Source organism: Plantibacter sp. Leaf1, assembly GCF_001421315.1.
Taxonomy (GTDB): Bacteria; Actinomycetota; Actinomycetes; order Actinomycetales; family Microbacteriaceae; genus Plantibacter.
This window is the reverse complement of the sequence record NZ_LMJX01000003.1, coordinates 272,503-386,262: the sequence shown is the minus strand read 5'-3', so window position 1 is coordinate 386,262 and position 113,760 is coordinate 272,503. Positions and strand designations below refer to the sequence as shown.

Sequence of the window (113,760 nt, the reverse complement as noted above, 5' to 3'; positions counted from 1 at the left end):
CCACGCCGATGCCGCGCAATGCGGGCTTCAGGGCGTCGACCATGGCCGGGGGTCCGGAGATGAAGACGTCGCGGGAGGCCAGGTCAGGGACGGCCTCCGCGAGGCGCTCGTGATCGAGTCGGCCTGGGCCGAGGGCGCGCCAACCCGCGGGCAGCGCGGCGTCCGCCGGCGGCCCGACCACGAGCACCGGTGTCCCCCAGGTCTCAAGCTCTGCGGCGTAGGCGAGCTCCTGCGGATCGGACACGACGTAGACGAGGACGATGTCGCGCTTCTCGGCTCGCAGATGCAGCCGGGACAACTGGCTGGCGAACGGCGTGATCCCGATCCCGGCGGCGATCAGCAGGACGGGCTTGGCCGGATCCTTCGGCAGGACGAAGTCGCCCCACACCCCGGTGGCCGAGAGGCTCGCGCCGACGGGCAGTGCGCTCAGCGCCCGCTTGAAGCTGCTGGCCCGCTCCGGGACCCGCATCGCCACGCGGATCGTCCGATCGTCGTCGGGCGGGGACGAGATGCTGAACATGCGCCGCGAACCTCTGACGTCCGCGCCGCGGTGCGGCAGCGACAGCTCGAGGTACTGGCCGGCCGCGAAGGGCACCGGCCGCTTCGAGCTGAACCGGTACTCGACCGCCGTCGGGGTGAGCGTGCGCGTCCCCTCGAGCGTCAGCCGCATCCCGCGGCGACGGGCGACGGCGAACGCGAGCACGTTGCCCACAATGAGCGCGAGTTCCGGGGTCGACGCCACCTGACCGAGCATGAACGGGATGGAGAACAGCACCGCGACGATCGCGGCCTCGCCGAGCTGCTGCCAGCGCCGGGGCGGCAGGGTCAGCGGCTCGGTCAGCATGAACGCGGCGAGGAAGAGGATCGGGTAGGACGTGAGCGGGGCGAGCAGCGCAGGTACGACCTCCTGACCGCCGACGACGAGTCGGACGGTCACGAGCGCCCAGGAGAGCACGATGAAGACGAGCGCCATCGTGAGTCGCTTGGTGCGGACGAGGACGAGGCCGCCGAGGACGACCACCGCGGGCAGCAGCCACGGGTTGGCGACCCACCAGACCGACGGCGACACCCCGGGGAGGACGACGTAGCTCGCGATGACGCTCGACACGAGGGCGGCGAGGGCGGCCGGGTTGAAGACGTGCCGGCCGCGGATCGCGAGCAGGTACTTCGACGCGGACCCGACCGTCGCCGCCAGCGCGATCCAGGCCAGCGCGGCCGGATCGCTCGTCGGCCACAGGATGAAGAACAGCAGGAGTGAGGTGATGATCGACGACTCGCTGTGCGGGCGCACCTGGAACAGGGCGCCGAACAGCCGGTTCGTCAGGTACCCGACGACGAGCAGCGTGGCCAGCGTCGCGAGCAGTTCGAGCGGTTTGTAGAACACCTGGCCGAACAGGGACAGCACGAACGCGTAGATCGCGAGGGTGCCGAGCGAGAGCGTCACGAGGCGGTACATGGTGACCCGTCCGAGGACGGTGTCGAAGAAGTAGCCGATGCGGCCGTTCATGTGCGGTCTGCTTTCTGGATGATGGTGGCACCGGGGTGGGACCCGACGGTGCGCGACTCAGGTGAAGAGCTCGCCGGGGAAGCCGGCGGACCGATCCGTGAGGCCGCTGGTGAACATGCGGACGCTCTCGCAGGCGAAGGCTCCGCTGAGCGACTCGTGATCGGTGAAGAACAGGGCGGTGGCGAGGCCGTCGGCGACCATCGCCTGCCCGGCGGTGACCCACGTCGCCGCCACCGTCGCCGTCGGTTCGCCCGTCCGGCCGTCGATGACGTGGTGGAGGCCCTCGCCCCAGGCGCGACGGTTGACGGCTGACGCGCAGAGGGCGCCGGACTCGATCGTCGCGACCCCGATGGCCTTCCGCGGGTCGTAGGGGTGCTCGAGCGCGATCCGGAGCGGTTCCGGGGCGCCGCTCCCGTGCTCGTGTCGCAGGTCGCCCGAGGCGTCGATGGTGAAGGCCTCGTGCCCGTGCTCGACGAGGACGTCGGCGACGAGGTCGACGAGTCGGCCCTTGCCCGCCGCACCGATGTCGATCACCAGCGGGCGGTCCGTCTCGAGCACCTCGCCGTCCCACCGGGCCACGTCGTCCCAGGCCGGCGCGGCGAGCGCCGGCCCCTGCGGGACGAGCGTGTACGCGGCGTCGTACCCGAGCCGTTCGAGGGACGCCCCGATGAACGGGGTCATGGCGCCACCGGTGACATCGTGCAGGCGGCGGTAGGTGTCGAACAGGGCGATCGCGTCATCCCTGGCGTCGTCCGGGAAGGCCGTCGAGACGGGGCCCTGGGCGAACCGGGCGACGAACGCGTCGCTCCGGAACCGCGACCAGGTGCGGTCGAAGCGGTCGATGCGTGAGGCGACGGCCTCGGCGGTGTCCGGCTCGAGTGGCAGTACGGTGTCGAGTTCCCAGCCGGTGCCGATCGCGTCGAAGCGCAGCGTCGTCTCGCTCATCGTCCGGCCGACCTGGCGGCTCAGCCCTTCGCTTCGGTCTTGATCGTGTCGATGGCGGCGTTGAACCCGCCGCTCGTGAGCGAGGAGCCGGCGACCTTGGAGACCTTGAGGCCGTCGATGTCCTTACCGACGACCTCGCCGGCGATGCCGGAGATGAACTCGGCCTGGTACCGCTTGCTGTTCGCGCTCTCGGCGTGCGAGACGACGTCGACGGCGGTGACCTTGTCCTCGGCGAGCGTCACCGTCACCGTGATCGACTCGGTGCCGTTCGGCGACTGGTAGCTGCCGTCGGCGGTGTAGGAGCCGTCCTTGTAGTCGGTGGAGCCGGTCCCCGTCGCCGCGCCGGCGTCGCTGGTGGCTTCCGGGGTGGACGAGCTCTTGGCGTCCGGCGTGGTGGTCGTGGTCGTGCTCCCGGCGTCGGCTGCCGAGCATCCGGCCAGGCTGCCGATGAGGGTGAGACCGGTGAGCGCCGCGAACGTCGTCTTCTTCGCGGCCACGGAGAGCCGTGGCGTCCGTGCGGGGAGCTGGGTGGTGGTGGGGTTGCGCATCGTTCAATCTCCTCGGGCGATGTGGAGGCCGGGTGCCGGCCGCCGCGGCGAGGTCCCTGCCGCGGTGGCTTCAGTGTCCTGAGCTTCCCTATGGGCGAGCTATGAGCGTTCTGGGAGTTGTCCGCCGTCTGTCGGTTGAAACGCGCTCAGGAGAGGAGACCGTGCACGACGCCGCGGACGGCCTGGGACACGTCCAGCGCGGCGAGCGGGCCGTCGACGGCGGCCGCATCCCCGGCGGCGGCGTGGATCAGCACCCCGCTCGCGGCGATGCTCGCGAGCGAGGCCGGGTCGGCGAGGACGCGCTCCGCGTTGGTGGCCACCAGTGCCCCGATGATCCCGGCCAGCGCATCCCCGGTGCCGGCGGTCGCGAGCCAGGGCGATCCTCCGGCGACGGTGATCGCCTCGCCGTCGGGCGACACGACATGGGTGGTCCCGCCTTTCAGCACCACGACGATGCCGAGTCGAGCCGCGACGTCCGCGGCGTACGGCACCGGTTCAGCGCGGATCGCCTCGACATCGGCCGGACTCCCGAGGCCACTCAGCATGGTCGCCAGCTCCCCGACGTGCGGCGTCGCGACGATGCGCCACGACTCGTCGACCCCGAACGCACGTTGGTGGGCCCCGGCCGTGACGCGACGGAGGGATCCAGCGTCGGCGACGACCGGTTCACCGCCGTGCAGGGCGGCGTCGAGGAGCGCGCTCTCCGCGCGGGTGAGCTTGCCGGGGTCCATGCCGGAGCCGATGAGCCAGGCCTGGACCCGGCCCTCCGCCGTCACGACCTCCGGCCGTCGCTGCAGCACGAGCTCGGTCGGGCGGTCCGCGCCGAGGTAGCGGACCATGCCGACGCCGGTGCGGATCGCCGCCTCGACACCGATGACGGCTGCGCCCGGGTAGTGGTCGGATCCGGTCACGATCCCGAGCACGCCTCGGGAGTACTTGTCCGATTCGGCGTCGGGCACGGCGATCCAGTGACGTGCGTCGGCAGGGGTCCAGTGTCGGGGTTCGGCCATGCCTTCACCCTAGCCAGTCACCGCCGACCGGGACGGGAATCGCAGCGGCCCCCGCGACGTTGCGCCAGAGGCGACACCCTGTCGCCCGTCCCAGAGGAGTTCCGTGCCCGCACTGTTCGATCCGATCACCATCCGCGACCGCAGCATCCCCAACCGCCTGTGGGTCGCCCCGATGTGCCAGTACAGCGTGACCGCCGAGGACGGCGTCCCGACCGATTGGCACCTCATGCACCTCGGCCAGTTCGCTGCGGGCGGCTTCGGGCTCGTCATCTCCGAGGCGGCGGCCGTCAGCCCGGAGGGACGGATCACCCCGCAGGACGCCGGGATCTGGAACGACGAGCAGCGCGACGCCTGGCGCCGCATCACCGCGTTCATCGTCGAACAGGGCGCCGTCCCCGGCATCCAGCTCGCGCACGCCGGCCGGAAGGCCTCCACCTTCGCCCCGTGGGGCACCGACGGCACGGGCAGCGTCCCGCTCGACCAGGGTGGGTGGCCGACGGTGGCCCCGTCAGCCGAGGCCTTCCCGGGATACGACGTCCCCGCCGCGCTCGATGAGGCAGGCATCGATCGCGTCGTCGACGACTTCCGCGCTGCAGCGGTCCGATCCGTCGACGCCGGCTTCCAGGTCGTGGAACTGCACGCCGCACACGGGTACCTCCTCCACCAGTTCCTCTCCCCGCTCGTCAACCACCGCGAGGACGCCTACGGCGGGTCGCTCGAGGGTCGCGCCAGACTCCTGCTCCGCGTCGTCGAGGCCGTGCGTGCCGTGCTGCCCGACGGCATGCCGCTGTTCATCCGGTTCTCCGCGACGGACTGGGTGGACGACGGCTGGGACGAGCATCAGACCGCGACCGTCGCCGCCTGGTGCGCGGAGCGGGGTGCGGACTTCTTCGACATCTCCACCGGCGGTGCCGTCGGTGGCGTCCGGATCCCGCTCTCCCCCGGGTACCAGGTGCCGTTCGCGGCGCACATCGGTTCCACCGGTGTCGACACCAGCGCGGTCGGACTCATCACCGACGCCCAGCAGGCGGCGGCCATTGTCGCCGACGGCCAGGCGGAGGCGGTCATGGTCGCGCGCGAAGCCCTGCGCGACCCGCACTTCGCGCTGCGCGCGGCCTCGGAGCTCGGTGTGGACGTCGCCTGGCCCGGCCAGTACGAACGGGCGAAGCCGCGCGGCTGACCACGCGGTCCACGCGAGGACGGCCCGCACGCGATCGCGTGCGGGCCGTCTTGTCTGTTGCGTGGGCGATGCCGGTCAGCGGCGCCTCGTGGCGTCCTGCACCTCGCCGACCAGTTCCTCGATGATGTCCTCGAGGAAGAGCACACCGGTCGTGGCGCCGGCCTCGTCGAACACCCGCGCCACGTGGGCGCCGGACCGACGCATGGTCGTGAGGGCGTCCTCGACGTCCGATCCCTCGAACACCGACACGAGCTGACGGATGTGCTTCGCCGGTACCGGGCGCTCTTCGTCGCCGGTGCCGTCGAGGTCGTCGTACCGCAGCACGTCCTTGAGGTGGAGGTAGCCGATCGGGACCGACTCCTCGTCCACGATGACGTACCGCGAGTACCCGTACTTCGCGACGGCGCGCTCGACGTCCGAGGGGGTGGCCTCCTCCGTCAGGGTGATGAGGCTCGTGAGTGGAAGGGCCACGTCGTGGACCTTCTTCTCGGTGAACTCGAACGCGGCGACGAGCGCACCGGTGGCGTCCGTGAGCACGCCCTCGCGCGTCGACTGGTCGACGATCGTCGCGACCTCGTCGAGTGTGAAGGCGCTGGCCGCCTCGTTCTTCGGCTCGACCCGGAACAACCGGAGGACGGCGTTCGCGATCGCGTTGAGCGAGACGATGATCGGTCGGAAGACCCGCGCGACGAACACGAGCGGCGGTGCGAGCAGCAGCACCGCGCGGTCGGGGATCGAGAAGGAGAGGTTCTTCGGGACCATCTCGCCGAAGACGACGTGCAGGTACGACACGAGCAGCAGCGCGATGACGAACGCCACCGTGCCGATGGTCTCCTCCGGCCAACCGGTGAGCGCGAGCGGCACCTCGAGGAGGTGGTGGATCGCGGGCTCCGAGACGTTCAGGATGAGGAGCGAACAGACGGTGATGCCCAGCTGGCTCGTCGCCAGCATGAGCGTCGCGTGCTCCATGGCCCAGAGGGCGGTCTTGGCGCTCCGGCTGCCCTGCTCCGCGAGCGGTTCGATCTGCGAACGTCGTGCGGAGATGACCGCGAACTCGGCGCCGACGAAGAAGGCGTTCGCGAGCAGCAGCACGACGAGCCAGGCGATTCCTGCCCAGTCGCTCATGCGTCACCACCTTCCTCCGTGGGGACGGGTCTCGGGGTGAATCGGATCCGATCGATGCGGCGGCCGTCGAGTCGTTCGACGCGGAGGGTGCCGTCCTCGAGCTCGATGACGTCGCCGGAGACGGCGAGGCGTCCGAGCTCACTCATGACGAAGCCGGCCACGGTCTCGTACGGACCGTCCTCCGGCACGCGCACACCGGCGCGCTCGAGGAGTTCGTCGGGACGGAGGCTGCCGGGGAAGGTGGTGGAGTCCCGTCCGCGGACGACGCCGGCGCGCGACCGGTCGTGCTCGTCGGCGACCTCACCGACGAGCTCCTCGACGAGGTCCTCGAGCGTGGTGACGCCGGCCGTGCCGCCGTACTCGTCGACGACGACGGCCATCTGGTAGCCGCGCCCGCGCAGTTGCGAGAGCAGGACGTCGAGCTTCATCGTCTCGGGGACGCGGAGCGCCGGCGACTGCAGCGCCGAGACCGGCACCTGACCACGCCGGTCGCGGGGCACCGCGATGGCCTGTTTGACGTGCACGACACCGGTGATGTCGTCGGCGTCGGCGTCGGTCACCGGGAAGCGGGAGTGCCCGGTCGCCCGTGCAAGCGCGAGCACCGCCTGAGCGGGCTCCCCCCGCTGGATCGAGGCGACGCGGGGGCGCGGCGTCATGACGTCGGAGGCGTCGAGGTTGGAGAAGCGGAGCGTGCGGTTCAGGAGGGTCGCGGTGTCGGCCTCGAGGGTGCCCTCGAGCGCGGAACGGCGCACGAGCGAGGAGAGCTCTTCGGCCGTCCGAGCTCCGGACAGCTCCTCCTTGGGCTCGATGCCCACCGACCGCAGGAGCCCGTTGGCGCTGCCGTTCAGCACGACGATGGCCGGCTTGAACACCCAGGTGAACGCGGTCTGGAACGGCACGACGAACTTGGCCGTCTGCCGTGGCAGTGCGAGCGCGAAGTTCTTCGGGACGAGCTCCCCGACGATCATGCTGAGCAGCGTGGCCACGGTGATGGCGACGATCGTCGCGACGACGGCCACGACGGCCTCGGGGATGCCGAGCGCTCCGAGCGGACCGGCGAGCATCGAGGAGAGCGCCGGCTCCATCGTGTACCCGGTGAGGAGCGTGGTGAGGGTGATGCCGAGCTGCGCGCTCGACAGGTGCGTCGACGTGATCTTGAGCGCCGCGATCGTCATCGTCAGGCGGCTCTCACCGCGATCGCGGCGAGCCTCGAGGTCCGCGCGGTCGAGGTTCACGAGGGCGAACTCGGAGGCGACGAAGAAGCCGGTGCCGATCGTCAGGACGAGGCCGACACCGAGCATGATCCACTCAGACATGCCGGTCCTGTCCGAGCTGGCCGGTCGACGCCGGACGGAGGGAACGGCCGCCGGATCGAGCCGACGGCGCAGTGGGTCGGATCAGGTCGAAGCGGGGATGGTGGCCGGGGGATCTGTCTGAAGGAGGGTCGTCCATTGTGCGGACGAGTCTATCGGACTTCCGTCGCCGTGGACCCCGGATTCCCGGGGTTCTTCTCAGCTTCGTCGGTGCCGACGCGACGCCCCGCGGCGCGTGTCCGGCGGCGGCGCAGGAGGAGGAACCGCAGACCGATGAGCCCCGCCGCGAGCGCCGGCACCCCACCGGAGACGATCATGCCGACGTGCGCTCCGGCGACCTCCACGATCCACCCCATGAGCGGACCGCCGATCGACTGCCCGCCGAGCAGCACGAGGATGTAGAGCGACATGACCCGTCCGCGGATCGCCACGTTCGACGACAGCTGGACGAGTGAGTTCGCGGCGGTGATGAAGAGGAGGTTCGCGACGCCGCCGGCGACGAGCAGGAGCGCGAACGGGATGAGCACGGGCATGGCCCCTGCGGCTGCCTGCAGGACGCCGACCGACGCCGCCGCCACGATCACGATGCGGAGGTTCACCCCGCCGCGCCGTGTCGAGGCGAGGGCGCCGGTGAGCGCGCCGACCGCCACGAGGGAGTTGAGGAATCCGTAGCCGCTCGCACCGATGTCGAAGACGTCCGAGGCGTAGGCCGCCAGGAGGACGGGCAGGTTGAAGGCGAACACCGACATGAAGGCGACCATGATGACGGTCCACCGGATCGCCGGCTTCCGCATCGCGTAACCGAGCCCCTCCTTGAGCTGCCCCTTCGCCTTGGCGAGCACGGGTGTCGGGACCAACTCGGAGACCCGCATGAGGGCGAGGGTGAGGACGACGCCCGAGCAGGCGAGCGCGTTGATCGCGAACGACCATCCGGACCCGACGGCGGTGATGAGGATGCCGCCGACCGCCGGTCCGACGAGCTGCCCCAGTTGGAACACGGCGGAGTTGAGGCTGATCGCGTTGCGCAGCCTGGCGGGTCCCACGAGCTCGTTGACGAACACCTGACGAGCCGGGTTGTCGACGACGGTGACGAGCCCCAGCATGAAGGCGATGACGTAGATGTGCCACACCTCGACGGCGCCGCTCAGCGTCAGGATCGACAGCGCCACGGCGAGTGCGGCGGCGAGCGACTGCGTGATCATGAGCAGCACGCGCTTGGAGTAGCGGTCGGCGATGACGCCGCCGAGCAGTCCGAAGAGGAGCATCGGCGCGAACTGCATGGCGACGGTGATCCCGACGGCCGCGACGCTGCCGGAGAGTTCGAGGACGAGCCAGTCCTGTGCGATGCGCTGCATGCCGATCGCGGTCGTCGCCACGATGTGCCCGATCGTGAAGAGCCTGAAGTTCGGGACGCGGAGCGAGGAGAAGGTGTCCCGCCAGGCGGGACGCTCCCCCACGATCGGCATGGGTGCGGTGGGTGGTGGTGGAGCGACGGCGGTGTCGGAGGGAGGGGTCACGGAGAGAGCCAGCGTTTCGTATGTCGAGTGCGTGTCGTATGGGTGGAGCCCGGCCGGGGCCGGAGGCTCCCCTCCACGCTATTGCCGAGCCCACCATTTCCGAGCAGGATGGTCCCTATCAGTCCTATTCGATTCCCGAATGATCGGTGACCCATGTTCGACCCGGCGCTCCTCCGCACCTTCCTGGCCGTCGCCGAGACGCGGAACTTCACCAGGGCGGCCGCGCAGCTCGGGTTGAGCCAGCCGACGGTCAGCCAGCAGATCCGCCGCCTCGAGGAGGCCGCGGGGCGCTGGCTCGTGGTCCGCGACACGAGGGCCGTCCGTCTGACCGACAACGGCGATGCGATGGCCGGGTTCGCGCGGACCATCCTGGCCGCCCACGCCGCGGCCGAGAGCTACTTCACCGGTTCCGCGATGAGCGGTCGCCTCCGCTTCGGGGCGGCCGACGATCTGGCGATGACCCAGCTCCCCCGGATCCTGCGTCACTTCCGGCAGGGCCACCCGCAGCTCAACCTCGAACTGACCGTCAACCAGAGCGGGCCGCTCTACCGCCGGTTGAAGGCGGGCGCGCTCGACCTCATCTTCATCAAGATGCACCCCGGTCAGAACGAGGGGAAGCTCGTCCGGACCGACTCGATGGTCTGGGTCGGCCTCGAGAAGACGGCCATCGAGCCCGGCCAGCCGATCCCCCTCATCGCCTACCAGGACCCGAGCCTGTCGCGGCAGCTCGCGATCGACGCGCTCGAAGCGGCCGGGCGCACCTGGCGCATCACCTGCAGCACCCGCGAGGTCAACGGGGTGCTCGCCGCCGTCCGCGCCGGCCTCGGCGTCGCGGTCTTCCCCCGCAGCCTCATCCCGAGCGACCTCGTGATGCTGAGCAACCGACTCGAGCTGCCGCCCCTCGGGGGCGTCGACTTCACGCTGCTCGCCAACCCCCTGGCCGCCTCGGGCCCGGTCGAGGCGCTCTCCTCGGCGATCATGGACCGCTCCCTCGCCTGACGAGGATCTCCGTCACACGGTGACGGGTGCGGACTCCTCGGTGAACGGCGCCGGGATCAGGTACGTCTCGCGGACCTCGGCGGACTCGTGCGGGCCGCTGCCGTCCGGGGCGACGAAGGGCTCGTCGAACTCGACGATCCACGTCGTCAACCGGTCGGTCCACACCGAGATGAAGGCCGCCGCGCGCTGTCGGCCCGGCGCGACGATGACGCCGGACACGCGTGCCCCGGTCGACGGGTCCGTCTCCGGGTCGACGAGCACCAACACCTGCATGCCGACACCGAACCCGTGCTCGTGCTTGTCCACCACCATGCGTCCATCATCCCATCGCGTCCGTGGCCGTCGCACCTGGTCGTGCGCCCGCCCCGTGGCTCACCAGGAGACCGGCAGCGCCTTGCCCTCTTCGTACCCGGCCGCCGACTGCACGCCGACGATCGCGCGCTCGTGGAAGCCGGGGACCGTGTCGGCACCCGCGTACGTGAACGAGGAGCGGACGCCCGCGGTGATCATGTCGAGGAGGTCCTCCACGGACGGCCGCAGCGGGTCGATCGTGATGCGCGAGGAGGAGATGCCCTCGGCGAAGAGGGTCTTGCGGGCCAGCTCGAACGGGTCGAGCCGGCCGAAGCGCTCGTGCACGGCCTTCGTCGACGCCATCCCCCAGCTCTCCTTGTAGATCGATCCGTCGGCGGCGCGCTGGAGTTCGCCCGGGGCCTCGATCGTGCCGGCGAACCAGGACCCGATCATCACGGAACTCGCACCGGCGGCGAGCGCGAGCGCGACGTCGCGCGGGTAGCGGACACCGCCGTCGGCCCAGACCGTGGCGCCGAGCGCGCGTGCTGCGGCGGCCGTCTCGAGGACGGCGGAGAACTGCGGACGCCCGACGGCGGTCATCATGCGCGTCGTACACATCGCGCCGGGGCCGACGCCGACCTTGAGGATGTCGGCACCGGCGTCGACGAGGTCCTGCACGGCGAGGGACGAGACGACGTTGCCCGCGACGATCGGGAGGCCGAGGTCGAGCGCCCGGACGGCGGCGATGGCCCGGAGCATGCCCTCCTGGTGGCCGTGCGCGGTGTCGATGACGAGGACGTCGACGCCGGCTGCGGCGAGCGCCTTCGCCTTCGCCGCGACGTCGCCGTTGATGCCGACGGCCGCGGCGACCCGGAGACGGCCGGACGCGTCGAGCGCCGGGGTGTAGATGGTCGACCGGAGCGCGCTGGTGCGGCTCAACGTGCCGACGACCGCGCCGTGGTGCAGCACCGGCGCGAACTCGACGTCCGCCGCCACCATGAGGTCGAAGGCGGCTCGGCCGCCGGTGACGTCGTCGGCGTCGATCGAGGCCAGCGGACCCCGTGCCAGGTCGCCGAGCCGCGCGTCGGGCAGCGCCGTGGCGAGTCGGGCGGCCGGGATGCAGCCGGCGAACGCGTCGTGCTCGTCGTGGAGCACGATGCCGTGGCCGGCGACCGCGGGGATGAGCCGCAGGGCCTCGGCGGCCGTCTGGTCGTCGCGCATGATCAGTGGGGTGTCGAACGCGACGGGCTGTGCCTTGACCCAGCGGATCGCCGCATCGAGGTCTTGGAGCGGCATGTCCTGGGGCAGGACGCCGAGCCCGCCGCGGCGGGCGAGTGCCGCCGCCAGACGCGGGCCGGTGACGGAGTTCATGTTGGCCGAGACGATGGGGATCGTGGCGCCGGTGCCGTCGTCCGGAGCCAGGTCGACGTCGAGCCGGCTCGTGATCCCCGAGCGGCTGGGGACGAGGAAGACGTCCGAGTAGGTCAGGTCGTGGCTGGGAATCTCACCGATGAACCGCATGAGAACACCGTATCCCGAGCGGCGTCCGAGCCGCGCCGACGGCGGAATGGGTTTAGGCTTGATGACTGGATCGTGCGGGCATGTTCCCTGCCCGCAAACAGCAAGAATTCAACGGAGAGAGTGGGCGATCGACGGTGTCGAGCCAGATGACCGGAGTGGGCGCCGATGACGGCGCAACGAACGAATTCGGAGCCAATGAGTGGCTCGTCGACGAGATGTACGAGCAGTACCTCGTCGACAAGGATTCCGTGGACCGCTCCTGGTGGCCGATCCTCGAGCACTACCGACCGGTGAACGGTGCCGCCCAGGGAACGACGGGTGAGCAGGCCGGTGCCGGCGCGGCTGCCGGAGGTGCGAGCGCGACCGCTCCGACAGCCTCCTCCGAGGACGCCGCCAACCGCGTCAACCCGCCGACGGCTCCGATCCAGGTCATCGGCGCACAGCCGGTGGCCCGCACCACCTCGGTGCAGGCGAAGCCGGCCCCGATCCCGGCCGACGCCCCCATGACGAGCCCGAACCAGGTCCAGCAGCCGAAGAGCGACCAGACCGAGCCCGCTCCCGAGGACGTCGACAAGGTCACGGTCCTGAAGGGCATGGCCAAGTCGCTCGCCACGAACATGGACGCGAGCCTCACGGTCCCGACCGCGACGAGCGTGCGCACCATCCCCGCGAAGCTGATGATCGACAACCGCATCGTCATCAACAACCACCTGAAGCGCGCCAGAGGCGGCAAGGTCAGCTTCACCCACCTCATCGGGTGGGCGCTCATCCAGGCGTTGAAGGACTTCCCGAGCCAGAACGTCTACTACGAGGAGGCCGACGGCAAGCCGACGGTCGTCGCGCCCGCGCACATCAACCTCGGCATCGCCATCGACCTGCCGAAGCCCGACGGCTCGCGCGCCCTCATGGTGCCGGGCATCAAGCGTGCCGACACCCTCACGTTCAACGAATACCTGTCCGCCTACGAGGACCTCGTCACCCGCGCCCGCAAGGGCAAGCTGACCGGGGCCGACTTCCAGGGCGTCACGATCTCGCTCACGAACCCGGGCGGCATCGGGACGGTCCACTCGGTCCCCCGCCTCATGAAGGGCCAGGGCTGCATCATCGGCGCCGGCGCGCTCGAGTACCCGGCCGAGTTCCAGGGCGCCTCCGAGCGCACGCTCAACGAGCTCGCGATCGGCAAGACGATCACCCTCACGAGCACCTACGACCACCGCGTCATCCAGGGTGCCGGCTCGGGTGAGTTCCTCAAGGTCGTGCACGAGCTGCTCATCGGCAGCCGCAGCTTCTACCAGGACATCTTCGCGGCCCTCCGCATCCCGTACGACCCGATCCACTGGTCGCCCGACATCAGCGTCGACCTCGCCGACGCCGTCGACAAGACCGCGCGCGTCCAGGAGCTCATCAACGCGTTCCGCGTCCGCGGCCACCTCATGGCCGACATCGACCCGCTCGAGTACGTGCAGCGCTCCCACCCCGACCTCGAGATCGAGACCCACGGACTCACGTTCTGGGACCTCGACCGCGAGTTCGTCACGGGCGCCTTCGGCTCGGCCCGCACGGCCAAGCTGCGCGACATCCTCGGCGTCCTGCGCGACTCCTACTGCCGCACCACGGGCATCGAGTACATGCACATCCAGGACCCCGCGCAGCGCAAGTGGATCCAGAGCAAGGTCGAGCGCAAGTACGAGAAGCCCACGCACGACGAGCAGATGCGCATCCTCGGCAAGCTCAACGAGGCCGAGGCCTTCGAGACCTTCCTGCAGACGAAGTACGTCGGCCAGAAGCGCTTCAGCCTCGAGGGCGGCGAGTCGACCATCGCCCTCCTCGACACCATCCTCCAGGGTGCCTCCCAGGCCCAGCTCGACGAGGTCGCCATCGGCATGGCCCACCGCGGCCGCCTCAACGTCCTCACGAACATCGCCGGCAAGACGTACGGCCAGATCTTCCGCGAGTTCGAGGGCACGCAGGACCCGGCGAGCCACGGTTCCGGCGACGTGAAGTACCACCTCGGCACCGAGGGCACGTTCAAGGCCGAGGACGGCCGCGAGATCCCGGTCTACCTGGCCGCGAACCCCTCGCACCTCGAAGCCGTGAACGGCGTGCTCGAGGGCATCGTCCGCGCGAAGCAGGACCGCGGGCCGATCGGCGCGTTCGGCACCCTTCCGATCCTCATCCACGGCGACGCGGCGATGGCCGGTCAGGGCGTCGTCCTCGAGACGATGCAGCTGTCCCAGCTCCGCGGCTACCGCACGGGTGGCACGGTCCACGTCGTCATCAACAACCAGGTCGGCTTCACGACGCCTCCCGGCGAGGGCCGTTCCTCGATCTACAACACCGACGTCGCGAAGACCATCCAGGCACCGATCTTCCACGTGAACGGCGACGACCCCGAGGCCGTCGTCCGGGTCGCGGAGCTCGCCTTCGAGTACCGCCAGGAGTTCAAGCGCGACGTCGTCATCGACCTCGTGTGCTACCGCCGACGCGGCCACAACGAGGGCGACGACCCGTCGATGACGCAGCCGCTCATGTACAGCCTCATCGAGGCGAAGCGCTCGGTCCGGAAGCTGTACACCGAGGCGCTCGTCGGTCGTGGCGACATCACCGAGGAGGAGTACGAGGCCGCTCACCGCGACTTCCAGGACCGCCTCGAGCGCGCCTTCATGGAGACGCATGCCGAGCAGACCTCGCCGACGCCGGTCCCGACGGAGGTCCTCGACGAGGACGGCTACTCCGGCGAGCTCGAGACGACCGGGGTCTCGGAGGGCGTCGTCCAGCTGATCGGCGACGCGTTCAACAACAAGCCGGCCGGCTTCACGGTGCACCCGAAGGTGCAGCAGCTGCTCGAGAAGCGCCTCGACATGAGCCGCAACGGCAACATCGACTGGGGCTTCGGCGAGCTGCTGGCCCTCGGGTCCGTCCTCATCGAGGGCACCCCGGTGCGCATGTCCGGTCAGGACTCCCGACGCGGCACCTTCGTGCAGCGTCACGCGGTCCTCCACGACCGGGTCAACGGCCAGGAGTGGCTGCCGCTCGCGAACCTCAGCGACAACCAGGCACGGTTCTGGATCTACGACTCGCTCCTCAGCGAGTACGCGGTCATGGGCTTCGAGTACGGCTACTCGGTCGAGCGGGCCGACGCCCTCGTGCTGTGGGAGGCGCAGTTCGGTGACTTCACCAACGGCGCGCAGACCATCATCGACGAGTTCATCTCCTCCGCGGAGCAGAAGTGGTCGCAGCGGTCGAGTGTCACGCTCCTCCTCCCCCACGGCTACGAGGGACAGGGGCCCGACCACTCGTCCGCACGGATCGAGCGGTTCCTCCAGCTCTGCGCCGAGGACAACATGACCGTCGCTCGCCCGTCGACCCCGGCGTCGTACTTCCACCTGCTCCGCCGTCAGGCGTACGCACGCCCGCGCCGCCCGCTCGTCGTCTTCACCCCGAAGGCGATGCTGCGACTGCGCGGTGCGACCAGTCCGGTGGCGGACTTCACCTCGGGTCGCTTCGAGCCGGTGATCGACGACGCCAGGATCACCGACAAGGCGGCGGTCAAGCGGGTGCTGCTGCACTCCGGCAAGATCCACTACGACCTGCTGAGCGAACTGCAGAAGCAGCCGAACGAGGAGATCGCCCTCGTCCGCGTCGAGCAGTTCTACCCGGTCCCCGCGGCGGAGCTGAACGCGGTCGTCGCCCAGTACCCGGACGCCGAGATCGTCTGGGTGCAGGACGAACCCGAGAACCAGGGTGCGTGGCCGTTCATCTGTCTCGAGGCCGCCAAGCACCTCGAGGGCCGGACGGTCCGCAACGTGTCGCGGACCGCGTCCGCGTCGCCCGCGACCGGTTCCGCGAAGCGTCACGCCGCTGAGCAGGCCGAGCTGCTGCGCACCGCGCTCGCGCTCTGACGCGACAGCTGACGACGAAGGCCGCCCGTTTCGACGGGCGGCCTTCGTCGTCAGCGGGACGACAGCGATCCGTGGGCGGTCGGTGAGCGTGCGCCAATAGGCTGACGCCATGGACTTCGCATTCCTCGCCGTCGTCGCGGTGGTGACCATCGTCGCGGTGGCCCGCTTCGCGACCAAACTGCGCGTGGCAGCCCCACTCATCCTCGTCCTCGTCGGATTGGCGCTCAGCTACCTGCCGTTCGTGCCGGACGTCGAGGTCAAGCCGGAGTGGATCCTCGCCGGCGTGCTGCCCCCGCTGCTCTATTCGGCGGCGGTCAACGTCCCGCTCGTGGACTTCCGTCGCAACCTGAAGGCGATCTCGGGGCTGTCGGTCGTCCTCGTCGTCGTCTCGTCCGTGCTGATCGGCCTCATCCTGTCGACGATCCTGCCCGACCTCAGCCTGGCCGCCGGCATCGCCCTCGGCGCGGTCGTCAGTCCGACGGACGCCGTCGCCGCGACCTCGATCGGCAAGCGGCTCGGCATGCCGCCGCGCCTCGTCAGCGTGCTCGAGGGCGAGAGCCTCGTGAACGACGCGTCCGCGCTCGTGCTGCTCCGCTCCGCGATCGCGGCGACCGCCGGATCCGTCTCGCTCTGGGGCGTGATCGGCGACTTCGCCTACGCCGTCGCATTGGCCATCGCCATCGGGATCGTCGTGGGGTTCGTGACCGTCCGCATCCGCTCGCGGCTCGGGGATCCCGTGCTGACGACGGTCGTCTCGTTCGCGGTGCCGTTCATCGCCTACCTCCCGGCCGAGCACTTCCACGCCTCCGGGGTCCTCTCCGTCGTGGTCGCAGGGCTCTACACCGGTCACCAGAGCGCGAAGTACTTCACCGCGCAGGACCGCATCAGCGAGCGGATCAACTGGCGGACCACCCAGTTCCTCCTCGAGAACGGCGTGTTCCTGCTCATGGGACTCGAACTCGAGGCCATCGTCTCGCAGGTCGAACAGGACGATCTCGGCATCTGGCCCTCGATCGGCCTCGGACTCCTGACCGCCTGCACACTCATCGTCGTGCGGATCGTCTTCGTCGGCGGCCTCGTCTGGTCGTTGCGCCGGGACGAACGCGAAGCCCTGTCGCGGCGGCCGAAGCTCGACGAGTTCTCGGCGCGGCTCGAGGACCACCCCTCGGAGAACCCCCGGTCGGCCAGACGGAAGGCCGCCTTCACGCGGTCGATCGCCCGCCGGACCGCCGACCTCGACTTCCTCCAACGCGAAGGCCTCGGCTGGCGGGGTGGAGCGGTCCTCGCCTGGGCAGGGATGCGCGGCGTCGTCACGATCGCGGCCGCGCAGTCTCTGCCGCTCGAGACCCCGTACCGCGCCGAGTTGGTGCTCATCGCCTTCACCGTCGCGATCGTCACCCTGCTCCTGCAGGGCGGCTCGCTGCCGCTCGTCATCCGACTGAGCCGCGTGGGCGGCACGGACCAGGAAGCGGCGACGGCGGAGCTGGCCGGCCTCGTCGAGGAGATCTCGACGGTCGGCGTCGCCGCCCTCGACGACCCGCAGCTCCGGACCGACGATGGCGAGCCGTTCGACCCCGCCGTCGTCGACCGGGTGCGCACGACCAGTCTCATCCGTGTGGAGTCGGCCGCGGAGCGGACGGACGCCGGCGTCGGGCCGCACGAGCAGTACCGCCAGCTCAGGCGACGGGTGCTCGACGCCGAACGCGACGCCCTCCTGGACGCGCGCGCGACCGGGAGTTACCCCTCAGAGGTGCTCGCGAGGGCACAACGCATGCTCGATGTCGAGGAGTCCCGCCTCGACGGCGCGGGGTGAACCGCAGCGACCGTGGTCAGGCGCTCTCGTGCGCGGCCTGGGTGGCCCGCAGGGAGGCCAGCACCTGGTTCTTGAGGTCCTCGGGGGCCGTCTCCTTGCAGGCGCGCTGCACGGCCTCCGTCAGCGTCTGGGCAACCAGCGCCTCGTTCTGACACTCGGGACAGCTCGCGAGATGCTCACGGATGTCCGCGGCCTCGGTCTTGCACACCTCGTGACGGAGGTACTCCTCGAGGTCCTTCTTGGCTTTGTCGCAGCCGCAGTCGCTCATTTCTTGCTCCCCTGCTTCGTCACGCTGAAGCCGCGTGATTCGGCGTAGTCGGCCAACAGGTCGCGAAGGAGTCGTCGGCCACGGTGCAGACGACTCATCACGGTCCCGATGGGGGTCTTCATGATGTCGGCGATCTCCTGGTAGGCGAACCCCTCCACGTCGGCGAGGTACACCGCGAGTCGGAAGTCCTCCGGGATGGCCTGCAGCGCGTCCTTGACGTCGCTGTCGGGCAGGTGATCGATCGCTTCGGCCTCGGCGGATCGGCTCGAGGTGGCGCTGATCGACTCGGCACCACCCAACTGCCAGTCCTCGAGGTCGTCGATGGTGCCCTGATACGGCTCGCGCTGCTTCTTCCGATACGTGTTGATGTACGTGTTCGTGAGGATGCGGTAGAGCCACGCCTTCAGGTTGGTGCCCTGTTCGAACTGCGCGAACGCGGCGAAGGCCTTGACGAACGTCTCCTGGACGAGGTCCTGAGCATCCGACGGGTTCTTCGTCATGCGCATGGCAGCGCCGTACAGCTGATCGATGAACGGCAGTGCCTGTGCTTCGAACAGTGATCGGGGGTCCGGCTCGGCCGGAAGGGCTTCTGGGTCGACGGAGGTCATCACCGGCCAGTCTACGGCCAGCGCCAGACGGCCGTGATCGGCCTCGACCACCGGTCGTTCCAATACCGCTGTGGACATCCGTTCCTCCTTCTACTCGTGACCCCGACTACTGTTGGAACCAATGTTGACCAATCCGTATTCCGCACCAGATTTCGACGTGTACGGCGATGCCGAACCCGAGCACGACGACGCAGCCTGGCCGGCACCCGTCGCGGGTGGCCCGGTCGACGCGTCCGTGTCGCTCCCGGGGTCCAAATCGCTCACGAACCGGGAGCTCGTCCTGGCCGCGCTGGCCGACGGCCCCTCGCTGCTGCGTGCTCCGCTCCACTCGATGGACAGCTCCAACATGGTCGAGGCGCTCCGAGCCCTCGGCACGACGATCGTCGAGCGCCCGGCGACGGGTGCGTTCGGCGCCGACTGGCTCGTCACCCCCGGTGAGCTGTTCGGGAGCACGACCGTCGAGTGCGGTCTCGCCGGCACCGTGATGCGGTTCGTCCCGCCCATCGCCGCACTCGCGCTGGGACCGACCGTGTTCGACGCCGACCCCTCGGCCAGGAACCGGCCGATGTCCACCATGATCACCTCCCTGCAGGCGCTCGGCGTCGACATCAGCGACGACGGACGGAAGGCGCTCCCCTTCACCGTGCACGGCACCGGATCGATCGCCGGCGGGAAGCTCACGATCGACGCCTCGTCGTCGAGCCAGTTCGTGTCGGGCCTGCTCCTCGCCGCTCCGCGCTTCGAACAGGGGCTCCACCTCGTCCACGAGGGTGAACGCCTGCCGAGCCTCCCCCACATCGAGATGACCATCGCCGCCCTCTCGGCACGCGGGGTCACCGTCGAGCAGCCCGCCGTCGGCGAATGGGTGGTGGCGCCGGGGACGATCGCCGGACGCGACGTCGACCTCGAGCCCGACCTCTCCAACGCCGCTCCGTTCCTCGCCGCGGCGCTCGTCACGGGCGGCAGCGTGACCCTGCGCGGCTGGCCGGCGTCCACCACGCAGGTCGGCGCCGACCTGGCCGAGTTGCTCCCCCGCTTCGGAGCGACCGTCACCCTCGTGGGCGACCGCCTGACCGTGACCGGTGGCGAGCGCATCACCGCGGTCGACCTCGACCTCACCACCGGCGGTGAGCTCGCACCGGCGCTGACCGCTCTCGCGGCACTGGCCGACGGTCCCTCCACCATCACGGGCATCGGGCACATCCGTCATCACGAGACCGACCGCCTCGCGGCCCTCGCGACCGAGATCAACAAGCTCGGTGGAGCCGTCACGGAACTGCCCGACGGCCTCCGCATCGATCCTCGCCCGCTTCACGGCGGCGAGTGGTCGAGTTACCACGACCACCGCATGGCGACCACCGGTGCGATCCTCGGCCTCGTCGTGCCCGGCATCACGGTCGAGAACGTCGCCACCACCGCCAAGACGCTCCCGCAGTTCACCGAGCTGTGGCACGCGATGCTCGGAGCCTGAACCGATGAGCTGGTGGAGCGACGACGCCGATGACGACGACGACCGACTCGAGATCGACGAGTCGAGCATCAGGATGCGGCCGAACCCGAAGGCGAACCGCCCACGGACGAAGACCCGGCCGGAGCACCTCGACGCCCTGACCGCGCGCGTCCTCGCCGTCGACCGCGGGCGGTACACGGTCCTCCTCGACGAGGGCACGCCGGACGAGCGCGTGCTGACCTCCACCCGGGCCCGCGAACTCCGGAAGCAGGCCATCGTGACCGGCGACCGCGTGGACGTCGTCGGAGACACCTCGGGAGCCGAGGGCACCCTCTCCCGCATCGTCCGGATCGTGCCGCGGACCACGCTCCTCCGCCGGAGCGGTGACGACACCGACGCCATGGAGCGCGTGGTCGTCGCGAACGCCGACCAGATGCTCATCGTCGTCGCTGCGGCGAACCCCGAACCGCGGGCACGCCTCGTCGACCGCTACCTCGTCGCCGCCTACGACGCCGGGATCACCCCCATCCTCTGCATCACGAAGACCGATCTGCAGGACCCCGACGAGTTCCTCGCGAACTTCGCCGGGCTCGGGCTCCGCGTGTTCCGCAGCCGCGAGGACGACGTCCCGCTCGCGGAGATCACCGAGGCCCTCGTCGGCCACGACACGGTGTTCGTCGGCCACTCGGGTGTCGGCAAGTCGACCCTCGTCAACGCGCTCGTCCCGACGGCCGAACGCGCCACGGGTCATGTGAACGTCGTGACCGGTCGAGGGCGCCACACCTCCTCATCGACGGTGTCGTTGCGGATCGAGAGCCCCAGCGGTTCCGGATGGGTCATCGACACCCCCGGCGTCCGTTCGTTCGGCCTCGGGCACGTCGACACGGCGAACATCCTGAAGTCCTTCACCGATCTCGCCGAGATCGCGCTCGAATGCCCGCGCGGCTGCACCCACCTGCCGGACGCGCCGGACTGCGCGATCATCGAGGCCGTCGCCGAGGGGCGGCTCGGGGAGAACGGTCCGGCGCGCCTCGACTCCCTCCAGCGGCTGCTCGGCACCTTCGCGACGATCAAGGCCGACCAGTACTCCTGAGTAGGCTGGTGGACATGCCCGAACCCATCCGTCTGTCCGCCGGCGACCCGGCTCCCACGTTCACCCTCACCGACCAGGACGGCTCGGCCGTGTCGCTCGCCGACTTCGCCGGCCGACGGGTCATCCTCTACTTCTACCCAGCCGCCATGACGCCCGGCTGCACGACGCAGGCCTGCGACTTCCGCGACAACCTCGCGTCGCTCGCCGGTGCCGGGTACGTGGTCCTGGGTGTCTCGAAGGACTCCGTCGAGAAGCTCAAGGCCTTCCAGGAGGAGGACGGGCTCACGTTCCCGCTCCTCAGCGACCCCGAGCTGACCGTGCACCGGGCCTACGGCGCCTACGGCGAGAAGAACTCCTACGGACGCATCGTCACGGGCGTCCTCCGCTCGACGTTCGTGATCGACGAGGCCGGCGAGATCTCCCTGGCCCGGTACAACGTGAAGGCCACCGGACACGTGAAGAGCCTCCGGAAGGCACTCGGCCTCGACGCCTGACGGGCGACCGGTGGCCCGCCGCGCTCAGAGCTCGCGGCGGGTCACTGCGGCGACCGCGGGCGTGAACAGGAGCCCGAGGACGACGAGCGACGGCACCAGCAGGCACCATCCGATGGCGGGTTGCGCGAAGACCCCCTGGAACGCGCCGACCGCCACGGCGATCTGCACGAGCTGCCACGTGACCGCGCCACCGCGGATCCAGCTCCGACCGCGCACGGCCCCGAGCGCGAGTGCGGTGACGAACGCCGTCGCGATGAGCAGGATGACGAAGATCGCGAGCGCGCTCGTGAACGATGCCGGTGTCGCCGCGACCAGCTCGAACAGGAACCACGCCGAGAGCCCGATCATGAACAGCGCCTCGACCACGAGGAGGGCCACGAAGGCCAGCACGGCGGGGTGACGGCGTTCCTGAGGGTTCGGAGCGGAAGCGGTGTTGCGGTCGGTACTCACAGGGTTCACCCAAACTTGACTATTGATTTGCTCTTACCGATATGAAACCATGTTTGAGGCCGACATGAGGTCCACGAGGGTGTGGACAGATCCCGATTCCCGGACGATCATCCCCCTCGCATTTCGGCTTTCCCTTCCCGAGACCCCTCACTCGGTTGAAGACATCTCACCATGCAATAAAAGGAGCTCCCCTATGGATTGGCGCGATAAAGCTGCCTGCCTGACCGTCGACCCGGAATTGTTCTTCCCGGTCGGGAACACCGGTCCGGCGGTCGATCAGATCGACAAGGCGAAGGCCGTGTGCGCCACCTGCAGTGTCACCGAGCTCTGCCTCCAGTACGCGCTCGAGACCGGCCAGGACTCGGGTGTCTGGGGCGGCCTCAGCGAAGACGAGCGTCGCGCGCTCAAGCGCCGCGCAGCTCGCGCCCGCCGCGCCTCCTAGTCCTGCACGAGAACCCCGGTGCCGATCACGGCACCGGGGTTCTCGCATGTCTGGGCGGCGGCGGCCCCGTTCGGTCGCCTCCGGTTCGATCTCAGCTCTTGGCGACCCAGCGCATCGGGATCGCGATCGTGACCTCGGTCCCGCTGCCCATCAGCGTGTGCCAGTCGATGGTCCCGCCGAGCTCCCCCTGGATGAGCGTGCGGACGATCTGCGTTCCGAGCCCGGAGCCGACCTTGCCCTCGGGCAGGCCGACGCCGTTGTCGCGCACCTGGACGCTCAGCAACTCGTCGGTGCGGTCCGCGGTGATCTCCACGTCGCCGTCCCGCCCGTTGAGGCCGTGCTCGACCGCGTTGGTGACGAGCTCCGTGAGGGCCAGCGCGAGCGGGGTCGCGTACTCGCTCGGGAGCACCCCGAACGAGCCGGAGGACTTGGGCCGGACGGTGGTGTTGTGCGAGCTCGCGACCTCGGCGACGAGCAGCAGCACCCGCTCGAAGACCTCGTCGAAGTCGACGTTCTGGTTGAGCCCCTCGGAGAGCGTGTCGTGGACGACCGCGATGGCAGCCACACGCCGCATGGCCTGGGTGAGGGCGTCGTGCGCGTCCTCGGAGTGCGTCCGTCGCGCCTGGATGCGCAGGAGTGAGGCGACGGTCTGCAGGTTGTTCTTGACCCGGTGGTGGATCTCGCGGATGGTCGCGTCCTTGGTGATGAGCTCCTGCTCCTGGTGGCGCAGTTCGCTGACGTCGCGGCAGAGGACGATCGCGCCGACGCGCTCGCCCCGACTCCGCAACGGGATCGCCCGGAGGGACACCGTCACGCCCTTGTCCTCGATGTCGGTGCGCCACGGAGCGCGTCCGGTCACGACGAGCGGGAGGGACTCGTCGACGGTGACCGTCCCCGTGCCCGAGAGCAGGTGCGTGGTGACGTCCGCGAGCGACTCGCCCTCGAGTTCCTCGGCGAAGCCGATGCGGTTGAACGCGGAGAGTGCGTTCGGGCTGGCGAAGGTGACCGTCCCGTCGACGTCGAGTCGGATCAGTCCGTCGCTGGCGCGCGGAGCGCCCCGGCGGGGTCCGGTCGGCGCCCCGAGGTCGGGGAAGTCCCCGACCGCGATCATCTCGAACAGGTCGCTCGCGCAGTCGTTGAAGGTGAGTTCCTGACGGCTCGGGGTGCGCGCTTCGCCGAGGTTCGTGTGCCGGGTGATGACCGCGATCGGTCCGTCGGCGTTCGTCTTCTCGGTCGGTGAGATCCGACGTGCCACCGGGACCGCGCGCACGCGGGTCGGGGTCTCCTCATACCAATCGGGTGCGGACGACTCGATGATCCGTCCGCTCTCGAAACAATCCGTGACCTGCTTGCGCCATTCCTGCTTGATCGACTGACCCACGAAGTCGCGATAGAAGAGGGTGGCGGCACTGGACGGCCGGGAATGCGCGACGGCGATGAAACTCCCGGAATCCGTCGGCACCCAGATGACGATATCCGCGAATGCGAGGTCTGCGAGGAGTTGGCTGTCTGCGAGCAGCATATGCAGCCACTCGACGTCGGCCGCACTGGAGCGGCCCTGGGCGAGAACGAGATCACTGAGCGTCGACACGGTCCCAGTCTAGGCTCGGGCGGCGCGCGTCGAGTGCGGGCCGACTCCCGGGACGGAGCCCGCGCCGGGCTGCTCGGCAGACGACGACGGCGCCCGGACCACGGGGGTGGACCGAGCGCCGTGTCAGGTGCGGGACGTCAGTTGGCGGCGCGGTATGCGTCCTGGACGGCCTGCGGGATGCGTCCACGAGAGGAGACGGCGTGCCCGTTCTTCGCGGCCCACTCGCGGATCGCCGCGAGGTTCTCCGCACTGTTCCGCGTGCTCGTGCCCGAGGTGCGACGGCCACGCTTGACCGGACGTCCGGCGCCGATGAACGGCTTCAGCGATTCGCGGAGGTTCTTCGCATTGTCGGAACCGAGGTCGATCTCGTATTCGGTTCCGTCGATGGCGAACCGCACGGTCTCGCCCGCGCCGGCGGCGAGTTCACTGCCGTCGAGATCATCGATGTAGGTGGTGGTGACTTTCTGAGCCATGGGGGTCCTCCTGAAACAATCCGTGGTGAATCCGACGGTTATTCAATCATAACGAGCCGTCGCAGACGATTACGAATTGCCGCGCGATACCCATTGAATACATCACCCAACGGATAACGGAATCGACTCCCGAAACAATGCAGATGAATATATCGGGGTGCGCTGCATATTCGGGTGTTCACCTGGATATGTATTGGGCGACACTCCCGCTATTCACGGCGCCGTGTCCGCTCGATCGCACGGCGGCGACCGCGGGTGCGTCGGAGCGACCGCCGACCCCGGCCACGGTCGCGGCCTCGCGATGTCGCCGGATGGTCCTCCAGCTCTGCGGAGACGAAGCGGCGCAGCGCTGTGGGGAGCGCGCCACGCGGCGCCTGGTCGCGGAGGCACTGCCCGGCGATGACGGCGGCGTCCACCACCCGCTGATCCTCGGGGAGGAGTGCCGCCGCCTCGATCCCGCCGAAGCGGGAGAGCGTCGAAGCCAGCTGGCCGGCCGGCCCGGTACCGAGCGCGACGCTGCGCAGCCGGTTCACCACGACGGAGATCCTGGTCGGATCGACGAGTTCGACGAGTTCCGCGTGCCCGCGGAGGAGTCGCGTGATCCCGACGGGGTCCGCGGCCCCGACCTCGACCACGCGGTCGGCGGAACCGAGCACCGCGAACGCCGCACCGTTCCGACGCGGAGCGAAGAGGTCGCTCGAGATCTCCTCGTCCGCCTCCAGACAGAACGCCGTGTCGACGACGACGTCGTCCATCCACTCGCGGCACCGCTCCAGGGTCGTCGCGACGCGCTCGGTCGAGAGCTCGGGCCAGCGCGCTGCACGCGAGATGCCGGTGAGCACGCGGAACGCACCGGACGGCGACGTATGCACCACCGCGATGCGCTCGAGCTGTTCGATGTCGAGCGCACCACTGCCGGCCAGGCGACAGGCGGCAGCGAACCCTGGTGCCTCGTCGAGGAGCCCCAACATGGTCGCGACGGACGAGCCGTAGGTGTCGGCATCGACGAGCAGGACGCGTCGACCGCGCGCCGCGAGCTCGCTCGCGATGCCGGCGGCCACCGTCGTCGTGCCCGGCGAACCCGCCGAGCCCCACACGGCGATCACCCGACCCGCTGCCGGTTCCGGCACACGACGGTCGGCGTCACCGAGCTCGATCGGAGCGATGCTCCGCTCGAGCTCCTCCGCATCCACCGGCAGGAGCACGACGTCCACGAGCCCGAGCCCGGTGGCCTGGCGACGCTCCGCTTCACCCGAGGCGAGCGCCACGACTCGGGTTCCGACCCGGTCGGCGGTGTCGATGAGTTCCGCCCGAAGGCCCGCGGCGGCGGGTGAGACCAGGAGCACCTCGACGGGCGACCCCGTCGCCAGACGGTCCTCGAGTTCGGCCGCGTCGTGGCAGCGCCACGCGACCCGGTGTCCGAGATCGAGCATCGTCGCGAGGATCTCGCCCTCGACGCGCGGGTCGAGGGCGAGGCCGACCCGCAGCATCAGTGGCCGCCGGGTTCGGTCGGGACCACCGAGAGCAGGTGCGCCGCCGCGGTGGCGGCGAGGACCGTCGCCACCGCGGATCTGGGGACCGCGAGTTCGAGGGCGACCGAGCCACCCCTCGCCAGGAACCCCTCGTCCTCGCTCGCGCGGACGACGGTCGCCGCCGATACCAGCACTTCGGGGACCCCGTACCCGTCGCCCTCGGGTGCCGCAGCCCAGAGGTCGACCACCGTCCCCCGGACGATGTCGGCGCTGAGCCTGCCCGCCGGTTCGACCACGAGGGTGGTCACGCCCACGGCGTCCGCCTCACCCAGGGCCGCGAGCGGTACGAGCTCCCCGGCCGCGATCGTCCGGGTGACGACGGCGTCGTCCGGCGGAGCCCCCTGCGCCCCCAGGTAGCCCTCCTCGACCGCGCCGAGACGGGTGTCGATGACGCGCAGGGACGAGCGGTCGAGCGGGGTCCCCGGGGTCAACGTCTCCGACGCCGCGTAGACCGGCACCGTGCGACTGGAGGTCGTCACGAGCCACCACACACCGACGATCGACGCCACGACGAGCATCACGCCGACGAGGAACCGCGGGTCCACCCAGACCCGCGAGCGCGACCAGCTCCGACTGCGCATCGGATCCGCACTGCCGGGACCCCCACCGGGACGCGGTCTCCCGTCGGCCCTCGTGCCCGCCGACTCCACGCCCGGGCCTCGTTCGATTCCCCGCACCGTCTCCTCCTTCGTCGGCACACCATGCGCCGTCTCCGCCCCATGCTGCCGAGTGCGCAGTGGGTGCCGTCGAAGTTATCCACAGACCTTCGGGTGCCGATCGCACGAGAGGATAATCGAGGAATGGAACTGCAGCGCGACCCGGCCCCGCTCGGCCGCTTCCTCACCGTCAGCGACGCGGCGGAGGTGCTGAACGTGTCGGCGGCGGAGATCGCCGGGCTCATCGAGACCGGCGAACTGCCCGCGATCCGGGTCGGCCGCAGCGGTCCATGGCGGATCGAGTTCTCGGCACTCGAGGCCTTCATCTCGGGTCGGTACGAGGAGGCGCGTCGTGCAGGGCTCTGGCACGAGGCCCAGTTCACCGAGCTGTCGGAGTTCTCCGGCGCCCCGACGCTCCGGCCGGTCCTTCCCTTCAGCTGACGCCGGCCCGGGCCCCGACCGGCTGCGATCGCGTCAGTCCGCCCGCTCGACGACGACGAGTTCCGAGAACGCGATGAGACGGATCTGCTCGACGTCACGCGTGCGCCTGACGGAGCCGGGCTCGTGCACGGCGAGGTCGAGATGGTCGCGTCCGACGCGGTCGATCGTCCCGGACCATCGACCGGAGCGCGTGCGCACGAAGACGCCGGAGCGTCGGCGAGCCAGGTCGCGCAGGAGGAAGGCGATCGTGAGGCGGTCGAGCAGCCGCGGCTCGTGGGAGGCGACCTCGTCGAGACTCCAGTCGACCTGCGTCTGGGTCAACGCGACCGCCGCGACGGCCGAGAGCGGCACGATGACCTCCTGCCGATCCCGCGTTCCGACACTGGCCTGTAACCAGTCCTTGCCCACGCTCCGCACGCGGAGCCGCCACGTACTCCCGTCGACGAGCTCGACGACCAGCGCTTCGTCGGTGCCGAGATCGGTCTGCAGGGCGAGGACGCGGTCTCGGACCGTGAGCCGACCGCGTCGGAGCCGCTCCGCCTCCAGCCGCACACCGGCGTCGTCGGCCTCGAGCTCGTCGTCGAGCTGGCCGGCGAGATCGTCGAACAGGCTGTCCCAACGCATACGCCGACGCTAGTGCGCCGACCGCCCAGGCGTCGCGAGTTCTCCACAGCGAGGAACCACTCGGGGAAGTGCTGGACATCGGATCTCTGGCATGGTTAGTTTAACATTCCACATACGGTCGCCCCACTCCGGTCGGCCGTTCGACCCCTCGGAGGCCCCATGACCATCGCTGCACGGCATGACGACGACGAGTCCGCGGCGCGCCCGGCGCGCCTCCGGCCGACCGGTCCGCTCCCGGAGCGTCGCACCAGGGAGCCTCGCTCCGTCATCCGCCCGGGGAGCGACGAGTTCTTCGGACACCAGCCCGCACCCCGGGCCGAGCTCCCCGACCCACGGCCGCTCCTCGAGAACCTCACCCGCAGCGTCATCGAGGTCATCGCCGGAGCGCGCGACCTCACGCAGCTCGCTCGCTGGATCACGGCCGACGTGCACACCGTCCTGCTGAAGCGGGTCATCCTCGCCGAACGAGCCCGACGCGTCCGCGGCGTCCCGGGGAGCGTCCCCCTCATCTCGATCGGCACCGTCACCGTCACGGAACCGCGGGACGGCGTCGTCGAATCCGTCGTCATGGTGCACGGGCGCGCCAGATCCCGCGCGGTCGCCATCCGACTCGAGGGCCTCGACGGCCGGTGGCGAGCCACCTCCGTCAGCGTCCTCTGAGCCCAGGCGACCGCTCCTCGTCACGACGAAGCCCTCCGGACCGATGACTCCTGGTCCGGAGGGCTTCGTCGTGAGCGGAGCGACTACTTCTTCTTGCCCTGCTTGCGTCGGTCGGAACGGTTGCTGGGGGCCGCGGGCGCCGCGTCGGACTGCTGCCCGAACGCCCCGCGCGTCGCCTTCGCCGACGGCGTGGACTTCGCCGACGGCGTGGACTTCGTCGCCGGAGCGCCCTCACCGGCGGTGCCACCGGCCTGCTGCAGGCGTTGAGCGCGCTCGGTGGCCGCCTTCTCGATCTGCCCGCGCTGGTTGCGCACCTCGACGCCGCCCTGCTCGCTCGGCGCGGAGTAGCTCAGCTTCTCGGTGTCGGGCGTCTCCTGCGTCAGGCCCTTGGCCGTGATCGCCGGTGCTGCGGCACCCGAATCGACCTCGCCGTTCACCTCGACCTCGAGGTTGAACAGGAATCCGACGCTCTCCTCGCGGATCTGCCCCATCATCTGCTGGAACATCGCGTATCCCTCGCGCTGGTACTCGACGAGCGGGTCACGCTGCGCCATGGCACGGAGGCCGATGCCGTCCTTCAGGTAGTCCATCTCGTAGAGGTGGTCGCGCCAACGGCGGTCGATCACCTGGAGCACGACCCGACGCTCGAGTTCGCGCATCGCGGGGGCCCCGAGGGACTCCTCACGGTTGGTGTACGCCAGCTTCGCGTCGGACAGGATCTCGCGGCGCATGAAGTCGCGGTTGATCCGCCCCTTCGCTCCGGCCTCCTGGACCACCTCGTCGATCGTCAGACCCACCGGGTACAGGGTCTTGAGCTCGGCCCACAGGGCATCGAAGTCCCAGTCGTCGCCGTTCCCCTCACCGGTGTGCTCGTCGAGCACGTCGTCCACGACGCTCTCCAGGAACTGCTGTGCGCGGTCGTGGAGGTCGTCGCCCTCCAGGATGTGGCGGCGGTCGGAGTAGATCGCCTCGCGCTGGCGGTTGAGGACGTCGTCGTACTTGAGCACGTTCTTCCGGATCTCGGCGTTGCGCGCCTCGACCTGGGACTGAGCGCTGCGGATCGCGCGACTCACGATCTTCGATTCGATCGCCAGGTCGTCCGGGACGTTCTGACGGCCCATGAGGCTCTCGGCAGCGCCGGCGTTGAACAGGCGCATGAGGTCGTCGGTGAGCGACAGGTAGAAGCGGCTCTCGCCGGGGTCTCCCTGACGTCCGGAACGACCACGGAGCTGGTTGTCGATGCGGCGGGACTCGTGGCGCTCGGTGCCGAGGACGTAGAGGCCACCGGCTTCGATCACCTTGTCGGCCTCGACCTTGACCGCGGCCTTGACCTCCGTGAAGACCTCGTCCCACGCCGCCTCGTACTCCTCGGGCGTCTCGATCGGGCTGAGACCCTTCGCGTTCATCTCGGCGACGGCGAGGAACTCCGCGTTGCCGCCGAGCATGATGTCGGTTCCACGTCCGGCCATGTTGGTGGCGACGGTGACCGAGCCGAGTCGACCGGCCTGGGCGATGATCGCGGCCTCACGCGCGTGGTTCTTCGCGTTGAGGACCTCGTGCTTCACACCCTTCTTGGCGAGGAGCCGAGACAGGTACTCGCTCTTCTCGACGCTCGTCGTGCCGACCAGCACCGGCTGGCCCTGCTCGTGCCGCTCGACGATGTCCTCGACGACCTGCGCGAACTTCGCCTCCTCGTTCTTGTAGACGAGGTCGGACTGGTCGATGCGCTGCATCGGACGGTTCGTCGGGATGGGTACGACGCCGAGCTTGTAGGTCGACATGAACTCCGCCGCCTCGGTCTCGGCCGTACCGGTCATGCCGGAGAGCTTCTCGTAGAGCCGGAAGTAGTTCTGGAGCGTCACCGTGGCGAGCGTTTGGTTCTCCGCCTGGACGGCGACGCCCTCCTTGGCCTCGATCGCCTGGTGGATGCCCTCGTTGTAGCGTCGGCCGACGAGGATACGACCCGTGTGTTCGTCGACGATCAGCACCTCGCCGTTCATCACGACGTAGTCCTTGTCCTTCTTGAAGAGGGCGCGGGCCTTGATCGCGTTGTTCAGGAACGAGATGAGCGGGGTGTTGGCGGACTCGTAGAGGTTGTCGATGCCGAGGTAGTCCTCGACCTTCTCGATACCGGGCTCGAGCACGCCGACGGTGCGCTTCTTCTCGTCGACCTCGAAGTCCTCGCCGGGTTCGAGTCGGACCGCGAGCCGAGCGAACTCCTGGAACCAGCGGTTGGCCTCGCCTGAGGCCTTGCCGGAGATGATGAGCGGGGTGCGGGCCTCGTCGATGAGGATGGAGTCGACCTCGTCGACCACGGCGAAGAAGTGGCCGCGCTGCACCATGTCCTTGGCCTGCCAGGCCATGTTGTCGCGCAGGTAGTCGAAGCCGAACTGGTTGTTCGTGCCGTAGGTGATGTCGGCGGCGTATTGCTCGCGCCGCTGCTCCGGCGTCTGGCCCTCGACGATCACGCCGGTCGTCATGCCGAGCGCACGGAAGACGCGGCCCATGATCTCCGACTGGTACGACGCCAGGTAGTCGTTCACCGTGACGATGTGGACGCCCTTGCCGGCGATCGCGTTGAGGTACGCCGGGAGGGTCGCGACGAGCGTCTTGCCCTCACCGGTCTTCATCTCGGCGATGTTGCCGAGGTGCAGGGCGGCACCACCCATGATCTGGACGTCGAAGTGACGCATGCCGATCGTGCGACGCGCTGCTTCGCGCACCGCCGCGAACGCCTCGGGGAGGAGGTCGTCGAGGGTCTCGCCGTTCTCGAAGCGCTCACGCAACTCGACGGTCTCGCTCTTCAGCTCCTCGTCGCTCAACTCCGTGAAGTCGTCCTCGAGGGCATTGACCGCCTTCGTGAGGCTGGTCAGCTTCCGGAGGATGCGACCTTCGCCGACGCGAAGGATCTTCTCAAGTGGTGAGGCCACGAATTGCTCTCCATTACGTGTTCCTGATCTCCACCCGGGTCGACTGACCTGGACGGACGGGGTGCACCAGAACGGGGCAGTCCTCTCAACATGTTAGCGGTGAGTCGCTTGAGTGGACCCTGTGTATCGGCCGTCCGCCGGTGTCCTCGGAGCGCCGCCGGCCCGCGCGACGGTCCGGTCAGTAGGCTGGTCGCACCATACGGCGTAGGTATATGTGGGAGGTTCGATGTCCGTCAAACACGGTCTCCTCGCGATCCTCGCCTCAGGCGACGACTACGGGTACCGGCTGCGTGCGGAGTTCGACCGCCGGACGACACCGACGACGGCGCTCAACGTCGGCCAGGCCTACGCGACCCTCGATCGACTGGAGCGCGACGGGCTCGTCGAACGTGCGGCGGTGAACGGGCAGGGTCACGTCTTCTACCGGATCACGACTGCGGGTCTGGCCGTCCTCGACGCCTGGTGGTCGACACCGGTCACCACGGGCGCCTCACGGGACGAGCTCCCGAACAAGGTCGCGCTCGCGGCGTCGTTGCGCGGGGTCGACGCCCACGGCGTCATCGCGGTGCAGCAGGCCTGGACCCTCGACCTCGCCCAGGACCTCGACACCGCACTCGCCGCCCTCCCGCCGACTCCGCAGGGCGACATCGCGTGGATCGGCCTGGACGCGCGGCGCCGCCGCGCCGCCGCGGAACTCGAGTGGCTCGCGGCGACGTCGGCACGACTGCGCGCGCGCGACCCCGCCTTCGACGTCGGGACCGACACACCACGACGCGGTCGCCCGGCGAACCGGGCGACCGCGTCGGCGGATGGAGCTGGCGTTACTTCGAGCCGTCCTCGAGGCTGATCACGCCGTAGTCCCAGCCCTTCCGGCGGTACACGACGCTCGCGCGCTCCGAGGCGGCGTCGATGAACAGGAAGAAGTCGTGACCGACGAGTTCCATGCGGTCCACCGCCTCCTCAAGGCTCATCCACTCGGCGGGGAACTCCTTCGTGCGGATCACGACGGGCGAGTAGGCCTCGGGTTCCTCGTCCTCCCGGGTCAGCGTCGCGACGCTCCCGGTCGCGACCTGCTCGATGAGCTCGGGTGCCGCAGGGGTGATGTCGACCCCGCTGAAGCCCTCGCTGCTCGCCGCGTGCAGGGACGTCCGGTGCTTGCCGCGGTGTTCCTGCTTGCGGTCCTTGGACCGGCGGACGCGCTCGAGCATGCGGGCGATCGCCAGGTCGAAGGCGACGTACTTGTCGGAGCCGGTCGACTCCGCCCGGACCAGCGGCCCGGGTCCCACGAGCGTGAGCTCCACGCGATCCTCACCCTTGCGACCGTTGGCGTCGTTGTGGCGGGACACCTTGATGTCGAGCGACTGCGCCTGCTCGACCAGGTGGGCGACCTTCTCCGCCTTCTCGGTCGCGTACTCGCGGAACCGATCGGTGATGCCGAGTCCAAGTCCGACGATGTTGATATCCACGTTCGACCTCCTCATCCGGCTGACCACCCGGTCTCGGGCGGTCTTTCGCGCCGTTCTGCCACCGTAGTGCCCGATGCTGCGGAAGTCATCAGCAGAGTTCGGCGTGTGTTCACCCGACGGCCGTCCGGGACCTCGATCGTTCACCCGTCGACCCGGGCGAGCGCGACGACACCGGCGACGACCCCGCCCGCCGCGTGGACCGCGCGGACCGCCTCCGCGACGGTGGCACCGGTGGTGACGACGTCCTCGACGAGGAGGAACCGACGATCGGCGAGCGTCTCACGAGCGACCAGCGCGCCCTCCAGGTTCGCGAACCGCTCCGCGCGGCCGAAGTCGCGTTGATCGGCCGGCTCCCTGGCCCACCGGAGCGGTCGGCGCGGGCGGGCACCGAGACGACGGACGATCCGCTCCACCGGATGGAAGCCCCGCTCCCGCGCAGCGCGTCGTCTGGCCGGGATGGTCGCGATCTCCGGGGCGACGCCGTCCGAAGCCCGCGCCGCCTCGACCATGGCGAGCCGGAACGCGGGTTCCAGTGCTGCGGCCAGGGGCCGGACGAGCCCGACCCGTGCGTCCTCCTTGTACGCGAGCAGGACCGCGCCGACCAGCGCGTCGTATCGACGCGCGGCGAGCCCCGGGATACCGCCCGGGCAGGACCAGCGCACCCCGGCGTCTGACCCGGGTCCACCCGGTGCACACAGACGGGTACGACACGGGTCGCAGAGGCCTCGATCGGGAGACCCGCAACCGGCGCACACCACGGGCACGAGCAGCGACCAGGCGTCGAGACAGGCCGCTCGGGTCGCGACGACAGCCGCCTGTCTGTCGAAGGTGAAGGTCATCCTCCGATGATCCTGCGCCACTGCGCCGTCGCGGATCAGGATCGGTCGAGGAGGCACGCCGGAGGGTGTGGCGGCAGGGTGTGGAGTGCGGTCGCTCAGTCGGGCGAACCCAGCTGCGTCGCGATGAACCGGACGTCGCCGCCCGCTTCCTGCCAGCTCGATCCCCGTGGGAGCAGGAGCCGGCCGTCGCTCGTGAGGGCCCGCAGCTGGGTGAGCCCGTTCCCGCCGACGAGCGTCGTCACGTTCGCCAACGGCGGCACCGGCGCCGAGCGCCCACCGATCTGCTGCGTGAGGATCGTCGTCTGACCGTCGCCGTCGAGCAGCACGGCGACGGTGATGTCGTCGACCCAGGTGACGGTCTTCGCCTCCGAGGACATCACGCGGAGCTCGACCGGGTCGCCGAGTCGCAGCGGCGCGTTCCGGTCGCCCCGGATGATCGCTGCGGCCACGAGCCGGGACTGGGTCCCGTCCCTGAGGAGGGCGACCAGACGGGTCCCCTCCCTGGAGATCTGGATCGAGTCGATCGTGGACGCTCCCGTCCAGCTCGTGGTGACCTGGACCGTGCCGCCGGCGGCATCGTGCGCGAGCAGAGCCGTGGGCGCGGAGGCCGGGACGGTCCAGGTGAAGCCGAACGGGTCCATCGTCGGCGGCAGCAGCCCCGGCCGGTCGTCGACGAGCCGGACGTCGCCGTCCGCCTGGACGACCGTGACACCCGCCGCGGACCGCGCCGCCGCCTGGTCGTGGTCGGCCGAGAGCACCGCAGCGTCCGCTCCGGCCGCGACGACCGCCGCCGAGATCCCGGGCACCGTCTCGATCCCGTCACCTGAGGCGAAGCCGAACTCGTCGCCGCGCTGCACGAGCGCCCTGGGATCGACGCGCGGGGCGGTGAGGGTCAGCGGCGACACCGTCTGGGTGGAGTTGCCGACCACGGTGATCGCGACGTTCGAGACCGCCGCGACACCGCCCACACTGCCGGACAGCTGCACGAGACTGCTCGTCAGCTGGAGCTGCATCCGCTGGAGGGTGACGGCGTCGGCCTGCAGGGCCGGTTTGGTCAGGTCCACGCGGGCGGTACCCGCCTCGACCGGGACCGCGTCGCTCGTGAGTGACGTCCCCTCGGGGAACGCCGTCGCGACCGCGCCCTTCAACCACTCCGCGGGCCCGTCGAGCAACGCCCCGACGATCCTCGTGGCTGTGGAGGCTCTGGACGGGAACCACCGCTGGTCCGGCACGAGTCGGCTGTAGCTCGGGTCGAAGTAGCTCAGCGAATACGCCGCGAAGACGTCGGCGAAGGTCGAAGCTTCGAGCACGATGCCGGGTGGAGCGGACGCGATACGCCACTCCCCCCGCACCTGGATGAACCCGTACGTCCAGCTGAGCGGCGAGGAGTTCGCCGATTCGCGGTACTCGCCGCGGTCGTCCACCGCGGCCACGGGGCTGACCGTCAACTGCACCGCATCCGCGACGGGCGCGAAGGTCCGCCCACCCTGGTCGATCGTCACGCCCGCGTCGGGATCCCAGTCGGACCTGAGCTCCGGCGCGAGGAACTCGCGAGCGATCTCGTAGTTGTTCTGGGGGCTCGCGGCCGCGTCGACGAAACCGCGCAGGATCTGCTCCTGGGTCGCGCCCTCCGTCGGGCCTGGCGCGATGAAGTTGACGTCCACATCGCCATCGCTACCCCCGACGGTGCCGCCGTCCTGCACCGAACCGCCGCGCGGGATGCCGGCGCAGGCGGAGAGGACGACGACGAGCAGTACCGGGAGGGCGGCGGCGGCGAAACGGCGCGCGACGGATCGTCGGCGCCCAGGTCGTGCGGAGCGGTCAGGCACGTGGATCCTCCTCATCGTCGTCGGGCGAGGTCACCGTCTGGAGCGAGCGCGTCGTCGGGGCGGTCAGCTCGTCGACGATGGACTCGATCGCGTCGTCCGGGGGCAGGCTGATCGGCGATCGGACGATGTCCGTCCCCGGCTCGCGTGGGATCGTGAGGCGGAAGGACGAACCGCCCGCCGGCTCCGACCAGACCTCCAGCCAGCCCTCGTGGAGGATCGCGTCCTCGAGCGAGATGGCGAGCCCGAGGCCCGTTCCACCGATGGTCCGTTTGCGCGACGGGTCCGCGCGCCAGAAGCGGTCGAAGACCCGCTCCGTCGCCTCAGGGGTCATCCCCTGGCCGTAGTCCCGGACGGCGATGGCGACCGAGGACTCGTTGCTGTCGACCGACACCACGATGGGTTTCCCTTCGCCGTGCTCGATGGCGTTGCCGATGAGGTTGCGCACGATCCGCCGGATGCGGCGCGGGTCCATCGGGACCGCCGAGTATCCGCCGGGCGCGACGATGCGGAGATCCGACCCGGTCGGCTCCGCGAGGGGTCGCAGCTCGTCCACGACCTCCTCGGCGAGATGGACGAGGCTCGTCGGTTCCAGGTCGAGCTCGATGCTCCCCGCGTCGTACCGGCTGATCTCGAGCAGGTCGGCGAGCAGGATCTCGAACCGGCCCACCTGATCGTGCAGGAGCTCCGCCGTCCGCTCCGTCGCCGGGGGGAAGGAGTCCCGCTGGTCGTAGAGCACGTCGCCGGCGAGCCGGATCGTCGTGAGCGGCGTGCGCAGCTCATGCGAGACGTCCGAGACGAAGCGCTGCTGCACGAGCGAGAGCTCGGCCAGTTCCTTGATCTGTTTCTGCATGCTCGCGGCCATGCCGTTGAAGGACCTGGCGAGCGTGGCGAGCTCGTCCTCGCCCTTCTCCGGCATACGCACGTCGAGGTCACCACCGGCGAGGCGTTGGCTCGTCTCGGCGGCGGAGCGGATGGGCGTCGCGACGAACCGGACGATGAACCACGCGGCGCCGCCGACGAGGATCATCAGGCCGACACCGGCGAGGAACAGGGTGCGTTGGACGAACCCAAGCGTCTGCTCCGACTCGTTCAGGTCGTACCCGAGATAGATCTCGTACGACCCCGCGGTCGGCATCGACACCTCCGAACCGACGACGATGCCGGCGGTCGACGAGCCGTCCGCGGTGGTCAGGGTGACCGACTGCCACTGGAGCGTGTCCGGATCGGCTCGGACCGCCTCCGTGAGCTCGTCCGAGATCACACCGCCGGCGAGCCCCGGTGACTCGAAGCCCGGCGGCGTCACCTGGCTGAAGTCCTGGCCAGGAGCGCGGTAGGCCGCGATCAGGCTGCTGCCGGACGTGGTCTGGAGGTCGGTCCGCACCGTGCCCATCAGCTGCTGCAGGGCGACCCGCTCGCTGGCGTCCGAGGCGTCGAGGATGCTCTGCGCCGAGGCGATGGCACGACTGGAACCGGCGAGCGCCTGCTGCAGCCGGGACTGGAAGAGGTCGTTCCCGATGCTGAAGGAGAGGTAGGCGCCGGTCAAGAGGATGGCGAGTCCTGACAGCCCGACGGTGATGGCGACGGTCCGGAATTGCAGCGAGCGCCGCCACTGCGAGCGCAGTTGCTGCGGCCACGTCCGCCAGAGACGCCAGTCGGCCGCCCAGCCGGCGAGTCGGGAGGCCATGTCGGATCAGCCGGTGACGGCGCCGGCGCGGTACCCGACGCCGCGGACCGTCATGACGATCTTGGGGTTGTCCGGGTCTTCCTCGACCTTGGCGCGGAGCCGTTGCACGTGCACGTTCACCAGCCGGGTGTCGGCCTTGTAGTGGTAGCCCCACACCTGCTCGAGCAGCATCTCGCGGGTGAAGACCTGCTGCGGCTTGCTCGCGAGGGCGAGCAGGAGGTCGAACTCCAGCGGGGTGAGGCCGATGACCCCGTCGGCCCGACGGACCTCGTGGCCGGCGACGTCGACGGTGAGGTCGCCGATGCGGAGCGTCTCGGCGAGGTCGGCGGCCGGGGCGCGCAACCGCGTGCGGATCCTGGCCACGAGCTCCTTCGGGTTGAAGGGCTTGACCATGTAGTCGTCGGCTCCGGATTCGAGGCCTTTGACCACGTCCGCGGTGTCGGACTTCGCGGTCAGCATGATCACGGGGACGCCGGACTCCTGCCGGATGAGGCGACAGACCTCGATCCCGTCGATACCGGGCAGCATGAGGTCGAGCAGGACGAGGTCGGGCTTCGTGTCGCGGAACGCCTGGAGCGCGCCGCTGCCGTCCGCGCAGAACGACGGTTCGAAACCCTCGGTGCGCAGGACGATGCCGATCATCTCGGCGAGTGCGGTGTCGTCGTCGACGACGAGGATGCGTGCGTTCATAGCTCCGTCTCGGGTGTGACCGGCCGGCCGCGCTGCCTGACCGGTGTCCTTACGTCTCGCCTCAGCGTAGTCGAACTGTCCCCCGGAACCGCCGAAGGTCCGGTCGCGGACCGGCCCGGTGTGACAACATGGAGGGGTTCGAGACGGCGAGGGGGTGCTGCTGATGGACGGTGGACAGCGAGCCGGGGGCGAGATGGGCGATGAGAGTCAGCGCCCGTGGACGAACCCCGAGGAACCACGGCGACCGGAGGAGTCGGCACCGCCGCCACCCCGACAGACACCGCAGCAGCCCGGGTACCCGCAACCCTTCGGATACCCGCAGCAGCAGCCCGGATACGGCCAGCAGCAGGCCTACGGCCAGCAGCCCGGATACGGCCAGCAGCAGGCCTACGGCCAACAGCCGGGGTATGGGCAGCAGCAGGGGTATGGCCAACAGCCGGGTTACGGACAACAGGCTCCGTACGGACAACAGCCTCCGTACACCCAGCCGTCCGCCCCCTCTCACCAGCCCGGCTACGGCGCGCCTCAGGCTGCCCCGAGCGCCGGCTACGACGCGAACCCCTACGCGAACGCCGCGCAGTGGGCCCCCGGTCCCCAGCAGGGCTGGGCACCCCCGCCCAAGCCGGGACTCATCCCGCTCCGCCCGCTGTCGTTCAGCGACCTCTTCGGCGCCCCCTTCCTCGTCCTGCGCCGGAACCCGAAGGCGACGTTCGGGAGCGCACTGCTCTTCCAGGGCCTCACCGCGGTCCTCTCCCTCGTCATCGTGGGCCTCGTCGCCTGGCTCTCGTTCAGTCGGCTGTCGCAGGCGGCCCCCGGCGAAGAGGACACCATCGGTGCCGGCGGGATCACGGCGATCATCCTCTCCTCGCTCATCCCGATCGCGGTCTCGATCGCCGGGAGCGCGATCCTGCAGGGCATCATCGCCCAGGAGGTCGCCCGCGGCACCCTCGGCGAGAAGCTGCCGCTCGGGGTCCTCTGGCGTCGCACCAAGAAGCGCTTCCTCCCGCTCATCGGCTACACCTTCCTCCTCATCGGCGTCGTCACCGTCTTCATCGCCGTCGCAGTCGGCCTCGGCTTCGTCCTCACCGGACTCGGCGGCAGAGCCGGCGTGGTCCTGACCGTGGTCATGGCGATCGCGGCGCTCCTGGTACTGGTCGTCGCATCGGCCTGGTTGGGGACGAAGTTCTCCCTCACACCGAGCATCATCGTCCTGGAGAACAGTCGGGTGGTCCCCGCGCTGGCGCGCTCGTGGCGCCTGACCGACGGCTACTTCTGGCGGACGTTCGGCGTCCAGTTCCTCGTCTCCTCCGTCGTCAGCGTCGCCTCGCAGGTCGTCGCGACGCCCATCAGTCTGCTCGCGAGTTTCGTGCCCGTGATCCTCGTCGGTGTCGACTCCGAAGCGACGATGATCGTGGCCACCATCGCCGCTCAGGGCCTGTCCCTGCTCGTCTCCGTCATCATCGGCGCGATCACCGTCGTCGTCATCAGCGCCACCTCCGCCGTGATCTACATCGACCTGCGCATGCGGAAGGAGGGCCTCGACCTCGATCTGGCCCGGTTCGTGGAGGCCCGGTCCGGAGGCCGCGAGGCGGTCGACAACCCCTTCGACCTCGCAGCCGCCGGGGGTAAAGCACCCCGATGAACCCGTTGGTCCTCACCTCGCGACTCGACGTCCCGCTCGTCCCGGACGCTCCAGGCGCACGTGACCTCCTGCAACGCGAGCTGTCGAAACCCGAGTACCAGACGGCGCAACCGTCCCTGTGGGACATCATCTCGAAGGCCTTCTGGGATTGGGTCAACTCCCTCCGGGTGCCAGGAGACGGACCGTTCACCGGGCTGTTCCCGATCATCGCGATGACGGTGGTCGTCGTCGGCATCGTGATCGCGTTCATCGTGTGGGGCGTGCCGCGCATCAACCGGCGGAGCACCCGGCAGCTGGACCTGTTCGGCGAGCGCGACGACCGCACCGCCGATCAGCTGCGCCGCGATGCGAGGACGGCGGCCGGCGCCGGCGACTGGACCGTCGCACTCCAGGAGCTCTACCGAGCCATCGCCCGTGGGCTCTCCGAGCGGACGATCGTGGTGGTGTCCCCCGGCACCACGGCACACGGCTTCGCGGCCCGGGCGGCGGCGGCGTTCCCCGCCGAGGGACGCGCGCTCGAGCGGGCGGCGGACGTCTTCGACGCCGTCCGGTACCTCGCTGCGACCGGCACCGAGGAGCAGTACCGCGAGCTCGAGGCCTTGGACGCCCGACTCGCCACGGCGGCCCCCGCCTTCCTCGCCGAGCCGGAGGGCGTCCTGCGGTGACCCTCACGACGAAGCCCGCTGCCGAGCAGCAGCCCGAACCCGACGTCGCCACGCCGCGGCTCCGCACGAGACTGCGACGGAGCCGGTTCTGGATCGTCGCGGCGGTGTTCGCGATCGGTGTCGCGCTCGTGCTCATGTTCGCGACGCGCGGCGCCTCCATCGACGCCGCCCTGCTGAGCCCCGGCAACCAGACCCCGAACGGCGGTCGGGCGCTCGCCCAGGTCCTCCGCCAGGAGGGGGTCACCGTGAGTGAGACGACGACTCTCGACGCGACGCTCCAAGCCGTCGAGGACTCGGAGAGCACGGTGCTGTACTTCGATCCGACCGGTCTGCTGGACGCAGCGCAGCTCGTGCGGCTGAGCGACGCCGACGCTCGACTCGTGGTGGTCACGCCGCGCGCGTCGGTGCTCCGCGTCCTCTTCCCAGGGGTGTCGTTCGCCGGCAGCGTCGACGCCTCCGAAGTCCTCCGAGCGGACTGCGCAGACGACACCGCCGACCGCGCCGGGTCGGTCACCGGCGGTTGGACCCTGTACACGTCGACGGACGCCGACACCGAGGGGTGCTTCACCGCGGATTCCGGCGGGAGCGCGGTGATCACGCAGGACGACGGCGAACGGGTGCTGCTCGGCTCCGCGGACGCGCTCACGAACGACGCCGTCGACCGAGCCGGGAACGCGGCGCTGGCCCTCGGCCTACTCGGTGGCACCGAGCAGCTGGTCTGGTACCTCCCGAGCCTCGCCGACGTGCCCGTCACGGGCCCGCCGAGCCTCGACGAACTGACCCCGAGCTGGGTCGCCGGGGTCACGGGCACCGTCGTCATCACCGCGATCCTCGCCATGATCTGGCGCGGACGCCGGTTCGGCCCACTCGTCATCGAGGACCTGCCGGTGGCGGTCCGGGCGAGCGAGACGATGGAGGGGCGTGCGCGGCTCTACCAGCGCTCCGCGAACCGACGGCGTGCACTCGACGCGCTCCGCATCGGCACCGTCTCCCGACTCGCCGTCGCCACGGGGCTCTCCCGTCACGCCTCGGTCGTCGAGGTCGCCGACACGGTCGCGGGCATCGCCGGCCTCGACCCCAGACACGTCCGCGCCGTCCTCCTCGACGCCGAACCGACGAGTGACGCCGACCTCGTCAGCCTGTCCGATCACCTGCTCGATCTCGAAGCCGCCGTCGCGCGCGCCACGGACCTCACCGGAAGGAACCATCCATGACCGACGCCCCAGCGCCCGGAACCACCACCCCGAGCCCCGACGACCTCCGCCGAGCACTCGCCCAGGTGCGCGTCGAGGTCGGCAAGGCCGTCGTGGGACAGGACGCCGCCGTCACCGGCCTCGTGATCGCGCTGCTCGCGAAGGGACACGCGCTCCTCGAAGGTGTGCCGGGTGTCGCCAAGACGCTGCTCGTCCGATCGCTCAGTCACGCCCTCAGCCTCGACACCAAGCGGGTGCAGTTCACCCCCGACCTGATGCCGGGCGATGTCACCGGATCGCTCGTCTACGACGCGAAGACCGGCGAGTTCGAGTTCCGCGAGGGCCCCGTCTTCACGAACATCCTCTTGGCCGACGAGATCAACCGGACGCCCCCGAAGACCCAGTCCGCGCTGCTCGAGGCCATGGAGGAACGCCAGGTCAGCGTCGACGGCCGCTCGCTGCCGCTCCCCGACCCGTTCATCGTCGCCGCCACGCAGAACCCGATCGAATACGAGGGCACCTACACGCTCCCGGAGGCGCAGCTCGACCGGTTCCTCCTGAAGCTCGTGCTCGACGTTCCGGAACGGGACGTCGAAGTCGAGGTGCTCCGCCGCCACGCCGCCGGGTTCAGTCCCCGGGACCTGGCCGCCGCGGGTGTCACCCCCGTGATGGGAGCCGCCGAGCTCCGTGCCGCACAGGTGGAGGTCGGGCGGGTCGGTGCCAGCGCCGACGTCCTCGCCTACGTCGTCGACCTCGCCCGCGCGACACGACGCAGCCCCTCCGTCCGGCTCGGCGTCAGTCCCCGCGGGACGACGGCGCTGCTGGCGTCCGCGAAGGCCTGGGCCTGGTTGAGCGGGTATCAGTCGATCACCCCGGACCACGTGCAGACCATGGTCCTGCCCGTCTGGCGCCACCGGATGCAGTTGCGACCGGAGGCGGAGCTCGAAGGCGTCTCGGTGGACGCCATCCTGCGGTCGATCATGCAGCAGGTCCAGGTCCCCATCTAGATGGCCGTCACCGGGAGGTTCGTCGCGCTCGTCGCGTTCGGCATCGTGCCGATCGTGGCGGTCGGTGTGCTCACGGGCGACGCGGCCTGGGCGTTCGCCGGATGGCTCGGTCTGGTCGCCGTCCTCGGCGTCCTCGATCTCGTCCTCGCCGGGTCGCCGCGCGAGATCATCCTGCAACGCGCACTCCCGTCGCGGATCCGGCTCGGCGAATCGGCGACGAGCACCCTCCTGCTGACCAACCGCGGTGGCCGTCGGGTGCGCGCCCTCGTCCGGGACGCCTGGCAGCCGTCGGCCGGGGCGCCGACCGCCCGCCTCCGCGTCGACCTCCCGCCCGGCGAGCGGCGGAGCGTCAGCCTCGTGCTCACGCCCTTCCGCCGCGGCGAGCGCCGGGTGTCGCAGGTGACGGTGCGCTCGTTCGGGCCGCTCGGTCTCCTCGCCCGGCAGGCGACGCTCAACAGCCCGGGACACCTCCGTGTGCTCCCGGCGTTCGCGTCTCGGAAGCACCTCCCGAGCCGCATCGCGCGCCTCCGTGAACTCGACGGCGCGACGAGCGTCATGGTGCGCGGTCAGGGCACCGAGTTCGACTCACTGCGCGAGTACGTGCGCGGCGACGACGTGCGATCGATCGACTGGCGGGCGACCGCCAGGCGCGGCGACGTCATGATCCGCACGTGGCGGCCCGAACGCGACCGTCGCGTGGTCATCGTGACCGACACCGGACGGACGTCCGCGGCGCGCATCGTCGACGAGCCGCGCATCGACACCGCGTTCGAGGCGGCGTTGCTGCTGGCGGCGTTGGCGACGAGGGCCGGCGACCGCATCGACTACCTCGCCTACGACCGCCGCGTGCGGGGTCGGGTGCAGGGTGCGACCGGGCCCGAGTTGTTGTCGCGGATGGTCGACGCGATGGCGCTCGTCGACCCGGAGCTCATCGAGACCGACTGGGAAGCGATCCCCGGCCAGGTGAGGCAGATCACGAACCAGCGTGCACTCGTCGTCCTCCAGACGTCGATCGACGCTCCAGGCGCGGCGCGAGGGTTGCTCGCGGTGCTCCCCCAGCTCACGCAGCGCCACACCGTCGTCGTGACGAGTGTCGTCGACCCGGCGACGATCGAGGCGACACGCGACCGCGGCAGCCGCGAAAGCGTCTACCGGGCGGCCTCCGCCGAACGCGCCCTCCTCGACATCGAGCGGGTGTCGGCGGCCATCAGGCAGCTCGGGGCGGATGTGGTCACCGGATCACCGGAGACCTTGCCCCCCGCTCTGGCCGACGCCTACATCGCCCTGAAAGCGTCGGGTCGGCTCTAGGCCGACCTCGCCCGACGGATCACGCGTCGTCGGCGCGGAACCACCTCGAGCTAGCGGCCCTTGCGCTTCTTGCGGCGCTCGCGGGCGAGTGCCTCCTGTTTGACCTTCCGCGCAGCGAGTTGGGCGCCGCGGCTCGTCCCGGCTGCGGTGCCCGGTGTCGAGCCGGCCTTCGGCGCCTTCCGGCGCTTCCCGCTCGGTGGTGGAGGAGGCGTGGCCGGCGTCTCGGCCGGAGCGCTCCGGCGTGAACTGTTCGCCGTCCGACCTCGGACGATGCCGATGAACTCCTCGAGCGCCTCGTCCTCACGGTCCCGACGCCACGCGAGCAGCACCGGCACGGGCGGCAGGTCGACGATCGGGCGGTACTCCACGTCCTTCCGCTGGTGGAGCCTGGCCACCGACTGCGGGACGACGACGATGCCGACCTCGGAGGCCGCGAGCTCGATCGCCGCTTCCGGATCCGAGGTGAGCGGCGTGGCCGGTTCCGCGAACCCGAGAGCGTCCGCCTGGTCCGCCCACCCGAGCACGAGGGGTGCCATGATCAGCTGCTCCTCGGCGAGTGCGGCGGTCTCGACCTCGTCATGCTCACCGAGCGCTGCACCCTTCGCGAACACGACGACGGGGAGCTCCTCGAACAGCGCGATCGTATTGAGGCCCTCGGTGTCGATGGGCACACGCACGAGCGCGACGTCCGCCGCACCCGACCGGAGGACCTCCCGCTGCTCGTCGAGGTCGACGCGGACCAGGCGGAGTTCGTCGTCCGGCCGCCGCTCGTTCCAGATGCGGGCCCACTTCCCGGGATTGACGCCCCGGGCGAACGCGACGGTCAACGCCGGCGTCACGGCTTCGGCGTCCCGATCGACACCGTCGGCATCGATGTCGACGTGGGAATCGTCGCCCTGGTCGTCCTGCCTGTCCATCGAAGCCTCCACTGCTCGGCTTGCCACACTACTGCAGGGCGGTCGGGGGGACGGAGCGATCGGTTGGGGGCGGGCGCTCCGGGGAGGTACGCTGAGCGGATGGGCGCGAGCGAACAGATCATGAAACCGGCAACCGCGGCGAAGAAGCTCGGGGTCTACCTGCCGGCGACGCCGGCGTCGTTCCAGGAGGAGCCCATCACGCGGTCCGCCTTCCTCGAGCTGCAGGCCAACCCGGCCGACTGGTTGGTCGAACTCCGGAAGAACGGCCCGCACCCGCGGGACGTCGTCGCTCGCAAGCTGGGCGTGTCGACCTCGGGTCTCGCTCGCGCTGAGATCACCGAGGCACTGACGACCGAGCAGATCCAAGAACTCCTCCGCACCCTGCCGGCCTGGCTCGTGCAGGAGCGTGCGGTGCACGCCGAGGTCAACGCTGAGAACGCCCGGGTCAACGCCCGGAACGCCGAGCGTCGCGCACGGTCCGAAGCCGGCGAATAAGGCTCAGCCGGCGACGATGCGCTTCGCGCCGGCTTCGAACTCGGCCAGGTCGCCGCGCTCACCCGAGCGGTAGGCGATCCCGCCCAACCAGCACATGTAGAGCAGGAATGCCGCGAGCGCTCCCCCGCCGATGAGCATCTTCACGGCCCACGGCCAGGGAGCTGGGGTCACGAACCCTTCGACCAGCCCGGAGACGAACAGGACGATCACGAGCCCGATGGCGATCGTGAACAGGGACCTGCCCTCCTCGGCGAGCGCCTGCCCCCGCGTCCGCGGTCCCGGAGCGACCCAGGCCCAGAAGATCCGCAAGCCGGCCGCTGCGGCGACGAACACCGCGGTGAGCTCCAGCATGCCGTGCGGGAGGATGTACTCGAAGAAGACGTCGCCCTTGCCGTAGGCGAACATGAGCCCGGCGGCCTGGCCGACACCCTGTGCGTTGGTGACGATGATGTACGGCACCCACACCCCGCTGATCCCGAACGCCACGCACTGCGCGGCGATCCAGGCGTTGTTCGTCCACACCTGACCGGCGAAACTGGCCGCCGGGTTGTTGGAGTAGTAGGCGACGAAATCGTCCTCGACGTACTGCTTGAGCTGCGCGTCCGTGCCGAGGTTCGCCAGGACCTGCGGGTTGCCCGCGATCCACACGGCGTAGAGGGTCGCGATGACGACGGTCGCGACGGCGACGGCGAGGGTCACCCAGCGGACCCGGTAGAGCGCGGCGGGCAGCGCCAGGACGAAGAAGCGCGGAACGCTCGACAGCACGTTGGCGCTCGCCCCGGTGAACCGCAGTCGTGCCCGCGACAGCGAAACGGACAGGCGGTCGCCGACGAGCGTCGACCCGGCCGTCGTCTTGATGGCGGAGAGCTGCGTCGCCCCGGCTTGGTAGCGGTCGATGAGTTCGTCCGCCTCCGGTCCGCTGAAGAAGCGCTGCTTGCCGAGCGCGTCGAGGCGGTCCCATTCCTGACGGTGGGCTGCGGAGTAGGCGTCGAGGTCCATCGGAGCCATGCTACGCGGTGGGGACGCTCCGTGACCGGTGCTCCACGCATCTGCTTGAATGGTCCACATGTCCGAACCGGCCCGGGTCCCCCTGCACGAGTCGTCGGTGGACGACGGCACCGAGCTGATCACCGGTGAGGCGGTCGCTCTGGACGTCCGGCCCACCGGGTTCATCCTGCGGGCCGCCGGCGCACTCATCGACTACGCGGTGTCGATCCTCGTCTTCGTCGGCCTCATGCTGGCGATGTTCTCGTGGCTCCTCTCCGGCGTCGCCATGGACACGGCGATGTTCACCGCGATCGTGCTCGGGCTGACGGTCCTCTGCCTCGTCGTCCTGCCCGCCGCCGTCGAGATCGCCACCCGAGGTCGTTCCCTGGGCAGACTCGCCGTCGGCGCCCGCATCGTCCGTGACGACGGCGGAGCGCCCGGGTTCCGGCACGCGTTCATCCGCGCCCTGACCGGGTACTTCGAGATCTACCTGACCGCCGGCGGGATCGCCGCACTCTCCGGCCTGCTCAGTGCCCGCTCGAAGCGGCTCGGTGACGTCCTCGCCGGGACGTATAGCCAACGCGAACGGATGCCGAGGGTGGTCGAGCCGGTGGCGATGATCCCGGCTCAGCTCGCGCCGTGGGCCGCGGGAGCGGACGTCGCCCGGTTGCCGGATCCACTCGCCCGTCGGGTGACACAGTTCCTCAAGCAGGCGGGCGCCCTGACCCCGGCGACCCGGACCCGACTCGCGGCCGAACTCGCCGCAGAGGTGTCGCGGTACGTCTCGCCGCTCCCGATCGCGCCGCCCGAGGCGTTCCTCGTCGGTGTCTCGGTCGTGCGTCGGGAGCGGGAGTACCAGGCCCAACTCGCCGCCCGCCAGCGGCTGGCCCTGCTGCAGCCGGTGCTGAGCGGACAGCCGCACCGGTTCCCCGACCGCTGAGGCGGGGAACCGGCGAGGCCACTCAGTAGCGGTAGTGGTCGACCTTGTAGGGGCCCTCGACGGACACGCCGATGTAGTCGGCCTGCTCACCCGTCAACGTCGTCAGCTGGACGCCGAGTGCGTCCAGGTGCAGTCGCGCCACCTTCTCGTCGAGGTGCTTCGGGAGCACGTACACGCCGATCGGGTACTCCTCGATCCGGGTCCAGAGCTCGAGCTGCGCGAGCACCTGGTTGGTGAAGGAGTTGCTCATGACGAAGGACGGGTGACCCGTCGCGTTGCCGAGGTTCATCAGGCGACCCTCGCTCAGCACGAGGACGCTGCGGCCCGTCGGCAGACGCCACTCGTGGACCTGCGGCTTGATCTCGATCTTCTCGGCGCCCTCGAGCGCCTCGAGCGAGGCCATGTCGATCTCGTTGTCGAAGTGTCCGACGTTCGAGACGATCGCGAGGTGCTTGAGCGCCAGGATGTGGTCGAGGGTGACGACGTTGAAGTTGCCCGTGCAGGTGACGATGATGTCGACCTCGGAGGCGACGCTCTCGAGCGTCGCGACCTGGTAGCCGTCCATCGCGGCCTGCAACGCGCAGATCGGGTCGACCTCGGAGACGATGACGCGCGCGCCCTGCCCGCGGAGGGCTTCGGCCGCACCCTTGCCGACGTCGCCGTACCCGGCGACGAAGACGACCTTGCCGCCGATGAGCACGTCGGTCGCGCGGTTCAGACCGTCGGGCAGGGAGTGGCGGATGCCGTACTTGTTGTCGAACTTGCTCTTCGTGACCGAGTCGTTGACGTTGATCGCGGGGAAGAGCAATTCCCCCTGCTTCGCCAGCTCGTACAAGCGGTGCACGCCGGTGGTGGTCTCCTCGGTCACGCCGAGGATGTCGGCGGCCACCTTCGTCCATCGATCGGTGCTCCCGGCGAGTGAGCGACGCAGGACGTCGAGCACGATGCTGTACTCGTGGCTGTCGGTCGCCGTCGTCTCAGGGACGGCGCCGGCGAGCTCGAACCGGCGACCCTGGTGGACGAGCATGCTCGCGTCGCCACCGTCGTCGAGGATGAGGTTCGGTCCGGTCCAGTCGGCTCCTGCCGCGGCGGCCTCCGTCGACCAGTCGAAGATCTGCTCGGTGCACCACCAGTACTCCTCGAGGGTCTCGCCCTTCCAGGCGAACACCGGCACACCCGAGGGCGCATCGACGGTGCCGTGCGGTCCGACCGCGACGGCCGCTGCGGCCTCGTCCTGGGTGGAGAAGATGTTGCAGCTCGCCCAACGGACCTGGGCGCCGAGCGCCACGAGCGTCTCGATGAGTACGGCGGTCTGCACGGTCATGTGCAGCGAGCCGGCGATCCGGGCTCCGGCGAGGGGCTGGCTCGCGCCGAACTCCTCTCGAAGGGCCATGAGGCCGGGCATCTCGTTCTCGGCGAGGCGGAGCTGGTGGCGGCCGGCCTCGGCGAGCGACAGATCGGCCACCTTGTACGGGAGGGTGGTCGTGGGGGCGGTCGGTGCGGAAGAACTCATGCAGCCATTCTCGCAGACCACCGACGCTCGCGGCCCTTCATGTCGACGCGGTCGACCGGTCAGGAACCGTAGCCGACGTCGCCGAGGACGCTGTGCTTCACGACGCGCCAGCCCTGCGGCACACTCAATCGTTCAGCATGGATGGAGCACAGGTCGTAGCTGTGCGGGCTCTTCTCGATGCTGAGCGGCCCGAGCACCGCCATCGAGTCCCGGTAGTCGTAGGTCAGCGTCGCGACGGGCTCGCGTGAGCACCCGACCTTGGAACACATCCTGTCTACCATTTGCTCCAGCGTAACGCCCGGGTGCGGATCGGACGCTCCGGCTCGCCGTCCTCCCGGGTCGGGACGCCCCGCTGGACCACGCCTAGACTGGACGCATGGCGGACGCTGACGAGGAGACGCGAGGTGCGCTCTCGCGGCGCCGCTCGCGTCACGGCCGCAACGGACGTTCGAGCGTCGTCGGGCCTGACGTCCCGCCGATCGACACCCGGATCGACCAGTTCGACCTGACGGTCGCGACGACCGCCGACTACCTGCGCGGCGCGTGGCCTGCGGAACTCGCCGACGTGCGCTTCGAGGTCGGCGCGATGCCCGCGCAGAACTCCGGCACGGACGGCGTGGACCGCTGGTTCGTGGACCGCGCCCGCCGCCGGGTCATCCTCTACCGCCTCCCCATCCAGCGCATGAGCAAACTCCACCGGAACGACGAACTGCACCAGCGCATGATGGTCGAGAGCTGCGTCTTCCGGGCCGTCGCCGAGCTGCTCGGCAAGGACCCCTGGGACCTCGGTCCCGACCGCTACCGCTTCCTCTGAGTCGCGGGCGACGCTCAGCGCGGGTAGACGCTGATCGGGGCCGCTAGCGGGTTCGGCGGCACGACGGGTGACGAGGTCAACCGGCCGGGCGCCGCGAGGCTGATCGAGGCGTGGAGACCGTCGGCGCCTGCAAGCACGTAGCTCTGGCCCGCGGCGACCCCGATCGTCGCACCGGCGCCGGCGGCGACCTTGGCCGAGGTCTCGGTTCCGTCGGCGTCCGTCAGGGTGACGGCCGCCTCCGACCCGGTCGGGTTGAAGACGTGCAGTTTCTGACCCGGGCCGGTGGGAACGGTGAAGGCCGCTTCGTCGTCGAGGACGGGCGTCGCCCCGAACCAGGCGAAGTCCTCGAGGGCGCCGCTCCGCGAGTTGGAGCGGGCCGCCGCGACGACGGGCTCGGTCGAGGTGATCTCGAGTGAGAACTCGCCCGCGGGCAACCCGGCCAAGGCGATCTCGCCCGGCACACCCGGTTGGATGGTCGCGTCGACCACGATCGGCTCGTCCTTGCTGTTCTCGCGCGTGGCCGTGATCACGACGTCAGCCGCTTCGGCGCCCGGAGCGAAGAGCCTGAGGGCCGTGGCCCGGTCGTCCACCGATGCGGTGTCGGAACTCGCGCCGGGCGCTGCCGGAGCTGAGACGACGAGGCCCGGGACGACGAGGTCGGTGGCCGGCGCAGCGGTCGGTCCCTGGACCTCGACACCACCGGGTGTCAGGACCCGGACGGTGCTCTGCTGCAGCGCTGCGGCGACCTGTCCACCCTCGCTGGTCACGCGGACGACCGGCGTCGGTTCGTTCGGTGCGAGCCCGGTGAGCGCGACGACCCGCTGTGTGCCCGAGGCCACGACGATCCCGGCGGCCCCTGGGGCGTCGATGCGTCCGGCGGCCCCGAAGACCTCGAGGGTGACGTTCGCGTCGACGGCGGAGGGATTGCCGAGGAGGATGAGGGTGGTGCGGCCGATGTCGCTCGAACCGCCGACGAGCCAGCTCTCCGCCGACGCCGGTGTGCACGTGGCTGCGGCGAGGCCGGCCACGTCCGCCTCGGCCGCGATCTGGGACTGCGCTCCGCTGACGGGGGTGGCGCTCCCGTCGGTCGCACCGGGCACGGTGATGACGGCCGGTCCGCCGTCCGCCGCCCCGCTCGTGTTGTCGGGGGCGCCGAGGTCACGGGTGGTCGGGGTGACCCCCTTCGCGCCGAAGTCGACGCTCGCCGGCCCGAAGGATCCGGCGGCGGTCGCCGCGGTGGCGTCCTGCGCGAGGGCGAGCAGCGGTCCGGGGCAGACGAGGGACTGGTCGCCGGCGACGGGGGTGACCCGGATGTCGCGAGGCGCGATCTCGACGGTCGGCAGCGTCAGCTGTCCGGCGGCGGCGATCGTGACCGCGGCGATCCCGATCCCGACCAGCCCGGTCACGATGCGCCCTGAGGTGATGGCGACTCCGCGCTTACTGGGCATGCGGCTGCTCCGTTCCCGGGACGTCCCGGCGGGTGGTGTCTGCGGTGGGGGACGCGTCGCTCGGGCCATTCGGCTCCGTCGCGGGGTCGTCTCGCCCGTCGGTGGTCTCCGAGGCCTCGACCGGCTCGTCTTCGACGGGCTCGCCGTCGACGGGCTCCGCGTGGCTCCTGGGCGCATCAGTCGTCGGTGCCGCAGCGGGCTCATCAGCGCTCGTCACCGCATCCGGGGCGTCGTCGACCGGGACGTCGGGGTCCGCGTCGATCTCGGAGGTCGGCGTCGGAGCGGGTGCCGTGACGGGTGCGGCTCCGCGACGCCACCAGCGTGGCTTCGCCACACCGGAGGAAGCCTGTCCTGAGCTCGCCGCTGCGTCCGTGGAGGACTCGTCGTCGAGGTCGCCGGTCGGTTCCTCGTCGTCGTACGATCCGGCTGCGCCGTCGTCGAGGACGGCGACGGCGGAACCGGCGGCCGCAGCCTTCCGAGCCGAGCGACCCTTGAGCTTCGCCGGCTTCCGCGAACCCGCGCGATACCCGTCGCGGGACGCGCCGTTCGGGATGCTGAGGAGCAGGGTGATGAGGAAGACCACACCCAACCCGACACCGATGAGCATGCCGAGCACGTTCGTCTCCGGTACCTCGGGGCCGGAACCGACGTCGGCGACCGTCCGCCACAACGTCCCGCTCGTGGTCTCGCCGACCGCGACCAACGCGGCATTGGCGTCGAGCGCACTCGCCGCCCGTCCGGCGGTCTGTCCGGACACCGTCTGCTCGGCGCCCTCGACGGTCGGAGCGAGGAGGACGAAGGCGATGCCGTGTTCGACGAGCGTCTCCGTCGGGTCGAGCCCGCTCTGCGACGCGAGGTTGCCGGCCAGCTCTGCGACGATCCGGTCGTCGGTGGACACGCCGGGCGAGCTCTGGACGATCGTGGATCGCCCGTCGAGCGTCTCCCCCTGGCCGCGGATGACGACCGCGGTGATGGTCCCGTCGTCGCCCGGGGTGATCACGAGGGTGCCGAGACGCGGATCGGTCTGTGTCGCCGCCGTGACGTACGCCGGCAGCTGGCGACCCGAACTCTCACGGACGACGGACGTGCCGAGCGGCTGAGCGAGGGCGAGCGGGACCGCCACCACCACGGCTGCGAGCACCATCACGAGCCCCGGAACCGCGCGGAAACGCGGGATCCGGTCGAGTCCGAGCGTGGCCGCGCCGACGATGCCGAGCCAGTAGAGGCTGATCGCGGCACCGGCCCAGACCGGGACGGCGGTCCCGGCCGTGGAGGTGAGGAACAGGTGCGTCGCGAACACGGCCGAGACGAGCCCGAGGAAGGCCGCGATGAGGAGCGGGACCGCGCGCCGGGAGCCGGGCAGGAACAGGGCGAGGAGGGCGACGATCGCGAGCGGCGCGAAGAGCGCCGGGATCACGATGACCGGGGTCATGCCGGGCAGGCCGAGCGATGCGGCGACCTGACTCCAGCCGCCCAGGCTGCCGCCGGGGAACCCGAGGGACAACTGCCATCCGGAGGCTGCCGTCGCCGGCGTCACCACGCCCGGGTCGGAGAGGAGCCCGAGCCAGTTGCCGCGGTGGACACCCTGCTGCCAGACGAGGGGGGCGAAGAGCGCGGCGGCGGGGAGCGGGACGAGCGCGACCCGCGCGATGCCCCGGCCCGCGAAGACCATCGCGACGACCCAGATGACGAGGAGGGCCGGAGCCAGGGACGGGGCGCTCGCGACGATCGCGGCGAAGAGGAAGGCGCTCGTACCCGCAGCGGCCCAGGAACGCGCGGCCACCACGCCGGCGTAGAAGAGCCAGGGCAGCAGCACGTGGACGATGACCGCCGCCGGACGTCCGTCCGCCAGCGCGGTCAGCAGCGTCGGCGCGAGGGTCCACAGCAATGCGGCGACGGCACGGGGGCCTGCGCGCTCGGTGAGACGCGTCGCCGCGAACCAGGCGCCGAGCGCCGAGAGCGGGAGGGCGAGCAGGAAGAGCAGGACGAGGGAGAACGACGGCTCCCAGAACGTGATGGACCCGAGGACCGCCAGGACGGCGTTGAACGGGTCGGCGGCGCCGACGAACCCGAGTCCGACGTCACGCCAGCCGAACCCGATGTGCTGCCAGAGCTCGCCCACCGTCGACGACAGGGGCAGGAGCCCCCCACCGGTGATGAACGAGGCGCCGAGGAGCGGGGCGAGGATCGCGGCACCGAGGACGGCGGCGGCGAGGACGACCCAGGCGCCTCCGCCGGAGAAGAAGCGGAGGTCGCGCTCCTCACCGATGAACCCGATCTGCGTCGCCTCCCTCGCGAGGGCGCGTTTCCGCCGCACTTCGTCGAGTCGCATGCGCAGGCCGGCGATGCTGGACCACCCGAGGGTCCGGTTCTTCGCGAGCTGGCGACGCGCGTTCTGGACCTTGGTCCCCGAGAAGGCGACCGCGAAGGCCGCGGACAGCTCGCCGAGCACGAGCTCGGGCTGCTTCTTCACGAAGTGGCCGATGACCCGCAGGATGGCGAGCGGCACCAGGCTGAGCCAGTGCACGGGGACCATGATCCCCGGCGCGTAGACGAGTCGGCGGTGCAGCTGGGCTGCGCGGGCCTGGCGGTGTCGGCGACGGCGAGCACCCAGTCGGTTCGACCAGGAGGGTCCGGCGATGCCCTCCCCCGCCGAAGCGACGCGTGCCGTCGGCACGACCGCGACGAGGAATCCGGCGAGACGGGTCCTGATGCAGAAGTCGAGCGCGTCGTCGGCGACGAGCGCCTGGTCGAAGCCGCCCAACTGGTCCCACAGCTGATGGCGCACGAGCATGCCGGCAGGGCCGACGGCCATGACGTCGTTCATCGTGTCGTGCTGGGCCTGGTCGAGCTCGTCCTCGACCACCGGGACCGCGGCACCGAGCGAGGTGATGGTCTCGCCGTAGCGACGGAGGAAGGAGGCGTCGTCCCAGTCGAGGATCTTCGGACCGGCGACGCCGACCGACGGTGAGACCTCGAGGGCGCCGAGCAGTGCGGCGAGCGCGGTGGGTTCCGGCGCGCTGTCCTCGGAGAGCAGCCAGAGCATCTGCTCGGCGTCCTCGGGCTGGTCGGTGACCCGGACGCCGGCCGCGACGGCCTGCGCGAAGCTGAGGTCCTCGGACGAGGTCACGAGCTTCATCCCGGGGACCCGGCTGAGTTCGGCGATCGTCGCTTCGCTACTGCGGGTGGCGACGGCGATGATCCCGTCCGCCGGACGGGTCTGGGCACTGAGGGCGTCGAGCGTGCGTGCGAGCGACGCTGAGCCGTCACGCACCACGAGGATCGCCGTTACTCGGGGAGACATCGGAATCAGACTAAGCGGGCGAGCGCGGAAGGCCGGGAACCGGACGGGCGCGCCCCGGATCGGGCGTGCTGCGCGTGGCGGACGGGCGGGTGAAGTGGGTCGGTCGACCGGTCAGACGGCGCGCTTGCGGAGCTTGCGACGCTCGCGCTCGGAGAGGCCGCCCCAGATGCCGAAGCGCTCGTCGTTGGCCAGCGCGTACTCGAGGCACTGTGACTTGACGTCGCAGCTCGTGCAGATCCGCTTGGCGTCGCGCGTGGAGCCGCCCTTCTCCGGGAAGAAGGCCTCCGGGTCGGTCTGGGCGCAGAGTGCGTCCGTCTGCCAGGAGAGCTGGGTGTCGTCCTCGCCGTCGGCAGCCGGCTGACGGACGCCGGGCACTCCCAGATTGACCGGATCGACGAACCAGTCGTCGGGTACCCCGGCACGATACTCAGGAATTGCCATACCGTCTCCCCAACTGCTCGTACCCTGCGCCACGCGGCGCGATACATAATTACACCCTTGTAGTTATGGTCGAGTCAAGTCGCACATCGTAAAGCCTCAATCACGAGGTGAGGGTTCGCGACGCGCCGCGTGTCACCTGAACTGGGTGACGGGAACGATCGCGCCCCCGATCGAGGTCAGGAGGCGGCGCGGCGCGCCCGCCACGCGCTCTCCACCATCTGCCGGAGGTCGTGACGCATCCGCCAGTCCAGATCGCGAGCGGCGAGCGCTCCCGACGCGACGATCCGTGCGGGATCGCCGGCGCGACGCGGCATGATCTCGGGCGTGAAGTCGATGCCCGTGACCTCGGCCATGGCGGTCATGATCTCCCCGACGCTCGACCCGTCCCCGCTGCCGAGGTTGTAGGCCGGCTCGAGGGGCTCGCCGGCGTCGAGGCGCTTCGCCGCGGCGACATGAGCGGCGGCGAGGTCGGCCACGTGCAGGTAGTCGCGGACGCAGGTGCCGTCGGGGGTCGGGTAGTCGTCCCCGTTGATCCGCGGCGTACGACCGGCGAGGAGCGCGTCGAACACGAGGGGGAACAGGTTGTGCGGACTGGTGTCGTAGACCTCGTCCGTCCCGGAACCGACGACGTTGAAGTAGCGCAGCGAGGTGTGACGCAGCCCGGTCGCGACGCCCTGGTCACTGAGCAGCCACTCGCCGATGAGCTTCGACTCCCCGTAGGGCGACTCCGGGGCCTTGGGCGTGTCCTCAGTGACGAGGTCGACGTCCGTGGTCCCGTACACCGCAGCGCTCGAGGAGAAGACGATGCGCTCCACGCCGTGCTCCTCCATGGCTCCGAGCAGCATCGCGGTCGCCGTGACGTTCTGGGCGTAGGTGTGCAGCGGGCGCTGCACGGAGACGCCCGCGTATTTGTATCCGGCGACGTGGACCACACCGCTGAGCTCGAACTCCGAGAACGCCCGCTCCAGCACCGAGCCGTCGAGCAGGGTGCCGCGGACGAACGGCACGTCCGCCGGGATGAAGCGCTCGTGCCCGCTGGAGAGGTCGTCGAGGACGACCACGTCGATCCCCTCCGCCTGGAACGCTCGAACCACATGGGCGCCGATGTACCCGGCCCCGCCCGTCACCAGCCACGTCACGATGCTTCCTCCAGGGAGTCCTCCATCTGCCGTGCTGCAGACGGAGTGACCAGACTACTGGAGGCGCGTGCGTCGGACGGCGGGGCGTGTGGGGACACGGCGATAGCCGTCGGTCAGGACGGCACGGAGGGTCGCTGCGGAGGCGACGACCGCGACGAGGACGATGATGAGGCCGACGACGAGTGCGATGATGGACATGTCTGGAACTCTATGAATGGCGAAAAACTGCCACCAGTGGCAGGATGGGCGCACAGCAGCACATTTCTGCCAAATCGATCACCCGGAGGTCCCATGCTGTCGAAGGTCGCCCTGCTCGCCATCCCGGGGCTGCAGCCGTTCGAGTTCAGCGTCGTCTGCGAGGTCTTCGGCATCGACCGATCGGACCAGGGCGGCCCTGCATTCGACCTCCGCATCGTCACGAAGGACCCCGGTCCGGTCCGGATGAACCTGAGCGACGACGGTGCGCGCGGCTTCGACATGATCGTCGACGACGACCTGTCCTTCGCGGCCGAGGCGGACCTCGTGGTGATCACCGGTCGTGGTGGATCGCGCGGCGGACCGGTCGACGAGGCCTACCTCGACGTCTTGCGAGCGGCCGAGGCGCGCGGTGCCTGGGTGCTGAGCGTCTGCAGTGGATCGTTCGTCCTCGGTCACGCAGGACTGCTCGACGGTCGCCGGAGCACCACCCACTGGATGTACACGAGCGAGCAGCAGACGATGTTCCCGGGCACCACCGTCGACCCCGACGTGCTGTTCGTCGAGGACCGCAAGGTCATCACGGGCGCAGGAACCGCTGCCGGCATCGACGCGTGTCTGCACCTCGTACGACAGGAGTACGGCGCGGCGAGCGCGAACGTCATCGCCCGCCGGATGGTCGTCCCGCCGCAGCGCGACGGCGGGCAGGCGCAGTACGTCCTCTCCCCCGTCGCGGCACAGCAGTGCGAGTCCCTGGCACCGGTCGTCGACTGGATGCTCGACCACCTCGCCGAGGACCTGCCCATCGGGCGTCTCGCACGGCAGGCACACATGTCGGAGCGGACCTTCGCTCGCCGCTTCCGCTCGGAGCTCGGCAGCACGCCTGCCGCCTGGCTGAACCGGCAACGCCTGTTCCGAGCCCAGGAGATGCTCGAACGCACCGACCACGGTGTCGAACGGATCGCCGCGGACACCGGGTTCGGCACCGCGGCCGTCCTCCGTCACCACTTCGACCGCGTCCTCGGCACCACGCCCGCCGCCTACCGGCGCAGGTTCGGGGTCCGGGAGAGCGCCTGAGCCGCGTGGATCGGACCAATCGGCCGGGCGGTCAGCCCTGGGTGGTCGCCAGGAAGAGGGTCCCCGTCCCGGAGAAGCGCAGCTCCGCCTCGTCGGGCGTGATGAAGGCGTAGCCACCTCGACCGAGCTCGATGGACGAGGTCGCTCCGTCGATCGTCACCGAGCCGTCGGTGACGATCGCGATCCCGGGCCCGGGGAGTCGGAACGACGACTCCTGCTCGGCCGGCCCATCGCTCAGGTCCACCCGCAGCAGCTCGAAATCCGGCACGTCCGGAACGAAGAGGCTGAGCCCCCCGCCCAGGTCCGTCGGGGTGAGCCACGGCACCGGCCGAGGCTCGAACTCCAGGACCTCGAGGAGTTCGGGCACGTCCACGTGCTTGGGGGTGAGCCCGCCTCGCAGGACGTTGTCGCTCGCGGCCATGAGCTCGACTCCGATGCCGCGGAGGTAGGCGTGGATGTTGCCAGCGGGGAGGTAGAGCGCCTCCCCCGCTCGCAGCGTGACGAGGTTGAGCAGCAGCGCGACCGCGATGCCGGGATCGCCGGGATACTCCTCCGCGAGTCGTCCGACCAGGGCACGCTCCGCGTCGAACGCACCAGAACCGGGAGCCGCGGCGGACACGACGAGGGCGTCGAGCAGCCCGCCGGGGAGCTGTTCGAGCAGGATCCGGACGGTGTCCCGCAGCCCGTCGGGGGCGGCCACCATCCCCCGGAGCAGGTTGATGCGCGCCGCAGCAGCCGGATCGGGCGCCGAGGCCACCAGCTCGACGAGCAGGGCGTCGGTCGCGGCCAGCTCGCGGAACCCGCAGAGCGCCTCGAAGCCGTCCAGGAGCGAGACGATGAGCTCCGGCTTGTGGAGGGCGTCCTTGTAGTTGCGGTGCGGGGCGTCGATCGGCACGCCTCGAGCGTTCTCGGCGGCGAACCCCGCGGCGGCCCTCCCGAGATCGGGGTGGGCCTGCAACGAGAGCGGATGGGCCGCCGCGAGGACCTTGAGGAGGAACGGCAGCGAGCCTCGTCCGCCGAGCGCGGTGGGATCCGCGGCGAGCCAGCGCTCGAGGTCGGCGTGTCCTCCCACCGTCGACGGATCCGCGATCGGCGTCGGGGCCCCGGGGTGTGCACCGAGCCAGAGTTCCGCCTCCGGACGTCCTGAGGGCTCGGACCCGAGCAGCTCCGCGATCGCGGTCGGCGACCCCCACGCGTAGTCACGAGGAGTGGCACGGAGCGGCACGAACATGGTGGGGCCCTTTCGACGGACGAGGTGACGCGCCAGCCGGACCCTGGGGCCGCTTGGCGTCGTCCTACAAGCCGCGCGACGCGGTCGCCCGGCACCATGGACCAAACTACCAAGCCGCTGTCGATGCCGAGCACACCTGCTTAGGCTTGCGGAGACGCCGATCCGGCGCCAGCGGACGCAATGGAGCAACGGACCATGATCTTCGAACCCCTCGCCAGCGACTTCTACGGCTTCGAGAGCCTCCTGACGGCCCCCGAGCAGGAGGCCATCGCCCGGCTCCGCGCCTGGGCCGAGACCGAGGCGAAGCCGATCGTGAACGAGTACTGGGAGCGGGCGGAGTTCCCGAAGCACCTCATCGCCCCGCTGCTCGAGCTCGACGTCGCCCGATGGGCCTGGCCCCAGACGACCCCGTTCGAGAACAGCGCCGTGTTCCGCGGCCTCGCGTCGATGGAACTGTCCAGGATCGACGCGTCCATCTCGACCTTCGTCGGGGTGCAGGACGGACTCACGATGGGATCGATCAGCGAATGCGGCTCGCAGGAGCAGCAGGACGAGTGGCTGCCCAAGCTCGCGTCGGGTGAGGTGCTCGGCGCGTTCGGGCTCACGGAACCCCAGTCCGGCTCGGACAGCGCGCAGGGGCTCCGGACCACGGCCACCCGTGACGGCGACGACTGGATCCTCTCGGGCTCGAAGCGGTGGATCGGCAACGCGACCTTCAGCGACATCACCATCATCTGGGCGAAGGACACGGCCGACGGCCAGGTGAAGGGGTTCATCGTCCCCACCGACTCCCCCGGATACTCCGCGACGAAGATCGAGGGGAAGATCAGTCTGCGCATGGTGCAGAACGCCGACATCACCCTCGACGAGGTGCGGGTGCCGGAACGCCTCCGGCTCCAACACGCGAACTCCTTCCGCGACACCGCGAAGGTCCTCCGCCTCACGCGGGCCGGCGTGGCCTGGTCGAGCGTCGGCGTCGCCGTCGGTGCCTACGAAGCGGCGGTCGCCTACGCGAAGGAGCGGGTGCAGTTCGGCAAGCCCATCGCCGGCCACCAGCTGATCCAGGACCTCCTCTCGAAGTGCCTCGGCAACATCACCGCGTCGATGGCGATGTGCGTCCGCGTCTCGCAGATGCTCGACGAGGGCACGCAACGCGACGAGCACTCGGCCCTCGCGAAGGCCTTCTGCACGGCCCGCATGCGCGAGACCGTCGCCTGGGCTCGCGAGATCATGGGCGGGAACGGCATCGTGCTCGACTACCACGCCGCCCGGTTCTTCGCGGACGCCGAAGCGCTCTACAGCTACGAGGGCACGCGCGAGATGAACGCCCTCATCGTGGGACGGGCCATCACCGGCACCGCGGCGTTCGTCTGATCGACCGTCCGGGGCAGGGCGTCGGTCCTGGCGGCAGCCGCTACCCTGGGGGCACGATGCTGCCGACCGAACCCGCCCCGCCCCGCCCGCCGGCGACGCTGACCACGCGTGCGATCGTCGTCCGACACGTGGCCGTGTTCGCGACGTTCGCGGTGCTCGCCGGGACGTTCTGGACGAACCTGTTCACGATCTGGGGCTACACGGCGGTCGCCCTCCTGGCCGGTGGGGCGGCGCTCGCCTGCATGGTCGTCGTCCGTCCCAGGTGGCAGCGCACCAGGATCCCCTGGTCGCTCGTCGGCTACGGGGCGTTGGCGGTCGTGTCCCTCGCCTGGTCCGCCTATCCGAGCGGCACCGCGGCGACGCTCCTCGGCGCGGCCCTCTGCACGATCCTCGGGCTGACCCTCGCCACCTGCTTCACCTGGCCGGAGGTCCTCCGGGTCCTCGGGCGCGCCGTGACCTGGCTGCTCGCCCTGTCCCTCCTCTTCGAGCTGTTCGTGGCTGCGGTCCTCCGTCACCCGCTGCTCCCGAACTTCTACGCGGGTGACTCGGCCGACCCGCCGCTGCTCGACTACTGGTCGCGTGAGCTCCTCTTCTCCGGTGGGCGCATCCAGGGCATCTCCGGGAACGCCAACCTGCTCGCCGTCGTCGCCCTCCTCGGGATCATCGTGTTCGGCGTCCGGCTGGCGGCGCGTCGCGAGCAGCACGCGGCGGCGGGCATCGCCGGCCCGGAGCGGCGATGGACACTGATCCTCCGACTGGCGCTCTCGGTGGCCATGTTCCTGCTGAGCTTCTCGACCACGATCCTGCTGGCGGCGGTGGTCACCACTGTCGTCCTGGCGTCGGCCCTCGCCATCCGGCGCGCGAGTGGCCCAGCAGCCCGCACGCCCGTGTACCTCGCCATCGCCGGTGTCGCCGTCGTCGGGGCCGTGGTGGCGGTCGCCTTCCGCACGCAGCTGCTCGGCCTCCTCGGGAAGAGCCCCGACCTCACCGGTCGTCTCGACATCTGGGCCACGGTCTGGCGCCTCATCGAACAACGGCCGGTCGTCGGTTGGGGGTTCTCGAGCCCCTGGGCACCGTGGGAGCCGCTCTTCACCGATCTCGTCATCCGGCGCGGCGTCCGGCAGCTGCAGGCCCACAACGCGTGGCTCGACGTGTGGTTCCAGCTCGGGGTCGTCGGCCTCGTCCTGTTCGCCGCGGTCGTCCTGTCGATGTTGACCCGCACCTGGTTCCTCGCCGTCGACCGGCCGCGAGTGGACCTGGACGCGCACCGACCGTACACGGCACTCTCGCTGGCACCCGTCCTCATCGCGGTCTCGCTCGTCGTCCAGTCCGTCGCCGAGAGCCGACTGCTCATCGAGTCCGGGTGGGTCCTCCTCGTCCTCCTCGTCGTCAAGACCAAGCAGGAGCCGGCCTGGCCCGTGACCGACACCGGTGGCCCGGCCGAGCGAGCATCCACGCCCCGACGCGACCACCTCAGCCGGTGAGCGCGGCGTGAGACCGGCCGACTTCGACACGTTCTCCGCCGCGGCGCGCGTCCTGTCCTCCGCGCCGGTCGCCGCCGCCTTCGCGACCATCGCCATCGGGACCGCCTTCGGCGAACACCTCGTCACGAGCCTCATCGGCGGCGCCGGCTTCAGTGCCATGCTCGCCGGTCTCGCGGCCATCGGCACCGGGATCCTGCTGGCGCGGCTGCCCATCATCGAGTGGCGTGGGCTGCTGCCCATCTCGGTCCTGCTCTTCCTCGCGTGGAGCGCGCTCTCGATCGCCTGGAGCGCCACGCCACTCGCGACCTGGCCGGCGATCGGCGAGCAACTCGCCTGGGCGTTCGTCGCGATCGTGATCGCCCTCACCCGGGACACGATCCAGATCGTGCGTGCGACGGGGACCGCGTTCCGAGCGCTACTCGGTGCCTCGCTCGCGCTCGAAGTGCTGAGCGGGGTCCTCATCGACACGCCGCTCCCGTTCCTCGGGATCAGCGGCAACCTCGCCCTCGGCGGACCGCTCGAGGGCGTGTTCGGTTCGCGGAGCGCGCTCGGGATCGCGGCACTGATCGGGCTCGTCACCTTCGTCGTCGAGTGGCGGACCAGGTCGGTGCGTCACGGGGTGACGATCGGATCGATCGCGCTCGCGGCCGGCCTGATCCTCGGGACGCGCTCGCCGAGTATCGCGCTGCTCGCCGGTACCCTCGGGATCGCCACCGCCGTCCTCTACGTCTTCCGGCAGCTTCGACCGGAACTCCGTCGGATGTGGCAGTTCGTCCTGCTCGCGGTGCTGGCACTGGTGGCGGTCGTCGGCTACTTCAACCGTGCCGAGGTGTTCCGGCTCTTCGGACTGGGGCTCGAGATCGAGCAGCGGTACGCCCTGTGGCAGGAGACGATGCGGCGACCGGCCGCGAGTGAACTCAACGGGTGGGGTTGGACCGGCGGCTGGGTGGCGGACGCGGTCCCCTACCGACTCATCGACGCGAGTCTCGGCCGGGTGAACGACTCGGCGCTGAACGCCTACCTGGACGTCTCCCTGCAACTCGGACTGATCGGGCTCGTCCTCTTCCTCCTCCTCGGCGGTCTGGCGCTCGTCCGGACCTGGTTCGTGGCCACCAACCGTCGGAGTGTCGTGCACGTGTGGGCTGCGCTCATCGTCGTGACCCTGCTCGCGTCCGGGGCCGCTGAGAGCAGCCTCCTCACGAGCGGCGGTTGGCTCCTCCTCGTGGTCTGCGCGGTCCTCGGTGCCGGCGGGCTCAGTTGGCGCCACAAGCTGCCCGAGCGGTGACCGCCGGCCGTCACCGCGCGTCCGCCCCCGGGGCGACGACCGCGCGGACCGTCCTGGCCAGGATCCCGATGTCGGTGGCCGCCGACCAGTTCTCGACGTAGTACAGGTCGAGATCGACCGAGTCGTCCCAGGACAGACTGGACCGCCCGCTGACCTGCCAGAGGCCGCTCATGCCGGGTTTGACGAGGAGACGCCGACGGGCGAGCAGGTCGTACCGCTCGACCTCCCAGTCGCGGTGCGGTCGCGGCCCGACCAGGCTCATCGAACCGCCGAGCACGTTCAACAGCTGCGGCAGTTCGTCGAGCGAGTACTTCCGGAGGATGCGGCCGACGGGGGTCACCAGCGGGTTGTGCTCCGGCTTGGTGAGCAGCTCATCGGCACGCTGCTGTGCCGCCAAGGCGGCACCGGTGTCGGCGCCGGAGGCCATCGAGCGGAACTTGAGGATCTGGAAGGGGCGGCCGCGAAGGCCGATGCGCTCCTGGCGGTAGAGCACGCCGCCCCGGCTCGTCGTCATGACCGCGATCGCGACGGCGAGCAGGACGGGCGAGAGCAGCAGGAGGAGACCCGCCGAGCCGACGACGTCGAACGTCCGCTTGGCCGCGGCCTTCGCGCCGGTGATCTCGGGGTAGTCGACGTGAAGCAGCGGGATGCCGTCCACCGGCTGGAGGTGCAGTCGCATCGGTGCGACCCCGGTGAGCGTCGGGGCGATAATGAGCCGCACGCCCCGCTCGCTGAGCTCCCAGCCGAGGCGACGCAACGCGGCAGGTGTGAGCTCCTCCGAACCGGCGACGATCACCGTGTCGGCCTGGACGTCGACGGCGGCCTCGAGGATCGAGGCACGCCCGGCGAGGACGGGCGCGTCGGCGATGCGTTCGTCGTCGACGATGCCCGGCGTCACGACGCCGACCACGCGATGTCCTGCCCACTCGCCACGGCGCATTCGCTCGGCGACGTGCACGGCGTGGTCGCGATCGCCGACGAGCAGCGTCCGGTAGACGAACGCACTGCTCCGCCGTCGCGCACGGAGGCGCCGTCGCGCGGCCCAGCGGATCGTCACGAGCAGCACGACGCCGAGCGGCAGCGCGGTCAGGAGGAAGCTGCGCCCGATCTCGAGCTTCAACAGGTAGGAGCTCATCGCGAAGCCGCCGAAGACCGTCGTGGTCACGAGGATCACCCGCCGGTACGGCGACCATCCTCCCGCGAGGACGCGCGGGTGTCTGGACCGGGCGTCCGTCAGTGGCAACCACCAGGCGAGCGCGAGCGCGAGGGTGATCGCGGGGTACCCGACCACGAGGTGGCCGAGCGGACCGGCCACCTCGACCGCCCCCGTCCAGTAGGTGTCCCACCAGAGCAGTTGTGTCGCGCCGAGGGCGGCGCACACCGCGAGGAGGTCGAGGAGGAGGACGGCGCGGGAGAACCGGCGCTCCCAGGATCGGCGGGCTGCGATGAACGGCATGACGGGTGGGCTTCCTGACGCGCGGTCGGGTTCGCGTCGGTTGACGGGAGGGGCGAGCAGCCTGCGGCGCTCGGCGGGACCGCCGACCTTGTCGTGGACCGATCCGTGCAGTATATTAGCATACAAGATGTGGAGTGCGGTGTTCCAGTCTTCGATCCTCCCCTCTCCCGAACCCCACCCGAATGGAGCAACATGTCCTATCTCGAGACCATGCGCAGCCGCGCCGAGGCAGCGTTCGTCCACCTGCACCGAGGCGTCACCGAGCTGCACTTCACCCAGTTCCCCGACCACAAGAACGCCGGAGACTCTGCCATCGCGTTGGCGCAGGCGAAGTTCTGGCGGGATCACCGCATCGACGTGCGGACCACCTCGAGCGTCGGCACCATGCCGAGGCGCGTGCGCGACTCCGCCATCCCCGTCCTCATCCAGGGCGGCGGCAACCTCGGAGGCCTGTACCCCGTCCTCAACGAGTCGCGGTACGACCTCGCCGAGCACCTCCCGCGTGAAACGCTCCTCATCCAAGCCCCCCAGTCGGTCGTCTTCCCGGAACCGTCCGACCAGGAGGCGTTCGTCCGACGGTTCGCCTCCCGCCGCCGACTCCGGGTGGCCGTGCGCGACCAGGCCTCCTTCGACCTCGTCCGCGACCACGTCGACGACCTCACGCTCTCCCCCGACGCCGTCCACCTCCTGGGCGCCATCGTCGCCCCGGAACCGACGCAGGGCAGGATCGTGATCGCGCGGACGGACGACGAGACCGCAGGGAGACCGGTCGGCTCCAGGAGCACCGACTGGCGCGCGGACCCCGTGGACCTGCGGGCCCACGAGTGGCTCGGGTGGCGGGCGGCGAAGTACCCGATGCTGAAGCCGCTCCTGGAGAGCAGCCAGGAGGCGTGGATGCGACGGGCCGAACGCCGATTCGCCGCGGCCGTCCGGACCATCGCCAGCGGCGAGACGGTCGTGACCGATCGCCTGCACGCCATGCTCATCGCACTCCAGATGGGACGCCCGGTCATCGCGATCGACAACAACAACCGGAAGCTCTCGAACTACGCGGAGACGTGGTTCGGTGACCTCCAACCCCCGCTCACCTTCGTGCGGTCCTTCACCGGCTGACCCATGCGCACGCCTATCGAGACACGTGCCAGCGCGGAGCCCCGGTCCCCCGACGCGACCCCCAGACCGACCGACGAGCACAGCCTCATCGGCGGCGGGGTGTTCGTGGTCGCCTCCCTCATCGCGCTCGCCTGGGTGGCGGCCGACCGCCCCGGGCTCCCCTCGCACTTCTCGAACGACGAGGGCACCATCATCAATGTCAATCGGGGCACCTTCGCCGACGCGGACGCGTCGTTCCAGCTCATCGCGGCGGTCTACCGATGGCTCGGACTCGCCGAGCTGCCGGCGCTCGCCGCCATGCTCGGGGTGCTGAGCTACCTGCTCGCGCTCACGCTGGCGCTTCGGAAGACCCAGGTGTCGTCAGCCGGCTGGCTGGACTGGGGGATCATCGTCAGCTGCGTCGCCCTCGCCGCGATCTATCACGGTGCCTACACGAAGGACCTCCTGACGATGGGCGTCGTGCTCGTCATCGTCCTCTGCCGTGGGAGCCGGATCCTGAGCGAGCTTGCGCCGATCCTCGCGATGCTGCTGTATGCGGAGGCCTTCCGCACCTACTGGTTCCTCGTCGCCGGCGTCTTCGTCGCCCTTCGACTCGTGCTGCGTCTGCGGCGCGGCTGGGTGACCACCCTCGTGGTGATCCTCATGCTCTACGCCGTACTCGCCGTCGTCTTCCCGCAGTTCGTCGGTGTCGACCTCGACCACTTCCGTCACACGGTGAACGAATACCGGAGCAATGCGTCCGTGAACACCCTCATCACCCAGTTCGTCCCAGGCACGGGCCCGGTCTTCGGCTTCGTCAACAGCGTGCTGACCTTCGGCTCCTTCATCGTGCCGATCCCCCTACTGTTCCGGGGCGGCGCGATCTATCTCATCGTCGCGGTCCTGCTCATCGTGATCTGGGTGTCCCTCCTCGTCGCGATCCGATCCGCCCGCCGTCGTGCTGACGCCGGCTCGCCGGCACTGACGCCGTTCCAGAACCGCCTGCTCGCCTCGCTGCTCGCCTTCCTCATCGTGCAGTCGATCTTCGAGCCCGACTACGGCTCGTTCCTCCGCCACCTCACCCCGATGCTCGTCGTCGCCGTGTGCCTCCTCCTGAGCCTCAGGCCAGGAGGCTCGGCGAGGCCGCCGAGTCTCGGGTGACCACACGAACGGCCCGCTCGGGCGTGACGCGCGAGCGGGCCGTTCCGTCGGGTCGTCCGTCCGGCCAGGCTGCCGACGGACCGGCGCTCAGCGGCGGCTGACCACCGTGGCTGCCTGACGGACATCCGCCGCGACCCGAGCCCACGACATCGAACCCGATGCCGCCGCAGTTCCGGCCTCGGAGAGCGCCCTCGCGAACTCCTCGTCGGTGAGCACCGACGCCATCGCGTCCGCGAGCGCGGTCGGCGTCACGTCTGTCGCGACGATCGCTGAACCGGAGGCGGTCGCCTGCTCGGCGAGTCCACCGACCGGGGTCACGACGGCGGGGACGCCGAGCGCCATGGTGTACGCGAGGACGCCGGACTGGCTCGCCTCGGTGTAGGGCAGGAGGGCCAGGTCGAACCCGCCGACGACGCCTTCGATCTCATCCTGCGCGACCCAGCGGTTCTGGACCTCGTCGTCCTCATGCCGCAGTGCGGCGACCGATTCGTCGGCCCCGGATCCCACGACGCGGAACCGGACCCGGATCCCGCGCGACCGGAGTTCCGCGATGGCCCGGATGCCGAGGTCGAGACCCTTGTAGGCGGAGAGTCGGCCGAAGAACCCGACGACCGGGACCTCGGAGGACCCGACCGTTCGGGCGGCGCGGCCGGGGTCGACGCGGTACGCGGCGTGGACGGTCTCGTGGATCCGGTCGGTCGGGAAGGCGCCGAGCGAGGCCAGTTGTGCGGCGACGGCGTTCGAGAACACGACGGCCCCGTCCGCGACGCGGCGTTCCACGCGACGCAGCAGATGCTCGATCCCCGAGTGGTCGCCGGGGTGCATCGTCGCATCGTGGACGCAGAGCAAGGTACGCCGTCGGCCGAGCCGGAACACCGGGGCGACCACGCCCTGCCAGAGATGTTCCATCGCGATCACCACGACGTCGACCCGATGCCGCCGGAGGAAGCGGTCGAGCCCGACCGCCGCGACCAGGAGACGCGGGAGACCGAGGAGCGCGCCACGTCGGTCGCGATAGGTGCGGACCCCGAATGCGGGCACGCCGAGTCCGGTGAACCGTTCCGCGATCTCCGCGTCGAGCGAGTAGGAGACGACGATCGAGGCGCCATGCTCCTGGAGCGCCTGTGCGAGCTCCTGGGCGAAGAGCGGCCCTGCCCCGGTGCGACCCCACTGGACGACGGCGATGCGCATCAAGCGACCTGCGGGACGCGGTAGGCGTCGGCGAGGGCGAGCTGCTGGTGGGCGGGGGTGTGATCGCGCAACCGCTCCGTCCAGCCGGCCGTGTTCGCGGCAGCCCAGGCGGCGAACGCCTCGGGTCCGGCGTGTCGGCTGACGATCATCGTCTCGAGCCCGCCCTCGATGGTGAGGACGTCCGGGAGGTCGCCGAACGCGTCGATCCGTCGTACGAGGGTCGGGACGCCGGCTTGGACGGCTTCGAGCACGGCGAGCGGGAAGCCCTCCCACGCAGCGGTGTGCAGATAGACGTCGCTCTGGGCGAGTCGGGAGGAGACCTCGGGGTGCGGGATCCAGCCGGTGACCTGGACACCCGCGCGGCGGAGGCGGTCGGCCTCGTCGTCCGGCCCTCCGCCCATCCACACCGGCTCGACCGCCAGGCCGCGTTCGCGGATCGACGCCGCCGCGGACGCGAAGCGCGCGGGATCCTTCTGCGGTGCAAGGCGTCCGAGACTCGTGACGCGAAGCGGACGGTGCGCCTCGACCTCGGGGCGGTGCGCGTTCCGCTCGGCGCGCTCGAGCACGTTCGGCACGAGGACGACCCGGGGCCCGAACGGGCCACGGCGATCGGACCGGGCCGCCTCGCCCTCCGAGCATGCGGCGATCGTCTCGACGTTGAAGGACAACAGCCACTCCACGCCGCGATAGACGCTGCGACCGAGCGTGGAGATGTCCGTCCGCTCGAACGCGTAGCAGTGCGGGGTGTACACGATCCGCGTCCGAGCGGAATTCCGCAGGGCGAGTCGCGCGTACGCACCCGCAAAGCTCGAGTGCGCGTGGACGATGTCCGGCCGGAGGGCCCGGCGCGCCCGACGGATCGCGACGAGCGCGGGCAGGTGCCCTCCCGCCATCCGACGAACCGAGCGGAAGGTACCCGCCACGGGGACGTCGGCGGGCGCGCCGTCGGGCGCCGCGAAGAGGAGATGATGCTCGACCTCCGGCGGGGAGTTGCGGACGTAGGCCTCGATGGCGACGGGGATACCGCCGGCGTAGCAGTCGGTCACGTGCAGGACGGTCGTGGTCATAGCGGATCTCTCGGGTTCGGGACCGTCGCACCGACGGCGAACTCAGTATATGACATTTCAGCTGTTGCGGACACTTACAGATCCATCTAATATATGAACCGTTCATTCTTCACCATCACCCAAGGGGAGCCTCGTGCCCGCACCGTTCCGCCGCCTCGCCGCAAGCACCTGGCAGCTCGCCACCAACGGTGCGGGGCTCCTCCGTGCAGCGCTCCTCCTCTGGCTGCTCGCCGGGACGATGCCGACGCTCGCGATCTTCGAAGGTCGCGCCCCGTCCCTTCGCATCATCGGAACGTTCCGCGCCGGACGTCGACTCAAGATGCGCTCGGTCACCGCGCGGTCGGCGCTGTCCACGGGGCCGGCCGGAGAGCTGATCCTCGGTGACCGCGTCTTCATCAACCAGGGGACGGTGATCCACGCGGAGCACTCCGTCCGGATCGGCGACCGCGTGGCGATCGGGGACGGCGTCCGCATCTACGACACCGGATTCCACCCCGTCCGACCCGGCCAGGCCACGAAGACGGAACCGGTCGTCATCGAGGACGACGTGTGGATCGCCGCCGGCGCGACGATCTTGAGCGGCGTCACCATCGGCCGCGGGGCGGTCATCGGAGCAGGTGCCGTCGTCACGCGATCCGTGCCCGCCGGCTCGCTCGTCGCCGGGCCATCGGCGACCGTCATCGATCGCTTCTCCGTCCCCGAGGGCTATCGGCGCTTCGGCACATCATCCGTCTGAGACGGATATATCTCATCTTGTATTCTTCCGGTCCAGATGGAAGAGTTGGGTCCCCGCCCAGTCCCCCGGAGGCCCGTGTACTCGATCGTCATCCCCTGCCGTAACGGCGCAGACACCCTCGCCCACCAACTCGACGCTCTGCTCGCACAGCGGCACGCCTCCGACATCGAGGTCATCGTCGCCGACAACGGCTCGACAGACGACACCGCGGAACTCGTGCGGCGATACCGGGATCGCGACGCACGCGTCCACCTCGTCGAGGCAGGCCTTCACCCGGGCATCAATCACGCCCGGAACATCGGTGTCCGCGCATCCCGCGGATCCGTCGTCCTCCTGTGCGACGCCGACGACGTGGTGCAACCCGGGTGGCTCGACGCCCACGCCCGGGCGTTCGAGGCCGGAGCCGACTGCACCGGAGGACCACTCGCCCGAACCCTGCCGGACGGAACGATCGTCGGGCGGTCCGAGGCAGTCAGTACGGTGCACGACTTCCATCCCTGGCCCCCGGGAGCGAATTGCGGATTCCGGCGGTCCGTGTTCGACCACATCGGCGGATTCGACGAGACGCTGCGCGGAGGGGGCGACGAGACGGACTTCTTCTGGCGGGCCGCCGAGGCGGGCCATCTGACGACAGCCGCACCCGGCGCCCTCGTGGAGTACCGCCTCCGCGACGACCTCGGGAGCGTCGCACGCCAGTTCTTCGGCTACGGCAGGGGCACGGTGCGTCTGTTCCTCCGGCATCGGGCGCGAGGCATGCCGAGGTCGATCGGCTGGGAACTCCCGATCGTCATCCTCGTGGCGGTCGCAGGGCTGGTCACCTCAGGACCACGGAGCGCTCGTCGGCGCCGCAGCGTCGAGCGCCTCGCCTCCCGCGCCGGGCGGCTCACGGAGAGCCTGCGATCGAGGACGTGGTACCTCTGACCACGGCGGATCACCACGCCGCGCGGCCGACGCGCGGGGTGGTCACCACCACCAGACCTTGTTCCGACGGGCGTCGAGGCGGTAGGCGTCGACGCGAGGACGATCGGCGATGGGCTTCGCCGGCACCCCGCCCACCATGGTCCAGGCCGGTACGTCCTTCGTGACGACCGCACCGGCGGCGACGACCGCGCCCTCACCGATGGACACACCGGGCAGGACGATGGACCGCGCGTTGATCCACGCTCGGTCGCCGATGCGCACCGGAGCCGACTCGTATGCGAACACCGGCGAGGCACTGTCGTGCTGGGCGGTCCAGATCTGCGCGCCGCTGTTGATGCTCACGTGGGAGCCCACGGCGAGACCACCACGGGCATCGAGCGTGACGTCCTCCGCGATGAAGCAGTCGGCTCCGAGCGAGAGGCGACGGGCACCCCGAACCTGGAGTCCGTGGTGGATCGCGCATCCGGCACCGATCACCGCACCCCAGGACCGCAGTGCCGCCAGACGGACGGCGTTGTTCGGAACGCCGGAGGCCAGTCGTAGGACGACCACCTCGGCGGACCCGACAATCAGCCCGAGTGGCTTTCTCAACATTTGTGCTCCCCGCTCAAACTTGTGAATAAGACATTAGAATACTAGCATACGAGTATCCATCCCGATCGGAGCCCATCGTGTTGTCCATCGTCATCCCCTGCCGGAACGGCGCGCAGACGCTCGGCGCGCAGCTCGACGCCCTCCTCGCCCAGGAGGGTGACGAGGTGTTCGAGGTCGTCGTCGCGGACAACGGCTCGACCGACGCGACGGCGGCGCTCGTCCGGGACTATCGTCGCCGCGACGCCCGCATCCGACTCGTCGACGCCGGTGGCCGGCCGGGCATCAACCACGCCAGGAACACCGGCGTCGCGGCATCACGCGGGTGGGCGGTGCTGCTCTGCGACGCGGACGACGTCGTCCGGCCCGGGTGGCTCGCAGCACATGCCCGGGCCCTCACCGCCGGTGCCGAGTGCGTGGGCGGGGCGGTCGACCGACGCCTCCCGGACGGACGACTGGTCGCACACGACTCGGGCGTCTACCGCGCCCTGTGGGACATCCCCTGGCCCATCGGCGCCAATTGCGGATTCACCCGGCGGGTGTACGAGCTGGTGGGCGGGTTCGACGAGTCGTTCGCCGGTGGCGGCGATGAGACCGACTTCTTCTGGCGGGCGGCGCGGCTCGGTGCGGAGACGGTGGCCGTTCCGGACGCGGTCGTCGACTACGCCCTCCGTGGCGAGCTCCGCTCGGTCGCGAAACAGTTCTTCGCCTATGGCCGCGCGAACGTGCGGCTGTACGCGAGCCACCGCTCGGCGGGCATGCCACGATCACGCTGGTGGTCACTGCCCGTCGCCGTCGGCTCCGGTGTCCTCCTGCTCCTCTTGAGCACACCGTCGAGCCTCCGGCGACGACAGGCCGTCGAACGTCTGGCCTCCCGAGCCGGCCGGGTCGCGGAGAGCATCCGCAGCCGGACGCTGTACCTGTGAGCCGGCGATGATCCACCTGGCCTGGTCCATCCTCGAACGGCTCCTCCCCCGGGTGGCCTCCGCACTGATCATGCTCGTCCTGGCGGCGATCGTCGCGCCGTCCGTCGTCGGCATGTACGCCTGGATGGTCCTGGCACTCACCCTCGTGCAGACCGTCGGCGACACGGCCGCGCGGCAGACCGCCGTCGTGCACGCCGGAACCGAGGGCGGGGACCGCTTCGTCCGACGATTCCGCGGGTGGTCCGCCGGGGTCGGCGGTGGGCTCCTGGCCGCGACCGTCGTCGCCCTGTCCCTGACCCAGACCGGCCCCGACCGATGGCAGGCGATCGCGCTGACGCCCTTCGTCCTCGTGCCGAGCTGTTCGGCGATCGGTCTCGACGCGCTGGTCCGGCTGCAACGGGCCGGACGGTGGAAGCGCATCGCGTCCTCCCAGGCCTGGTCGTCGACCGCTTCACTCCTCTGCAGCGTGCCGATCCTGGTGATGACGCAGTCCCTGCTCGCGAGCGCGATCCAGGCCACGCTCGCCGAGGCCGGGTTCGCCCTCCTCAACCGTCGGCACGCTGCACGCGCTGCGCCCACCGGGACCGACGACGCCAGGCCGGGCACAGCGACCACGACCGTGTTCCGCGACTACCTGCACACCGCACTGTTCGCGCTCCTCGGTTGGGGCCAGGGGCAGACCGACCGCGTCTCGATCGGCGCGTTGGCGGGCGACGCCAGGCTGGGACAGTACGCCTTCGCCATGTCCCTGTCGCGCAGCGTGGGCGACGCCGCGGCACTGGCCACGATCAACGTCATCCGTCCGGTCCTCGTCGGGGCGGCGCGCAGCGGACGCGGTTCCGAGCTCGTCGGGCTCGCCGAGCGCTCGCTCCGCCGCTCCCTCGCCGTATCCGTCCTGGCGGCGGTCCTGACGACGGTCGGCGCACAGCTCCTCGTCGCCCCGTTCCTCGCCGAAGCCTGGGATCCGGCCCTCGCCCTCGTCCCCGTCCTCGCGTTGGCGGTCGCCCCGTCCGTGGTCGCGTGGACGGTCACGGCCATCCTCCAGGCGGAGAGCCGGATGCGCTGGGCGAGTCCGATCAAGGCGATCGGCGTACTGCTGTCGCTGCCCATCGGCGTCGTCGCCGTGCACGACCTCGAACTCGCGGCGTGGCTCGTGAACGCTCGAGAGCTCGTCGTGATGGGCCTCCTCCTCGTCGCCGCGCGCCACCGGGCTCCGTGGCGAGGCGGTCTCCTCGCCCTCGGTGTGGTGCTCGTCGGTGCTGCCCTCCTGCTGCTCACGGGCGCCTGACGACGAGGCCGACAGCCACCCGGAGGCGCCGCACTCAGGCAGGCTGGAGCAGGTCGCGCGCGATGTCCAACACGCCCTGACTCGCGTACCGCTGGTACTCGCCGCGTGGCGCGCGGAGCAGCACGGGCAGGATCCGTCGCCACCTGGCCGACGGCAGATCGGCACGGAAGCCTTCGAAGGCGGCCTTCGCCCCGACGGCCCCCGGATCGGCGAGCGGCGCTGATCCCCCTGCGGTGGCGAGCCAGGCGGCGAGGCCGACCATGCGATCCGCGATGTCGCGGTTCCGCTGCCGCCCGGGTTGCAGGAGACGCGAGACCTTGTACCGCAGCGTCGGCTCGATGACACCGATCTGATTCGCGCCGTGCTGGCGGTAGTCGACGAGCGGCTCGTCCAGCAGTTCGATCGGACCCCGCGACGCGGCGACGATGGCCAGCCACTCGTCGTGGACCCAGGGCGACGGGAACGGAGCCGCCGCGTCGAAGACCTCCCGACGGAACATCACCGTCGCGCCGGTCACGAGGTTGCGCCGGAGGAGGACGTCGAACGCATCGCCGGAGCGGATGCGCTGCCGCTCCTCGGAACCGATGGACAGCGACGCGAAGAGCGTCGTCCCGAGCGGCGACCCGTCCGCACCGACGAGCCGGGCGTCGGAGCACACCAGCTGGAGTTCCGGGCGGGCGTCGAAGGCCGCGAGCGCCCGCTCGACCCGGTCGGCCCGCCAGACGTCGTCCTGATCGGAGAGGACCACGAGCTCACCGACGGTCGCCCGGATGGCGCCCTCGAAGTTCCGCGTGACGCCGAGCGCCTCAGGGTTCCGCAGGAATCTGACGGGGATCGGCGACACCGCGGCGAACCGCTCGACGATCGCGGGCGTCCCGTCGGTCGACCCGTCGTCGCTGACCACGATCTCGCGTGGGAGCACCGTCTGCGCGGTGATGCCGGCCAGTTGTTCCGCGAGGTACGCCTCGCCGTTGTAGGTGCAGAGCGCCACGGAGACCCGCTCGTCGACTGGTGCTTGTGGCATGGACCCGCTCCTCACCGCTCACCGGACCGCCCACCAGCCTATCCCGCTCGTCCCGCTGCTATCCTCGTGCCTTATGCCCCGCGTAGCCGTCGACCTCCTGTCCTACACCGGCACGAAGGGCGGTATGGAGACCTACGCCCGCGAGCTGTACCGCGAGATCGGTCGGCAGGGCAGTGAATTCGAGTTCGTGGGGCTCATCAGCTCGGAGGGCTACCGGCTCGACCACTCCTGGTTCCCCGGCGAGATGGTGGACACGGGCATCAGCGGGGAGAACCGCTTCGTCTGGGCGTTCGGCGAACTGTTCCAGGTGGCCCGGCAGGCGCGACGACACGGCGCGGACCTCATGCACTCCCCCGCGACCCTCGGCCCCGCCCGGTCGTCGATGCCGTCGGTCGTCACCATGCACGACATGCTCTACTGGAGCAACCCCGAACTCATGACCACGCCGCTGTACACCGCCCCCGTCAAGGTCATGGAACGCCTCACCTCGAGGAACGCGACCCGGGTCCTCACGATCAGCGAGGTGTCCCGCGCGGAGATCGAGAAGTACCTCCGGGTGCCCCGCGCGCGCATCGACCTGGTGCCGCTCGCCGGCACGATGCCCACCATCGACGGTGCCCGCGAGCCCGACCAGGAGCGCCCCTTCGTCCTCGCGACGGGGAACCGGCGCCCGCACAAGAACTGGGCGAGCCTGATCCGCGCGCTGCCGCTCCTCGCTGAACACGAACGCCCGCGCCTCGTGATCACGGGGAGCCACGGTGAGGACCCCTTGCAGGCCGTCGTGGACGAGACCGGCATGCAGGACTGGGTGGAGCTGCAGGGCTGGCTCACGAGCGAGGAGCTCGGTGAGCTGTACCGCCGCGCCACGATCATGGCGATGCCGTCGTTCGTCGACGGGTTCAGCCTTCCCGCGCTCGAGTCGATGATGGTCGGTCTCCCGGTCATGATGAGCGACATCCCCGTCTACCACGAGGTCTGCGGCGACGCCGCGCTCTACCTCGACCCGAACTCCCTCGACAGCATCGCCGGCGTCATGCGCACCGCGGTGACCCGGCCCGACGAGATGCAGCGGCTGGCCGAGGCCGGACTCGAGCAGGCGAAGCGGTTCTCCTGGGAGCGCACCGCCACCGAGACCCTGGAGACCTTCCGCGCGGCACTCCGGGCGTAACGCCGCGACCGGCCCGGCGGACGGACCCGCCGAAGCGGTCGTCCACCGAGCCGGTCATCGGTTACTCGGACTGCGGCTGGATGATCGGGATGGACTCGGTGTCCGCGGGGCCGAGCGCGATCGTCGGCATCGACACGGTGATGAGCGATCCGTCGGCGCGACGGCTGCCCTCGATGTCGCTGGCGCTCGGCTCGCCGACGAGGTGCGGACCCTGGTTGTCGAGCGGGACCGTCACCGTGGTGCCGGCCTCGACGAGGACGTCGCCGCCGGCGACGACGAACGACGCGGAGTCGCCCTCCTCGACGGTGAAGCGCATCTCGGTGCGACGGACGGAGATCCGCACCCGCGTCTCCTTGACGGTGAGGCGGAAGGTGATCCCCTGCCAGTCCACCGGGAGCCGCGGCGAGAACGAGATGACGCCGCCGTGGTCGCGCATGCCGGCGAAGCCCAGCACGAGTGCACTCCACACGCCACCGGTCGACGCGACGTGCACGCCGTCCGGGGTGTTGCGGTGCAGGTTGGCGAGGTCGACGAAGAGCGCCGACCAGAAGTACTTCAGCGCGAGTCGCTGGTACCCGACCTCCGCGGCGATGATCGACTGCACGACCGCCGACAGGGTCGAGTCGCCCGTGGTCAGCGGGTCGTAGTAGTCGAAGTCGGCGAGCTTCTCCTCATCGGTGAAGTGGTCGCCCTGCAGGAGCAGCGCCAGCACCACGTCCGCCTGCTTGAGCACCTGGAACCGGTAGATGACGAGCGGGTGGAAGTGCAGCAGCAGCGGCAGGTGCTCCGGCGGCGTGTGGTCGAGGTCCCACAGTTCCTTCTCGAGGAACTGGGCGTCCTGCGGGTGGATGCCGAGCCGCTTGTCGAACGGGATGTGCATGTGCTCGGCGGCGCGCTGCCACTCGGCGATCTCGGCGTCGTCCAGCGACAGTCGCGAGACGAGGCGACCGAAGGACGCCGGGTCGTCGGCCCGCAGGCGCTCGACGGCTTCGACCGCCGACAGCAGGTTCGACCGCGCCATCACGTTCGTGTAGAGGTTGTCGTTCACCACCGTCGTGTACTCGTCGGGGCCCGTGACCCCGTAGATGTGGAACGAGTCCTTGCCGTTGGCCCGCCAGAAGCCGAGGTCGGCCCACATGCGCGCCGTCTCGACGAAGATGTCGACGGCGCCCCTGGCGAGGAAGTCCTCGTCGCCGGTCGCCGCGACGTACTGCCGGAGGGCATAGGAGATGTCGGCGTCGATGTGGTACTGCGCCGTACCGGCGGCGTAGTACGCGGACGACTCGAGCCCGTTGATCGTCCGCCAGGGGAACAGCGCGCCGTGCTGGTTGAGCTCGGTGGCGCGGGAGCGGGCGGCGTCCAACATGTTCTGACGGAACCGCAGGGCGTTCCTGGCCACGAGCGGTGCGGTGTAGCTGAGGAACGGGAGGACGTAGATCTCGGTGTCCCAGAAGTAGTGGCCGCCGTAGCCCGAGCCGGAGACGCCCTTGGCCGCGACGCCGCCACCGTCGGTGCGTGCGGTCGCCTGAGCCAGCTGGAAGAGGTTCCACCGGGTCGCCTGCTGGACGGCCGGCTGCCCGTGGACCTCGACGTCCGAGCGCGCCCAGAAGTCCTCGAGCCAGAGCTCCTGGTTGCGGATGGCGGACTCGATGCCGTTCTCGCCCGAGCGGTCGAGCGTGCGTGCGCAGCGGTCGGCGAGCTCCTTCGGCGGGACGGCGTTCGAGGTGTGGTAGCTGATGATCTTCGTGAGCTTCGTCGGGACACCGGCGCGGCCGCGGATCGTGTAGACGTGCTTCGCGAGGTCGGCCTCGATGTGCGTCGAGACCTCGTACTCGTTGTCGGTCTCGATGGTGTGGTCGGCACCCGCGACGATCGTCATGCCGGAGTTCGTCGTCTGGTAGCCGAGCATCGCACGCGGGCCGTCGATGAGCTTGTACCGAGGCTGGAGCACACGCTCGGTGAGGGATTCGGCCTTGCGCGGGTCGCCCATGCCGGGCTCCGGGGCGTTCGTGAGGTAGTCGTCCTGGCGGTCCTGCCGGTTGATGATCTGGCTGGAGAGCACGAGTGAGGCGTCGGCGTCGAGGAGCGTGACCTCGTAGTCGAGGACCGCAAGGTGGCGGTCCGTGAAGGAGACCACGCGCCGGGAACGGATGTGCACCCGCTTGCCGGAGGGCGTCCGCCACTCGAGTTCACGGCTGAGGACACCCGTCTTGAAGTCGAGGCGGCGTTCGAAGCTCAGGAGGTCGGCGTCGTTCAGGATCAGCGGCTCGTCGTCGACGTAGAGGCGGACGACCTTCGTGTCGGGCGCGTTGACGATCGTCTGACCGACGCGGGCGAAGCCGAACGCCTCCTCCGCGTGGCGGATCGGCCAGGTCTCGTGGAATCCGTTGATGAACGTGCCGTGGACGTGGCCGTCGCGGCCCTCCTCGACGTTGCCGCGGAAGCCGAGGTAGCCGTTGCCGAGCGCGAACAGGGTCTCGGTCGTGCCCTCGTCGTCCGCGTCGACGTGCGTCTCGACGAGCGCCCAGTCGTCGAGCGGGAACCGGTGGCGGTCGAGCGGGTCGCTGGTGATGTGGTTCATGCCTGGTCCTCGGAGGGGTCGTGGGGGGCCGTGGGGGTCTGGGGTGTGGTCGATGCGGCCGCCAGCAGCGGGGCGACGAGCTCGTCGAGATCGTCGACCACGACGTCCGCACCGGCGTCGATCAGGGCCTGGTGTCCGATCCCGCGGTCGACCCCGAGCACGAGCCCGAAGTCGCCGCTGCGACCGGCCTGGACGCCGGAGTGCGCGTCCTCGACGACGACGCATTCGGCGGGCGAGCAGCCGAGGAGACGACCGGCCTCGACGTAGGTGTCGGGCGCAGGCTTCCCCGCGATCCCCTCGTGCGCGGCGACGACGCCGTCCATGACCACCCCGAAGCGGTCGCGCAGCCCGGTAGCCCGGAGCACGACCTCCGCGTTCTTGGAGCTGGACACGACCGCCACCTGGAGCCCCGCGCGCTCGACGGCGTCGAGGAACGCGACGGACCCGGGATAGGGGGCGATGCCGTCCTCCTCGAGGACGGCCGTGAACACCGAGTTCTTCCGGTTGCCGAGGCCGCAGACGGTCTCGAGCTCAGGAGCGTCCGTCGGTGACCCCTCCGGGAGCACGATGCCGCGGGAGGCGAGCATCGCCCGCACCCCGTCGTAGCGCGGCTTGCCGTCGATGTACTGGAAGTAGTCGGCGTCCGTGTAGGGCTCGGCGATCCCGCGCGCGACGAGCTCCGCGGAGAAGAGCTTCGCCCACGCGTGCATGTGGATCTCGGCGGTCGGGGTGATGACGCCGTCGAGATCGAACAGCACCGCCTTCACGGTGAGCAGCCGCGCGGCCGCCTCGGGAAGGCTCAGAGTGTCGTTCGTGGGCGCGTCGATCGGCTGGGTCACGGTGCACAGTCCTCGTCGGTCGGGGGAAGAGGTGGACGGTGGAACGGAAGCTGCTGCGGACCGGTGGGACGACCGCGCAGACCCAGCCTAGGAGAGTTTGGCCACCGTGTCGTACACGCGGTCGATACCCGCGTGGACCGGGAAGTGGTGGTTGCCCACGAAGAGTCCGTCGTCGTGGATCTTGTCCGCCGCGGGGAGCTCGGCGGGCACCTTGGCGTCGAGGTACTTCATCACCGGGTTCTTCGTGAAGTTGCCGGCGACGATGGGACGCGACTCGATCCCCGCTGCCGCGAAGGCCCGCACGAGTTCCGAACGGCGACCGGCGAGGGACCCCTCGAGGACGAGGGAGAAGCCGAACCAGCTGCTCTCGCCCTGCTCCCGCTGGATGCGCACGGAGTCGAGGTCGGCGAACCGCTCCGTCCAGTACGCGGCGTTCTCACGGCGGCCCGCGATGAGCGACGGGACCTTCTGGATCTGCTCGATCCCGATGGCACCCGACATCTCCAGTGGACGGACGTTGTACCCGGGCAGGACGAAGCGGAAGAGGTCGTCCCACTCGTCGCCGGACTTGTCGTGGACCGCGTTGTGCTCGGGGAGACCACGCGTCCAGCCGTGGGCGCGGAGGGAGATGAGCATCTGCGCCGTGGCCTCGTCGTCGGTCAGGATCATCCCGCCCTCCATCGTGGAGATGTGGTGGGAGAAGAAGGCGCTGAACGTCCCCATCGAACCGACGGTGCCGGCGAAGCGGCCGTCGTCCTTCGCGCCGAGGGATTCGCAGTTGTCCTCGATGAGCAGCAGCCCGTGACGCTCGGCGAGTGCCGTGAGCGCGGCGAAGTCGTTGGGGTTGCCGAGCAGGTTGACCGCGAAGATTGCCTTGGTGCGCGGGGTGATCGACGCTTCGGCGAGGCTGAGGTCCACGTTGAGCGTGTCGACGTCGATGTCGACGAAGCTCGGGATGAGCCCGTACTGCTGGAGCGGGTAGTAGGTCGTGGCCCACGACACCGCGGGGACGAGCACCTCGTCGCCGGCCTGGAGGTCGACGCGCTCGTCGAGGACGGCGGCGGCGATCGCGAGGAGGTTCGCGCTCGATCCGGAGTTGACCATGACACCGAACCCGGCGCCGAAGGCACTGGCGAAGTCGCGCTCGAACTGGGCGACGAGCGGCCCCATCGTGAAGCGCCCGCTGTCGACGACGCGCTGGATGGCGGCGTACTCGGCCGCGTCCCAGGAGGAGGTGGCGAGGGGGAAACCGGAGTCGAAGGTGTCGTCGGTCATGATGTCTGGGGCTCCTGAGCTGCGAGATAGGCGTGGTAGCTCGCGGCGACGCCGGCTGCGAGCGGGGTGGTGGGGTTCCAGTCGAGCGCGCGGGCCGCGGTCGAGTCGAGGAGGCGCTGATGCACGCCGGAGGGCTTGGAGGCGTCGTAGCGGAACCGGCCCGTGAACCCGGCCGCGCGGCCGGCGGCCTCGTAGTACTCGGTGATGCTGTGGTCGACGCCGGGCCCGAGGTTCAGGGTGACCGGCCATGCGGCGAGTGAACCGAGCTGGCCGACGAGCCAGGCGGCGAGGTCCGGCGTGTAGGTGAACTCGCGACGGGCGGTGCCGTCGCCCCACACCTCGACCTCGTCGCTGCCGCTCGTGACGGCGGCGTGGACCTTGCCGAGGGCGGCCGCGATGAGATGCGCCTGCCCGTGCGTGTAGTCGTCGCCCGGACCGTACAGATTGCTCGGCACAGCGGCCCGATATGCGAAACCGTACTGACGACTCGCGTACTCGCACAGCTTCGTTCCGGCGATCTTCGCGAGCGCATAGCCCTCGTTGGCGCCCTCGAGGGTGCCGCGGAGCAGCGCGTCCTCGCCGATCGGCTGCGGCAGTCCCTCCGGGTAGATGGCGGCACTCGACACGTACAGCAGTTCAGGGACACCCGCGGCGATGGCGCCACTGATGACGGAGGTGTCGATCAGCAGGTTGTCGAGGAGGAAGTCGGTGGGGCGCTGGAGCTTCGCCTGGATGCCGGCGACCTTGGCCGCCGTGTGCACGATCGCGTCCGGTGCCGTCCGCTCGATGAGCGCCGCGACCGCCGCCCGGTCGGTGAGGTCGGCGTCGGCACGGGTCGCCACGACGAGCTCGTCGTCCGGGCGGAGCGTCGGCCAGACCTCGGCGATGCTCGAGCCGAGCATGCCGGCGCCACCGGTGAGGAGGACGCGCACCGCGCCTAGACCTCCGCGGTGTCGATGTACGGCTTGCCGGACGCGGCGAGCTCGGCGACGTCGGAGTCGACCATGATCTGGGCGAGGCGAGGCGGGAGCACCTTCGGAGTCCACCCGAGGATCGACTCCGCCTTGGCGTAGTCGCCGATCAGGGCGTCGACCTCGGTGGGTCGGAGGTAGCGCTCGTCGAACTTGACGTACTTCTCCCAGTCGAGGTCGAGGCGTTCGAAGGAGAACTGCAGGAAGTCCTTGACCGTGTACGCCGTGTTCGTGGCGAGCACGAAGTCGGCCGGCTCGTCCGCCTGCAGCATCCGCCACATGCCCTCGACGTAGTCCGGCGCGTATCCCCAGTCGCGGACGGCGTCGAGATTGCCCATGTAGAGGAAGTCCTGCTGGCCGGCGGCGATCCGTGCGGCGGCGCGCGTGATCTTCCGGGTCACGAAGGTCCCGCCGCGGCGGGGCGACTCGTGGTTGAAGAGGATGCCGTTGACGGCGAACATGCCGTAGGCCTCGCGGTAGTTGCGCGTGATCCAGTACGAGTAGACCTTCGCGACGCCGTAGGGCGAGCGCGGGTAGAACGGCGTCTCCTCGTTCTGCGGCGGCGGGGTCGCCCCGAACATCTCCGAGCTCGACGCCTGGTAGAAGCGGCAGTGCAGGCCGACCTGTCGGATGGCCTCGAGCAGACGCACGGTGCCGATGCCGGTCGTGTCGCCGGTGTACTCGGGCTCGTCGAAGCTCACCCGCACGTGCGACTGGGCGGCGAGGTTGTAGACCTCGTCCGGCTGGATCTCCGCCAGGAGGGTGGCGAGGCGTGAGCCGTCGGCCAGGTCGGCGAAGTGCAGCTGCAGGCGGGGCGAACCGTCGTGGGTCGCCTCGGGGTCGTAGATGTGGTCGATGCGACCCGTGTTGAAGGTCGACGCACGGCGCACGAAGCCGTGCACCTCGTAGCCCTTCGCGAGCAGCAGCTCGGCGAGGTAGCTGCCGTCCTGGCCGGTGATACCGGTGATGACGGCTTTCTTCACGGGGGTCTCAGTCATGGGGTTCCGCTCTGGATCGATGCGTCTGTTCGGGCCGGGAGATCGTCGAAGAATTCCGCACTGCCCGAGAATCGTTGCTAGCTTACCGGAGTGACGCTCGACATCATGATGCCCTTCTACGGCCGCTTCGACCACTTCCGGTCGGCGGTGGAGAGCGTCCTCGCGCAGTCCGACCCCGACTGGACGCTGACGATCGTCGACGACGTCTACCCGGACCTCGCGCCCGGTGAATGGGCCGTCGCCCTCGGCGATCCGCGCATCACCTACCTGCGCAACGAGGTGAACCTCCGACCGTCGAAGAACTACCGCAAGTGCGTCTCCCTGATGACCGGCGAGTTCTCCGTCATCATGGGGTGCGACGACGTGATGCAGCCGAACTACGTCCGCCGTGTGCGCGAGCTCATCGCGGCCTTCCCCGACGCGTCGATCATCCAGCCGGGGGTGGCCGTCATCGACGAGCACGGTGAGCCCTCCACGCCGCTGGCCGATCGGATCAAGGCGATGTACCGCTTCTCCGGCACCGGTGCCCGCGAATACCGGGGCGAGCCGCTCGCGACGAGCCTGCTGCGCGGGAACTGGACGTACTTCCCCTCGCTCGTCTGGCGGGTCGAGGCGCTCCGGAAGCACGAGTTCCGGCTCGACCTCGACGTCGTGCAGGACCTCGCCATGCTCCTCGAGATCACGAAGGACGGCGGCAGCCTCGTCCTCGACGACGAGGTCTGCTTCTCCTACCGTCGGCACTCGCAGAGCGTGTCCGCCGTCACCGGCCCCGACGGGTCGAAGTTCCGGCAGGAGCGGACCCTCTTCGGCGAGGCACGACGAGACCTCTCGGCCAGGGGCTGGAACCGCGCCGCCCGAGCTGCCGCCAACCACTGGACCTCCCGCGCCAACGCCCTCAGCGAACTGCCCGCCGCCCTCCGTGCCCGCAACGCGAGTGGACGCCGCGCGCTCCTCGAGCACGTGTTCGCGCGCGTCTGACGCGGCCCCACCTCCCGGACGCCGCACCCTCCGATTGCTAGGATTCCGCACATGACGATCTCCCTCGACGGCACCCTCATCGTCATGCCCGCGCTCAACGAGGAGGCCTCGGTCGCCGCCGTGGTCCGCGAGGTCCATGCGAAGCTGCCCGGCGTCGCCGTGCTGGTCGTCAACGACGGCTCGACCGACGCGACGACGGCGGAAGCCAGGGCCGCCGGTGCGATCGTCGCCGAGCTGCCCTTCAACCTCGGTGTCGGTGGTGCCATGCGCGCCGGTTTCAAGTACGCCCTTGCCCACGGGTACCGGAACGTCGTCCAGGTCGACTCCGACGGCCAGCACGACCCCTCCGGCGTGGTCCGGCTGGTGGAGGAGCTCCAGAGCGCCGACCTCGTGCTCGGTGCCCGCTTCGCCGGGGAGGGCGACTACGCCGTGCGCGGCCCGCGCCGATGGGCGATGGTCGTGCTGTCCGGCGTCCTCAGCGGTGTGGCCAGGACGAAACTCACCGACACGACGAGCGGATTCCGGGCGACCGGCCCACGAGCCGTCCGGCTCTTCGCCGAGCACTACCCGGCCGAATACCTCGGCGACACGATCGAGTCCCTCGTCATCGCCGCGCGCTCGGGCTGCGTCATCCGACAGGTCCCCGTCGCGATGCGCCCACGCGCCGGCGGAACCCCGTCGCACAATCCCTTCAAGGCCGCGCGCTATCTCGCCCGCGCCGGACTCGCGCTCGTCTTCGCGCTGATCCGACCGCCCGTCGCGCTGCACGACGGGGTGGTGACCGCGTGATCCCCCTCGGCACCTACCTCCTCGGCATCGTCGCCGCGCTCTTCACCCTCGGTCTCGTCATCGAGATGCTGCGGCGACGCCAGCTCCGCGAGCGGCACGCCATCTGGTGGCTGATCGCCGGCCTCCTCGCCCTCATCATCGGGGTGTTCCCGCAGGTCCTCGTCTGGGCGGCCGGGGTCATCGGCGTGGAGATCCCGACGAACCTCGTCTTCTTCGTGAGCATCCTCATCCTCTTCCTCGTGAGCATCCAGCACAGCTCGGAGCTCACCACCCTCGAGAACCGCAGCAGGACGCTCGCCGAGGAGAGTGCCCTGCAGGACCTCAGGATCCGGGCGCTCGAACAGCGGCTCGCCGAGTTCCGCAGCGGCGACGCACCGACCGACGGCCGGGGCTGATCCGGGCCGAGGCCGGTCAGGCGCTCACGAGCGCGGCGGGCGCTCCGGCGACTCCGGCTGCGCGACGGTCGGACGGCGACCGAGCAGCGCGGCACCCTGGACCAACAGGCCGGCCGAGGGACCGACGGTGAGTGCCAGGATCGTGCGCTCGTGCAAGCCGATCGGGAGGAGGAGCACCCCGACGGTCACGACCGCCGCCACGATCCACCCACCGGCGAAGGCACCGTGCTGGGCACGCGACAGGGTGGCCGCTCCGGTGACGCAGAGGACGCCCACGAGCCCGGCCGTGGCGACGAGGAGCGCGATCGTGCCGCCCGCGAGGACGTCCGGTCGGCCGAACAGGACGGACAGGGCCCAGGGCCCGAGCCACCAGGCGAGCAGGGCGAGGAGACCGGCCCCCACCACCACCAGGGCGGACAGGCGGGCGACCCAGCCGAGGACGGCGGCCGCATGCGATCGGAAGACCACGACGAGGTAGCTCTGCAACGCCAGCACCACGATCACGACGGGTGCCCTGGTGAGCGTGATGGCGTAGGTGAGGGAGCCGAACGCGTCGGCGGACACCGTGTCCCCCGTCGCCTGGATCATCAGAGGCAGGCCGCTGACCATGACACCGGTCGCAGCGGCGGCCACCACCGTGCGGAGGACGTTCCAGCCGAGCTCCCGCGGCCCCACGTCGATCCCGAAGCGGCCGACCACTCCGCGCCGGACGGCGATCCACACCACGACCGGAGTGATGACGAACGGTGCAGCCACGCCCCAGGCCAGCACCGCGGTGTCCGAGGTCACGAGCAGCATGAGGCCGACGATCCCGAACCGCAGCAGGCCGTCGACGATGGTCATGGCGGCCGCAGCGGCCCAGAACGACAGTCCGTACAGGACGCCGGAGACGGCCGCCACGACGAGGTAGGCCGAGACGCCGACGATGAGCGGCAGGACGAGCGACCAGCCGTTCGTCGGGAAGACCGCCCCCACCCAGATCCAGGCCGACGCTGCCAGCACCACGGCGACGAGCGCGGCGGCGATCACGGTGAAGTCGCGGACGACGGGGGCACGACGGCCTGTCACGTCGGCGGCGGGGTCGAGCGGGTGCGCGGCGCGAGCGACCTCCTGCTGCACGCCGGACAGCGCACTCACCAGCAGGTAGAGCGCCGACCAGAAGACGGCGAAGGAGGCGTAGGCCGCCGTGCCGAGGGCGACACCGGTCAGGACCTGGAGCACGTACCCCGCACCGCCACCGATCGCGGTCGCCAGCAGGATCAGGACGGCGCCGTTCGGTCGTCGGCGCGCGACCTTCTCGGGCAAGCCGTTATCCCCGGACGTCGGAGCCACGCTCGGCGGCGATCCACTCCTGGAGGGCGGCGACCCCGCGCGTGACGTCCCACGCGGGAGCCCAGTCGAGGCCTGCGAGCGAATCCTCGATGCTGCACTCGGCGTGTCGGACGTCGCCGTCGCGGTACATGCCGTTGACCACCGGTGCCGGTGCGCCGTGGTACGCCGCGATCGCCTGCGCGAGTTCGAGGATGGTGGTGCCGACACCGGAGCCGATGTCGAAGCGGGACACGTCGGCGGAGGGTCCGGCCGTGATGACGGCGCGGAACGACTCGGCGATGTCGTCGATGAACACGAAGTCGCGGACGATCCGGCCGTCCTCGTACACCTGGATCGTTCCACCGTCCATCGCCAGCTGCGAGAACAGCGACACGATGCCCGTGTAGGAGTTGATGAGCGACTGTCCCGGACCGTAGACGTTCTGCAGCCGGAGGATGGTGAGCTTCGCGTCGTGCGCGGCGGTCCACGCGGCGAGGATGTGCTCCTGTGCGAGCTTGGTCGCCCCGTAGACGCTCGTCGGGGCAGGCATGGTGACCGCAGCCCGGCTGGGCAGCGGGGTCGCCTCCGGGAAGTCCCACTCGCCACGCTCGAACTGGGCGTGCGTCCGCTGGCCGGGCTCGAAGACGGTGCCGTCCGTCCGCTGCCACTGGCCTTCGCCGTACACGGCACGGCTGGAGGACAGGACGAAGTGCGCGGGCACCTGCCCGGCACGCCCGAGGGCGTCGAGCATCTCGGTGGTTCCGACGACGTTCGCGTGGGCGTGGCTCGTGGCCGCGTGGAGCGACTGCGCCGTGCCGGTCTCGGCGGCGAGGTGCACGATCACGTCGGGGGCGATGTCCGCGAGCAGCGCGTCCCAGGCGGCGGCGTCGGTGACGTCACCGACGACGAGCTCTGCGGCCTCGTGGAGGTCGGCCGGGCGCTCGGCGCTCGGGTGGACCTGCGGGTGGAGCGTGTCGATGACGACCCAGCGGTCGGCGGCCGCAGCCAGCTTGTGCGAGAGCGCGCAGCCGATGAAGCCGGCGCCTCCCGTCACCAGGACGGTTCCGAGGGTTGAAGCAGTCACGACGTGGTGTCCTTAGCTGTAGGCGATTCGACATTCGATGGTACTGGACGGCCCGGGCCGGGCTCGACGGACGCGGACACGCCTCGTGGGGCGAGCCAGCCGATCCCCCGACCGGGACCCCAGTCCTTCAGGGCCATGGCCCGCTTCTCGATCCCGTGCCAGCTCAACCAGGCGCACGCCGCGGTGACGAGGATGGTGAGGCCGACCCACGGCCAGTACCCGAGCGTGTTCCACCCGAGGAACGCCGTGAACTGCTGCACGAGGAAGCCGTAGACGTACATCCCGTAGGAGTAGTCGTTCTTGGCGCCGATCCACTGCACCCGCTTCGGGAGTCGGGCGGCGAGCCAGAGCACGAAGTAGGCGAACGCGGGGTACCCGATCTGCACCCAACCGACGGTCAGCAGGGTCACGACGACCACGACGCCCGCGGCGACGCCGAGCAGGTCGTTGAGGGGGATCCGCTTGGAGTAGACGGCGAACGACGCCCCGATGAGGAACACGAGCGTCAGCTTGATCTTGTTCGGATCGGCGAGCGCGGGGGCGACCATCCCGACGATCTGCGGTGCCAGGCTGTTGACGATCGACAGGACCCAGAACGCACCGGCGAGCGCGGGCACGACCCACCTCCGGTGTCGGAGCACACCGAGGACGAGGAGTGCGGCGACGAGCAGGTAGCAGCCCCATTCGAGCGCGAGCGTCCACAGCGAGCCGTTGAAGACGCTGTACCCGACCGTCCGGCCGTACGGGGTCGTCGTCTGGAACACGTCGTACACACCCCACTGGCGGATGCTGAGATCGGCGTTCTGGAAGATGTACATGATCGGACCAGAGCCGATGTAGTCGCGGAGGCCGTTGCCGGACATCCGCCACGCGATGGGTCCGACGATCAAGGCGCCGACGCAGAGGACCGCCCAGAACGCGGGGAAGATCCTCAGGCCCCGGCGCCAGAGGAACTGCAGGATGTCCGCCGAGGCACCGCTCTTCGCGATGAGGTAACCGCTGATCGCGAAGAAGCCGATGACGGCGAATCCGCCGATGGTCTCCTGCCCGTTGGTCCAGCCCTTCGACGGGTCCTCTCCCCATCCGCCGGTGGGGAACGCGTGGGAGAAGATGACCATCGACGCGAGGATCAGGCGGAGGACGCCCAGGGCGTTCCGATGCCCGTTCAGCCCCTCCGAGAGGGAGACGCGGCCGCCGCGCAGGAAGCCACGGCGGTCGCTGCGGCGCCCCGGCTGATCGAACGGGACGTTCGTCGTCGAAGTCATACCATCCATTCGGTCGGAGCCGCCCGGGCGGGCGCGGGCGCACGATCCGCGGCCTGCAGGCCAGAATACCCCGGCAGCCCTCCTGCTGCGGCGAACGACGGCCCGTCGTCAGCGGGTCCGGGCGGCGCCCCCGGTAGGATTGCGAGCGGTCTCGACTCGGCCCGATGAGTCGCAGCATGCTCACACGCCACCGATAGGAACGACCGCAATGGCCCCGACCTTCCAGGCCCCGACCGATCTCGAGTCGACCGAGACCTCGTGGCAACGTCGGCGCTGGCTGACCTTCCTCGTCGCCTTCGTCGCCCTCCTGCTGCCGATGGCGCTGTGGGCTCTCGCCTCCCCCATCGGCTCGGTCCCGGACGAGCCCTCGCACGCCATCCGCGCCGCCGCCGTCGCCAGGGGCGAGGTCGTCGCCGTCCCGTGGTCGAAGAACCCGACCCTCACCGCTGCGACGGTGCCCGAGAACATCGCCAACGCCCACGACCTCCTGTGCTTCGCGTTCGACGCCGAGGTCACCGCGGACTGCCAGACCCCGCTCCGGGACACCGATCAGACCCTCGTGCAGACCGGGTCGTCCGCCGGCCTCAACAGTCCAGCCTTCTACGCCCTCGTGGGATGGCCGTCGCTGTTGCTCGACGGCGACGCCGCGTTCTACGGCATGCGCATGGTGAGCGCCCTGCTCTGTGCCGCCTCGCTCGCCGTCATGTTCATGCAGCTGACCCTGCTCCCCCGCTTCCGGTGGGCGGTCGTCGGCGCGGTCGTCGGCATCACACCGATGGTCGTGTACCTCGCCGGATCGATCAATCCGAACGGCCTCGAGGTGGCGTCGGCCGGCGCCCTCTTCGCCACGCTGCTCGCCACCTTCCGGGGATCGCTGCGTGGGCGTCGACTGGTGGAGCAGGCGGGACTCGCCCTGGTCGCCGCGTCGGCACTCCTGACGACGCGGAGCATCTCCCTGCTCTGGCTGTTGGTGATCGCGGTCGTCGCCCTGCTGCTCGGTCGGCGCGAACAGGTGCTCCGGGTCCTCCGGTCTCCGACCGCCTGGGTGCTCATCGTGGCCATCGCCCTCGTCGGCGGCGTGACGGTCCTCTGGTATCTCACCCCGCCGACGCTCGCTGCACCGTCACCGGCCAGCGCCGTGAGCCCCGTCAGCCTCGCCTTCGTGTTCTTCTTCACCGAACTGCAGACGTTCGACTTCATGTTCGGGATGATCGGCTTCTTCGGATGGGTCGACACGAGCTCACCGTCGCTCACCCTGGCCGCCTGGACGACCGGGATCGTCCTCATCCTCGCGGTCGCCTTCCTCTGGGGACGACGCAGCACGAAGTGGGCCCTGTGGGTCCTCCTCGCGGTGACCGTGCTCATCCCCGGGCTGACCCAATTGGGCGTCTACGCCCAATACGGGTTCATCTGGCAGGGCCGGTACACGCTCGCGATGCTGCTCTGCCTGCTCATCGTGGCCGGCCTCGCCCTCGACGACGCCGGTCTCGGGGCGGACGGACGCGTCCGTCACTTCGTGACCGGCGGGTACGCCTTCCTCTTCATCGGGCACCTGTTGGCCTTCGTGATGGTGCTTCGGCGCTACATCGTCGGCGCGAACGGCAGCCTGTCGGAGATGTTCTTCAACGACGGGTGGGAGCCACCGTTCGGGTGGAAGTCGCTCGCCCTCATCTACGCGATCGGGTCCGCGCTCACGGTGCTGGTCCTGCGGCGGCTGTTCATCCGCTCAGCCGGGGCGGACATCTCCCGCGACGACCTCCTCGTCACCCCCGCCGAACGGCAGGAGACGGCGGAGATCGAACGGCTCGACGGTCTCGATCGCGCGCGACGCGGCCTCGCCCGGCCGTCACGCCTCGACCCACCCCGCTGATCGTCCACGCCCGGCGAGGCGGGTCACTGCGGGATCGTGAGGACCAGGCAGTAGCAGAGGACGGCGACCACCAGGAACGGGATCCGGAGCGCACGACGCTCCGCGAACAACAGCCCGGCACAGGCGAGCGCGAACGGCAGGAGCGACAGGCCGTAGCGGGGCACGAGCGCGATGTACTGGCCGGTCAGCACCGCTGACACCACGGCGAGGACCGGTGCGGAGACCGTCGCGACGAGGATGGTCGACGCGGCGAGGTTGCTCTCCGTCGAGAGCCCCCGCGACGAGCCCCAGAGGCCGATCAACCCACCGGAGACCAGGAGCGTCAGCACCCCGACCGGGATGATCGCCCCTCCCCCGGTGGAGGCCGGGTCGAGCGCGCCCTCGGCGAGAGCCGGGATGAAGCGGAACAGTTCGTCAGCCAGGGCCGAGGGCGTGAAGCTCGCCGACGCGACGAGGGCTCCGGCGCCCCCGACGGCGATCGCGGATCGGACGACCATCCAGGCGAGCTGCGCGACGACCGCCGCGAGGACACCGCCGACGGTGATGAGCACCAGACGGTCCTTGAAGAAGGTGGCCAGGGGTCGCGGACGGCCGCGCACGGCGCTGAGGCGCTGCAACATGAAGAACACGGCGACGGCCGCGAACGGCAGCAGGAGCTGCAGCTTCAACAGCGCGGCGACGACGGTGACCCCGGCGAGCCACCAGACCGCGCTCCGATGCTCCGAGGCGCGGAGTGCCAGCAGCAGGGCGACGGCACCCGCCGCCATGGCGGGCGCATCGGTGCTGATGAAGGTGTTGGACCAGAACGCCGCGGAGGAGCCCACCATGAGGAGCGACAGCGAGGCGCTCAACATCATCGGGATCAGGAGCCGGCGGAGCGCGAAGAACAGCGCCACGGCCGCGAGGGCCAACCAGAACATCCCGGTGAGCCGTGCCGCGCTCACCAGGTCCACCCCCGCCATCACGAACGGCTGCGCGAGCACCCTGGTGATGGCGAAATAGGCCGGAGTGTAGATGTCGGCGCTCGTGATGCCGCGGTTGGGGAACCCGTTCGGGTCGGCGATGCTCTGCGGATTGCAGTGCGTCTCGGGCCAGCCGCCGACGTTCCGGACGTTGTGACAGGCGAGATAGGCGCGGGCGAACTCGCTGACCCCCTCACCGGTCCGGACGACACCCTGCGAGGACACTTTGGCCACGTAGTCGATGTACATGTACTCGTCGATCGGCGAGACCGCGATGTGCTTCGGGACGTGGACGCCGACGAGCACGGCGCTCGCGACCATCAGGAGGACGGCGACAGCGCGCTCCCAGAACCGGGTGTCGCGACGACGGAACAGCCGCGCTGCGCCGCCCGATCTCCCCTGCGTGTCGGTCTGCACGGACAGCCTCCCCCTCGATGTGCCAGGTCGTGGATCCCGCACCGGGCCCTGGCAGGCGGATCCGGCGCGTCAGCAGCACGACGGCCTCGCCACCGCGATCATCTCGCGGCGGCGAGGCCGCACACTCGCTCTCAGTAGGATACGGTCTTGCAGCCCAGTGAGGTGTTCGCCCCGACGTTGGACCATGCCGTGCCGATGGCGATCGCACACACCTGGTAGGTGCCCTTCTGGTCGAGCGTGATCTGTTCGGCGAAACCGTGGTTGGCGCCGGCCCAGGGGTAGGCACGGGCGACGTCGTTGCGCGTCTCGTCGGCGACGAAGGGGAAGCCCTTGACCGTCGCGTCAGGCCGCGTCACGTAGAAGTGGACCTGGATCGGCGTGCCCGCGAGGTCACGGTCCACCGCCCAGCCCGACACGGAGAGCGTCGCCTTGCCGTCGGTCGTCGGGGTCACCGTGGCCGAGTCGAACGCCCCGGTCGGTGGCGTGGTCCCGAAGGTCACCGTCTGACAGGGGAACGGCGTGTTCAGTCCGACGCTCAGGGGCGAGACGGCGATCCCGTACACGCAGACCGTGTAGGTACCCGTCGCCTTGACCGGGAACGACTCCCGGAAGCCGTGCGCGCCCGAGATGCCGAAGGCGCGGTTCACGTCGTCGCGAGCCTTGTCCGCCTTCCGCGAGTACCCCGTGGTCACGCCGCTCGGGTCCGTGATGTAGACGTGCGCGCCGATGGATTCAGCGGGCGAGCCGGCGTCATAAGTCCATCCGCTCACGGAGATGGCCGGAGCCGTCGGCGTCTGGTCCGCGACGATGGCATCGACCTGGCCGTTCGGGAACGCCTTCACGTAGTTCGCCGACTGGCATTCGAGCAGGCGGTTCGCGCCGATGTTCTTCCAATACGTCGGAATGGCGTAGGAGCACACCTGGTAGACGCCGGGCGTCGTGACGGGGATCGACAACTCGAATCCGTGGTTGGCGCCGGCACCCGGGAAGGTGGCCCCGATGTCCGGACGGGGCTTGTTCGCCACGAGGGACGTCCCCACGACCTTGCCGCCCGGCTGCGTCACGTACACGTGGACCTGCGAGGAGACCGACGAGGCGTCGGGATCGAGCGCCCAACCGCGGACCTTGATCGCGGTGGAGCTTCCAGACCCGGTCGTGACGAACTCGTCCACCTTGCCCAGCGGCGGGTTCTGCGAGACCACCGTCGTCTGGCACTGCAGGAGACGGTTGTTGCCCGACAGCCCGATGCCGTAGACACAGGCCTGATAGGTGCCGCCCTGGGTGACCTCGATGTTGGTCGAGAAGCCGTGCGCGTTGCCGGCACCCGGGTAGGCGCCCCCGACGTCCGGCCGCGACTGACTCGCGACCAACGGGGTGCCCTTGACGCTGCCGTCAGGGTAGGTCACGTACACGTGCGCCTCGATCGAGCTGGACGACCGGTTCGAGTCGAGGGTCCAGCCGCGGACCGACAGCGTGGCGGTCTTCGCACCGACCGACGCCGTGAACTGGTCGACGGAACCGATGGGGTTCGGGACGTCGGTCGGCGATCCGAACCAGTCCGAGTACATCCGCCAGAAGTTGCGGTTGCCGTAGGCGCCGCATCCGTCGCCGGTCCCGTACAGGTTCGCGAGTGCGGACGCGTTGGGCTGGTAGGGCGTGTAGTTGTACAGTCCGGCGGTCGCCGCGTTCTGGATGTAGACCTGGCTGCTCCCGCACGCGGCGTTGGGGTTGAACCGCACCGTGTTCACCCGGCCGGGGACGTGGTTCCACCGGGTCGGGTTCGCCTGGTAGTTCTTGAACTGGAGGGCTGCGGCGTAGACCTGGTTGAAGAAGCCGTAGTAGGTCGAGTCGCAGTCGGCGGTGTCCGGGCAGCCGTACCCGGTCGCGCTCCGGTACTGGCGCGCACTGGGCCAGTCGTCGGTGATGATCCCCTGCTCCTTCTCGAGCAGGACGATCATGGCCTTCTGGCTGAACCCGCAGGCCTGACCGACCTTGGCGATGATCTGCGCGGCGGACTCGTTCGCAGCACCGATGTACGCGGCGCAGCGTCCGCTGACGGCAGCCCGTGTCGGCGTGGCCTGCCGGTAGTCCTTCAGGCAGGTGTACCCGGAACGACACGTCGGGACGGCGCTGTTCAGGAACGACTGCACCTCCCCCGCGGACATCGACGCACCGTCGTAGAACAGCCCGTCGGAGATGATGTTGCCGGGGTTGAAGTTCCGGGCGTCGGCCGCGCTCGCCGGTCCGGCGGTGGGGATCACCGTGAACAGCCCCGCCAGGAGCGCGATGACCGCGATCATGACGGCTGGGAATCGACGTCTCATGGGATCTCCAATGGGGAGCTGGCGGAGGCGAGCTCCGAGATGGTGGCTGAGGTGTAGCTGACCGAGGCGCTCCACGGACCGGAGGTGAACTGGTCGATGGGCACCTGCACGGTGCCGCAGCTGGTGGTCGCCCGGTCGGCGAGTCCTTCGGCTTCAGCGGTGACGACCGCGTCCCCCGCGGTGAAGGTGAACGTGCAGGTCCCGCCGTTCTCGATGACGCCGGCGACGTAGGCCGACGCGGACACCGCCGCACCGTCGGCGTCGACGGTGGCGAACACGAGGACGGCCTCCGGTGGGATGGGGGTCGGGTCCTCGCCCTTCGCGGTCGACTCGTTGCCGGGTGCCAGGGTCGAAGTCGTGGGCGACGGCGACGACGTCCCCGTGGTGGGTCCCGTGCATCCGACGAGCGCGGATGAGACGATCAGGAGTATCCCGACGTATTGCCAGGTCGGCCTCGTACGGTCGCTCATTGACCTGTGTCCTCTCAGCGGGTGGTTGTACCCCGAATCAGGGTAGCGGGCCCAGCGGCCGGTCTCGGACAATCGTTACCAGATCGGCGCGTCCGTCATCGCGCGGCGTCGCGCTCCTCGAGGATGCCGTTCCAGGTCGCCCGGACGCCGTCGTCGAGCGATTCGAAGCCCGGACGCCCGAATTCGGCCGCATACCGCCCGATGTCGAGGACCACACGATCGACGAAGGTCACGGGCACCGGGCGCACCTGTTCTTCGAAATCCACCCCCGTCACACGGCGAAGGGAAGCCAGCACCTCGCTGACCGTCAGCCCGCGTCCGCTCCCGAGGTTGTAGACCTCGTGCTCGTGCTGGTGACCGACCATGCGCGTGATCATGCGGACGACATCGTTCACGAAGATGTAGTCGCGGACCATCGAGCCGTCCCCGAACCGGACGACGGGCTCCCCGACGGCGATCTGTCGGAGCGCGATCGGGATGAGACCCTGCTTCTTGTTGTGGTGCTGCCGCGTGCCGTACGGGTTCGAGATGCGGAGCGCCGTCGAACGGAGACCGCGGACCGCCTGGAAGTAGCGCAGGTAGTTCTCGATCGTCAGTTTGCCGATGGCGTACGGCGACACCGGCAGCGTCGGGTCGGTCTCGACGTACTCGGCGCGGTCCTGGGCCCCGTAGATCGCTCCGCCCGTGGAGGCGAAGTAGAAGTGACCGACGCCGGCCGCGGCACAGCTCTCGAGCATCTCGACCGTCTGCGCGACGTTCGTCCGGATGTCGAGCGTCGGGTCGTTCTGCGCCGTCGCCGGGGTCGTCGTCGACAGGAAGTGGAACACGAGGTCCATGCCGCCGACCGCTGCGTCGAGGTCGGACCGGCTGAGGAACTCACCGCGGACGATCTCCACCCCGTCGGTGTCGAAACTGGGCTCGCGTGAGCTAAACCGATCGAACGCACGGACCCGGTGTCCGTCGGCCTTGAGTGCGTCGACCAGGTGCGAACCGATGAACCCGTTCGCACCGATGACGAGGGCGTCAGCCACGCATCGCCCGTTCGAACGCCTCGACGAACTGTCGTCCGCTGTCGTCCCAGCTCGTGTGCTCCAGGGAGTCCGCCATCGCGATCGAGCGTTCGACGGCGTCCTCCCGCGAGACCACCTCGACGAGGCGCTTGGCGATCGCACCGGGTGCGGGCTGCACGTACTCGATGAAGGGGTTGTCCGAGACAAGCCGGTTGTTCGGCGCGTCGTTCACGACCGGTGCCACGCCGCTCGCGATGAGTTCCAGCGGGAGCAGCGACATGTTGGAGAGGGAGAGCACGAGCCCTGCCGCGCAGCGGTTGTAGATCGGGTTCAACTCCGAGATCGACAGCCCGGAGAGGTTCTTGTACTCGAACGGGATGTCCCAGTCCGAGACGTCCCAGCCGGCCATGTTGATCGTGTAGTCCGGTCGCTGCCTGGCGAACTCGCCGAGGGCGATGACCCCCAGCTCGAACGCACGCCGCGGGGTGACCGGGCGGGCGTAGAAGAAGATCTCCTTGCGCGGCGCGCGGTTCGTCAGGCTGTAGTGCGTCCGGTCCACCGAGAAGTCGAAGTGGTCGGTGGGCATGCCGTACTCGTCGTGCAGCTTCTTCGAGAGCCAGCCGCCCGCGGTGATGCCGTGGAAGCCGAAGTGGTAGGTGTTCTCGGCCAGGATGGCCTCCGAACCGGACGGGTAGAAGGCCGGTTCGAAGTCCTGGACGAAGTAGAAGCGACGCGCCCGTGACCGATCGCGGAACACCGGGTAGGCGGTCTCCCAACCCGTCGCGAAGATGGCGTCGACGTCGTCGGCCACCCCGCGCTCGTCGAGGTTGTGCACCCGCGCCCGCACGTCGGGGTACGCCGGCGACTCGCGGAGCAGCTGCTTGAGGTCGGATTCCTTGACGATCACGCCGAGGCTGTTGTAGATGTACACGCTGCACGTGTGTCCGGCGCGCTCGGCGTAGTCGATGAAGCGGAACAGGTTCTGGTGACCACCGCTCGTCGCGCTCGGCGGCGACATCACCCAGGCGATGTGCGACTTCCGGTCGCGGACGACGACCGGGTCCGACAGCTGCGGGCCGGGCTCCGTCCAGTCGACGGCGAGGGCGTCCTCGAGTTTGACCGGGAGGATGAGCTTCTTCCCCGCGAACCTCGACTTGATGTTCAGTTCGACGCGCTTCCAGAAGAAGCGGGGACCTTCGTGCTTCAGGACGGACAGGGCGTTCCTGAAGGTGGTGATGACTGATCTCATATCGGCGGACCGACCTCTATTCCGGGAATGGCCAGTATTGCGGCTGGTGGAGTCGGTGGCGCCAACGCCGTCCGAGGGTCTCGAGCTCGTAGGCACGGACACGTGCATCGCGGGTCTTCGACTCGAAGTGATACAGCTCCGCGCGCGGCGTCCAGTAGGCCTGGTAGCCGAGCTCCGCCACCTTGAGGCAGAAGTCGACGTCGTTGAACGCACCGGGCAGCAGCGTGGTCATACCGCCGACCTCGAGGTAGACCGATCGCGGGAACAGCGAGCAGGCGGCGGTCACGCCGCCGACCTCGCGCTCGACCTGGAACGCGTGCTGCGATCCGGCCGCACCGCGCGGGACCTGCAGGCCGATGTGCGTCGGGCTCCCCATCCAGTAGTGGTGTCCACCGTGCTGGATGGTGTCGTCCTCGTAGTAGAGCATGCAGCCGGCCATGCCGGCGCCGGGGAGCTGCGCGAGGCGCAGCAGCGACTCGATCCAGTCGGGCGTGATGACCTCGACGTCGTCGTTCAGCATGAGGACGTACTCGCCGACGGCGCTCAGCACGCCGCGGTTCGCCTTGGCCGCGAAGTTGAACGGCAGGTCGAAGTCGACGACGACGAGGCGGTCGCCGAGCAGTGCGCGGGCCTCGTCGATGACGGCCGGCTCGGGGTCGGTGTCGACGACGAGGACGACCTCGAGGTTCTGGTACGTCGTCCGTTCCACGAGGCCGCGGAGGGCGTGCAGGAGGTAGCTGTGCGGTTCGCCGCCGGCCCGCAGCGGCGCGCTGAAGCGCGCCTGGGTGGGGATGACGACGGACACGAGCGGCTCGCCGTGGAGCGGACGCACGGTGGTGTGGACGCCGTCCGCGGCGACCGCACGCACCTCTCCACCGCCGGTGGCGGCGAGGTGTCGTTCGAGGACCGTCCGGACCTGCTCGAGCCGTGCCTCGGGGAAGGCACCGATGTCCCGGCGCGACGGTGCGTGGAACAGCACACGGGGCACGTGGAGCGTGACCGCACCGGCCTGGACGCACCGGAGTGCGGCGTCGTAGAGCTCGACGCCGTCCACGTCGTGGGCCAGCCCGCCGATCTCGGTGAGGGTGTCGCGGCGGAACAGCAGGAGGTCGCCGTAGTAGAACTGGCAGCGCAACCGCTCCGGCGCGGGCCCCTGCTTGGAGACCACCTCGATGCCGCCGTCGGGACGGACGGCCGACTCGTCGGAGTACACCACCGCGGCGTCGGGCGCGAGCGCGAGCCAGTCGACGAGGGTCTGGATCGTCTTGTCGTCCGGCACGCCGACATCCGGCAGGACGCACACGAACCGGCCGCCGGCAGCGGCGACCCCGGTCTCGATCAGTCGGCTGACCGGGGCGGACGCCTCGGCGTCAGCGCGGACGATCGACCGGTGGTCGGCGACCGTACCGACGGGAGCCACGAGCACGAGTTCCCAGTCGGCCTGACCGGTCAGCGAGGCCAGCAGGTCCTGGACGCGGGCGGCGTCGGGACGGATGACGAGGAAGGAGACGAGCGGAGCACCGGTCGTCCCGGAAGCGGAGGGGATGGCCATCGGGTCAGGCGCGTCCGCGCTTCAGGATGCGGAGCGGCGCCAGCACGGCACGGCCCGCCTTCCAGGTGCGGGTCGAGTGGACCGCGGCGAGCTGCTGGCGCAGCCCCTGCATCTCGCGCTCGAGGACGTCGAAGTCGTCCTTCGTCGGCGAGAAGTAGATCGATGCGCGGGCGAGTTCGGCCTCGAGCCCGATCACCCGGTCGACGAGTGCGAGCACTCGTTCCTCGCCTGCCAGTTCGGCCGCCGTCGGGCGTTTCGTCGTCATGGTCATTCCCTCGTTCGATTCCGTCGGGCGGGTTAACCCGACGAGTCTAACATCGGGCCGATCCCGGCCCAGTGGCGGTCGCTCAGCGTCGTCGGGCACGGTCGACGAGCCGACGGAGCGGGCTCGTCGCCCGCCACACGGTGCTGTCGGTCACCTCGGTGAAGCGGTCGCGAGCCCGCTGCAACTCGATCTCGAGCTGGGTCGCGTGCAACCGCACGGCACCGAGCTCGGCCTCCTGTCGCTCGACCGCCGCCAGGGCGTCCGACCGCTCCTGCACCAGGCCTGCCCGTGCCGAGACGACCGCGCCGAGGCGGGCGTAGTCGGCGCGCACCGCATCAGGGTCGGCCCGTCCGGCGGCGAAGAAGTCGACGAGCGGCTGCGGGAGGTCGCCCAGGCCGAGCACGCCGAGCCCGTGCCCGTGTTCGAACTGGAACGTCGAGTCCGGGTACCGCTCGCAGAGCTCGGCCCAGAGTCGATGGACACCGAAGCCGCGCTCGAACTCGAAGGTGTCGTGGAAGATGACGACGGCCGTGGCCGCGAGCTTCGGCCGGTAGGTCTCGAAGTCCTCCACGGCGTCCTCGTAGCGGTGCCGTCCGTCGATGTGCAGCAGTTCGATCGACCCGTCCTCGAACTGGTCGACGGCGTCGCTGAAGTAGGACCGGATGAGTCGTGAGAACCCGGTGTAGGAGGCCTCGTTGATCTCGGTGACCGACCGGTAGACGTCGTCGCCGTAGAACCCGGCGTGCTCGTCGCCCTCCCAGCTGTCGATCGCCGAGCAGCTCGTGTCGAGTCCCAGACGCTGCACGGCCTCGCAGACGGCGAAGTAGGAGAAGCCGTTGTGGGAGCCGAGCTCGACGAAGCTCGACGGCCGCAGCGCGTCCACGAGCCAGAAGGCGAAGGGGGCGTGTTCGTGCCAGGCCGACGGGACGACGTGCGTGGGCGACCAGTACGAGGCCTTGCCCAGCCAGGAGACCGGGGTCTCCGTCGTGATGTCACCGAGCCCGAGCGCCGAAGCACCTCTCATCATCGAACCGTTCCTCTCGTCGACCGCGGACCGTCGAAAGCCGAACGAGTCCTCGTATCCGCGATCAACCCTAGGCCACGGCGCGGAGCGGATGACGGGCGGCGCGGGCCGCGCGGGTCCCGGGCTCTCAGGATGGCTACGGTATATTGTCCGGGTTGCGCACCCGTGTCACCCGAACCCCAAATCGAGGCTCCATGCAGTATCTCAGGGATCTGGCATCCGCCAGGGAACTCCTGGCGAATCTCACTCTCCGAGACATCCGCGGCCAGTACAAGCGGACCATCCTCGGTCGCCTGTGGTCGCTCGTGAGCCCGCTGTCGTCGATGCTGGTGTACTCGTTCGTCTTCTACTTCCTGCTGCGCGCCGAGCCGGCGCCCGGCGACCCGAGCGGCCTGCACATCTTCGCCGTCTGGCTCCTCTGCGGCCTCCTCCCCTGGTCCTTCTTCTCCGGGGCACTGTCCGCGAGCATGAACTCGATCGTCGGCGGCGCGAGCCTCATCACCAAGGTCTACTTCCCGCGGGTCGTCCTCCCCATCTCCTCCGTGCTCACCATGGGGTACAACTGGCTGTTCGAGATGGGCGTCCTCGTGATCGTGCTGTGCGCGGTCGGTGGGTGGGGCGTCATCGTGTGGCTCCCGCTCGTCGCCGTGTTCATGGTGGTCCTCGCCGCCTTCGCGACCGGCGTCGGGCTCATCCTCGCGATCGCGAACGTCTACTTCCGCGACACCCAGCACCTCGTCTCGATCCTCCTGCAGATCTGGATGTACCTGACCCCGATCATCTACCCGCCGTCGCTCGTGGAGGTCCAGTCCGACAAGCTCGGCGGCCTCCTCGGCACGGACATCACGGTGATGAACATCTACGAGTCCAACCCGATGTTCCACTTCGTCTCGGTGTTCCGGAACCTCATGTACGACCAGCGTTGGCCGGACCCCGCGGATGTGCTCGCGTGCATCGCCTGGGCGCTCGTCGCACTCGTCGGCGGCTTCCTCATGTTCACCCGTAAAGAGAAAAGACTGGCCGAGATCCTATGACCGAAACCGCCGTCCACGTCGACTCCGTCAGCAAGAAGTTCCGTCTGTACCACGAGCGGAACCAGAGCCTGAAGTCCGCCATCATGCGCCGAAAGATCTCGGTGCACGAGGACTTCTGGGCCCTCCGCGACATCACCTTCGACGTCCCCGTCGGCTCCACCTTCGGGCTCATCGGCAGCAACGGTTCCGGCAAGTCGACCCTGCTGAAGTGCCTCGCGAAGATCCTCTACCCGGAACACGGGAACATCAGCGCGAACGGCAAGGTCGCCGCCCTGCTCGAGGTCGGCTCCGGCTTCCACCCCGAACTGTCCGGTCGGGAGAACGTCTTCCTCAACGGATCGATCCTCGGGATGAGCCGCAAGGAGATCCAGCGCAAGTTCGACGACATCGTGTCCTTCTCCGGCGTCGAGCAGTTCATCGACCAGCCGGTGAAGAACTACTCCTCCGGCATGTACGTCCGTCTCGGCTTCTCGGTCGCCATCAACGTGGACCCCGACATCCTCGTCGTCGACGAGGTGCTCGCCGTCGGTGACGCCGAGTTCCAGCAGAAATGCTTCCAGAAGTTCGAGGACTTCAAGGCCGCCGGCAAGACCGTGATCCTCGTCAGTCACTCGATGGGCACCGTCAAGCAGATGTGCGACCACGCCGCCTGGATCAACAAGGGGAACCTCGAGCTCGTCGGCCCGGCCGACCCGGTGATCGCCGCCTACGAGGCGACCTACCCGCACCAGGGCTGAGCACGCTGCTCGGCCCTCGCCGAGCTACCGAGCGTTCGTCGGCTCCGGCTCGTCGCTCCCGGCGGTGGCCCGCGCACGCCGACCCCATCGGATCACCAGGGTCCCGACGACGATGAGCACCGACAGCCCGACGCCGACGCGGGTCGCAGTGATGCCCTGGTCGAGCCCGGGAGTGCGATAGGCGAGTTCGATCCGGTGCTCGCCGGCCTCGACCCGGACCGCGGCTCCCGCCTGCTCCGCGTCGACCAGCGGACTGGCGACCCCGTCGACCGTGACCGACCACCCGGGGCGTCGGAGCGAGTCGGCGAACACGACCCATCCGGCGTCGTCGGCGTCGATGTCGACCACGGTCCGGTTGAGGTCCCATCCCTGGTCGCGCACCTCGACGTCGGCGTTGGACGCCGTCGTCGGGGCACTGTCCGCGGTGGTCGCCGTCGGGTCGACACCGATCAGGTCGTCGGGATCCTCCAGCAGCACGGTCGCGGACGGCAGGAGCGGATCCTCCATGAGGGACACCCGGCGCGAGGGGTCGCGCTCGACGAGGCCGTCCGACGCCCAGCGCACCCGGTCGAGGGCGGTCGCCCGCTCGACGACGGTCGCGTCGCCGGTGTGCGCGACCGTGAGGCCGTCGTCCATCGGACGGTTGAGCGACACGGCGGCGGCCTCGGGTGCCAGTGCGTCGGCCGCGATCCGCCCCTGTCCGTGGTCGATGGAGATCTCCGCCCGCCAGGACGCGTCGGGGGCGATGCCGCTCCCGTCGATCGCCACACTCCGCTGACCCTCGACGGTGCGGTACCACGTCGAGGTCGAGGCCAGGACCTCCTCGGTCACTGGATCGACGAGGGTCACCTCGAGGGTGGTGCCGCCCTCGGCTCCGAGGACCGGCTCCAGCATCGGGAAGGACAGGCTGCGCACCGGTCCGGTCCGCACGGTGGAGACGGCGATCTCGCCGTCACCGATCGGGACGGCCTCCTCCGACGCCGGAGTGTCCTCGTACCGGCCTGGGACCGGGAGGTTCGGCTCCATCACGACGTACTTCACGGCGAGCCGGTCCAGGATCGGAGACTCGATCGACGAGATCAGACTCGGGTAGTTCAACGTCGAATAGGTCGCCGAGGCGAGCGACTCCGTGTCCAGGCGCAGGAGGAGGGACTTCCACTCGACGGTCTGGAACGTGTGTCCACCGAGCGAGCGGACCCGGTACATTGAGTTCGTCCCGGTGAGCATGGCGTGGTCGACCGACGCGTACCGCGACTCGCCGAGATGCTGCTGGAGGAACCTCGTGGTCGGGGTGTCGGGGTACACACTCGCGGTATCCGACTTCGGCCACCAGGTGTCGGCGACCATGACGGCCGGCGCGGCCACGATCAGTGGCACGAAGCAGAGCGCCACGATGCGGATGCCCGCACGCCGGGTCGCGAGCACGACGATGACGAGCGCTGCGGCGACGGCGAGCAGCACCACGGTCCAGACGACCTGCGTCTCGAGCAGTGCGGTGAACCGTTCCGGCGCGGACACCACGGCGCGCTGGAGCGCGACGGCGAGGAGCGTCGCAGCGGCGATCCCCGAGCCGAGCGTCGCGAGCCCCCAGAGCCAACGACCGAGCGGTCGACGCGGCGTCGCCGGCGGTGACACCGGCGCCATGTCGCCCCGCTCCAACAGCCGCCCGAACCCGACGCCCGCGAGGACGGCGACGAAGAAGCCGAGCATGATGCGCAGCCGTCCGATCCGGTTGCTGTCGAAGATGGGGAGCTGTTGTGCGGTGCCGAGGAGCGGTCCGCCGAGGTACACCAACAGCCCGGACAGGATCAGCGCGACCGCCAGGAACAGGCTCATGTCGCGACGACCGCCCCGCCGCTTGAGAAGGAGCGCCACGACCGCGAGGACCACCGCCGCCGCGCCGACGTAGGACAGGCGCTCGACGGGCGAGCTGTTCCCCCAGGTGTCGCCGGAGCTCACCTCACCGACGAGGCTCGGAACGAAGGCCGAGAGGAGGTCGTCGATGCTCAGGTGGTTCTCCGGCCCCTGTCGCCGACCGCTGAAGTCGAGGACGGCGACGGCGTTCAGCGCGAACGGCAGCAGCGTCCACGCGGAGAGCAGGAACCCGAGGACGACGCCGGCGGCGCTGACCACGCCGGCGGTGATGACCTTCCAGAACCGGCGGTGGACGACGATCGCGCGCACCAGGACGTAGGCGGCGCCGGCGTACAGGGCGTACCCGACGATGGCCGGGAACCCCCCGAGGAGCATGCCCGCGAGCACCAGCCCCAGCGGCACGATGTCGAGCAGGCGCCTGCGGACGGCCGCACGGTCGAGTGCCCAGAACAGGAGCGGGATGAACGCCGCGACCCTGGTCTGGGGCCAGTTCGTCCAGGAGATCATGAACCCCGAGGCGAGGAAGACGACACTGGCGATCGGCCATGCCTGGTGGGGCACACCGAGTCGTCGGAGGAACAGGGAGCAACCGACGGTCACGACGATCATCTCGACCAGCTTCGTGAACCCGGGGGCGACGGCGACCGGCAGGAACCACCACCCGAAGGAGATCGGCGAGTACAGACCGGAGTTCGGGAGCCCGCCGAGCTCCGAGCCGCCGGCCTGATACGGCAGCCACTCGGCGAAGAAACCGTGGCGGGCAGCCTCGACGATCGTCCACATCTGCGGGACGCCCGAGTCGATCGTGTCGCCGATCATCGCGTTGGTGCCCACCTCGGTCGATCCGCCGGCGGACGCCCACGGCGCGAACCGGAACAGGATGTCGGTGCCCATGAAGGTACCGACCCCGATGAGCGGCAGTCCGATCGACAGGACCACGAAGGCGATCAGGGACGCCCAGGCCACGATGCCGAGCACGCGGAGCGCCGTGACCGGGACGGTGGGACGCGAGGGGGCGTCCGGTGCCGTGTCCGGTTGAGCAGTCATGGGCGTCCTGGGTCTCGCATCTCGGGTGCACCGGGTCCGACCGCGCGCACCCTCGATTATGCCTGCTCACGTCCGCGACGCGAACTCGGCCGCGACGATCGGGGATAATGGTCAGCTGCGAGACGGCCAGCGAGAGGACGACGTGCGACTGTTCATCCAGATCCCCTGCCTGAACGAGGAGACGACGCTCCCAGCGGTGCTCGAATCGATCCCGCGGTCGATCCCCGGCATCGACGATATCGAGATCCTGGTGATCGACGACGGTTCGACCGATCGCACGGTCGAGGTCGCCCAGGCCCACGGCGTGACGCACATCGTCCGCCATGCGACGAACATGGGGCTCGCCAGGTCGTTCCGGGACGGCGTCGACTACGCCCTCCTCCACGGTGCCGACATCGTGGTGAACACGGATGGCGACAACCAGTACCCGCAGGACCGCATCGGCGACCTCGTCCAGCCGATCCTGGAGGGGCGGGCGGAGATCGTCGTCGCCGACCGACAGACCGCCCTCATCGAGCACTTCTCGCCGTTCAAGAAGGCCATGCAGCGGTTCGGCAGCTTCGTCGTCAACAAGGCGGCGAAGACCACGCTCCCGGACGCGGCGAGCGGCTTCCGCGCCTACTCGAAGTACTCGCTCATCAGGCTGAACGTCGTGACGAAGTTCAGCTACTGCATGGAGACCATCATCCAGGCGGGCAACAAGCGTCTGGCCATCACGAGCATCCCCGTCCGGACGAACCCGAAGACGCGCGAGTCCCGCCTGTTCTCCTCGATCGGGGAACACATGTACCAGTCGGGTGTCGCGATCGTGCGCGCCTACCTCATGTACCGGCCGTACGTCGTGTTCGCGGGTCTGGGCCTCATCCTCCTCCTCGCGGGGATCACGCCGTTCGCGAGATACCTCGTCCTCATGCTCGTGGACGACCAGGGGAACCATCTGCAGAGCCTCCTGGTGGGCGCGACCCTGCTCATGGGCTCCCTGCTGTCGTTCGCGATCGGCGTGGTCGCCGACCTCACGAGGATCAACCGGACCCTCAACGAGGAGATGCTCGACTACCTGAAACTGCAACGGTATGGCGACTGACCCCATCGGAGCGGTCCGTCGCGTCTGGGCCGCGTTCATCGGCTCGGCCTTCGTCGCCTGGCTGCGGAACCACCGGCGAGGGATCGGCGTCACCGTCCTCGTCGCCTTCGCCGTCTTCCTGGTCGTGTACGTCTGGACGAACCCGAGCGTCATCGCCGACGCCCTCTCGATCGGCTGGGGCAACCTCTCCCTCCTGTTCGGGCTGTACGTCCTCGTGCTCGTGACCCACTTCCTGATCCTGCTCGCCACGGTGCGGCTGTGCGGCAGACGGATCGCCCTGGGACCGGGGGCCAGCCTGACGGTCTACTCGACGGTCGCCAACTTCTTCGGCCCGCTGCAGACCGGGCCGGGGGTCCGCGCCGTCTATCTGAAGACCACCGTCGGTGTGCGGCTGCGCGACTACACCCTCGCGACCCTCTTCTACCTGTTCGTGTTCGGCGCGGTGAACGCCTCGCTCCTGTTCGCAACGACCCTGCCGTGGCTGTCGGTGCTCGGTCTCACGATCGGCGCGGGCGTCGTCGTCGTGGCGACCTGGAAGCTGGGGCTCGGCGACCGGGCGGGCACGGTGGTCGCGATCGCCGGCATCACCGTCGTCCAGGCGCTCGTGATGAGCGTGATCTACTTCGTCGAGGTGAACGCCGTCGCCGGCCCCTACGACTACCTCCACTCGCTCGTCTACGCGGCGAGCGCGAACCTGTCCCTGTTCGTCTCCCTGACGCCGGGTGCGATCGGCATCCGCGAGGGCTTCCTCTATTTCGCGCAGCACCTCCACGGCATCCCGTCCGACACGATCGTCGCCGCGGGCATCGCCGACCGCGCGATCTACGCGGTCTTCCTCGGGGTGCTGTTCCTCATCTCAGGAGCGTTCCACCTGCGGTCCGCCGTCCAGCAGCAGAGCGCGAAGCGCCTCGGCGACACGGACTGACGACCAGCGTCGGTCGTACACGTCCCGGCCGCGTCGACCGATCCGTTCGAGCTCCTCGGGATGGTCGGCCGCCCAGCTGACGGCCTCGGCGAGTGCCTCCGGGTCGCGCTGCGGCACGACCAGGGCGTCGACGCGGTCCGTGAACACGCCGGTCTCCGCGTTCTCGCCGACCACCGCCGGTCGAGCGCTCGACAGGTACTGCATCGTCTTCCCGGTGATGACGAACTGCGACTGGACGGTGCCGCCGAAGGGGCCCCCGAGCAGCAGGTCGACCTCGGAGAAGAGTTCGGGGAGCTGGGCGTAGTCGACCCAGGCCCGGTGCTCGACGGCCGCTCCCCGGGAACGGGCCTCGGCGACGAGCCGTGCGGTCGCAGCTCCCCCGCCGACGAAGAGGAACCGGACTCGCGCGTCAGGTCGGAGCGACACCGCTGCGGCGATGACGGTGTCGACCCCGTGCAGTGGCAGCATCGAGCCGTAGTACAGGACGGTGAACGCCGCGTCGACGGACCGGACCGGGCCGGGTCCGTCCGGCCGGGGCGCGAAGGTCCCCTCGTCGCTCCCCACGGGCACGACACTGAACCGTTCCGGCGGGATCCCCATCCGCTGGGCGGACGAGTCGGCGTGCGAGGCGGTGTCGCTGAGGACGCCGGCACATCGACGCATCAGGGAACGGAAGACGGCGCGCAGGAGCCGCGCACGCGCCGAGGTGGCCGGGAACTTGTGGTGCTCGTCGACGAACCACTCGACGGGGTTGATGAACTCGTCGTAGTAGACCGGCCGGCGACCCGCCAGCAGCAGCACGAGCGGGAGGATCTCGTAGCCGCGGAAGGTCACCAGGAAGGCGTCCGGGGTGCCGGACACCCGGAGACGGACGAGCTGAGCGGCGACGTCGAGATACCGCAGGACACCACGGCGGGTGTTCTTCACGACGATCATCTCGTCGACCGCACCCGAGTCCACGATGCCCTGCCGCAGCGTGATCGCCCGGATGTAGTCGGGATGCCGGTAGCAGGTGACGACCGCGAGCCTCCCGATGGCCGCCCGACTCACCGTTCGATCACGCCTGCGCGAGCAGCGTCTGCAGGTAGCGGCCGTAACCGCTCTTCACGAGTGGTGCCGCGAGCGCCGCGAGCCGCTCGTCGTCGATCCACCCGGCACGCCAGGCGATCTCCTCGATGCAACCGACCTTGAAGCCCTGTCGGTCCTCGATGACCCGCACGTACTCCGAGGCCTGCATCATCGATTCGAAGGTGCCGGTGTCGAGCCAGGCGGTGCCGCGGTCGAGGACCTGCACCTGCAGCTCGCCCTGTTCGAGGTAGCGCTCGTTGACCGTGGAGATCTCGAGCTCGCCGCGAGCGGAGGGTTCGATGGTCTTCGCGATCTCGACGATGGAGTTGTCGTAGAAGTAGAGACCGGGGACGGCGTAGTTGCTCTTCGGCTGCGCGGGCTTCTCCTCGATGGAGAGCGCCTTGAAGTCGTCGTCGAACTCGACGACGCCGTAGGCCTTCGGGTCGGCGACCTGGTAGGCGAAGATGAGCGCGCCGTCGATGTCGTTGTGGCTGCGGAGGGCGGAGCCCAGCCCGGTGCCGTGGAAGATGTTGTCGCCGAGGACGAGGGCGACGCTCTCGTCGCCGATGAACTCCTCACCGATGATGAACGCCTGCGCCAGGCCGTCGGGCGAGGGCTGCACGGCGTACTCGAGTCGGATGCCGAGGTCGTCGCCGTTGCCGAGGAGGGCACGGAACTGCTCGTTGTACTCGGGGGTGGTGATGATGAGGATCTCCTTGATCCCCGCCATCATCAGCGTCGACAGGGGGTAGTAGATCATCGGCTTGTCGTAGATCGGCATCAGCTGCTTGGAGATGCCCTTGGTGATCGGCCAGAGCCGCGTGCCGGATCCACCGGCGAGAATGATGCCGCGCATCGGTCACTTTCCTCTGAGGTCGTCGCCGAAACGAGGTCGGCTGGTCGGATCGCATCCGAGGGCCGAGGCCAGGGGACGCCGTCCGTTCCTGAATGGTCGCCGACGAACCGGTCGAACCGGTCCGATAGCCTGTCCACCGTAGCAAAGACAAAAGGAGAACACCGTGAGCGACAGCGCTTCGGCAGCAGAGGCCGAGACGAACGACGTGCGCGAGCTTCGCGCAGAGATCCTGAGACTGCGTGATGCACTCACTGGAGCGACGGCCGAGGCGGAGCACGCCAGGCAGCGTCTGGCGGCGTCCAAGCTGGAACTCGACGGGCTGCCCCTCGCGCACGAGAACCTGAGGCTCCGCGACGAACTCGCCCAGGCGAGGGTCGGCCAGCACTATTTCGAGTCGCTGTACCTGCGGATCTCGGCTGAGCGCGAGCGCGACCACGAACGCCTGGTGCGCGAGTTCACCGGTTCACGGACGTGGCGCATCGGCGCCGCCGTGATGAGCCCCGTCGGGGTCGTCAAGCGTCTTCGCGGAGGCCGGTCGTGACCGCTGCCGATCCGACGCCCCCGTCCGGACCGCAGTTCTCCATCGTCGTTCCGTTGTACAACACGACGCCGTTCCTCCTGCAGGAGATGGTGGCGTCCGTGCAGTTGCAGAGCTACGAGGACTGGGAGCTCGTCCTGGTGGACGACGCCTCCCCAGACCCTCGGACCCTCGAGACGGCGCGAGCGTGCGCCGCATCCGACCCCCGGATCGTGCTCATCGAACTCCCCGAGAACCGCAACATCTCGGAGGCCTCGAACGCCGGCATCGATGCGAGCCGCGGCACCTTCGTCGCCCTGCTCGATCACGACGACACCCTCGACCCTCGGGCCCTCGCCATGGTGCAGGACGCGATCGAGGCGGGCGTCGACGTCGACTACGTGTACACCGACCAGGACGTCATGACCGACAAGGGTCACTACCGGATCCCGTTCGCGAAGCCGGAGTGGTCGCCGGAGCGGTTGCTCGGCCAGATGTTCACCTCGCACCTCTCGGTGTTCCGCACCTCCCTGCTCCGCGAGGTGGGCCCCTTCAACTCCGCGTACAACGGGTCACAGGACCACGACCTCGTCCTGCGGTTCACGGAACGGGCCCGCGGCATCGCCCACGTACCCGAAGTCCTGTACCACTGGCGGGCGGTCCCGGGCTCGACGGCGCTCAACGGCTCCGAGAAGAGCTACGCGTGGGACGCCGGTCTCGCGGCGGTCGCGGCGGCGGTCGAGCGACGCGGTATCGACGCCGAGGTCGCCTTCGGTCCGAACTTCGGCACCTACGCCGTCCGTCACCGGCTCCACCCGGATCGGACCCTGTCGATCCTCGTCGCGGCGGACGCCCCCACGCCCCGCCTCGACGCACTCCTCGCGGAACTCGACGCGTCCGAGGTCTCCTCGCAGATCGTCGAGCTCATCGTCGCTCTGCCGGCAGGCCGCGACGCCTCGCCCGTGACCCGGGCTCCCGGCCGGTTCCCGGTCTCCTTCGTCCACACCACCGCCGAGGAGCGGACGCACCTGCTGCACGAGGCGTCCGTCGAGGCTCGCGGCGACCTCCTCGTCCTCCTCGGCGAGTCCCTCACGGAGCTGCAGCCCGAGACGCTCACACGGCTCGCCGGGGCACTCGGCGAACCCGACGTGGCCTTCGCCGGCGGACGCATCGTCTTCTCGGACGAGACGGTCAAGCACGCGGGGTACCGCACCTCGCAGACGCACCTGCGCGACGCGTTCCGCGGGTGGCCGGCGGGGACGGACAGCACCTACGGTGCACTCACCGTCAACCGTGAGGTGACCGCCGTCTCGACGGAGTTCGCCGTCATCGACCGGCTGGTGTTCGAAGCGGTCGGCGGGTTCAACGCCGAACTCGACGGATACTGCGCCGAACTCGACCTGGCCATGAAGGTCTGGTCGCAGGGCAGCCGGGTACTCACGCTCTGCGAACCGATCGTGACGTCGCTCGACCGGAGCATCGCCGAGGACGAACTGCCGAAGCGTCAGCGCAAGGTGATCTCGCGCCGCTGGGGTTGGAAGGGCGTCGACCGCTTCACCGCGTGAGGCTGACCCCGTGGGGCCTGCACGCAGGCTCCACGGGGTGAGGCGTCAGGAGCGCAGGCTCTGGTAGAACGCCCGCGCGTCGTCCCAGCTCGGCAACAGGCCGGCGGCAGCGGCCTCGTCGAGCCCGGGGGCGTCGGTGTCCTTGGGCGAGAGCAGCGGCGTGCCGGCCTCGGCGGGGATGACGAGTCCGATCCGTTCGTCGAGCGGGTTGATCCCGTGCTCGCGGTCGGGGCGGTACACGTCGGTCACGAGGTAGCTGACGGTCGCGTCGTCGGTCAGGGCGACGAAGCAGTGGCCGAGACCCTCGGAGATGAAGATCGCCTTGCGGTCGGTGTCGTCGAGGAGCACCGAGTCCCACTGGCCGAAGGTGGGCGACCCGACGCGGATGTCGATGACGTAGTCGAGGACGGCACCACGCGTGGCCGTGACGTACTTCGCCTGGCCGATCGGGATGTCGGCGAAGTGGATGCCGCGGACCGAGCCACGCTTCGACACCGAGGTGTTGGACTGCGCCAGCTTGATGGAGCGGCCGGAGGCCTCTTCGAGCTTGTCGAAGCGGTACCACTCGAGGAAGACGCCTCGGTCGTCGCCGAACTGCTTCGGCGTGATCTCATAGCTGTCGGGGACGTTCAGTTCGCGGATCTGCACCCGGGGAGTCTACCAAGAGGGTGCGGGCTGGCTGCATTCCCTCAGCTTCGCTCCGGGTCGGCTCATGCATAATCGAGTGTCCTCGCACAGAACGGCCCACCATGACCACGCTGCTCCAACGCCTCTGGCACGGTGTCGCCGCCTACGCGGTGAAGTTCGGCGTCGTCGGACTCATCGGGTTCGGCTTGGACGTGCTCGTCTTCAACCTGCTGCGCGTCGGCGTCTTCGGTCACGACCATCTCGCGCAGTCCCCGATCGGCGCCAAGGTCATCAGCGTCTCGGTCGCGATCATCTTCAACTGGATCGGCAACCGGTATTGGACCTTCCGCGAGCACCGGCGGAAGAACTTCGTGCTCGAGCTCGGGGAGTACATCGTCGTCTCCCTGGGCGGGATGGCCATCGCCGTCGGTTGCCTCTACCTGAGTCACTACGTCCTCGGCTTCACCTCACTCCTCGCCGACAACCTCGCGTCCAACGTCATCGGGCTCGGCCTCGGCACCCTCTTCCGGTTCTTCCTCTACCGCTTCTGGGTCTACGGGCACCACCGTGCCGACGGCCTGGCCAACCTCGCCCGAGCCGAGGAAGCGCAGCGGACCCTGTTCGAGGAGCCGGAGGCCGAGGAGGTGCCGTCACCGTCCTCCCCGAGCGAGCCGGGTACGATGAACGGGCCACTCCCGAGAGGACCCCTATCTTGACGTACCTGATCACCGGCGCTTCCGGCATGCTCGGCCACGACCTGCAGGAGGCCCTGTCGGGTCGCGAGGTCACCGCCCTCGGACGCGCCGAGCTCGACGTGACCGACCTCGACGCCGTCCGTGCCGCCGTCGCCGGCCACACCGCCGTCATCAACGCCGCCGCTTACACGAAGGTCGACGACGCTGAGTCGCACGAGGCCGACGCCGCCGCCGTGAACGCCATCGGCGCCCGCAACCTCGCCGTCGCCGCTCGCGAGGCCGGCGCGAAGCTCGTCCAGGTGTCGACCGACTACGTGTTCGACGGATCGGCCACCTCGCCGTACCAGGAGGACCACGCCCTCGCGCCGATCAGCGCCTACGGGCGCACGAAGGCCGACGGCGAGCGGGCCGTCCTCGCCGAGCACCCCACCGGCGCCTACATCGTCCGGACGGCGTGGCTCTACGGCAAGAACGGGCCCAACTTCGCGGCGACCATGGCCAAGCTCGCCGCCAACGGCGTCGACCCCGCCGTGGTGACCGACCAGCTCGGCCAGCCCACCTGGACGGCGGACCTCGCGGCGCAGATCGTGGCACTGCTCGACGCCGACGCCCCAGCCGGTGTCTACCACGGCACGAACGCCGGCGAGGCTTCGTGGTACGACTTCGCACAGGCCGTCTTCGCAGCCGTCGGCGCCGACCCCGCACGGGTCTCGCCCACCGACAGCTCGGCGTTCGTCCGGCCGGCACCCCGGCCCGCGTACTCTGTCCTCGGCCACGACGCCTGGGCCACGGCGGGCCTCTCCCCCATGCGCGACTGGCGCGAGGCCTTCGAGGCAGCGACGCAGCACGGCGTCGTCACCGCACCGTGACCACGCTCCGCGTCGTCGTCGACCAGATCGTCGCACCCGTCGCCGGCGGGGTCGGACGCTACTCCGAGGAACTCACCCGCGAGCTCATCGCGAGTGCTCCGGCCGGCTGCGAGGTCGAGGGCATCGTGTCCGCCGTCTCGAAGGAGAAGATCGACCTCATCGAGTCGAAGCTCCCCGGCCTCGCGACCCTGCACCGCACCACCCTGCCCCGACGGGAACTGAGCGCCGCCTGGCAGCTCGGGATCGTCGCGCCGGGGACGGCCAACGGCATGGTGCACGCGCCCGGCCTCCTGGCCCCGCTCAACCGCCACGACCGCGTCAACGACGGCAACCAGATCGTCGTGACGATCCACGACACCCTGGCCTGGTCGCACCCCTCCTCACTCACCCCCATGTCGGTCGCCTGGCAGAAGGCGATGGTCAAGCGGGCTCGGAAGCACGCGGACGCCATCGTCGTCCCGACGCACGCGGTCGCCGACGAGCTCCGCGACATCGTCGACCTCGGCGATCGGGTCAGGGTCATCGGTGGAGCCGCAGCGACCACGCTCACCATCCCGACCGACGCCGACGGTCGCGCCCGGACGCTCGACCTCCCGTCGGAGTACCTCGTCTCGGTCGGTTCCCTCGACCCACGGCGCGGGATCACCGAGCTCATCACGGGCCTCGGGCGGCCAGGTGCCCCCGACCTCCCGCTCCTCATCGTGGGCACCGACAGCTGGGGCGACGTGACCCTGGCGCAGGTCGCCGACGAAGCAGGCCTGCCTGAGGGACGGGTGCGTGCGCTCGGCTTCCTCGACGACGCCGACCTCGCCGTCGTCCTCGACCGCGCGACCGCGTTCGTGTACCCGAGCCTGGCCGAAGGCTTCGGCCTCCCCCTCGTCGAGGCGTTCCGCTTCGGCACGCCCGTCATCCACTCCGACGTCCCAGCCCTCGTCGAGGTCGGCGGCGGCGCCGGCGTCGTGGTCGAGTCCGGCGCCAAGGGGTACGCCGACCGGCTCATCGCCACCATCAACGACGTCATCGGCGACACCGAGCGGCTGGAGCGCCTACGGATCCTCGGCATGGACCGCGAGCAGGCGTTCAGCTGGCAGGACTCCGCCGAGCGCGTGTGGCAGCTGCACGCGGAGCTCTGACACCCTTCGACAGGCTCAGGGACCGGGTCGCGGCTCAGGGACCGGGTTCTGGGTCGCGGACCAGGGTCGGTCAGCCCGCGTCCGGCTCCGGGCTCGGCGACGGCGGGAACAGCTGGTCCTGCACCATCTGGTGGATGAGCGTGTAGTCGGGCTCTGCCGGGTCGATCGTCGGCGGCACGAACTGCAGCGAGTTGATCGGCAGCTCCCGCGTCTTGAGTGCGAGGTTGACGAAGTAGCCGAGCATGCCCTGCGGGACGTCCGTCTTCACGACGTCGCCACCCGCCGCCGCGACGTCCTGGAAGCGTGCGAGGACGTTCGCCGGGTTGAACTGCTTGAGCATCGCCGTCTGCAGGATGTGCTGGCGTTCCATGCGGTCGTAGTCGCTCGTCGAGTGCCGTGAGCGGGCGTACATGAGGGCCGTCCAGCCGTCCATGTGCTGCTGCCCGGGCTCGATCCACTTGGTGACGTTCTCGAGGTCGGCGTCGCCGTCCATCGGGAGCCGCTCCTTGACGTCGATGTCGACGCCACCGAGGGTGTCGATGAGTGTCGCGAACCCGTACATGTCGATGAGCACGTACCACTGGATGTGCAGGCCGGTGATCCCCTCGGCCGCCTGCTTCATCGCCTCGATGCCGGGCTCACTCGCCTCGGCCGTGGCCTTCGGGAACAGCTCGGGGTTCTTCAGCTCGATCTCGGTGTAGATGGAGTTCAGCTGGCAGACGTCCACGTCGCAGGAGTCGTCGTAGCCGTCTGGGTATATCGACGCCATCTCGCTGCCCTCGGGGAACGGGATGTCGACGAGGTCGCGCGGCATCGACATGGTCGTCGCCTGGCCCGTCTCGGCGTTGATGCTGACGACGGACATGCTGTCCGGTCGCATGCCGTCGCGGTCGGGACCGGCGTCGCCGCCGAGCAGCAGGATGTTGTAGTAGCCGTCCACCGGCGGCTCTGACGGGCCGGTGTTGCCGAAGATCGAGGAGATGGAACCGCGGGTGGCTCCGGCGACGACCGCGCCATAGCCGGCGCCGCCGGCGACCAGGACCATCGCGAGGGTCGTGAAGAGGGCGACCCCGAGCCGGGCGTTCGGAGACGCCTTCACGAGGCGGACGAGGCGCAGGGTGTCGAGGG

The 113,760-nt window shown here is 69.8% G+C and carries 102 protein-coding genes (2 of these 102 cut by a window edge); 43 read left to right on the top strand and 59 right to left on the bottom strand.

Annotated features, from left to right (window positions below):
* From ASE44_RS15640 to ASE44_RS15625, 4 genes are all read right to left on the bottom strand, one after another.
* Positions 1-1,507, bottom strand: the 5' portion of a protein-coding gene (locus ASE44_RS15640; RefSeq protein WP_056781739.1) for an FAD-dependent oxidoreductase. Its footprint begins 35 nt before the window's first position; 1,507 of the gene's 1,542 nt are visible here — the first part of the coding sequence; the start codon lies at positions 1,505-1,507; the stop codon falls past the left edge of the window.
* 57 nt (positions 1,508-1,564) lie between these two features.
* Complete coding sequence (locus tag ASE44_RS15635; protein WP_056781737.1) at positions 1,565-2,452, bottom strand: FAD:protein FMN transferase; 888 nt, start codon at positions 2,450-2,452, stop codon at positions 1,565-1,567.
* Positions 2,453-2,472: 20 nt separating this feature from the next.
* Entirely contained in the window at positions 2,473-3,000 is a 528-nt protein-coding gene (locus tag ASE44_RS15630) for an FMN-binding protein (RefSeq protein WP_157580024.1), read from the bottom strand.
* A 146-nt stretch (positions 3,001-3,146) separates the two neighbouring features.
* Entirely contained in the window at positions 3,147-4,010 is an 864-nt protein-coding gene (locus ASE44_RS15625; protein ID WP_056781736.1) for an ADP/ATP-dependent (S)-NAD(P)H-hydrate dehydratase, read from the bottom strand.
* 103 nt (positions 4,011-4,113) lie between these two features.
* On the opposite strand from ASE44_RS15625, the gene ASE44_RS15620 reads away from it, so the two are divergent.
* The gene (locus ASE44_RS15620; protein WP_056781734.1) at positions 4,114-5,190 is read left to right on the top strand and encodes an NADH:flavin oxidoreductase/NADH oxidase; all 1,077 of its coding nucleotides are present in this window, start codon (positions 4,114-4,116) and stop codon (positions 5,188-5,190) included.
* Positions 5,191-5,265: 75 nt separating this feature from the next.
* Here the strand turns inward: ASE44_RS15620 and ASE44_RS15615 are convergent, their stop codons facing one another.
* The 3 genes from ASE44_RS15615 to ASE44_RS15605 all read right to left on the bottom strand — a co-directional run bounded on the left by ASE44_RS15615 (position 5,266) and on the right by ASE44_RS15605 (position 9,145).
* The gene (locus ASE44_RS15615) at positions 5,266-6,315 is read right to left on the bottom strand and encodes a hemolysin family protein (RefSeq protein ID WP_056012595.1); all 1,050 of its coding nucleotides are present in this window, start codon (positions 6,313-6,315) and stop codon (positions 5,266-5,268) included.
* Positions 6,312-7,631: a hemolysin family protein gene (locus ASE44_RS15610; RefSeq protein ID WP_056012599.1), complete on the bottom strand. Its 1,320-nt coding sequence runs from the start codon at positions 7,629-7,631 to the stop codon at positions 6,312-6,314. Before ASE44_RS15610 ends, ASE44_RS15615 begins: the two co-directional genes overlap by 4 nt.
* 149 nt (positions 7,632-7,780) lie before the next feature.
* Positions 7,781-9,145 carry an MFS transporter gene (locus tag ASE44_RS15605; protein ID WP_235522663.1) on the bottom strand — a complete coding sequence of 455 codons (1,365 nt, stop codon included), beginning with the start codon at positions 9,143-9,145 and terminating at the stop codon, positions 7,781-7,783.
* A gap of 153 nt (positions 9,146-9,298) precedes the next feature.
* On the opposite strand from ASE44_RS15605, the gene ASE44_RS15600 reads away from it, so the two are divergent.
* Entirely contained in the window at positions 9,299-10,144 is an 846-nt protein-coding gene (locus ASE44_RS15600; protein WP_056012604.1) for a LysR substrate-binding domain-containing protein, read from the top strand.
* A 12-nt stretch (positions 10,145-10,156) separates the two neighbouring features.
* Here ASE44_RS15600 and ASE44_RS15595 read toward each other — a convergent pair whose 3' ends face one another.
* Together ASE44_RS15595 and ASE44_RS15590 are read right to left on the bottom strand one after the other, a co-directional pair.
* Positions 10,157-10,456 carry a hypothetical protein gene (locus tag ASE44_RS15595; protein ID WP_056781729.1) on the bottom strand — a complete coding sequence of 100 codons (300 nt, stop codon included), beginning with the start codon at positions 10,454-10,456 and terminating at the stop codon, positions 10,157-10,159.
* A gap of 60 nt (positions 10,457-10,516) precedes the next feature.
* A complete protein-coding gene (locus ASE44_RS15590; RefSeq protein ID WP_056012609.1) occupies positions 10,517-11,956 on the bottom strand; it encodes a GuaB1 family IMP dehydrogenase-related protein in 1,440 nt (479 codons plus the stop codon).
* Positions 11,957-12,090: 134 nt separating this feature from the next.
* On the opposite strand from ASE44_RS15590, the gene ASE44_RS15585 reads away from it, so the two are divergent.
* A complete protein-coding gene (locus ASE44_RS15585) occupies positions 12,091-15,858 on the top strand; it encodes a multifunctional oxoglutarate decarboxylase/oxoglutarate dehydrogenase thiamine pyrophosphate-binding subunit/dihydrolipoyllysine-residue succinyltransferase subunit (protein ID WP_200921127.1) in 3,768 nt (1,255 codons plus the stop codon).
* A gap of 109 nt (positions 15,859-15,967) precedes the next feature.
* Entirely contained in the window at positions 15,968-17,671 is a 1,704-nt protein-coding gene (locus ASE44_RS15580) for a sodium:proton antiporter (protein ID WP_056012615.1), read from the top strand.
* A gap of 16 nt (positions 17,672-17,687) precedes the next feature.
* Here ASE44_RS15580 and ASE44_RS15575 read toward each other — a convergent pair whose 3' ends face one another.
* The gene (locus tag ASE44_RS15575; protein ID WP_056012616.1) at positions 17,688-17,939 is read right to left on the bottom strand and encodes a zf-HC2 domain-containing protein; all 252 of its coding nucleotides are present in this window, start codon (positions 17,937-17,939) and stop codon (positions 17,688-17,690) included.
* Positions 17,936-18,625: a sigma-70 family RNA polymerase sigma factor gene (locus ASE44_RS15570; protein ID WP_082456145.1), complete on the bottom strand. Its 690-nt coding sequence runs from the start codon at positions 18,623-18,625 to the stop codon at positions 17,936-17,938. Before ASE44_RS15570 ends, ASE44_RS15575 begins: the two co-directional genes overlap by 4 nt.
* Before the next feature lie 43 nt (positions 18,626-18,668).
* Here ASE44_RS15570 and aroA point away from each other — a divergent pair, with 43 nt between their 5' ends.
* From aroA to bcp, 3 genes are read left to right on the top strand one after another with little or no spacing between them, the layout of a single operon-like run.
* Positions 18,669-20,018, top strand: a complete 1,350-nt coding sequence (gene aroA / locus ASE44_RS15565) for a 3-phosphoshikimate 1-carboxyvinyltransferase (RefSeq protein WP_056781725.1) — start codon at positions 18,669-18,671, stop codon at positions 20,016-20,018.
* A gap of 4 nt (positions 20,019-20,022) precedes the next feature.
* The gene (gene rsgA / locus ASE44_RS15560; RefSeq protein ID WP_056781723.1) at positions 20,023-21,090 is read left to right on the top strand and encodes a ribosome small subunit-dependent GTPase A; all 1,068 of its coding nucleotides are present in this window, start codon (positions 20,023-20,025) and stop codon (positions 21,088-21,090) included.
* A gap of 14 nt (positions 21,091-21,104) precedes the next feature.
* A complete protein-coding gene (bcp, locus tag ASE44_RS15555; protein ID WP_056013423.1) occupies positions 21,105-21,584 on the top strand; it encodes a thioredoxin-dependent thiol peroxidase in 480 nt (159 codons plus the stop codon).
* Positions 21,585-21,608: 24 nt separating this feature from the next.
* On the opposite strand, the gene ASE44_RS15550 is transcribed toward bcp, so the two are convergent.
* On the bottom strand, positions 21,609-22,034 hold the full coding sequence (locus tag ASE44_RS15550) for a hypothetical protein (protein ID WP_157580023.1): 426 nt from the start codon (positions 22,032-22,034) through the stop codon (positions 21,609-21,611).
* A 193-nt stretch (positions 22,035-22,227) separates the two neighbouring features.
* On the opposite strand from ASE44_RS15550, the gene ASE44_RS15545 reads away from it, so the two are divergent.
* The gene (locus tag ASE44_RS15545) at positions 22,228-22,476 is read left to right on the top strand and encodes a WhiB family transcriptional regulator (RefSeq protein ID WP_056012627.1); all 249 of its coding nucleotides are present in this window, start codon (positions 22,228-22,230) and stop codon (positions 22,474-22,476) included.
* A 91-nt stretch (positions 22,477-22,567) separates the two neighbouring features.
* Here ASE44_RS15545 and ASE44_RS15540 read toward each other — a convergent pair whose 3' ends face one another.
* The 4 genes from ASE44_RS15540 to ASE44_RS15525 form a co-directional block, all read right to left on the bottom strand.
* A complete protein-coding gene (locus ASE44_RS15540; RefSeq protein ID WP_056012629.1) occupies positions 22,568-24,067 on the bottom strand; it encodes a sensor histidine kinase in 1,500 nt (499 codons plus the stop codon).
* Between the two features lie 137 nt (positions 24,068-24,204).
* Positions 24,205-24,540 carry an Lsr2 family protein gene (locus ASE44_RS15535; RefSeq protein WP_056012632.1) on the bottom strand — a complete coding sequence of 112 codons (336 nt, stop codon included), beginning with the start codon at positions 24,538-24,540 and terminating at the stop codon, positions 24,205-24,207.
* 209 nt (positions 24,541-24,749) lie between these two features.
* The gene (locus ASE44_RS15530; protein WP_056781721.1) at positions 24,750-26,030 is read right to left on the bottom strand and encodes a P-loop NTPase; all 1,281 of its coding nucleotides are present in this window, start codon (positions 26,028-26,030) and stop codon (positions 24,750-24,752) included.
* Positions 26,030-26,653: a hypothetical protein gene (locus tag ASE44_RS15525; RefSeq protein ID WP_056012638.1), complete on the bottom strand. Its 624-nt coding sequence runs from the start codon at positions 26,651-26,653 to the stop codon at positions 26,030-26,032. The genes ASE44_RS15530 and ASE44_RS15525 overlap by 1 nt, the downstream gene beginning before the upstream one ends.
* A 219-nt stretch (positions 26,654-26,872) precedes the next feature.
* On the opposite strand from ASE44_RS15525, the gene ASE44_RS15520 reads away from it, so the two are divergent.
* Positions 26,873-27,169, top strand: a complete 297-nt coding sequence (locus ASE44_RS15520) for a helix-turn-helix domain-containing protein (protein ID WP_056012641.1) — start codon at positions 26,873-26,875, stop codon at positions 27,167-27,169.
* Between the two features lie 33 nt (positions 27,170-27,202).
* Here the strand turns inward: ASE44_RS15520 and ASE44_RS15515 are convergent, their stop codons facing one another.
* Positions 27,203-27,793, bottom strand: coding sequence for a hypothetical protein (locus ASE44_RS15515; RefSeq protein ID WP_056781720.1), 591 nt, complete (start codon positions 27,791-27,793; stop codon positions 27,203-27,205).
* 159 nt (positions 27,794-27,952) lie between these two features.
* Here ASE44_RS15515 and ASE44_RS15510 point away from each other — a divergent pair, with 159 nt between their 5' ends.
* A complete protein-coding gene (locus ASE44_RS15510; protein WP_082456144.1) occupies positions 27,953-28,453 on the top strand; it encodes an Rv3235 family protein in 501 nt (166 codons plus the stop codon).
* Between the two features lie 83 nt (positions 28,454-28,536).
* Here ASE44_RS15510 and secA read toward each other — a convergent pair whose 3' ends face one another.
* The gene (gene secA / locus ASE44_RS15505) at positions 28,537-31,383 is read right to left on the bottom strand and encodes a preprotein translocase subunit SecA (protein ID WP_056781718.1); all 2,847 of its coding nucleotides are present in this window, start codon (positions 31,381-31,383) and stop codon (positions 28,537-28,539) included.
* A 226-nt stretch (positions 31,384-31,609) separates the two neighbouring features.
* On the opposite strand from secA, the gene ASE44_RS15500 reads away from it, so the two are divergent.
* The gene (locus ASE44_RS15500) at positions 31,610-32,230 is read left to right on the top strand and encodes a PadR family transcriptional regulator (protein ID WP_056781717.1); all 621 of its coding nucleotides are present in this window, start codon (positions 31,610-31,612) and stop codon (positions 32,228-32,230) included.
* On the opposite strand, the gene hpf is transcribed toward ASE44_RS15500, so the two are convergent.
* From hpf to mtrA, 5 genes are all read right to left on the bottom strand, one after another.
* Positions 32,205-32,849, bottom strand: a complete 645-nt coding sequence (gene hpf, locus ASE44_RS15495; protein ID WP_056012652.1) for a ribosome hibernation-promoting factor, HPF/YfiA family — start codon at positions 32,847-32,849, stop codon at positions 32,205-32,207. The two genes, ASE44_RS15500 and hpf, sit on opposite strands and share 26 nt — an antisense overlap.
* A gap of 140 nt (positions 32,850-32,989) precedes the next feature.
* Positions 32,990-33,511 (bottom strand): ComF family protein, encoded by a 522-nt coding sequence (locus tag ASE44_RS15490; RefSeq protein ID WP_056781715.1) that lies wholly within the window; start codon positions 33,509-33,511, stop codon positions 32,990-32,992.
* Positions 33,512-33,783: 272 nt separating this feature from the next.
* Positions 33,784-35,517 carry an LpqB family beta-propeller domain-containing protein gene (locus tag ASE44_RS15485; protein WP_056781714.1) on the bottom strand — a complete coding sequence of 578 codons (1,734 nt, stop codon included), beginning with the start codon at positions 35,515-35,517 and terminating at the stop codon, positions 33,784-33,786.
* A complete protein-coding gene (mtrB, locus tag ASE44_RS15480; RefSeq protein ID WP_056012659.1) occupies positions 35,510-37,201 on the bottom strand; it encodes an MtrAB system histidine kinase MtrB in 1,692 nt (563 codons plus the stop codon). Before mtrB ends, ASE44_RS15485 begins: the two co-directional genes overlap by 8 nt.
* 6 nt (positions 37,202-37,207) lie before the next feature.
* Entirely contained in the window at positions 37,208-37,891 is a 684-nt protein-coding gene (gene mtrA, locus ASE44_RS15475; protein WP_056012662.1) for an MtrAB system response regulator MtrA, read from the bottom strand.
* Between the two features lie 163 nt (positions 37,892-38,054).
* Between mtrA and ASE44_RS15470 the strand changes: the two genes are divergently transcribed.
* Genes ASE44_RS15470 through ASE44_RS15450 form a run of 5 tightly spaced genes read left to right on the top strand, consistent with a single transcriptional unit; the run spans position 38,055 to position 43,706 of the window.
* On the top strand, positions 38,055-39,533 hold the full coding sequence (locus ASE44_RS15470; protein WP_056781712.1) for a hypothetical protein: 1,479 nt from the start codon (positions 38,055-38,057) through the stop codon (positions 39,531-39,533).
* On the top strand, positions 39,530-40,198 hold the full coding sequence (locus ASE44_RS15465) for a DUF4129 domain-containing protein (protein WP_056012667.1): 669 nt from the start codon (positions 39,530-39,532) through the stop codon (positions 40,196-40,198). The genes ASE44_RS15470 and ASE44_RS15465 overlap by 4 nt, the downstream gene beginning before the upstream one ends.
* Positions 40,195-41,412: a DUF4350 domain-containing protein gene (locus ASE44_RS15460; protein WP_056781710.1), complete on the top strand. Its 1,218-nt coding sequence runs from the start codon at positions 40,195-40,197 to the stop codon at positions 41,410-41,412. Before ASE44_RS15465 ends, ASE44_RS15460 begins: the two co-directional genes overlap by 4 nt.
* Positions 41,409-42,398 (top strand): MoxR family ATPase, encoded by a 990-nt coding sequence (locus ASE44_RS15455; RefSeq protein ID WP_056781708.1) that lies wholly within the window; start codon positions 41,409-41,411, stop codon positions 42,396-42,398. Before ASE44_RS15460 ends, ASE44_RS15455 begins: the two co-directional genes overlap by 4 nt.
* Positions 42,399-43,706: a DUF58 domain-containing protein gene (locus ASE44_RS15450; protein ID WP_056781706.1), complete on the top strand. Its 1,308-nt coding sequence runs from the start codon at positions 42,399-42,401 to the stop codon at positions 43,704-43,706.
* A gap of 50 nt (positions 43,707-43,756) precedes the next feature.
* Here ASE44_RS15450 and ASE44_RS15445 read toward each other — a convergent pair whose 3' ends face one another.
* Positions 43,757-44,623 (bottom strand): LysR family substrate-binding domain-containing protein, encoded by an 867-nt coding sequence (locus ASE44_RS15445; protein WP_056781704.1) that lies wholly within the window; start codon positions 44,621-44,623, stop codon positions 43,757-43,759.
* A gap of 99 nt (positions 44,624-44,722) precedes the next feature.
* Here ASE44_RS15445 and ASE44_RS15440 point away from each other — a divergent pair, with 99 nt between their 5' ends.
* Positions 44,723-45,118, top strand: a complete 396-nt coding sequence (locus ASE44_RS15440) for a DUF5997 family protein (protein ID WP_056012681.1) — start codon at positions 44,723-44,725, stop codon at positions 45,116-45,118.
* 3 nt (positions 45,119-45,121) lie between these two features.
* Here the strand turns inward: ASE44_RS15440 and ASE44_RS15435 are convergent, their stop codons facing one another.
* Positions 45,122-46,117 (bottom strand): stage II sporulation protein M, encoded by a 996-nt coding sequence (locus ASE44_RS15435; RefSeq protein ID WP_056013428.1) that lies wholly within the window; start codon positions 46,115-46,117, stop codon positions 45,122-45,124.
* A gap of 67 nt (positions 46,118-46,184) precedes the next feature.
* Here ASE44_RS15435 and ASE44_RS15430 point away from each other — a divergent pair, with 67 nt between their 5' ends.
* Positions 46,185-47,045 carry an RDD family protein gene (locus tag ASE44_RS15430; protein WP_056781702.1) on the top strand — a complete coding sequence of 287 codons (861 nt, stop codon included), beginning with the start codon at positions 46,185-46,187 and terminating at the stop codon, positions 47,043-47,045.
* Positions 47,046-47,067: 22 nt separating this feature from the next.
* Here ASE44_RS15430 and ahcY read toward each other — a convergent pair whose 3' ends face one another.
* Positions 47,068-48,558, bottom strand: a complete 1,491-nt coding sequence (gene ahcY, locus ASE44_RS15425; protein ID WP_056012687.1) for an adenosylhomocysteinase — start codon at positions 48,556-48,558, stop codon at positions 47,068-47,070.
* A 59-nt stretch (positions 48,559-48,617) separates the two neighbouring features.
* Positions 48,618-48,827 carry a DUF3499 family protein gene (locus tag ASE44_RS15420; protein ID WP_369796492.1) on the bottom strand — a complete coding sequence of 70 codons (210 nt, stop codon included), beginning with the start codon at positions 48,825-48,827 and terminating at the stop codon, positions 48,618-48,620.
* A gap of 107 nt (positions 48,828-48,934) precedes the next feature.
* Between ASE44_RS15420 and ASE44_RS15415 the strand changes: the two genes are divergently transcribed.
* Positions 48,935-49,372, top strand: a complete 438-nt coding sequence (locus ASE44_RS15415; protein ID WP_056781701.1) for a metallopeptidase family protein — start codon at positions 48,935-48,937, stop codon at positions 49,370-49,372.
* Positions 49,373-49,386: 14 nt separating this feature from the next.
* On the opposite strand, the gene ASE44_RS15410 is transcribed toward ASE44_RS15415, so the two are convergent.
* The 5 genes from ASE44_RS15410 to ASE44_RS18610 all read right to left on the bottom strand — a co-directional run bounded on the left by ASE44_RS15410 (position 49,387) and on the right by ASE44_RS18610 (position 55,902).
* Complete coding sequence (locus ASE44_RS15410) at positions 49,387-50,820, bottom strand: DUF5719 family protein (protein WP_056781699.1); 1,434 nt, start codon at positions 50,818-50,820, stop codon at positions 49,387-49,389.
* On the bottom strand, positions 50,810-54,124 hold the full coding sequence (locus ASE44_RS15405) for a glycosyltransferase (RefSeq protein ID WP_082456140.1): 3,315 nt from the start codon (positions 54,122-54,124) through the stop codon (positions 50,810-50,812). Before ASE44_RS15405 ends, ASE44_RS15410 begins: the two co-directional genes overlap by 11 nt.
* A 111-nt stretch (positions 54,125-54,235) precedes the next feature.
* On the bottom strand, positions 54,236-54,565 hold the full coding sequence (locus ASE44_RS15400) for a WhiB family transcriptional regulator (protein WP_082456139.1): 330 nt from the start codon (positions 54,563-54,565) through the stop codon (positions 54,236-54,238).
* 176 nt (positions 54,566-54,741) lie between these two features.
* Positions 54,742-55,704, bottom strand: a complete 963-nt coding sequence (gene galE / locus ASE44_RS15395; protein WP_056781695.1) for a UDP-glucose 4-epimerase GalE — start codon at positions 55,702-55,704, stop codon at positions 54,742-54,744.
* A gap of 54 nt (positions 55,705-55,758) precedes the next feature.
* Positions 55,759-55,902, bottom strand: a complete 144-nt coding sequence (locus tag ASE44_RS18610; RefSeq protein ID WP_157580021.1) for a hypothetical protein — start codon at positions 55,900-55,902, stop codon at positions 55,759-55,761.
* Between the two features lie 93 nt (positions 55,903-55,995).
* Between ASE44_RS18610 and ASE44_RS15390 the strand changes: the two genes are divergently transcribed.
* Positions 55,996-56,976 (top strand): GlxA family transcriptional regulator, encoded by a 981-nt coding sequence (locus tag ASE44_RS15390; RefSeq protein ID WP_056012708.1) that lies wholly within the window; start codon positions 55,996-55,998, stop codon positions 56,974-56,976.
* Positions 56,977-57,007: 31 nt separating this feature from the next.
* Here ASE44_RS15390 and manA read toward each other — a convergent pair whose 3' ends face one another.
* Positions 57,008-58,207 carry a mannose-6-phosphate isomerase, class I gene (gene manA / locus ASE44_RS15385; RefSeq protein WP_056781693.1) on the bottom strand — a complete coding sequence of 400 codons (1,200 nt, stop codon included), beginning with the start codon at positions 58,205-58,207 and terminating at the stop codon, positions 57,008-57,010.
* A gap of 195 nt (positions 58,208-58,402) precedes the next feature.
* Here manA and ASE44_RS15380 point away from each other — a divergent pair, with 195 nt between their 5' ends.
* The 3 genes from ASE44_RS15380 to ASE44_RS15370 are packed head-to-tail and all read left to right on the top strand — an operon-like array spanning position 58,403 to position 62,350.
* Positions 58,403-59,581, top strand: a complete 1,179-nt coding sequence (locus tag ASE44_RS15380) for an acyl-CoA dehydrogenase family protein (RefSeq protein ID WP_056781692.1) — start codon at positions 58,403-58,405, stop codon at positions 59,579-59,581.
* Positions 59,582-59,637: 56 nt separating this feature from the next.
* On the top strand, positions 59,638-61,065 hold the full coding sequence (locus ASE44_RS15375; RefSeq protein WP_056781690.1) for an O-antigen ligase: 1,428 nt from the start codon (positions 59,638-59,640) through the stop codon (positions 61,063-61,065).
* A gap of 7 nt (positions 61,066-61,072) precedes the next feature.
* Positions 61,073-62,350: an O-antigen ligase family protein gene (locus ASE44_RS15370; protein ID WP_157580020.1), complete on the top strand. Its 1,278-nt coding sequence runs from the start codon at positions 61,073-61,075 to the stop codon at positions 62,348-62,350.
* 10 nt (positions 62,351-62,360) lie between these two features.
* On the opposite strand, the gene ASE44_RS15365 is transcribed toward ASE44_RS15370, so the two are convergent.
* Positions 62,361-63,806 carry a sugar transferase gene (locus ASE44_RS15365; protein ID WP_056781688.1) on the bottom strand — a complete coding sequence of 482 codons (1,446 nt, stop codon included), beginning with the start codon at positions 63,804-63,806 and terminating at the stop codon, positions 62,361-62,363.
* Positions 63,807-63,998: 192 nt separating this feature from the next.
* Here ASE44_RS15365 and ASE44_RS15360 point away from each other — a divergent pair, with 192 nt between their 5' ends.
* Together ASE44_RS15360 and ASE44_RS15355 are read left to right on the top strand one after the other, a co-directional pair.
* On the top strand, positions 63,999-64,919 hold the full coding sequence (locus ASE44_RS15360) for a polysaccharide pyruvyl transferase family protein (protein WP_056781687.1): 921 nt from the start codon (positions 63,999-64,001) through the stop codon (positions 64,917-64,919).
* 3 nt (positions 64,920-64,922) lie between these two features.
* Positions 64,923-66,059, top strand: coding sequence for a hypothetical protein (locus ASE44_RS15355; RefSeq protein ID WP_056781685.1), 1,137 nt, complete (start codon positions 64,923-64,925; stop codon positions 66,057-66,059).
* Between the two features lie 87 nt (positions 66,060-66,146).
* On the opposite strand, the gene ASE44_RS15350 is transcribed toward ASE44_RS15355, so the two are convergent.
* Both ASE44_RS15350 and ASE44_RS15345 read right to left on the bottom strand, forming a co-directional pair.
* Positions 66,147-67,250 (bottom strand): glycosyltransferase family 4 protein, encoded by a 1,104-nt coding sequence (locus ASE44_RS15350; protein WP_056781683.1) that lies wholly within the window; start codon positions 67,248-67,250, stop codon positions 66,147-66,149.
* Positions 67,250-68,317 (bottom strand): glycosyltransferase, encoded by a 1,068-nt coding sequence (locus tag ASE44_RS15345; protein WP_056781681.1) that lies wholly within the window; start codon positions 68,315-68,317, stop codon positions 67,250-67,252. Before ASE44_RS15345 ends, ASE44_RS15350 begins: the two co-directional genes overlap by 1 nt.
* A 133-nt stretch (positions 68,318-68,450) precedes the next feature.
* Between ASE44_RS15345 and ASE44_RS19085 the strand changes: the two genes are divergently transcribed.
* Together ASE44_RS19085 and ASE44_RS15335 are read left to right on the top strand one after the other, a co-directional pair.
* Positions 68,451-69,053, top strand: a complete 603-nt coding sequence (locus ASE44_RS19085) for an acyltransferase (protein ID WP_056012733.1) — start codon at positions 68,451-68,453, stop codon at positions 69,051-69,053.
* Positions 69,054-69,128: 75 nt separating this feature from the next.
* Positions 69,129-69,974 (top strand): glycosyltransferase family 2 protein, encoded by an 846-nt coding sequence (locus ASE44_RS15335; protein WP_056781680.1) that lies wholly within the window; start codon positions 69,129-69,131, stop codon positions 69,972-69,974.
* A gap of 42 nt (positions 69,975-70,016) precedes the next feature.
* Here ASE44_RS15335 and ASE44_RS19080 read toward each other — a convergent pair whose 3' ends face one another.
* Positions 70,017-70,568 (bottom strand): DapH/DapD/GlmU-related protein, encoded by a 552-nt coding sequence (locus tag ASE44_RS19080; protein ID WP_082456136.1) that lies wholly within the window; start codon positions 70,566-70,568, stop codon positions 70,017-70,019.
* 77 nt (positions 70,569-70,645) lie between these two features.
* Here ASE44_RS19080 and ASE44_RS15325 point away from each other — a divergent pair, with 77 nt between their 5' ends.
* Together ASE44_RS15325 and ASE44_RS15320 are read left to right on the top strand one after the other, a co-directional pair.
* Positions 70,646-71,491, top strand: a complete 846-nt coding sequence (locus tag ASE44_RS15325; RefSeq protein WP_056781676.1) for a glycosyltransferase family 2 protein — start codon at positions 70,646-70,648, stop codon at positions 71,489-71,491.
* Between the two features lie 7 nt (positions 71,492-71,498).
* Positions 71,499-72,779 (top strand): lipopolysaccharide biosynthesis protein, encoded by a 1,281-nt coding sequence (locus ASE44_RS15320; RefSeq protein WP_056781674.1) that lies wholly within the window; start codon positions 71,499-71,501, stop codon positions 72,777-72,779.
* A gap of 34 nt (positions 72,780-72,813) precedes the next feature.
* On the opposite strand, the gene ASE44_RS15315 is transcribed toward ASE44_RS15320, so the two are convergent.
* Positions 72,814-73,803, bottom strand: a complete 990-nt coding sequence (locus ASE44_RS15315; RefSeq protein WP_056781672.1) for a glycosyltransferase family 2 protein — start codon at positions 73,801-73,803, stop codon at positions 72,814-72,816.
* Between the two features lie 73 nt (positions 73,804-73,876).
* Here ASE44_RS15315 and ASE44_RS15310 point away from each other — a divergent pair, with 73 nt between their 5' ends.
* Positions 73,877-74,971, top strand: a complete 1,095-nt coding sequence (locus tag ASE44_RS15310; RefSeq protein ID WP_056781670.1) for a glycosyltransferase family 1 protein — start codon at positions 73,877-73,879, stop codon at positions 74,969-74,971.
* Between the two features lie 61 nt (positions 74,972-75,032).
* On the opposite strand, the gene ASE44_RS15305 is transcribed toward ASE44_RS15310, so the two are convergent.
* The 5 genes from ASE44_RS15305 to gmd all read right to left on the bottom strand — a co-directional run bounded on the left by ASE44_RS15305 (position 75,033) and on the right by gmd (position 81,635).
* Positions 75,033-77,552 carry a glycoside hydrolase family 65 protein gene (locus tag ASE44_RS15305; RefSeq protein WP_056012753.1) on the bottom strand — a complete coding sequence of 840 codons (2,520 nt, stop codon included), beginning with the start codon at positions 77,550-77,552 and terminating at the stop codon, positions 75,033-75,035.
* A complete protein-coding gene (locus tag ASE44_RS15300; RefSeq protein ID WP_369817203.1) occupies positions 77,549-78,391 on the bottom strand; it encodes an HAD family hydrolase in 843 nt (280 codons plus the stop codon). The genes ASE44_RS15305 and ASE44_RS15300 overlap by 4 nt, the downstream gene beginning before the upstream one ends.
* 87 nt (positions 78,392-78,478) lie before the next feature.
* Complete coding sequence (locus ASE44_RS15295) at positions 78,479-79,666, bottom strand: DegT/DnrJ/EryC1/StrS aminotransferase family protein (protein WP_056781668.1); 1,188 nt, start codon at positions 79,664-79,666, stop codon at positions 78,479-78,481.
* Positions 79,663-80,598: an NAD-dependent epimerase/dehydratase family protein gene (locus ASE44_RS15290; RefSeq protein WP_056781666.1), complete on the bottom strand. Its 936-nt coding sequence runs from the start codon at positions 80,596-80,598 to the stop codon at positions 79,663-79,665. The genes ASE44_RS15295 and ASE44_RS15290 overlap by 4 nt, the downstream gene beginning before the upstream one ends.
* A 5-nt stretch (positions 80,599-80,603) precedes the next feature.
* Entirely contained in the window at positions 80,604-81,635 is a 1,032-nt protein-coding gene (gene gmd / locus ASE44_RS15285; protein WP_056781665.1) for a GDP-mannose 4,6-dehydratase, read from the bottom strand.
* A 90-nt stretch (positions 81,636-81,725) separates the two neighbouring features.
* On the opposite strand from gmd, the gene ASE44_RS15280 reads away from it, so the two are divergent.
* The 3 genes from ASE44_RS15280 to ASE44_RS15270 are packed head-to-tail and all read left to right on the top strand — an operon-like array spanning position 81,726 to position 83,797.
* Positions 81,726-82,613, top strand: coding sequence for a glycosyltransferase (locus tag ASE44_RS15280; RefSeq protein WP_056012764.1), 888 nt, complete (start codon positions 81,726-81,728; stop codon positions 82,611-82,613).
* Between the two features lie 51 nt (positions 82,614-82,664).
* Complete coding sequence (locus ASE44_RS15275; protein WP_056012766.1) at positions 82,665-83,402, top strand: glycosyltransferase family 2 protein; 738 nt, start codon at positions 82,665-82,667, stop codon at positions 83,400-83,402.
* A complete protein-coding gene (locus tag ASE44_RS15270; protein WP_235522662.1) occupies positions 83,399-83,797 on the top strand; it encodes a DUF2304 domain-containing protein in 399 nt (132 codons plus the stop codon). Before ASE44_RS15275 ends, ASE44_RS15270 begins: the two co-directional genes overlap by 4 nt.
* A 24-nt stretch (positions 83,798-83,821) precedes the next feature.
* Here the strand turns inward: ASE44_RS15270 and ASE44_RS15265 are convergent, their stop codons facing one another.
* Genes ASE44_RS15265 through ASE44_RS15255 form a run of 3 tightly spaced genes read right to left on the bottom strand, consistent with a single transcriptional unit; the run spans position 83,822 to position 87,457 of the window.
* On the bottom strand, positions 83,822-85,102 hold the full coding sequence (locus ASE44_RS15265; protein WP_157580019.1) for a hypothetical protein: 1,281 nt from the start codon (positions 85,100-85,102) through the stop codon (positions 83,822-83,824).
* Between the two features lie 4 nt (positions 85,103-85,106).
* Positions 85,107-86,192 carry an NAD(P)-dependent oxidoreductase gene (locus tag ASE44_RS15260; protein WP_056781662.1) on the bottom strand — a complete coding sequence of 362 codons (1,086 nt, stop codon included), beginning with the start codon at positions 86,190-86,192 and terminating at the stop codon, positions 85,107-85,109.
* The gene (locus ASE44_RS15255) at positions 86,189-87,457 is read right to left on the bottom strand and encodes an acyltransferase (protein ID WP_056781660.1); all 1,269 of its coding nucleotides are present in this window, start codon (positions 87,455-87,457) and stop codon (positions 86,189-86,191) included. The genes ASE44_RS15260 and ASE44_RS15255 overlap by 4 nt, the downstream gene beginning before the upstream one ends.
* Before the next feature lie 208 nt (positions 87,458-87,665).
* On the opposite strand from ASE44_RS15255, the gene ASE44_RS15250 reads away from it, so the two are divergent.
* Positions 87,666-89,327 carry a DUF2142 domain-containing protein gene (locus ASE44_RS15250; RefSeq protein WP_056781658.1) on the top strand — a complete coding sequence of 554 codons (1,662 nt, stop codon included), beginning with the start codon at positions 87,666-87,668 and terminating at the stop codon, positions 89,325-89,327.
* A gap of 23 nt (positions 89,328-89,350) precedes the next feature.
* Here ASE44_RS15250 and ASE44_RS15245 read toward each other — a convergent pair whose 3' ends face one another.
* From ASE44_RS15245 to ASE44_RS15210, 8 genes are all read right to left on the bottom strand, one after another.
* A complete protein-coding gene (locus ASE44_RS15245) occupies positions 89,351-90,706 on the bottom strand; it encodes a hypothetical protein (protein WP_056781656.1) in 1,356 nt (451 codons plus the stop codon).
* Between the two features lie 131 nt (positions 90,707-90,837).
* Positions 90,838-93,030, bottom strand: coding sequence for a hypothetical protein (locus ASE44_RS15240; RefSeq protein WP_157580018.1), 2,193 nt, complete (start codon positions 93,028-93,030; stop codon positions 90,838-90,840).
* Entirely contained in the window at positions 93,027-93,500 is a 474-nt protein-coding gene (locus ASE44_RS15235; protein WP_056781652.1) for a hypothetical protein, read from the bottom strand. Before ASE44_RS15235 ends, ASE44_RS15240 begins: the two co-directional genes overlap by 4 nt.
* A gap of 95 nt (positions 93,501-93,595) precedes the next feature.
* Positions 93,596-94,531, bottom strand: a complete 936-nt coding sequence (locus ASE44_RS15230) for an NAD-dependent epimerase/dehydratase family protein (RefSeq protein WP_056781650.1) — start codon at positions 94,529-94,531, stop codon at positions 93,596-93,598.
* Positions 94,524-95,759, bottom strand: a complete 1,236-nt coding sequence (locus ASE44_RS15225; protein WP_056781649.1) for a hypothetical protein — start codon at positions 95,757-95,759, stop codon at positions 94,524-94,526. The genes ASE44_RS15230 and ASE44_RS15225 overlap by 8 nt, the downstream gene beginning before the upstream one ends.
* Positions 95,760-95,775: 16 nt before the next feature.
* On the bottom strand, positions 95,776-97,311 hold the full coding sequence (locus ASE44_RS15220) for a glycosyltransferase (protein ID WP_056781646.1): 1,536 nt from the start codon (positions 97,309-97,311) through the stop codon (positions 95,776-95,778).
* A 4-nt stretch (positions 97,312-97,315) separates the two neighbouring features.
* Positions 97,316-97,576, bottom strand: a complete 261-nt coding sequence (locus ASE44_RS15215; RefSeq protein ID WP_157580017.1) for a hypothetical protein — start codon at positions 97,574-97,576, stop codon at positions 97,316-97,318.
* 82 nt (positions 97,577-97,658) lie between these two features.
* A complete protein-coding gene (locus ASE44_RS15210) occupies positions 97,659-98,603 on the bottom strand; it encodes a class I SAM-dependent methyltransferase (protein WP_056012798.1) in 945 nt (314 codons plus the stop codon).
* A 191-nt stretch (positions 98,604-98,794) separates the two neighbouring features.
* Between ASE44_RS15210 and ASE44_RS15205 the strand changes: the two genes are divergently transcribed.
* Positions 98,795-99,634 carry an ABC transporter permease gene (locus tag ASE44_RS15205; protein WP_056012801.1) on the top strand — a complete coding sequence of 280 codons (840 nt, stop codon included), beginning with the start codon at positions 98,795-98,797 and terminating at the stop codon, positions 99,632-99,634.
* On the top strand, positions 99,631-100,371 hold the full coding sequence (locus ASE44_RS15200; RefSeq protein WP_082456132.1) for an ABC transporter ATP-binding protein: 741 nt from the start codon (positions 99,631-99,633) through the stop codon (positions 100,369-100,371). The genes ASE44_RS15205 and ASE44_RS15200 overlap by 4 nt, the downstream gene beginning before the upstream one ends.
* Positions 100,372-100,395: 24 nt before the next feature.
* Here ASE44_RS15200 and ASE44_RS15195 read toward each other — a convergent pair whose 3' ends face one another.
* Positions 100,396-103,293 (bottom strand): hypothetical protein, encoded by a 2,898-nt coding sequence (locus ASE44_RS15195; protein ID WP_056781643.1) that lies wholly within the window; start codon positions 103,291-103,293, stop codon positions 100,396-100,398.
* A gap of 142 nt (positions 103,294-103,435) precedes the next feature.
* On the opposite strand from ASE44_RS15195, the gene ASE44_RS15190 reads away from it, so the two are divergent.
* Both ASE44_RS15190 and ASE44_RS15185 read left to right on the top strand, forming a co-directional pair.
* Positions 103,436-104,377 carry a glycosyltransferase family 2 protein gene (locus ASE44_RS15190; RefSeq protein WP_056782019.1) on the top strand — a complete coding sequence of 314 codons (942 nt, stop codon included), beginning with the start codon at positions 103,436-103,438 and terminating at the stop codon, positions 104,375-104,377.
* Complete coding sequence (locus ASE44_RS15185) at positions 104,367-105,302, top strand: lysylphosphatidylglycerol synthase domain-containing protein (RefSeq protein WP_056012807.1); 936 nt, start codon at positions 104,367-104,369, stop codon at positions 105,300-105,302. Before ASE44_RS15190 ends, ASE44_RS15185 begins: the two co-directional genes overlap by 11 nt.
* On the opposite strand, the gene ASE44_RS15180 is transcribed toward ASE44_RS15185, so the two are convergent.
* Complete coding sequence (locus ASE44_RS15180) at positions 105,234-106,352, bottom strand: glycosyltransferase (protein WP_056012810.1); 1,119 nt, start codon at positions 106,350-106,352, stop codon at positions 105,234-105,236. The two genes, ASE44_RS15185 and ASE44_RS15180, sit on opposite strands and share 69 nt — an antisense overlap.
* A 7-nt stretch (positions 106,353-106,359) precedes the next feature.
* Positions 106,360-107,226: a glucose-1-phosphate thymidylyltransferase RfbA gene (rfbA, locus tag ASE44_RS15175; RefSeq protein WP_056012813.1), complete on the bottom strand. Its 867-nt coding sequence runs from the start codon at positions 107,224-107,226 to the stop codon at positions 106,360-106,362.
* Positions 107,227-107,389: 163 nt separating this feature from the next.
* Between rfbA and ASE44_RS15170 the strand changes: the two genes are divergently transcribed.
* Both ASE44_RS15170 and ASE44_RS15165 read left to right on the top strand, forming a co-directional pair.
* The gene (locus ASE44_RS15170) at positions 107,390-107,767 is read left to right on the top strand and encodes a hypothetical protein (RefSeq protein WP_056012816.1); all 378 of its coding nucleotides are present in this window, start codon (positions 107,390-107,392) and stop codon (positions 107,765-107,767) included.
* Positions 107,764-109,308, top strand: coding sequence for a glycosyltransferase (locus tag ASE44_RS15165; RefSeq protein ID WP_056781641.1), 1,545 nt, complete (start codon positions 107,764-107,766; stop codon positions 109,306-109,308). The genes ASE44_RS15170 and ASE44_RS15165 overlap by 4 nt, the downstream gene beginning before the upstream one ends.
* Positions 109,309-109,353: 45 nt before the next feature.
* On the opposite strand, the gene ASE44_RS15160 is transcribed toward ASE44_RS15165, so the two are convergent.
* Positions 109,354-109,956 (bottom strand): dTDP-4-dehydrorhamnose 3,5-epimerase family protein, encoded by a 603-nt coding sequence (locus ASE44_RS15160; RefSeq protein ID WP_056012821.1) that lies wholly within the window; start codon positions 109,954-109,956, stop codon positions 109,354-109,356.
* A gap of 101 nt (positions 109,957-110,057) precedes the next feature.
* Between ASE44_RS15160 and ASE44_RS15155 the strand changes: the two genes are divergently transcribed.
* From ASE44_RS15155 to ASE44_RS15145, 3 genes are read left to right on the top strand one after another with little or no spacing between them, the layout of a single operon-like run.
* Positions 110,058-110,651: a GtrA family protein gene (locus ASE44_RS15155; protein ID WP_082456130.1), complete on the top strand. Its 594-nt coding sequence runs from the start codon at positions 110,058-110,060 to the stop codon at positions 110,649-110,651.
* A complete protein-coding gene (gene rfbD, locus ASE44_RS15150) occupies positions 110,648-111,499 on the top strand; it encodes a dTDP-4-dehydrorhamnose reductase (RefSeq protein ID WP_082456129.1) in 852 nt (283 codons plus the stop codon). Before ASE44_RS15155 ends, rfbD begins: the two co-directional genes overlap by 4 nt.
* Positions 111,496-112,632: a glycosyltransferase family 1 protein gene (locus ASE44_RS15145; RefSeq protein WP_056012824.1), complete on the top strand. Its 1,137-nt coding sequence runs from the start codon at positions 111,496-111,498 to the stop codon at positions 112,630-112,632. Before rfbD ends, ASE44_RS15145 begins: the two co-directional genes overlap by 4 nt.
* Before the next feature lie 70 nt (positions 112,633-112,702).
* Here the strand turns inward: ASE44_RS15145 and ASE44_RS15140 are convergent, their stop codons facing one another.
* On the bottom strand, positions 112,703-113,760 hold the 3' portion of the coding sequence (locus ASE44_RS15140) for an LCP family protein (protein WP_056781639.1). 316 nt of this gene lie beyond the right edge of the window; 1,058 of the gene's 1,374 nt are visible here — the last part of the coding sequence; the start codon falls outside the window, past its right edge — the gene reads right to left on this strand; it ends in the stop codon at positions 112,703-112,705.

What these genes read in the sequence shown, in the direction of transcription:
- ASE44_RS15635 (WP_056781737.1), bottom strand. Translation starts at nt 2,452, where the DNA reads ATGAGCGAGACGACGCTGCGCTTCGACGCGATCGGCACCGGCTGGGAA.
- ASE44_RS15630 (WP_157580024.1), bottom strand. Translation starts at nt 3,000, where the DNA reads ATGCGCAACCCCACCACCACCCAGCTCCCCGCACGGACGCCACGGCTC.
- ASE44_RS15625 (WP_056781736.1), bottom strand. Translation starts at nt 4,010, where the DNA reads ATGGCCGAACCCCGACACTGGACCCCTGCCGACGCACGTCACTGGATC.
- ASE44_RS15615 (WP_056012595.1), bottom strand. Translation starts at nt 6,315, where the DNA reads ATGAGCGACTGGGCAGGAATCGCCTGGCTCGTCGTGCTGCTGCTCGCG.
- ASE44_RS15610 (WP_056012599.1), bottom strand. Translation starts at nt 7,631, where the DNA reads ATGTCTGAGTGGATCATGCTCGGTGTCGGCCTCGTCCTGACGATCGGC.
- ASE44_RS15600 (WP_056012604.1), top strand. Translation starts at nt 9,299, where the DNA reads ATGTTCGACCCGGCGCTCCTCCGCACCTTCCTGGCCGTCGCCGAGACG.
- ASE44_RS15595 (WP_056781729.1), bottom strand. Translation starts at nt 10,456, where the DNA reads ATGGTGGTGGACAAGCACGAGCACGGGTTCGGTGTCGGCATGCAGGTG.
- ASE44_RS15590 (WP_056012609.1), bottom strand. Translation starts at nt 11,956, where the DNA reads ATGCGGTTCATCGGTGAGATTCCCAGCCACGACCTGACCTACTCGGAC.
- ASE44_RS15580 (WP_056012615.1), top strand. Translation starts at nt 15,968, where the DNA reads ATGGACTTCGCATTCCTCGCCGTCGTCGCGGTGGTGACCATCGTCGCG.
- ASE44_RS15575 (WP_056012616.1), bottom strand. Translation starts at nt 17,939, where the DNA reads ATGAGCGACTGCGGCTGCGACAAAGCCAAGAAGGACCTCGAGGAGTAC.
- ASE44_RS15570 (WP_082456145.1), bottom strand. Translation starts at nt 18,625, where the DNA reads ATGTCCACAGCGGTATTGGAACGACCGGTGGTCGAGGCCGATCACGGC.
- aroA (WP_056781725.1), top strand. Translation starts at nt 18,669, where the DNA reads ATGTTGACCAATCCGTATTCCGCACCAGATTTCGACGTGTACGGCGAT.
- rsgA (WP_056781723.1), top strand. Translation starts at nt 20,023, where the DNA reads ATGAGCTGGTGGAGCGACGACGCCGATGACGACGACGACCGACTCGAG.
- bcp (WP_056013423.1), top strand. Translation starts at nt 21,105, where the DNA reads ATGCCCGAACCCATCCGTCTGTCCGCCGGCGACCCGGCTCCCACGTTC.
- ASE44_RS15545 (WP_056012627.1), top strand. Translation starts at nt 22,228, where the DNA reads ATGGATTGGCGCGATAAAGCTGCCTGCCTGACCGTCGACCCGGAATTG.
- ASE44_RS15535 (WP_056012632.1), bottom strand. Translation starts at nt 24,540, where the DNA reads ATGGCTCAGAAAGTCACCACCACCTACATCGATGATCTCGACGGCAGT.
- ASE44_RS15530 (WP_056781721.1), bottom strand. Translation starts at nt 26,030, where the DNA reads ATGCTGCGGGTCGGCCTCGCCCTCGACCCGCGCGTCGAGGGCGAGATC.
- ASE44_RS15525 (WP_056012638.1), bottom strand. Translation starts at nt 26,653, where the DNA reads ATGCGCAGTCGGAGCTGGTCGCGCTCGCGGGTCTGGGTGGACCCGCGG.
- ASE44_RS15520 (WP_056012641.1), top strand. Translation starts at nt 26,873, where the DNA reads ATGGAACTGCAGCGCGACCCGGCCCCGCTCGGCCGCTTCCTCACCGTC.
- ASE44_RS15515 (WP_056781720.1), bottom strand. Translation starts at nt 27,793, where the DNA reads ATGCGTTGGGACAGCCTGTTCGACGATCTCGCCGGCCAGCTCGACGAC.
- ASE44_RS15510 (WP_082456144.1), top strand. Translation starts at nt 27,953, where the DNA reads ATGACCATCGCTGCACGGCATGACGACGACGAGTCCGCGGCGCGCCCG.
- ASE44_RS15500 (WP_056781717.1), top strand. Translation starts at nt 31,610, where the DNA reads ATGTCCGTCAAACACGGTCTCCTCGCGATCCTCGCCTCAGGCGACGAC.
- mtrB (WP_056012659.1), bottom strand. Translation starts at nt 37,201, where the DNA reads ATGGCCTCCCGACTCGCCGGCTGGGCGGCCGACTGGCGTCTCTGGCGG.
- mtrA (WP_056012662.1), bottom strand. Translation starts at nt 37,891, where the DNA reads ATGAACGCACGCATCCTCGTCGTCGACGACGACACCGCACTCGCCGAG.
- ASE44_RS15470 (WP_056781712.1), top strand. Translation starts at nt 38,055, where the DNA reads ATGGACGGTGGACAGCGAGCCGGGGGCGAGATGGGCGATGAGAGTCAG.
- ASE44_RS15465 (WP_056012667.1), top strand. Translation starts at nt 39,530, where the DNA reads ATGAACCCGTTGGTCCTCACCTCGCGACTCGACGTCCCGCTCGTCCCG.
- ASE44_RS15455 (WP_056781708.1), top strand. Translation starts at nt 41,409, where the DNA reads ATGACCGACGCCCCAGCGCCCGGAACCACCACCCCGAGCCCCGACGAC.
- ASE44_RS15450 (WP_056781706.1), top strand. Translation starts at nt 42,399, where the DNA reads ATGGCCGTCACCGGGAGGTTCGTCGCGCTCGTCGCGTTCGGCATCGTG.
- ASE44_RS15445 (WP_056781704.1), bottom strand. Translation starts at nt 44,623, where the DNA reads ATGGACAGGCAGGACGACCAGGGCGACGATTCCCACGTCGACATCGAT.
- ASE44_RS15440 (WP_056012681.1), top strand. Translation starts at nt 44,723, where the DNA reads ATGGGCGCGAGCGAACAGATCATGAAACCGGCAACCGCGGCGAAGAAG.
- ASE44_RS15435 (WP_056013428.1), bottom strand. Translation starts at nt 46,117, where the DNA reads ATGGACCTCGACGCCTACTCCGCAGCCCACCGTCAGGAATGGGACCGC.
- ASE44_RS15430 (WP_056781702.1), top strand. Translation starts at nt 46,185, where the DNA reads ATGTCCGAACCGGCCCGGGTCCCCCTGCACGAGTCGTCGGTGGACGAC.
- ahcY (WP_056012687.1), bottom strand. Translation starts at nt 48,558, where the DNA reads ATGAGTTCTTCCGCACCGACCGCCCCCACGACCACCCTCCCGTACAAG.
- ASE44_RS15420 (WP_369796492.1), bottom strand. Translation starts at nt 48,827, where the DNA reads ATGTGTTCCAAGGTCGGGTGCTCACGCGAGCCCGTCGCGACGCTGACC.
- ASE44_RS15415 (WP_056781701.1), top strand. Translation starts at nt 48,935, where the DNA reads ATGGCGGACGCTGACGAGGAGACGCGAGGTGCGCTCTCGCGGCGCCGC.
- ASE44_RS15410 (WP_056781699.1), bottom strand. Translation starts at nt 50,820, where the DNA reads ATGCCCAGTAAGCGCGGAGTCGCCATCACCTCAGGGCGCATCGTGACC.
- ASE44_RS15405 (WP_082456140.1), bottom strand. Translation starts at nt 54,124, where the DNA reads ATGTCTCCCCGAGTAACGGCGATCCTCGTGGTGCGTGACGGCTCAGCG.
- ASE44_RS15400 (WP_082456139.1), bottom strand. Translation starts at nt 54,565, where the DNA reads ATGGCAATTCCTGAGTATCGTGCCGGGGTACCCGACGACTGGTTCGTC.
- ASE44_RS18610 (WP_157580021.1), bottom strand. Translation starts at nt 55,902, where the DNA reads ATGTCCATCATCGCACTCGTCGTCGGCCTCATCATCGTCCTCGTCGCG.
- ASE44_RS15390 (WP_056012708.1), top strand. Translation starts at nt 55,996, where the DNA reads ATGCTGTCGAAGGTCGCCCTGCTCGCCATCCCGGGGCTGCAGCCGTTC.
- manA (WP_056781693.1), bottom strand. Translation starts at nt 58,207, where the DNA reads ATGTTCGTGCCGCTCCGTGCCACTCCTCGTGACTACGCGTGGGGGTCG.
- ASE44_RS15380 (WP_056781692.1), top strand. Translation starts at nt 58,403, where the DNA reads ATGATCTTCGAACCCCTCGCCAGCGACTTCTACGGCTTCGAGAGCCTC.
- ASE44_RS15375 (WP_056781690.1), top strand. Translation starts at nt 59,638, where the DNA reads ATGCTGCCGACCGAACCCGCCCCGCCCCGCCCGCCGGCGACGCTGACC.
- ASE44_RS15365 (WP_056781688.1), bottom strand. Translation starts at nt 63,806, where the DNA reads ATGCCGTTCATCGCAGCCCGCCGATCCTGGGAGCGCCGGTTCTCCCGC.
- ASE44_RS15360 (WP_056781687.1), top strand. Translation starts at nt 63,999, where the DNA reads ATGTCCTATCTCGAGACCATGCGCAGCCGCGCCGAGGCAGCGTTCGTC.
- ASE44_RS15355 (WP_056781685.1), top strand. Translation starts at nt 64,923, where the DNA reads ATGCGCACGCCTATCGAGACACGTGCCAGCGCGGAGCCCCGGTCCCCC.
- ASE44_RS15350 (WP_056781683.1), bottom strand. Translation starts at nt 67,250, where the DNA reads ATGCGCATCGCCGTCGTCCAGTGGGGTCGCACCGGGGCAGGGCCGCTC.
- ASE44_RS15345 (WP_056781681.1), bottom strand. Translation starts at nt 68,317, where the DNA reads ATGACCACGACCGTCCTGCACGTGACCGACTGCTACGCCGGCGGTATC.
- ASE44_RS19080 (WP_082456136.1), bottom strand. Translation starts at nt 70,568, where the DNA reads ATGTTGAGAAAGCCACTCGGGCTGATTGTCGGGTCCGCCGAGGTGGTC.
- ASE44_RS15320 (WP_056781674.1), top strand. Translation starts at nt 71,499, where the DNA reads ATGATCCACCTGGCCTGGTCCATCCTCGAACGGCTCCTCCCCCGGGTG.
- ASE44_RS15315 (WP_056781672.1), bottom strand. Translation starts at nt 73,803, where the DNA reads ATGCCACAAGCACCAGTCGACGAGCGGGTCTCCGTGGCGCTCTGCACC.
- ASE44_RS15310 (WP_056781670.1), top strand. Translation starts at nt 73,877, where the DNA reads ATGCCCCGCGTAGCCGTCGACCTCCTGTCCTACACCGGCACGAAGGGC.
- ASE44_RS15305 (WP_056012753.1), bottom strand. Translation starts at nt 77,552, where the DNA reads ATGAACCACATCACCAGCGACCCGCTCGACCGCCACCGGTTCCCGCTC.
- ASE44_RS15295 (WP_056781668.1), bottom strand. Translation starts at nt 79,666, where the DNA reads ATGACCGACGACACCTTCGACTCCGGTTTCCCCCTCGCCACCTCCTCC.
- gmd (WP_056781665.1), bottom strand. Translation starts at nt 81,635, where the DNA reads ATGACTGAGACCCCCGTGAAGAAAGCCGTCATCACCGGTATCACCGGC.
- ASE44_RS15275 (WP_056012766.1), top strand. Translation starts at nt 82,665, where the DNA reads ATGACGATCTCCCTCGACGGCACCCTCATCGTCATGCCCGCGCTCAAC.
- ASE44_RS15255 (WP_056781660.1), bottom strand. Translation starts at nt 87,457, where the DNA reads ATGACTTCGACGACGAACGTCCCGTTCGATCAGCCGGGGCGCCGCAGC.
- ASE44_RS15250 (WP_056781658.1), top strand. Translation starts at nt 87,666, where the DNA reads ATGGCCCCGACCTTCCAGGCCCCGACCGATCTCGAGTCGACCGAGACC.
- ASE44_RS15240 (WP_157580018.1), bottom strand. Translation starts at nt 93,030, where the DNA reads ATGAGACGTCGATTCCCAGCCGTCATGATCGCGGTCATCGCGCTCCTG.
- ASE44_RS15235 (WP_056781652.1), bottom strand. Translation starts at nt 93,500, where the DNA reads ATGAGCGACCGTACGAGGCCGACCTGGCAATACGTCGGGATACTCCTG.
- ASE44_RS15225 (WP_056781649.1), bottom strand. Translation starts at nt 95,759, where the DNA reads ATGAGATCAGTCATCACCACCTTCAGGAACGCCCTGTCCGTCCTGAAG.
- ASE44_RS15220 (WP_056781646.1), bottom strand. Translation starts at nt 97,311, where the DNA reads ATGGCCATCCCCTCCGCTTCCGGGACGACCGGTGCTCCGCTCGTCTCC.
- ASE44_RS15215 (WP_157580017.1), bottom strand. Translation starts at nt 97,576, where the DNA reads ATGACGACGAAACGCCCGACGGCGGCCGAACTGGCAGGCGAGGAACGA.
- ASE44_RS15210 (WP_056012798.1), bottom strand. Translation starts at nt 98,603, where the DNA reads ATGATGAGAGGTGCTTCGGCGCTCGGGCTCGGTGACATCACGACGGAG.
- ASE44_RS15205 (WP_056012801.1), top strand. Translation starts at nt 98,795, where the DNA reads ATGCAGTATCTCAGGGATCTGGCATCCGCCAGGGAACTCCTGGCGAAT.
- ASE44_RS15200 (WP_082456132.1), top strand. Translation starts at nt 99,631, where the DNA reads ATGACCGAAACCGCCGTCCACGTCGACTCCGTCAGCAAGAAGTTCCGT.
- ASE44_RS15195 (WP_056781643.1), bottom strand. Translation starts at nt 103,293, where the DNA reads ATGACTGCTCAACCGGACACGGCACCGGACGCCCCCTCGCGTCCCACC.
- ASE44_RS15185 (WP_056012807.1), top strand. Translation starts at nt 104,367, where the DNA reads ATGGCGACTGACCCCATCGGAGCGGTCCGTCGCGTCTGGGCCGCGTTC.
- rfbA (WP_056012813.1), bottom strand. Translation starts at nt 107,226, where the DNA reads ATGCGCGGCATCATTCTCGCCGGTGGATCCGGCACGCGGCTCTGGCCG.
- ASE44_RS15155 (WP_082456130.1), top strand. Translation starts at nt 110,058, where the DNA reads ATGACCACGCTGCTCCAACGCCTCTGGCACGGTGTCGCCGCCTACGCG.